General features: G+C 43.1%; 109 protein-coding genes, 3 pseudogenes and 1 riboswitch (2 of these 113 only partly in view). Of the genes and pseudogenes, 76 read left to right on the top strand and 36 right to left on the bottom strand.

All coding sequences use genetic code 11. From position 1 onward, the window contains the following. The 4 genes from ACH33_RS10320 to ACH33_RS10305 form a co-directional block, all read left to right on the top strand. On the top strand, nucleotides 1-230 hold the 3' portion of the coding sequence (locus tag ACH33_RS10320; protein WP_057898947.1) for a hypothetical protein. 175 nt of this gene lie to the left of the window's left edge; 230 of the gene's 405 nt are visible here — the last part of the coding sequence; its start codon lies off the left edge, out of view; the stop codon is at nucleotides 228-230. A 64-nt stretch (nucleotides 231-294) separates the two neighbouring features. Then, nucleotides 295-519 (top strand): hypothetical protein, encoded by a 225-nt coding sequence (locus ACH33_RS10315; protein ID WP_057898946.1) that lies wholly within the window; start codon nucleotides 295-297, stop codon nucleotides 517-519. A 247-nt stretch (nucleotides 520-766) separates the two neighbouring features. After that, nucleotides 767-1,036 (top strand): hypothetical protein, encoded by a 270-nt coding sequence (locus ACH33_RS10310; protein ID WP_057898945.1) that lies wholly within the window; start codon nucleotides 767-769, stop codon nucleotides 1,034-1,036. Nucleotides 1,037-1,267: 231 nt separating this feature from the next. Continuing rightward, on the top strand, nucleotides 1,268-1,456 hold the full coding sequence (locus ACH33_RS10305; protein WP_057898944.1) for a hypothetical protein: 189 nt from the start codon (nucleotides 1,268-1,270) through the stop codon (nucleotides 1,454-1,456). Here ACH33_RS10305 and ACH33_RS10300 read toward each other — a convergent pair. Together ACH33_RS10300 and ACH33_RS10295 are read right to left on the bottom strand one after the other, a co-directional pair. Then, nucleotides 1,438-2,046, bottom strand: coding sequence for a hypothetical protein (locus tag ACH33_RS10300; RefSeq protein WP_236781857.1), 609 nt, complete (start codon nucleotides 2,044-2,046; stop codon nucleotides 1,438-1,440). The two genes, ACH33_RS10305 and ACH33_RS10300, sit on opposite strands and share 19 nt — an antisense overlap. 314 nt (nucleotides 2,047-2,360) lie before the next feature. Continuing rightward, nucleotides 2,361-2,615, bottom strand: a complete 255-nt coding sequence (locus ACH33_RS10295; protein ID WP_057898943.1) for a hypothetical protein — start codon at nucleotides 2,613-2,615, stop codon at nucleotides 2,361-2,363. Nucleotides 2,616-3,154: 539 nt separating this feature from the next. Here ACH33_RS10295 and ACH33_RS20105 point away from each other — a divergent pair. Both ACH33_RS20105 and ACH33_RS10280 read left to right on the top strand, forming a co-directional pair. Beyond that, nucleotides 3,155-3,663: pseudogene (locus tag ACH33_RS20105) on the top strand (hypothetical protein). Nucleotides 3,664-3,686: 23 nt separating this feature from the next. Next, a complete protein-coding gene (locus tag ACH33_RS10280) occupies nucleotides 3,687-3,929 on the top strand; it encodes a tryptophan--tRNA ligase (RefSeq protein ID WP_139184892.1) in 243 nt (80 codons plus the stop codon). 81 nt (nucleotides 3,930-4,010) lie between these two features. On the opposite strand, the gene ACH33_RS10275 is transcribed toward ACH33_RS10280, so the two are convergent. Both ACH33_RS10275 and ACH33_RS10270 read right to left on the bottom strand, forming a co-directional pair. Next, nucleotides 4,011-4,457, bottom strand: coding sequence for an aminoacyl-tRNA deacylase (locus ACH33_RS10275; protein ID WP_057898939.1), 447 nt, complete (start codon nucleotides 4,455-4,457; stop codon nucleotides 4,011-4,013). 140 nt (nucleotides 4,458-4,597) lie between these two features. Beyond that, nucleotides 4,598-4,924: a hypothetical protein gene (locus ACH33_RS10270; RefSeq protein ID WP_057898938.1), complete on the bottom strand. Its 327-nt coding sequence runs from the start codon at nucleotides 4,922-4,924 to the stop codon at nucleotides 4,598-4,600. A 222-nt stretch (nucleotides 4,925-5,146) separates the two neighbouring features. Here ACH33_RS10270 and ACH33_RS10265 point away from each other — a divergent pair, with 222 nt between their 5' ends. Together ACH33_RS10265 and ACH33_RS10260 are read left to right on the top strand one after the other, a co-directional pair. Beyond that, nucleotides 5,147-6,478: a B12-binding domain-containing radical SAM protein gene (locus ACH33_RS10265; RefSeq protein ID WP_057898937.1), complete on the top strand. Its 1,332-nt coding sequence runs from the start codon at nucleotides 5,147-5,149 to the stop codon at nucleotides 6,476-6,478. 47 nt (nucleotides 6,479-6,525) lie between these two features. Beyond that, entirely contained in the window at nucleotides 6,526-7,200 is a 675-nt protein-coding gene (locus tag ACH33_RS10260) for a M42 family metallopeptidase (protein WP_057898936.1), read from the top strand. Between the two features lie 382 nt (nucleotides 7,201-7,582). Here ACH33_RS10260 and ACH33_RS10255 read toward each other — a convergent pair whose 3' ends face one another. Beyond that, the gene (locus tag ACH33_RS10255; RefSeq protein WP_236781856.1) at nucleotides 7,583-8,350 is read right to left on the bottom strand and encodes a DUF4931 domain-containing protein; all 768 of its coding nucleotides are present in this window, start codon (nucleotides 8,348-8,350) and stop codon (nucleotides 7,583-7,585) included. 181 nt (nucleotides 8,351-8,531) lie between these two features. On the opposite strand from ACH33_RS10255, the gene ACH33_RS10250 reads away from it, so the two are divergent. Both ACH33_RS10250 and ACH33_RS10245 read left to right on the top strand, forming a co-directional pair. Then, a complete protein-coding gene (locus ACH33_RS10250; RefSeq protein WP_057898934.1) occupies nucleotides 8,532-9,638 on the top strand; it encodes a DUF3900 domain-containing protein in 1,107 nt (368 codons plus the stop codon). A gap of 422 nt (nucleotides 9,639-10,060) precedes the next feature. Continuing rightward, nucleotides 10,061-10,372, top strand: coding sequence for a hypothetical protein (locus ACH33_RS10245; RefSeq protein ID WP_057898933.1), 312 nt, complete (start codon nucleotides 10,061-10,063; stop codon nucleotides 10,370-10,372). 90 nt (nucleotides 10,373-10,462) lie between these two features. Here the strand turns inward: ACH33_RS10245 and ACH33_RS10240 are convergent, their stop codons facing one another. Continuing rightward, nucleotides 10,463-10,642: a hypothetical protein gene (locus ACH33_RS10240; RefSeq protein ID WP_057898932.1), complete on the bottom strand. Its 180-nt coding sequence runs from the start codon at nucleotides 10,640-10,642 to the stop codon at nucleotides 10,463-10,465. Nucleotides 10,643-10,827: 185 nt separating this feature from the next. Here ACH33_RS10240 and ACH33_RS10235 point away from each other — a divergent pair, with 185 nt between their 5' ends. The 8 genes from ACH33_RS10235 (at nucleotide 10,828) to ACH33_RS10205 (ending at nucleotide 16,063) form a co-directional block, all read left to right on the top strand. Further along, nucleotides 10,828-11,466, top strand: coding sequence for a hypothetical protein (locus ACH33_RS10235; protein WP_057898931.1), 639 nt, complete (start codon nucleotides 10,828-10,830; stop codon nucleotides 11,464-11,466). Between the two features lie 153 nt (nucleotides 11,467-11,619). Further along, nucleotides 11,620-12,780: an IS701 family transposase gene (locus ACH33_RS18735; RefSeq protein ID WP_082705998.1), complete on the top strand. Its 1,161-nt coding sequence runs from the start codon at nucleotides 11,620-11,622 to the stop codon at nucleotides 12,778-12,780. Nucleotides 12,781-13,203: 423 nt separating this feature from the next. Beyond that, on the top strand, nucleotides 13,204-13,842 hold the full coding sequence (locus ACH33_RS10225) for a hypothetical protein (RefSeq protein WP_057898930.1): 639 nt from the start codon (nucleotides 13,204-13,206) through the stop codon (nucleotides 13,840-13,842). Nucleotides 13,843-13,854: 12 nt separating this feature from the next. Beyond that, nucleotides 13,855-14,043: a hypothetical protein gene (locus tag ACH33_RS10220; RefSeq protein WP_057898929.1), complete on the top strand. Its 189-nt coding sequence runs from the start codon at nucleotides 13,855-13,857 to the stop codon at nucleotides 14,041-14,043. Nucleotides 14,044-14,333: 290 nt separating this feature from the next. Beyond that, a complete protein-coding gene (locus ACH33_RS20100; protein ID WP_236781855.1) occupies nucleotides 14,334-14,516 on the top strand; it encodes a transposase in 183 nt (60 codons plus the stop codon). Between the two features lie 241 nt (nucleotides 14,517-14,757). Further along, nucleotides 14,758-14,940, top strand: coding sequence for a hypothetical protein (locus ACH33_RS18730; protein ID WP_082705997.1), 183 nt, complete (start codon nucleotides 14,758-14,760; stop codon nucleotides 14,938-14,940). Nucleotides 14,941-14,974: 34 nt separating this feature from the next. After that, nucleotides 14,975-15,298: an integrase core domain-containing protein gene (locus tag ACH33_RS18725; RefSeq protein WP_162265024.1), complete on the top strand. Its 324-nt coding sequence runs from the start codon at nucleotides 14,975-14,977 to the stop codon at nucleotides 15,296-15,298. A gap of 108 nt (nucleotides 15,299-15,406) precedes the next feature. Further along, the gene (locus ACH33_RS10205) at nucleotides 15,407-16,063 is read left to right on the top strand and encodes a transposase (protein ID WP_057898928.1); all 657 of its coding nucleotides are present in this window, start codon (nucleotides 15,407-15,409) and stop codon (nucleotides 16,061-16,063) included. Nucleotides 16,064-16,280: 217 nt separating this feature from the next. Here ACH33_RS10205 and ACH33_RS10200 read toward each other — a convergent pair whose 3' ends face one another. Beyond that, nucleotides 16,281-16,703, bottom strand: coding sequence for a MarR family winged helix-turn-helix transcriptional regulator (locus ACH33_RS10200; RefSeq protein WP_057898926.1), 423 nt, complete (start codon nucleotides 16,701-16,703; stop codon nucleotides 16,281-16,283). A 285-nt stretch (nucleotides 16,704-16,988) separates the two neighbouring features. Between ACH33_RS10200 and ACH33_RS19290 the strand changes: the two genes are divergently transcribed. Continuing rightward, nucleotides 16,989-17,144: a hypothetical protein gene (locus ACH33_RS19290; RefSeq protein ID WP_156424046.1), complete on the top strand. Its 156-nt coding sequence runs from the start codon at nucleotides 16,989-16,991 to the stop codon at nucleotides 17,142-17,144. Nucleotides 17,145-17,253: 109 nt separating this feature from the next. Here the strand turns inward: ACH33_RS19290 and ACH33_RS10195 are convergent, their stop codons facing one another. Continuing rightward, nucleotides 17,254-17,460 carry a YrzA family protein gene (locus ACH33_RS10195; RefSeq protein WP_057898925.1) on the bottom strand — a complete coding sequence of 69 codons (207 nt, stop codon included), beginning with the start codon at nucleotides 17,458-17,460 and terminating at the stop codon, nucleotides 17,254-17,256. 231 nt (nucleotides 17,461-17,691) lie between these two features. Here ACH33_RS10195 and ACH33_RS10190 point away from each other — a divergent pair, with 231 nt between their 5' ends. Genes ACH33_RS10190 through ACH33_RS10175 form a run of 4 tightly spaced genes read left to right on the top strand, consistent with a single transcriptional unit; the run spans nucleotide 17,692 to nucleotide 25,137 of the window. Further along, complete coding sequence (locus ACH33_RS10190) at nucleotides 17,692-18,858, top strand: exonuclease SbcCD subunit D (protein WP_057898924.1); 1,167 nt, start codon at nucleotides 17,692-17,694, stop codon at nucleotides 18,856-18,858. Then, entirely contained in the window at nucleotides 18,855-21,950 is a 3,096-nt protein-coding gene (locus tag ACH33_RS10185) for an AAA family ATPase (RefSeq protein ID WP_057898923.1), read from the top strand. Before ACH33_RS10190 ends, ACH33_RS10185 begins: the two co-directional genes overlap by 4 nt. Nucleotides 21,951-21,962: 12 nt before the next feature. Beyond that, nucleotides 21,963-23,918 carry an McrB family protein gene (locus ACH33_RS10180; RefSeq protein WP_057898922.1) on the top strand — a complete coding sequence of 652 codons (1,956 nt, stop codon included), beginning with the start codon at nucleotides 21,963-21,965 and terminating at the stop codon, nucleotides 23,916-23,918. Then, complete coding sequence (locus ACH33_RS10175) at nucleotides 23,905-25,137, top strand: McrC family protein (protein ID WP_057898921.1); 1,233 nt, start codon at nucleotides 23,905-23,907, stop codon at nucleotides 25,135-25,137. Before ACH33_RS10180 ends, ACH33_RS10175 begins: the two co-directional genes overlap by 14 nt. A gap of 329 nt (nucleotides 25,138-25,466) precedes the next feature. Here the strand turns inward: ACH33_RS10175 and ACH33_RS10170 are convergent, their stop codons facing one another. Then, nucleotides 25,467-26,639 (bottom strand): MFS transporter, encoded by a 1,173-nt coding sequence (locus tag ACH33_RS10170; RefSeq protein WP_057898920.1) that lies wholly within the window; start codon nucleotides 26,637-26,639, stop codon nucleotides 25,467-25,469. A 360-nt stretch (nucleotides 26,640-26,999) separates the two neighbouring features. Between ACH33_RS10170 and ACH33_RS10165 the strand changes: the two genes are divergently transcribed. The 4 genes from ACH33_RS10165 to copZ all read left to right on the top strand — a co-directional run bounded on the left by ACH33_RS10165 (nucleotide 27,000) and on the right by copZ (nucleotide 31,341). Beyond that, entirely contained in the window at nucleotides 27,000-28,124 is a 1,125-nt protein-coding gene (locus ACH33_RS10165; RefSeq protein WP_057898919.1) for a CapA family protein, read from the top strand. 226 nt (nucleotides 28,125-28,350) lie between these two features. Then, nucleotides 28,351-30,762, top strand: coding sequence for a heavy metal translocating P-type ATPase (locus tag ACH33_RS10160; RefSeq protein ID WP_057898918.1), 2,412 nt, complete (start codon nucleotides 28,351-28,353; stop codon nucleotides 30,760-30,762). Between the two features lie 25 nt (nucleotides 30,763-30,787). Continuing rightward, entirely contained in the window at nucleotides 30,788-31,108 is a 321-nt protein-coding gene (locus ACH33_RS10155) for a metal-sensitive transcriptional regulator (RefSeq protein WP_091260247.1), read from the top strand. Between the two features lie 32 nt (nucleotides 31,109-31,140). After that, nucleotides 31,141-31,341 (top strand): copper chaperone CopZ, encoded by a 201-nt coding sequence (gene copZ / locus ACH33_RS10150; protein WP_057898916.1) that lies wholly within the window; start codon nucleotides 31,141-31,143, stop codon nucleotides 31,339-31,341. A gap of 138 nt (nucleotides 31,342-31,479) precedes the next feature. On the opposite strand, the gene ACH33_RS10145 is transcribed toward copZ, so the two are convergent. Beyond that, complete coding sequence (locus ACH33_RS10145; protein WP_057898915.1) at nucleotides 31,480-32,259, bottom strand: arginase family protein; 780 nt, start codon at nucleotides 32,257-32,259, stop codon at nucleotides 31,480-31,482. Nucleotides 32,260-32,582: 323 nt separating this feature from the next. Here ACH33_RS10145 and ACH33_RS10140 point away from each other — a divergent pair, with 323 nt between their 5' ends. The 8 genes from ACH33_RS10140 to ACH33_RS18720 all read left to right on the top strand — a co-directional run bounded on the left by ACH33_RS10140 (nucleotide 32,583) and on the right by ACH33_RS18720 (nucleotide 40,878). After that, complete coding sequence (locus ACH33_RS10140) at nucleotides 32,583-34,634, top strand: hydantoinase/oxoprolinase family protein (RefSeq protein ID WP_236781854.1); 2,052 nt, start codon at nucleotides 32,583-32,585, stop codon at nucleotides 34,632-34,634. Continuing rightward, nucleotides 34,634-36,601 (top strand): hydantoinase B/oxoprolinase family protein, encoded by a 1,968-nt coding sequence (locus ACH33_RS10135; protein WP_057898914.1) that lies wholly within the window; start codon nucleotides 34,634-34,636, stop codon nucleotides 36,599-36,601. The genes ACH33_RS10140 and ACH33_RS10135 overlap by 1 nt, the downstream gene beginning before the upstream one ends. 268 nt (nucleotides 36,602-36,869) lie before the next feature. Then, entirely contained in the window at nucleotides 36,870-37,250 is a 381-nt protein-coding gene (locus ACH33_RS10130) for a hypothetical protein (protein ID WP_057898913.1), read from the top strand. A 7-nt stretch (nucleotides 37,251-37,257) separates the two neighbouring features. Beyond that, nucleotides 37,258-37,647 carry an N-acetylmuramoyl-L-alanine amidase family protein gene (locus ACH33_RS10125; RefSeq protein WP_082705994.1) on the top strand — a complete coding sequence of 130 codons (390 nt, stop codon included), beginning with the start codon at nucleotides 37,258-37,260 and terminating at the stop codon, nucleotides 37,645-37,647. Nucleotides 37,648-37,949: 302 nt separating this feature from the next. Next, nucleotides 37,950-38,645 carry a FadR/GntR family transcriptional regulator gene (locus tag ACH33_RS10120; protein WP_057898911.1) on the top strand — a complete coding sequence of 232 codons (696 nt, stop codon included), beginning with the start codon at nucleotides 37,950-37,952 and terminating at the stop codon, nucleotides 38,643-38,645. Continuing rightward, on the top strand, nucleotides 38,642-39,889 hold the full coding sequence (locus ACH33_RS10115; RefSeq protein ID WP_057898910.1) for a CynX/NimT family MFS transporter: 1,248 nt from the start codon (nucleotides 38,642-38,644) through the stop codon (nucleotides 39,887-39,889). The genes ACH33_RS10120 and ACH33_RS10115 overlap by 4 nt, the downstream gene beginning before the upstream one ends. Before the next feature lie 71 nt (nucleotides 39,890-39,960). Further along, entirely contained in the window at nucleotides 39,961-40,332 is a 372-nt protein-coding gene (locus tag ACH33_RS10110; RefSeq protein WP_057898909.1) for a VOC family protein, read from the top strand. Between the two features lie 66 nt (nucleotides 40,333-40,398). Then, entirely contained in the window at nucleotides 40,399-40,878 is a 480-nt protein-coding gene (locus ACH33_RS18720) for a GNAT family N-acetyltransferase (RefSeq protein WP_082705993.1), read from the top strand. Here ACH33_RS18720 and ACH33_RS20565 read toward each other — a convergent pair. Beyond that, complete coding sequence (locus tag ACH33_RS20565; protein WP_057898908.1) at nucleotides 40,762-41,253, bottom strand: LysR family transcriptional regulator; 492 nt, start codon at nucleotides 41,251-41,253, stop codon at nucleotides 40,762-40,764. The genes ACH33_RS18720 and ACH33_RS20565 overlap by 117 nt on opposite strands. Nucleotides 41,254-41,434: 181 nt before the next feature. Between ACH33_RS20565 and ACH33_RS10100 the strand changes: the two genes are divergently transcribed. Then, nucleotides 41,435-42,346, top strand: a complete 912-nt coding sequence (locus ACH33_RS10100; protein WP_057898907.1) for a DMT family transporter — start codon at nucleotides 41,435-41,437, stop codon at nucleotides 42,344-42,346. Between the two features lie 355 nt (nucleotides 42,347-42,701). Beyond that, nucleotides 42,702-44,300 carry a BCCT family transporter gene (locus ACH33_RS10095; protein WP_057898906.1) on the top strand — a complete coding sequence of 533 codons (1,599 nt, stop codon included), beginning with the start codon at nucleotides 42,702-42,704 and terminating at the stop codon, nucleotides 44,298-44,300. A gap of 112 nt (nucleotides 44,301-44,412) precedes the next feature. Here ACH33_RS10095 and ACH33_RS10090 read toward each other — a convergent pair whose 3' ends face one another. Both ACH33_RS10090 and ACH33_RS10085 read right to left on the bottom strand, forming a co-directional pair. After that, nucleotides 44,413-45,090: a queuosine precursor transporter gene (locus ACH33_RS10090; protein ID WP_057898905.1), complete on the bottom strand. Its 678-nt coding sequence runs from the start codon at nucleotides 45,088-45,090 to the stop codon at nucleotides 44,413-44,415. A 594-nt stretch (nucleotides 45,091-45,684) separates the two neighbouring features. Further along, nucleotides 45,685-46,851, bottom strand: a complete 1,167-nt coding sequence (locus tag ACH33_RS10085; protein WP_057898904.1) for a bis-aminopropyl spermidine synthase family protein — start codon at nucleotides 46,849-46,851, stop codon at nucleotides 45,685-45,687. Nucleotides 46,852-47,552: 701 nt separating this feature from the next. On the opposite strand from ACH33_RS10085, the gene ACH33_RS19280 reads away from it, so the two are divergent. Then, nucleotides 47,553-47,696 carry a hypothetical protein gene (locus tag ACH33_RS19280; protein ID WP_156424044.1) on the top strand — a complete coding sequence of 48 codons (144 nt, stop codon included), beginning with the start codon at nucleotides 47,553-47,555 and terminating at the stop codon, nucleotides 47,694-47,696. Between the two features lie 43 nt (nucleotides 47,697-47,739). On the opposite strand, the gene ACH33_RS10080 is transcribed toward ACH33_RS19280, so the two are convergent. Both ACH33_RS10080 and ACH33_RS20560 read right to left on the bottom strand, forming a co-directional pair. Continuing rightward, on the bottom strand, nucleotides 47,740-48,405 hold the full coding sequence (locus tag ACH33_RS10080; protein WP_162265023.1) for a site-specific integrase: 666 nt from the start codon (nucleotides 48,403-48,405) through the stop codon (nucleotides 47,740-47,742). Between the two features lie 23 nt (nucleotides 48,406-48,428). After that, complete coding sequence (locus ACH33_RS20560) at nucleotides 48,429-48,572, bottom strand: tyrosine-type recombinase/integrase (protein WP_409359886.1); 144 nt, start codon at nucleotides 48,570-48,572, stop codon at nucleotides 48,429-48,431. 168 nt (nucleotides 48,573-48,740) lie between these two features. Between ACH33_RS20560 and ACH33_RS19275 the strand changes: the two genes are divergently transcribed. From ACH33_RS19275 to ACH33_RS10050, 7 genes are all read left to right on the top strand, one after another. Beyond that, the gene (locus ACH33_RS19275) at nucleotides 48,741-48,893 is read left to right on the top strand and encodes a hypothetical protein (protein ID WP_156424042.1); all 153 of its coding nucleotides are present in this window, start codon (nucleotides 48,741-48,743) and stop codon (nucleotides 48,891-48,893) included. Nucleotides 48,894-49,014: 121 nt separating this feature from the next. Then, nucleotides 49,015-49,794, top strand: coding sequence for a hypothetical protein (locus tag ACH33_RS10075; RefSeq protein WP_057898902.1), 780 nt, complete (start codon nucleotides 49,015-49,017; stop codon nucleotides 49,792-49,794). Nucleotides 49,795-49,848: 54 nt separating this feature from the next. Beyond that, nucleotides 49,849-50,880, top strand: a complete 1,032-nt coding sequence (locus tag ACH33_RS10070; protein WP_139184927.1) for a hypothetical protein — start codon at nucleotides 49,849-49,851, stop codon at nucleotides 50,878-50,880. A 264-nt stretch (nucleotides 50,881-51,144) separates the two neighbouring features. Next, nucleotides 51,145-51,432: a transposase gene (locus tag ACH33_RS10065; RefSeq protein ID WP_057898900.1), complete on the top strand. Its 288-nt coding sequence runs from the start codon at nucleotides 51,145-51,147 to the stop codon at nucleotides 51,430-51,432. A gap of 53 nt (nucleotides 51,433-51,485) precedes the next feature. After that, nucleotides 51,486-51,788, top strand: a complete 303-nt coding sequence (locus ACH33_RS10060; RefSeq protein ID WP_057898899.1) for an IS3 family transposase — start codon at nucleotides 51,486-51,488, stop codon at nucleotides 51,786-51,788. A 711-nt stretch (nucleotides 51,789-52,499) separates the two neighbouring features. Next, complete coding sequence (locus ACH33_RS10055; RefSeq protein WP_057898898.1) at nucleotides 52,500-53,429, top strand: PD-(D/E)XK nuclease family protein; 930 nt, start codon at nucleotides 52,500-52,502, stop codon at nucleotides 53,427-53,429. A gap of 117 nt (nucleotides 53,430-53,546) precedes the next feature. Further along, the gene (locus tag ACH33_RS10050; protein WP_057898897.1) at nucleotides 53,547-54,308 is read left to right on the top strand and encodes an NRDE family protein; all 762 of its coding nucleotides are present in this window, start codon (nucleotides 53,547-53,549) and stop codon (nucleotides 54,306-54,308) included. A gap of 254 nt (nucleotides 54,309-54,562) precedes the next feature. Here ACH33_RS10050 and ACH33_RS10045 read toward each other — a convergent pair whose 3' ends face one another. Then, nucleotides 54,563-55,354 (bottom strand): MBL fold metallo-hydrolase, encoded by a 792-nt coding sequence (locus ACH33_RS10045; protein ID WP_057898896.1) that lies wholly within the window; start codon nucleotides 55,352-55,354, stop codon nucleotides 54,563-54,565. 556 nt (nucleotides 55,355-55,910) lie between these two features. Here ACH33_RS10045 and ACH33_RS10040 point away from each other — a divergent pair. Further along, nucleotides 55,911-56,132 carry a hypothetical protein gene (locus tag ACH33_RS10040; protein ID WP_057898895.1) on the top strand — a complete coding sequence of 74 codons (222 nt, stop codon included), beginning with the start codon at nucleotides 55,911-55,913 and terminating at the stop codon, nucleotides 56,130-56,132. 113 nt (nucleotides 56,133-56,245) lie between these two features. After that, on the top strand, nucleotides 56,246-56,866 hold the full coding sequence (locus ACH33_RS10035) for a class I SAM-dependent methyltransferase (RefSeq protein ID WP_057898894.1): 621 nt from the start codon (nucleotides 56,246-56,248) through the stop codon (nucleotides 56,864-56,866). A gap of 108 nt (nucleotides 56,867-56,974) precedes the next feature. On the opposite strand, the gene ACH33_RS10030 is transcribed toward ACH33_RS10035, so the two are convergent. From ACH33_RS10030 to ACH33_RS10015, 4 genes are all read right to left on the bottom strand, one after another. Then, nucleotides 56,975-57,601: a LysE family translocator gene (locus ACH33_RS10030; RefSeq protein WP_057898893.1), complete on the bottom strand. Its 627-nt coding sequence runs from the start codon at nucleotides 57,599-57,601 to the stop codon at nucleotides 56,975-56,977. Between the two features lie 134 nt (nucleotides 57,602-57,735). After that, entirely contained in the window at nucleotides 57,736-58,098 is a 363-nt protein-coding gene (crcB, locus tag ACH33_RS10025) for a fluoride efflux transporter CrcB (protein WP_236781853.1), read from the bottom strand. Continuing rightward, complete coding sequence (gene crcB, locus ACH33_RS10020; RefSeq protein WP_236781852.1) at nucleotides 58,095-58,502, bottom strand: fluoride efflux transporter CrcB; 408 nt, start codon at nucleotides 58,500-58,502, stop codon at nucleotides 58,095-58,097. Before crcB (ACH33_RS10020) ends, crcB (ACH33_RS10025) begins: the two co-directional genes overlap by 4 nt. A 130-nt stretch (nucleotides 58,503-58,632) precedes the next feature. Further along, on the bottom strand, nucleotides 58,633-58,998 hold the full coding sequence (locus ACH33_RS10015) for a DUF1516 family protein (protein WP_057898891.1): 366 nt from the start codon (nucleotides 58,996-58,998) through the stop codon (nucleotides 58,633-58,635). Between the two features lie 456 nt (nucleotides 58,999-59,454). Here ACH33_RS10015 and ACH33_RS10010 point away from each other — a divergent pair, with 456 nt between their 5' ends. Further along, the gene (locus ACH33_RS10010) at nucleotides 59,455-60,546 is read left to right on the top strand and encodes an NAD(P)H-dependent flavin oxidoreductase (protein WP_057898890.1); all 1,092 of its coding nucleotides are present in this window, start codon (nucleotides 59,455-59,457) and stop codon (nucleotides 60,544-60,546) included. A 58-nt stretch (nucleotides 60,547-60,604) separates the two neighbouring features. Here the strand turns inward: ACH33_RS10010 and ACH33_RS10005 are convergent, their stop codons facing one another. The 4 genes from ACH33_RS10005 to kynU all read right to left on the bottom strand — a co-directional run bounded on the left by ACH33_RS10005 (nucleotide 60,605) and on the right by kynU (nucleotide 64,772). Beyond that, the gene (locus ACH33_RS10005) at nucleotides 60,605-61,951 is read right to left on the bottom strand and encodes a sodium-dependent transporter (protein WP_057898889.1); all 1,347 of its coding nucleotides are present in this window, start codon (nucleotides 61,949-61,951) and stop codon (nucleotides 60,605-60,607) included. 71 nt (nucleotides 61,952-62,022) lie between these two features. Beyond that, nucleotides 62,023-62,865, bottom strand: a complete 843-nt coding sequence (kynA, locus tag ACH33_RS10000) for a tryptophan 2,3-dioxygenase (RefSeq protein ID WP_057898888.1) — start codon at nucleotides 62,863-62,865, stop codon at nucleotides 62,023-62,025. Next, nucleotides 62,866-63,498, bottom strand: a complete 633-nt coding sequence (gene kynB / locus ACH33_RS09995) for an arylformamidase (RefSeq protein ID WP_057898887.1) — start codon at nucleotides 63,496-63,498, stop codon at nucleotides 62,866-62,868. 2 nt (nucleotides 63,499-63,500) lie between these two features. Next, nucleotides 63,501-64,772 (bottom strand): kynureninase, encoded by a 1,272-nt coding sequence (gene kynU, locus ACH33_RS09990; protein WP_057898886.1) that lies wholly within the window; start codon nucleotides 64,770-64,772, stop codon nucleotides 63,501-63,503. Between the two features lie 149 nt (nucleotides 64,773-64,921). Here kynU and ACH33_RS09985 point away from each other — a divergent pair, with 149 nt between their 5' ends. The 3 genes from ACH33_RS09985 to ACH33_RS09975 all read left to right on the top strand — a co-directional run bounded on the left by ACH33_RS09985 (nucleotide 64,922) and on the right by ACH33_RS09975 (nucleotide 67,793). After that, the gene (locus ACH33_RS09985) at nucleotides 64,922-65,536 is read left to right on the top strand and encodes a TetR/AcrR family transcriptional regulator (RefSeq protein WP_057898885.1); all 615 of its coding nucleotides are present in this window, start codon (nucleotides 64,922-64,924) and stop codon (nucleotides 65,534-65,536) included. Between the two features lie 151 nt (nucleotides 65,537-65,687). After that, nucleotides 65,688-67,049 carry a D-serine ammonia-lyase gene (locus ACH33_RS09980; protein WP_236781851.1) on the top strand — a complete coding sequence of 454 codons (1,362 nt, stop codon included), beginning with the start codon at nucleotides 65,688-65,690 and terminating at the stop codon, nucleotides 67,047-67,049. Nucleotides 67,050-67,106: 57 nt separating this feature from the next. Next, the gene (locus ACH33_RS09975) at nucleotides 67,107-67,793 is read left to right on the top strand and encodes a DsbA family protein (protein ID WP_057898884.1); all 687 of its coding nucleotides are present in this window, start codon (nucleotides 67,107-67,109) and stop codon (nucleotides 67,791-67,793) included. A 227-nt stretch (nucleotides 67,794-68,020) separates the two neighbouring features. On the opposite strand, the gene ACH33_RS09970 is transcribed toward ACH33_RS09975, so the two are convergent. Then, the gene (locus ACH33_RS09970) at nucleotides 68,021-68,317 is read right to left on the bottom strand and encodes a ferredoxin family protein (protein ID WP_057898883.1); all 297 of its coding nucleotides are present in this window, start codon (nucleotides 68,315-68,317) and stop codon (nucleotides 68,021-68,023) included. Further along, nucleotides 68,317-69,624, bottom strand: coding sequence for an FAD-dependent oxidoreductase (locus ACH33_RS09965; protein WP_057898882.1), 1,308 nt, complete (start codon nucleotides 69,622-69,624; stop codon nucleotides 68,317-68,319). The genes ACH33_RS09970 and ACH33_RS09965 overlap by 1 nt, the downstream gene beginning before the upstream one ends. Nucleotides 69,625-69,782: 158 nt before the next feature. Between ACH33_RS09965 and ACH33_RS09960 the strand changes: the two genes are divergently transcribed. From ACH33_RS09960 to ACH33_RS09905, 12 genes and pseudogenes are all read left to right on the top strand, one after another. Further along, a complete protein-coding gene (locus ACH33_RS09960; RefSeq protein ID WP_057898881.1) occupies nucleotides 69,783-70,538 on the top strand; it encodes an SDR family NAD(P)-dependent oxidoreductase in 756 nt (251 codons plus the stop codon). Between the two features lie 217 nt (nucleotides 70,539-70,755). Next, nucleotides 70,756-71,010 (top strand): hypothetical protein, encoded by a 255-nt coding sequence (locus ACH33_RS09955; RefSeq protein ID WP_156424041.1) that lies wholly within the window; start codon nucleotides 70,756-70,758, stop codon nucleotides 71,008-71,010. Nucleotides 71,011-71,185: 175 nt separating this feature from the next. Beyond that, nucleotides 71,186-71,431: pseudogene (locus tag ACH33_RS09950) on the top strand (arsenate reductase); the annotation flags it as partial. A gap of 88 nt (nucleotides 71,432-71,519) precedes the next feature. Continuing rightward, the gene (locus ACH33_RS09945) at nucleotides 71,520-72,239 is read left to right on the top strand and encodes a GntR family transcriptional regulator (protein WP_057898879.1); all 720 of its coding nucleotides are present in this window, start codon (nucleotides 71,520-71,522) and stop codon (nucleotides 72,237-72,239) included. Between the two features lie 102 nt (nucleotides 72,240-72,341). Continuing rightward, complete coding sequence (locus ACH33_RS09940) at nucleotides 72,342-73,202, top strand: DMT family transporter (RefSeq protein ID WP_057898878.1); 861 nt, start codon at nucleotides 72,342-72,344, stop codon at nucleotides 73,200-73,202. Nucleotides 73,203-73,429: 227 nt separating this feature from the next. Continuing rightward, nucleotides 73,430-75,193 carry a sulfoacetaldehyde acetyltransferase gene (gene xsc, locus ACH33_RS09935; RefSeq protein ID WP_057898877.1) on the top strand — a complete coding sequence of 588 codons (1,764 nt, stop codon included), beginning with the start codon at nucleotides 73,430-73,432 and terminating at the stop codon, nucleotides 75,191-75,193. Between the two features lie 139 nt (nucleotides 75,194-75,332). Then, a complete protein-coding gene (gene pduL, locus ACH33_RS09930; RefSeq protein ID WP_408863344.1) occupies nucleotides 75,333-75,956 on the top strand; it encodes a phosphate propanoyltransferase in 624 nt (207 codons plus the stop codon). Between the two features lie 30 nt (nucleotides 75,957-75,986). Beyond that, nucleotides 75,987-77,120, top strand: a complete 1,134-nt coding sequence (gene ald / locus ACH33_RS09925) for an alanine dehydrogenase (RefSeq protein ID WP_057898876.1) — start codon at nucleotides 75,987-75,989, stop codon at nucleotides 77,118-77,120. A gap of 40 nt (nucleotides 77,121-77,160) precedes the next feature. Next, nucleotides 77,161-78,519, top strand: coding sequence for an aminotransferase (locus ACH33_RS09920; RefSeq protein ID WP_057898875.1), 1,359 nt, complete (start codon nucleotides 77,161-77,163; stop codon nucleotides 78,517-78,519). A gap of 454 nt (nucleotides 78,520-78,973) precedes the next feature. Next, nucleotides 78,974-80,410 carry an amino acid permease gene (locus ACH33_RS09915; protein WP_057900326.1) on the top strand — a complete coding sequence of 479 codons (1,437 nt, stop codon included), beginning with the start codon at nucleotides 78,974-78,976 and terminating at the stop codon, nucleotides 80,408-80,410. A 346-nt stretch (nucleotides 80,411-80,756) separates the two neighbouring features. After that, nucleotides 80,757-81,659 (top strand): class I SAM-dependent methyltransferase, encoded by a 903-nt coding sequence (locus ACH33_RS09910; protein WP_057898874.1) that lies wholly within the window; start codon nucleotides 80,757-80,759, stop codon nucleotides 81,657-81,659. Between the two features lie 376 nt (nucleotides 81,660-82,035). Continuing rightward, nucleotides 82,036-84,168 carry a DNA topoisomerase III gene (locus ACH33_RS09905; protein WP_057898873.1) on the top strand — a complete coding sequence of 711 codons (2,133 nt, stop codon included), beginning with the start codon at nucleotides 82,036-82,038 and terminating at the stop codon, nucleotides 84,166-84,168. A 100-nt stretch (nucleotides 84,169-84,268) separates the two neighbouring features. Here the strand turns inward: ACH33_RS09905 and ACH33_RS09900 are convergent, their stop codons facing one another. After that, complete coding sequence (locus ACH33_RS09900; RefSeq protein WP_057898872.1) at nucleotides 84,269-84,781, bottom strand: acyl-CoA thioesterase; 513 nt, start codon at nucleotides 84,779-84,781, stop codon at nucleotides 84,269-84,271. A 399-nt stretch (nucleotides 84,782-85,180) separates the two neighbouring features. On the opposite strand from ACH33_RS09900, the gene pdxS reads away from it, so the two are divergent. Beyond that, entirely contained in the window at nucleotides 85,181-86,065 is an 885-nt protein-coding gene (pdxS, locus tag ACH33_RS09895) for a pyridoxal 5'-phosphate synthase lyase subunit PdxS (RefSeq protein WP_057898871.1), read from the top strand. A 3-nt stretch (nucleotides 86,066-86,068) separates the two neighbouring features. Beyond that, nucleotides 86,069-86,665 carry a pyridoxal 5'-phosphate synthase glutaminase subunit PdxT gene (gene pdxT, locus ACH33_RS09890; RefSeq protein ID WP_057898870.1) on the top strand — a complete coding sequence of 199 codons (597 nt, stop codon included), beginning with the start codon at nucleotides 86,069-86,071 and terminating at the stop codon, nucleotides 86,663-86,665. A gap of 58 nt (nucleotides 86,666-86,723) precedes the next feature. On the opposite strand, the gene pdxR is transcribed toward pdxT, so the two are convergent. After that, nucleotides 86,724-88,211: a MocR-like pyridoxine biosynthesis transcription factor PdxR gene (gene pdxR, locus ACH33_RS09885; protein ID WP_057898869.1), complete on the bottom strand. Its 1,488-nt coding sequence runs from the start codon at nucleotides 88,209-88,211 to the stop codon at nucleotides 86,724-86,726. 405 nt (nucleotides 88,212-88,616) lie between these two features. After that, nucleotides 88,617-88,700: riboswitch (cyclic di-GMP riboswitch) on the top strand. Between the two features lie 175 nt (nucleotides 88,701-88,875). Between pdxR and ACH33_RS09880 the strand changes: the two genes are divergently transcribed. From ACH33_RS09880 to ACH33_RS09865, 4 genes are all read left to right on the top strand, one after another. After that, a complete protein-coding gene (locus tag ACH33_RS09880; RefSeq protein WP_057900325.1) occupies nucleotides 88,876-90,531 on the top strand; it encodes a pyridoxal phosphate-dependent decarboxylase family protein in 1,656 nt (551 codons plus the stop codon). Next, entirely contained in the window at nucleotides 90,524-92,212 is a 1,689-nt protein-coding gene (locus ACH33_RS09875) for a methyl-accepting chemotaxis protein (protein ID WP_057898868.1), read from the top strand. Before ACH33_RS09880 ends, ACH33_RS09875 begins: the two co-directional genes overlap by 8 nt. 354 nt (nucleotides 92,213-92,566) lie before the next feature. Continuing rightward, nucleotides 92,567-93,961 carry an MATE family efflux transporter gene (locus ACH33_RS09870; protein WP_057898867.1) on the top strand — a complete coding sequence of 465 codons (1,395 nt, stop codon included), beginning with the start codon at nucleotides 92,567-92,569 and terminating at the stop codon, nucleotides 93,959-93,961. A 179-nt stretch (nucleotides 93,962-94,140) separates the two neighbouring features. Next, nucleotides 94,141-94,359, top strand: coding sequence for a hypothetical protein (locus tag ACH33_RS09865; RefSeq protein ID WP_057898866.1), 219 nt, complete (start codon nucleotides 94,141-94,143; stop codon nucleotides 94,357-94,359). Between the two features lie 311 nt (nucleotides 94,360-94,670). Here ACH33_RS09865 and ACH33_RS09860 read toward each other — a convergent pair whose 3' ends face one another. Further along, entirely contained in the window at nucleotides 94,671-95,429 is a 759-nt protein-coding gene (locus tag ACH33_RS09860; protein WP_062731153.1) for an SDR family NAD(P)-dependent oxidoreductase, read from the bottom strand. A gap of 458 nt (nucleotides 95,430-95,887) precedes the next feature. Here ACH33_RS09860 and ACH33_RS09855 point away from each other — a divergent pair, with 458 nt between their 5' ends. After that, nucleotides 95,888-97,348, top strand: coding sequence for a nicotinate phosphoribosyltransferase (locus ACH33_RS09855; protein ID WP_062731152.1), 1,461 nt, complete (start codon nucleotides 95,888-95,890; stop codon nucleotides 97,346-97,348). Between the two features lie 290 nt (nucleotides 97,349-97,638). Here the strand turns inward: ACH33_RS09855 and ACH33_RS09850 are convergent, their stop codons facing one another. Next, complete coding sequence (locus ACH33_RS09850) at nucleotides 97,639-98,256, bottom strand: RraA family protein (protein ID WP_057898865.1); 618 nt, start codon at nucleotides 98,254-98,256, stop codon at nucleotides 97,639-97,641. 587 nt (nucleotides 98,257-98,843) lie between these two features. Between ACH33_RS09850 and addB the strand changes: the two genes are divergently transcribed. Beyond that, the gene (gene addB, locus ACH33_RS09845) at nucleotides 98,844-102,386 is read left to right on the top strand and encodes a helicase-exonuclease AddAB subunit AddB (RefSeq protein WP_057898864.1); all 3,543 of its coding nucleotides are present in this window, start codon (nucleotides 98,844-98,846) and stop codon (nucleotides 102,384-102,386) included. Beyond that, on the top strand, nucleotides 102,383-106,210 hold the full coding sequence (addA, locus tag ACH33_RS09840) for a helicase-exonuclease AddAB subunit AddA (protein WP_057898863.1): 3,828 nt from the start codon (nucleotides 102,383-102,385) through the stop codon (nucleotides 106,208-106,210). Before addB ends, addA begins: the two co-directional genes overlap by 4 nt. 219 nt (nucleotides 106,211-106,429) lie before the next feature. Here addA and ACH33_RS09835 read toward each other — a convergent pair whose 3' ends face one another. Further along, on the bottom strand, nucleotides 106,430-107,014 hold the full coding sequence (locus tag ACH33_RS09835; protein ID WP_057898862.1) for a 3D domain-containing protein: 585 nt from the start codon (nucleotides 107,012-107,014) through the stop codon (nucleotides 106,430-106,432). A gap of 169 nt (nucleotides 107,015-107,183) precedes the next feature. Between ACH33_RS09835 and ACH33_RS19270 the strand changes: the two genes are divergently transcribed. Continuing rightward, nucleotides 107,184-107,357 (top strand): hypothetical protein, encoded by a 174-nt coding sequence (locus ACH33_RS19270; RefSeq protein ID WP_156424040.1) that lies wholly within the window; start codon nucleotides 107,184-107,186, stop codon nucleotides 107,355-107,357. Between the two features lie 30 nt (nucleotides 107,358-107,387). Continuing rightward, nucleotides 107,388-107,636, top strand: a complete 249-nt coding sequence (locus ACH33_RS09830) for a hypothetical protein (RefSeq protein WP_057898861.1) — start codon at nucleotides 107,388-107,390, stop codon at nucleotides 107,634-107,636. A 184-nt stretch (nucleotides 107,637-107,820) separates the two neighbouring features. Here ACH33_RS09830 and ACH33_RS09825 read toward each other — a convergent pair. From ACH33_RS09825 to ACH33_RS09810, 4 genes and pseudogenes are all read right to left on the bottom strand, one after another. After that, nucleotides 107,821-109,371: pseudogene (locus tag ACH33_RS09825) on the bottom strand (alkaline phosphatase D family protein); the annotation flags it as partial. A gap of 246 nt (nucleotides 109,372-109,617) precedes the next feature. Then, nucleotides 109,618-110,157 (bottom strand): DUF309 domain-containing protein, encoded by a 540-nt coding sequence (locus ACH33_RS09820; protein ID WP_057898859.1) that lies wholly within the window; start codon nucleotides 110,155-110,157, stop codon nucleotides 109,618-109,620. Between the two features lie 128 nt (nucleotides 110,158-110,285). Further along, nucleotides 110,286-111,110 (bottom strand): TatD family hydrolase, encoded by an 825-nt coding sequence (locus tag ACH33_RS09815; protein ID WP_236781849.1) that lies wholly within the window; start codon nucleotides 111,108-111,110, stop codon nucleotides 110,286-110,288. Further along, nucleotides 111,076-111,480 (bottom strand): DUF2203 domain-containing protein, encoded by a 405-nt coding sequence (locus tag ACH33_RS09810; protein WP_057898858.1) that lies wholly within the window; start codon nucleotides 111,478-111,480, stop codon nucleotides 111,076-111,078. Before ACH33_RS09810 ends, ACH33_RS09815 begins: the two co-directional genes overlap by 35 nt. Nucleotides 111,481-111,685: 205 nt before the next feature. On the opposite strand from ACH33_RS09810, the gene ACH33_RS09805 reads away from it, so the two are divergent. After that, entirely contained in the window at nucleotides 111,686-112,369 is a 684-nt protein-coding gene (locus tag ACH33_RS09805) for an SGNH/GDSL hydrolase family protein (RefSeq protein ID WP_057898857.1), read from the top strand. A 195-nt stretch (nucleotides 112,370-112,564) separates the two neighbouring features. Beyond that, the gene (locus ACH33_RS09800; protein ID WP_057898856.1) at nucleotides 112,565-114,295 is read left to right on the top strand and encodes a YcdB/YcdC domain-containing protein; all 1,731 of its coding nucleotides are present in this window, start codon (nucleotides 112,565-112,567) and stop codon (nucleotides 114,293-114,295) included. A 181-nt stretch (nucleotides 114,296-114,476) separates the two neighbouring features. Here the strand turns inward: ACH33_RS09800 and ACH33_RS20455 are convergent, their stop codons facing one another. Next, nucleotides 114,477-115,343 carry the 3' portion of a M28 family peptidase gene (locus tag ACH33_RS20455; RefSeq protein ID WP_156424039.1) on the bottom strand. It continues 507 nt past the right edge of the window, so the window shows 867 of its 1,374 coding nt (coding positions 508-1,374); the start codon falls outside the window, past its right edge; its stop codon occupies nucleotides 114,477-114,479.

Here is a 115,343-nt window from a genome sequence, read left to right as displayed (position 1 = left end):
ACAAATCGCCTGACATTGATTCTGTCTATGATGTAAGCTACACGCTTGCGGGGGTACCGCGGGAAATCAAGGGCAGCGAAGATAATATGAACAATAAAAGTGCCATCACCCGCCGCATCGTATGCCAAGGATGCAAGCTTGCAGGCGAAAGGGATACATTTACGCTAACCGTGGAGTGGAGCCCGAACCGCAAAGAAATGTTTACGCTCAAATTCATACGCAAAGAATAGGCCCTTCCTTCCCGTATATTTAATAGCTATTAGGGAAAAATACGGGACAAGGAGGGGCTCTTTTATGATTGAAGTCAAATTGCAACCTGCTTGTTCGCATATTATGTATTTTGGCGCTGTAAAAGGTGGGCGCTTCTCGTTTTCCCTTCAGGATGACGCGCTTATTGGCCGTCTTTCTTCCTCTGAATTCGCGGCATTTTTGAAAGATAACAATCTGGTGACATATCATGATGCGCTAAAAAGTTACGAAAGCGGAGAAATCGTTGGCCGCTTTGAAACTTTGACGTAGCGTTCCCTCCTGTACTTTACCTGAGCCCTTCTAAGGGTTCTTTTTTGTTTATATGTACTTTGGAACGTTTATACAGTGTAAAAAGATATGGAATTCGAAGAGAAAAATAAGATATTATGGACTTATGAATTACCTAAGATTTTCAATTAGGTATAAAGAATCATACAGGTAGAGAGTGAGGGAACGTACGTTGACATCGAGTTACGTTGATTATTTTACGGACCGGCGGGGAAGGATAACAGCCTGCATGGTAAATACATACGTTAACGATGAAAAATATCATGCGATAAAAATCGAGTTGGGCAAAGAGTATGTAGTGCAACCGCTTAACGCGTTAAAAAAGAAGCATCGGGGCCGGCACTGTATTGTCATCGGGTTTATACAGGATGAAACCGGAATGCCTGTAGACGCCAGGGTCAAATTTTTGGATACGAATCGCACGGGACGAGTCAGTATCCGCGATCTGCGAGAAGCCCGCTTGGTTAACGTGAACGCAGAGTCAGGATTTCACGAATGATTGCTTTTATATTTCCGGTACCTCTTTTTCAATCATTTCTTTGCTTTGGGTGATGTTTTGAAGCCGTAGATTAACGACGGCTTCTTTTGCATGAATGACGTCCTATGTATTATGTGAGTGGTTTTTTTTGAAATTAGGCAGGAAGGTTTCTTTTGTTATCGAAATTATTAAATAATTCATGATAGAAGCAAAAAGCATTCCAAAGCGATAAAAAGCGCAGGGGGAGACGTCATGCATTCGGATGGATGGGATTTATATTTGTTTCACGAAGGCAGCTTATTTCGCGGTTACCGGGTGTTTGGTGCGCATCTGTGCTGCGAACAAAACAAGGCAGGTGTGCGATTTGCCGTATGGGCACCGCGCGCAAAGCAGGTCAGCGTCGTGGGCGATTTTATGGCTGGTCAGGTGCGCGGCACATGATGCAAAAAGTCAGCGGGTCGGAAGGTGTATGGTCGCTCGATGAATACCGCTGCTTGAATTTTCTTTTCTAATTCTTGTAGAGTTAACTGATTGAATTCCGAATATCCTGATTGTTCTAGGGAAATTACTTTTCCTTCATGGACGGGATATACTCCCTGCCAGCCTCCAATGATCGTGTATAAATGAGTTCCTGCAACGGATGTAAGAAAACATACGTATTCTCCTTCTGCCATCGGACCTGGATAAACTTTATTTAGAGGATGCGAGGGATCAGGGAGCGGTTCAATCCCGGTCGATAAGACACGAATCGAGCGCGGGCCAGTTCCTTTCAAAAATTTTTTTACATGAAAACTCTGCACAAAATTGACCAATTCACCACCTTCAACCCGTTTTCCTGTTGGCTGCTTCTGGTTCGCGGCATCGAACTTTCCGAAGGCGATGATGGTTGAACTATTTATCAACTCTTTTACGTTTGTTGTAGGTTGACTGTTGATAATAAATTTTGGAATCATATTATATTGGGCCGTTGCGGGTAGATCACATCCCAAAAGCAAAAAGATACAAACAAAATGCTTACATAATTGTTTCATTGACTCTCACCTTAGCATAATATTTGAAAGAACGTTTCACAGATGTTGCTTATTCACTTCATATGATAAATAGTTGGATGAGTAACAGCCGTAATACATCTATATTTTGAGAACGTTCCTTATGTTTTATGTGAGAGCTTTGCGAAAGCTAAATGTTAATTTTTAACATTGGATGATTTTAACCGAATTCGGGGATTTTGTTATTGATGGGTTTACTATCATTCATGTTATCGGACGTTGATTAGCTTCATCCTTTTTTAAACATAGATGAATAGAAGAGGGTGCCCGTTATTTCGGAGCCCCCTCTTTTGATATTATTTGTCTTCCTCTTCGTCTGCCTCATCTTCAGATTCTTCCAATTCCAACTCCACTTTATCTCCATCTTCGAATTCGACGTCTACTTCTGCTACTTCAGTCCAATCAACTTCAGCAAACATACTTTTAATCGTGTCTTCTGACGATTCCTCTAGGTCGTATTTTTTTTCTTTACCGTTCTTGAATTTCACTTGAATTTCTTCAACTTTCTTTTCTCCGTTTAACAATTTTTTAATGTTTTCGGCAAATTGCATGGAGATTCAATCCTTTCTTTATGGTATAAAAAGTTTTCCCTCTATAATACTATGCAATGATCTAGTGTTGTATTATATGCACGAACATCAGAAAGTTGCTTTTATATATAGAGCCTGCTTATCGAACAGGAAGACCGAGAATCCCACGCAAAGTACTGCTTACATGCTTCTTGCTTCAATCCTACTTTAGTGTTGTTTTCTTACGGAAGTGTACTTCTTGAACGCTCTCATTCTTACTGGGGTTTTACTGTTGGGCTTTCAGAGGTACCACCCGCGAAAAGGCGGGCAAAGTTGGATTTTTATATTAGTTTCGCAACAACATCAATATTTGTATAAAATGTTAAAATTATATATTTATTGTTTAAAATTCCAGATAAATTACCTACTATTTAGTTAACTTGCGGATGGATACTAGGGAGGTGGATAAAAGTAAACTCTATTATTTAGCTACGGTAAACTAATAGTTAAAAAGTGCGGTTTGTTTGCTTGATCAGCAAAACTAGATGCATAGCTTATAAAACTTTAGAGGAGAGAACGATATGGGACATGTCATTACAGGAATACGTGCAACAGGAATACCGCACCTAGGAAACTATGTAGGGTCTATAAAACCAATCATTGATTTGCAAAATGAACATACGTTTTTTCAGGTTGTGGAGGATTTACACGCAGTTTCACATGTGAAAAAAGCTGATATTTTAGAACAAAATATCCTGACTATTACTGCCTGCTACCTGGCCTGTGGCATTAATGTAGAGAAATCTATAATCTGGAGACATCACAGGCGAAAGAGCTAACCCGTATCATGTCTGTTTTGTCTGCATGTACATCTCCCGAAGAAGTGGATGAATTAATGGATAGACAGAACAACCAGGGCATGGATTTTCTGAGCTACATGTATCCTTTGCTGATGGCTTCTGATACGCTCATGGTTAATGAAGATTATGTATTCGTTGAAGTGGACCACAAAAACGGCCTGGCGTTTATTAAAAATTTGGCTGAGCGATTTAATAATATGTATGGAAACATTTTACGTGTTCCTTGTTAAGCTTATTGTCGACTTTTAGCTCGATGGAAGAATATGATTCAATTAGTGCAAGCCTTAAAAACAATGAGATTGATTGTGACGGTGTTCGCGAAATGCTGTTTTTGTCAATAAATAAAGAGTTAAATCCAATACGGAAAAAGTTTGCAGAGATTATTAAACATCCCGATTATATTCAAAATGTTTTAGATAACGGATTAAAAAAGATGAGAGAACACAGTGAAAGTCACATTGAAAAGATGTTAAAGGCTGCAGGAGTTTACTACTAGTCGCATCTTATAACTTTAGGAGAAAGTTTGACCCCAACGAACGAGAAAATCCTTGTTTGAAGGGGTCTATTTGTTCTACTTCTATTCGATTAATCCTATAATTTTATTTACCTTGTTTAGATGAAGAGGGTTGATTTTCAATGTATAATTCGGGTGACCAGAACCCCCATAAATGAATGGATAACTTTGTAGACGGTAATCAACTAAATAAGGAAGATCCATTCCTACCAACGGTATGGTGCCGATTTCATACCCGGTAACGCTTTTAATTTCATCCGATTTGGCTAAACGGACTTGAGTGTATCCTAGAACATCACTAATTCGATTTAGGTCTAGTTTTGGACTGTTTCCCGAAGAAATAACAGCAATGTACTCGTCCTCTGCTTTTAAAACAAGAGTAGAGGCGGCCTGCCCTTTGTTAATTTTTAAGATTTCGATGCCGTCTTTTAGCGATAATATGGGCGATTTATGATAGATAAACTCGAAGTCAACTCCTTTATCGGATAATGCTTGTTTAACCTTTTCCATAGAATTTCCTCCTTGATAACACCGGTAATTTTCTTATATGCAAGTTCACGGCGCTTAACAGTATCAGTTCAAGATGTGGTCGCAGCTTTTGTTCTGAAGCATACAAAAAAACATTTTTCTCCCTTGTACTAATTTCTGTGTTATATACTTGGTAAACATCTTTTGCTTGCAGAAAACAGAAGATAGAAGCGAAATCCGAGTGAAATAAGCTCAAAAATGGTCGCTTCTTGATCCTCTGTATAAAAAATAATAGATTTTTGAACCCCTGTATGACTGATTTCCCTTTGTTTGAATAAAGTAGCAGCTTGGACAGAAAATAAATACAGTTCATGGGTATTTTCGGATGGAATTTCATTTACAATGTTGATCTTGCTGTCTATCTCAATTGCAGTAAGGAACTTACATGTTTTATCAAGTGCTCTATGAAGTATATCCTCCTCACTTTTTAGACAGCAAACATTTAACATATTTTTTCACCTGCCGTTCTTCTTTTTTATAGAAATACAGAAAAACTTACGGTTGTATAATAATGTAATTTCAATCCTTTTTATACCAAAATTAAGAAAAAAATTATTGAACATTTAATTCAAAAAATATTCAATTTATTTTACGAAAAACTAGTAATTATACGAGTTTTATAAAAAATGGAATTGTATATAAATGGTTTATTCGGTGGAAGGAGAATTAAAATGGCCCAATTTCTTTTTTTGTTACCGCCCAATCCTAGAGTATACTCAGAAAAATCAACAGAGGTTATAGAAAACTCGTCTCCCCCTTTAGGAATTTCTTATTTAGCGAGTTTACTCGAGCAAAAGGAATGTGAAGTACGTATCATAGATATGAATCTAACAGGAATGAATGTAGAAGATATCGTTCCTATTATAGAAAAGGAACAACCACAAGTCGTGGGCATTTCAACAGGCACGCCAACATTTCCAAATGGTGTAAGAATCGCTGATTTAATAAAGGCAGTACATCCACAAACATATATCGTTTTTGGTGGAATCCATGCAACTTCCTTGCCGAACGAAGCCCTGATAAACCCATCAATTGATATTGTATGTCGCGGTGAAGGTGAGCTTGTTATTGCTGATTTATACGAAGCGTTAATTCTATCGAAAAAACCACTTGCTGAAGTTCCAGGTATCTCTTTTAAAATTGATGACCAAGTGATTCACAATCCGCCGCGTGAATATATTACTAATTTGGATGAAATACCATTCCCAGCAAGGCATCTCCTTTCACTGAGTAAGTATTCCCAACGAGGGGCGATGGTTACTAGTAGAGGATGCCCTGCAAGATGTATTTTCTGTTCTTGTGGTGCATTTGCCGGAAGAACCATTCGAACGCGTAGCCCTGAGAACGTAATAGCCGAAATAAGGGTAATGCATGAAACATATGGTATTACTCAATTTCAATTTCATGATGACACCTTTACCATGTTTCCCGATCGTGCCATTGAAGTATGCAAATTATTAATAAAAGAAAATAAAGGATGGGAGTTTGGTTGCCAGTCTCGTGTAACGCAAATTACACAGGAGCTTGCAGACATTTTATACGCAGCAGGTTGTAGAGCTATACAGTTTGGAGTTGAATCTGGAAATCCTTACGTGCTTCGCTCTATACGGAAAGGAATTACGTTAGAAAAAGTAGAGGAAGCTGTAAAGGCGGTACGAAAGGCTGGGATTCCACATATTACTTGTGGATTTATGGTAGCCCATCCTGAAGATACGAAAGAAACAATAAAAGATACTGTAAATTTTGCTAAAAAATTAATTGGATTAGGAGCTACAAGCTGCCCAATGAGTATTTTTACACCATATCCTGGTACGGACATATTCAATAATCCGGAGAAATATGGAATAAAAATACTAAGTAGGGACTGGGAAAAGTACACTTTTTCGCGCGCACACATTGAGACAAAAAATCTGACTCAACGGGAAATACATGAACTATATGTTGAGGGGCTAATTCAAATTCTTGAGGCGCAAGGAAATAAACCTTTTCAGAAGACTTCTTAACCAAATCGAGAGGATAACTTAAGCAAATATTGGTGGGAGGGGTCGGCATGGATGAACGGTTACAAATGTATAAGGAGTTAACAGAGTTACCAGGTGCACCGGGTCATGAGAAAACTATACGCAAAGCAATGGAAAGATATATCCGGGATTATGCTGATGAGTTAAGTACAGACAATCTGGGAGGCTTGATTGCCCGAATAGGGAACAGAGGGCCTAAAATCATGGTAGCTGCCCATCTTGATGAAGTGGCTTTTATAATCACATCAATCACACAAGAAGGCTTTCTTAAGTTTCTTCCTCTTGGTGGGTGGTGGAATCAGGTTATGCTGGCACAGAGAGTAACAATTCATACGAAAAAAGAGGTAATAGATGGGGTTATTGGCTCGATTCCACCTCATGTTCTATCAAATGAAGAGCGTAGAAAACCCGTTGAATTAAAGGATATGTTTATTGATATTGGAGCAACCAGCAGGGAAGAGGTAATAGAATTTGGTGTTTCTCCTGGTGATATCGTGATTCCGGTTTGTCCGTTTACGGTAATGAAAAATCCCAAAGTAATGATGGCTAAAGCCTGGGATAATAGGGTCGGTATCGCTATCATTATTGAGTTGTTTAAACGTTTAAGACAAGTAGACATTCCGAATCGTGTATTTGGAGTTGGTACCATACAGGAAGAATTAGGGATGCGTGGCGCTAAGACTGCAGCATATACCATTTTCTGAAAACAGGGGAGGTTATTTTTATTTTTTGTCTAAGGGTGTTGCAAAACGCATAATTTCTGAATAATGGGTAATAAAAAAACCACCTGTTTGGAAAAAATGGTGAGTATCCAACCATGAACCAAAAAGGTGGATACTCCCATGCTGCCCCAATTTACAATTTAATCAATTTCATAATTACCCATTAAAAACTGCGTTTTTACAGGGATTATCGAGTTTTTAACACATGTTTGTAAGTAAAACTTGGGGAGGTGCTACTTTTTTAAGCTCCTGAAACCCTTGGGGCTCTAAGGCTCCAAGTTATGAAATTGATTTAATTATGAAAAATAATCGCTTGATTTTCTAAGCATATTTGGACGGATAGCAATATGCTTTTGGGCGTGGTTTATTTGACTGCACCGGAAAAATAAAGCGACTGGACGCGTTGCACCGTATCGTCCAAATTGTTGGGAATCTGCAGGATGGAATACCCCATCAAGTACGGTGAACCCGGTGCGCGCAGCACAATTTTGGCAATAATGTGACCCTGGTATTCATAGAAGAAAATGTTGTAGCTTTTGTATCTTTTATTCATATGATTTAGCAGAAAATGCACGGCAATCTGCACGTAATCCCCCATCTTATAAAGCGATTTCAGGTCGCTTAACACAACGTTAAATTCGGTGAAGCCACCTCGCGGACGGGTCGATAGATTGAATTCGACGCCGGGAGAACGGTCGATGACGATCCCTTGAAAATGTTCAGGCAGAAGGTGTGCGCGGTAATCGACGTCATAAAGCCCGACAATTTGCATATGTGCGTGATAAATCGAACCACCAGAGTGTATGCCGTGATTTTTGAAGAAAATAACAGAGCGGTATTTTCCGCTCTTTTCTATTGCGAGCCAGTTGTGTATCGCAAAATCAAACAGCGAATGCAGATGTTCTTTTCCGTATGTCGACAAATCACCTTCGCACGTCTCTGTTTCTATCAGTACCATCTGGTAGGCGCGCTCAAGCGTCTGAAACTTGTTTTCAATCAATAAAAAGGGGGCTTGCTGGCTAATAATCACTCCTTCTTTAAAAATGGTCTCCCGATCGCAAAACGGGCAGTTTGTTTCCCGGTTCAGAAGAGTTGAAGGTTTTTCCCGTGCGATGTTCGTTTGAAATTTCAAATATGTATGCATAGCCTACCTTCTTTCACCCGTAGAATGTTATATGTGTATTAAAATCATACTTAATTTTTGATAATCTGAAAACGTCTGTACGTGCCATAGGCGGTTTTCACGTTTCATTTAGTGAAAAAACAGGCTACAATAAAAATCTGTGGACATCATCAAAAACGGGGAGAAAGACATGGATTTTACCGTACAGTACCTTTCTTTTTTTGTTGTGCGCGGCGCAGATGAAAACGAAACAGCCGCCGGATACAAACATTATCAAACGCTGGATGAGGCAGGTTACCTGAGCAGCGCGCTTAAAGATTTTCTTGATGGAGAGTTTGCGCGTATTGTAAAGCGCAAAGTGGATCGCAACCCAAAAAATGAACAGGCGCCCACGAAAATCGGCCGTTTTATTGTAGAATCGGGCTACGAACTGGAAAGCAACCCGAATTATAATCTGTTTGCCCGCTTGCAGGAAGCGACCACCAAGGAAGATTTCCGGTGTCAGAGCGAAGAGCTTGCGCGGGCATATGCGAACACGAGCGCGGTTCGCGGGGGAGCATTAATCGTAGCGCGCGCCAAGCTGGACAAGTATTTTGACAAGGCGTTCATATTTATCATGAAATGCGACTTTGAGCCGAAAATCGCTACCATCACCGATGAGAGCAGCCTAATTAGTCAGGTGGAAATGGCGATTAGCGCGAAAAATATGAAGTTAATCCAATATCCGCATATGCCGGAAGAAGGCATGGTGGAGGAGTGGGAGCTGAAAATTCACCAGGCGTCGCATGCCCGTTATTTCGAAGACTTTCTCAAATTTGTTCAGTATGAAAAATCGTTACCGGAAATTATGAACACGCAAGTCATGGGGCTTGTGCAGCAGTATATTGAAATGACGTACGAAGCGGAAAGCGAAGAGCGGCGGCAGGAAGAAGAAGCGATAGAATTGTGGGCCGCAAGTGAGAAGCGCGAGTTGCAGAAGAAATGGTCGAGCGAACAAGTCATTGAAGCGGCGGCCGCGTTGGTGGAGCAGAGGCCGGATTTGGAAATGAAGCTGAAGCTCGACCATATTGCCATTAAAGCGTTACTTGCTGATTTCGGCGAAAATATTCACATTGCAAGACTCGGCGAGCGGTATGTTGTATTAATTGAAGGAAATACGTTTCAGTTTGAAAAAGGAGTGTCTCCGGTTGAATTGCTGCGCCCGGATGAACTGGAAGATGTACTCGCGCGTATCAGGCAAAAACAAACGCGGGGCATGGAGGATGCAATAGCGGAGGACGACAAACCGCCGTTTTAACATGACTAAATCTTTTGCGATGGCTTGTTGGATTCCTGTTGGATGATTCGATGTAAATCGTATTTTTATAGACCTGTATTTTTAAAAGAAATCATAGTGGAGCGAGCAGGCAGTCAGAATAGCCTGCTTGCTTTTTACGCATTCGACTGTGCAAAAATCAACAAAATAATCATAAATGCCAAAAGAATGCTGGCTAAAATATATACGAGGCGTCGCACAAATTGCTTTTCATCCATACTTTATTCCTCCGTTTATCAGATCCTTTTCCAAAAATTATAGCACGTACCATTCTTTCATAAAAGAAAAGAGAAAGTACAAACCCAAATTTATTTTCCTATTCTATTGTGTTGTAACAAAAACATGTCTTTTGCTTACGATGGTAGTAGGGAAAACCGAAATGGTCATACAAGGGGATGGGAGGTATGGAGCACTTTAGCGTAGGCGAATGGGTCAGATTCCCATACAATGATAAAGGGAGAATACTGCTTCTTACCGGTTATGTGAAAGAAATGAACAAGGTGCAAATGATGATGACGGTATTTGTTCCGACAGTTAAAGACGGATTTTCCACGGCGGCGCGCAGCGGCCATTTTCGTGTACCGCTCGATGTGGCGGAAAAAATAAAGGATTTACAATTAGAACGAGAGGACTACGACACGTTGCTTGATATGGCGCTTGATAGCAGAGATGAGCAGTGGTTTGAAGAGCTGGTATGCAGGCGGAATAAAATGTAGCGAGGAGACTCGCTGCATTTTTCTTGCCGGAAAAGAAGGATGGATTTTGTGGTTGCTATAAAGGTTATGTCAGGATAGGGAAACAACGGGCTAGAACAAGCGCTCCAATTGCCCGGCGTAGCGTTGGAGTTGTGAGTAGTCGATCATGCCTTGCTCGTAAAAACGGCATAGTTCCGCGAATTCTTCGCTTTTGATCATTTTATAAAAGGATAGCCTTGGAATGTCGCCGCGTAAGCGGTTACGAAATTCTTTTTGCGTCGGAGCCCCCACGGAAGATTCACCTCGGTTAACAGATTGTTTTTTTAGTTTCGGTTTTTTAGCGTGAAAATAAACATAGCAGGCATAAAACAACCGAATCTATAATTTTATGAATAATTTGGAATATGTTAATTGATATTTTCCTAATTTTACTATATTATGAATATATTATAACAATCTCGTAAGGAGGAAGCAGTATGAAAAAGATGTTTAGGATTTTGTCATCTATCGTACTGGCAACGACTTTATTAGCACCTGCTGTATTTGCAGAAAAGGCTCCAACGCTTTCTTCAGAGAAAATTAGTACAGAAGAAGCCAAAGTAACAACACTAGAAGATTTAGATCGGAAGTTTAATTTGGAAAGTGTTGATGTTTTGCCTAAAGGAGTCATCCCTTTGAAATTTAATTCTGTGACAGAGGCAGACCAATATTTGTCATCAAAATATCTTAATGTAAGTCAAACAGCAGATAATGACAATTTCTCTCAAATGAGTGAAAGCAATGCAGGTAATACAACAGGGGAAATTCTTAGCACGCAAACAATAACAAAAACTAAATCTACTAAATTACAAGGTAGAATAAATCTAGATGTAACAGCAGTATATATACTAAAAAATGGATACATTTACAGTCTAGAAAAAGTAACGTCAGATATATCGGGAGAGACAACAAATTTTTCATGGAAACAAACTAGCTATACAGAAAAGAGACTTGACGCGAATAGAACAATTGCATTGACTGTGTATGGGGAACTCACAGAATATATGTACGTTAACGGACAAATAAGAAAAATTGTAACATCAAAAAATGTTTATGTGGAATTTCATGGTGCTTAATATTACAATAATCAGCCTGAGCAATGGGGCTGATTGTTATAATTACAAAACAATAAAAGCATAAATTATTAACTGTATTTGCCCAAAATGGATAACATAAATTTACAATAGTAAACAAAAAGAGACATCAACATTCATCCTGTGTAAAAATAGATGTACCACCAAACATTTTTACGCAGAGGAGAATGCTGTATATCTCATACGTATAGCGTAGCACATCAACAGGAAATCAACAATATTTTGCGCAAGTGGAATTTCCCGCTCTGTTTTTCAAAAGCAGTCATGAACCATATGGTTCATTTTATAGATGGTGTCATGACCCATGGCTTCTCTGGTACCCTTACCGATATTCACCGAGAAAGCTGCCATTCACGAAATCGGCGTACACTCAGTCATTTCTTATCACACGGAAAATGGGATGAAAACTACCTCATGCGCATCATCCAGGAAAAAACCTGGAAAACGATTCGACAAGAAGCCAAACGCACAGAAGAACTGATATTCATTATCATAGACGATACCGTTTGTGAGAAAACAAAGCCTTCGTCACAGGCGATGTTATCCATACAGGGAACGGGTTTTCATTATTCCCATACAAAAGGAAAGCAGGTATGGGGGCATGAGATGGTTCAACAAGTACTGCGTTGTGGTGATTGCGTGATTCCCTATGATTTCAAACGATATGAATCCGAGAAGCAAAGTAAAATTCAACTGGCCTGTGAGCTTGTAGCGAATTTACCACGTTGTTCACAAAAGAAATATCTTCTTATTGATACATGGTATCCTGCCAAAAGTGTACTTGAAACAGCCGCACAATCTGGATGTCATGTAATCAGCGGCTTAAAAACCAATCGCATTTTTTATCCGCAAGGGATTCGTCAATTATTGAAAGAATTTGCGAACCATATTAGAAAAAGTGATACCGACCTTGTGACCGTCGGTCACACTTCCTATCGTGTTTATCGTTATGAAGGAAAACTAAACATGGTTGAAAATGCTGTAGTGTTTTTATGTTGGGATGCCGCTGAGTCGCTCACCTTGAAAAACATGCGAGCTTTTCTAAGTACAGATATTTCGTTATCTAGTGAACAAATTCTATCCTACTATAGCAAGCGATGGGTAATTGAAACATACTTTCGAACGATAAAGGGTAATTTTTCGTTTGACTGTTATCAAGTACGAAGTACAAAAGCAATTCATCGTTTCTGGACACTGCTATCTTTGTACCGCTGCTTTTTGCATCCTTACAGGACACGCTACACTTCTAGATGGATTACAGCGATGGCGGGTAAAAAAAAGCCAAAGCTGGATTGAATTTGTCTATCAAGCAGCAAGAGCAGGAGAGTCGCTGGATTTTATTCCAAAACAGCTGCAAGCTGCATAGGGAATCCTTCGTTTCTTTGTAGATGGTAAATTTTGTTTCTAATTTTGGCAAGTCTAGTAATAATCTATTATTCTTATATTTCCTCCCTCTACTTCTATTTTTCACCTTTCAAAGCCTCAACATTTCAAACCTTAGTTCCTTAGCGTACAGGGTTCCGGGGTTTTTGTGTCCGTTGATCCTCTTAGCGTACAATTTTCTTTTTTTGGTCCGGTGACCCTTAATAATCTTTATAAAATACCATAATTTACTATAAATATGACAAAAATGTTAATTATATTCCATTTAAATGTAAATTAGTAATTATTTGTTATAATTAAGAGGTGTTAAACAATATACATAAAGGAGAGAGCGAAATGAAAAAACCTGTATCTTTATTGCTAGCTGCAACTTTAATGGCCGGTGCCGGAGTTTCGAGCTTTTCCGCTGTAGCAAGTGCTGCACCTACTACTCAAGATATTCAGATTCAACAAAATGAAAAATTAGACATTAGAAAATTTGATCAGTTTATCACTGTTGAAAACGATCGTTTTATTATCGCTGATGAAGCTGCCTTAGAAAAAGTGGCCACTAATGAAGAAGTAGTTTTAGTTAAGACTGCACTTGACCAAGCTAACGGAATTTTAGATGAATCTCCAGGTGCTGTTCTTGATGGAGAAAAAACTTTCACGGTACCTGCCAAGCAAGAAATAACACAAAATAAGACTGGAGAATTCGCTAGTTTAGCTGCTTCTGGAGAAGGAATACGGGACATTAAGTTTCATTGGTGGGGCGTTGAAATTTATTTAACAAAAACGGACGTAAATGCTATTGTTAAAGGAGGAATCTCAGGAGGTACAACATATCTGGGAGCTATATTTGGTGGCTTAAGTGGAGCAGTCGCAGGTGCTGTAGCAGGTGCTGTCCTTAGTGAATATGCAGGGGCCGTAATCGTTCCTCTCAAAATCACTTATACGTACTTATCTCCTATGCTGCCAAGTGTTTCCCCACAGTAAAGGAGGGAGTCTGTGAGTAACAGCGCGAAAAAGGCACTCATTTCAGCCGTTATCGTCGCTATCTTAGTTGGCTTGTTTAGCATAACTATTTCCGAGCAAACAGTAAGATTAGTCGTTACTATTCCTGCTGTGGTAATTGCGGTTCTGCTAGTTTATTTCTTTATGCGGGATAAAACAGGTGGAAAAAACAATAAATACTAAAAACAAAAGAGGCCGCCCCATATAGGGCGGCTCGATTTTTGGAGTCTACTGTTATAATAAAATAAACAACGATAGGTTTTTTGCTATGATTTAACTAATAAAATATGAACGGAATTTGACACTCCACATGGCTAAAGCCAGGGGATTCTTAAGTGATTAGCGTTCGCAGTCCATTTCTGTTTTGAACAATCCTTAAGATTACGGTGTGCCATCTCTTTAGCCCCCTAGAGAAGTTGGACACTAAGAGTGTGTTTTGATTACACTTATAGTGACAGAGGGGGAAGACATCCATGACAAGAAGAAAGTATTCCATTGATTTTAAAAAACAAGTGGTGAAAGAAGCGAAAGAGACCGGTAATTTAGCAGCCGTTGCTCGCCGGTATAATTATCTGCTAACATGGTGGGGCACTGGAAGCGAGAGCTGGAAAGCGGAAAACATGGAGACATCGACTTCTCTACGGTTCCTGTCCTAGATGCCGAAGAAGTTGTGAAAGAAAATGAGCAGCTCAAACGCCTACTTGGCGAACAGGCATTGGAACTTGCGATTTTACGTGATTTGATAAAAAAGAAAAACCCTCACTTGCTGAAAAACTTGAAGTAGCGGAACGCTATATTCAGCAGGGCTATCCGAAACGGCTAGTCTTGCGTTTTGCCCGAATTCCACGCTCCACGTATTACTACCATCGAAAACGAAAAGGGCAGGATGTGGAACCAGTGAAAAGTGAAGGACGAGTCATACCGGGCTATTCCCTAAAGCAGGACGGCACAAAAGTGTCCGATGAACAGATCAAAGAATGGTTGATGGAAGACATGGAAGGCGAAGCCTATGCCTATGGGTACCGTAAACTGACCATCTTTTTACGTCGGATCTGCGTATCATATCAGCTTGTCTTGTGAAGCAAAGGATGCGAGTCGTACTGTACAGCAGGCATTGTTTAAACGGCAGTTATTTGGAACAGAAGCACGTCCCGTCTTTCGTTCCGATAATGGCCCACAGTTTACGTCTCATCACTTTAGCCAAGCGTGTGAAACATTCGGTATTGTGCATGAGCGTATCCCGCCGCGAACACCGAATATGAATGCGCACATCGAAGCCTTTCATCGCATTCTGGAAGATGAATGTCTGGCACGTTATGAATTCATGTCCTACGCAGAGGCTTATCAGGTTGTAGCAGAATTTATCCGCTTTTATAACGAAAGGAGAATCCATTCTAGCATTTGCGATTTAGCGCCACAAGAGTTTTATGTGCTCTAAACAGAACGTAAGTTCGTGATAAAAGAAGTCCGAGTATAAACGAGTAATTGTTTGAAAAAAGACGAATAAGGTTGTCTGTGTCCAAATGGTGGGGGTTAATCCGATTGCGTGATTCCCTATGATTTCAAACGATATGAATCCGAGAAGCAAAGTAAAATTCAACTGGCCTGTGAGCTTGTAGCGAATTTACCACGTTGTTCACAAAAGAAATATCTTCTTATTGATACATGGTATCCTGCCAAAAGTGTACTTGAAACAGCCGCACAATCTGGATGTCATGTAATCAGCGGCTTAAAAACCAATCGCATTTTTTATCCGCAAGGGATTCGTCAATCATTGAAAGAATTTGCGAACCATATTAGAAAAAGTGATACCGACCTTGTGACCGTCGGTCACACTTCCTATCGTGTTTATCGTTATGAAGGAAAACTAAACATGGTTGAAAATGCTGTAGTGTTTTTATGTTGGGATGCCGCTGAGTCGCTCACCTTGAAAAACATGCGAGCTTTTCTAAGTACAGATATTTCGTTATCTAGTGAACAAATTCTATCCTACTATAGCAAGCGATGGGTAATTGAAACATACTTTCGAACGATAAAGGGTAATTTTTCGTTTGACTGTTATCAAGTACGAAGTACAAAAGCAATTCATCGTTTCTGGACACTGCTATCTTTGTACCGCTGCTTTTTGCATCCTTACAGGACACGCTACACTTCTAGATGGATTACAGCGATGGCGGGTAAAAAAAAGCCAAAGCTGGATTGAATTTGTCTATCAAGCAGCAAGAGCAGGAGAGTCGCTGGATTTTATTCCAAAACAGCTGCAAGCTGCATAGGGAATTCTTCGTTTCTTTGTAGATGGTAAATTTTGTTTCTAATTTTTATAAAACTATACAAATCATCTACCATAGTATACCCAACAATTGCTTTACTCCTTTTCCTTTTTAGCTCTTTTATTTTTTCAAACTTTCTCCTCATACGCCTCATCTGATGTTAGCCAGCATTTTGCTATAGATGCGGATTAAGTCCTCGATATCTTGGGCAGATAAGCACTCATAAAACTTCTTCATCAATTCTTTGCGTATTAATTGAGCTTTTTGTAGTGTTTCCCTTCCTTTCTCCGTAATTTCAAGCAGGACAATTCTTCGATCTTTTTCCGACCGTTTACGTTCCACATATCCTCCGGCAATCAAACGATCGGACAGCCCGGTAACGGAAGGAAGCGTAATATTTAATTCGTTAGCCAAATCCGAGACCCGTTTAGGTCCCTGCGTTTCCAGGATTTCCAGCAGTAACGCCTGGGAACCTGTGAGACCGGATTCTGTGTTTTTGTGCAAATTGCTGTTGATTTTCCGGGATAGCACGCGGAAAATTTCTTCTAATTCCTCCAACAAGCGAGTATGCATATTGGTTTCTTCCTGCATCGTTTTTCAGCCCTTTTCCTCGGTTAATTAATGAGCTTTCGAATTATTAGTATAACTAACAATTCGATATTATATTGATTTTTTATTTATTCGTCAACCGGTTGGGATATATTCTGACTTTTTTGAGATGGCTGATTTTATGTGGATTTGACACATAATGTTCATTGAATATTTAACGAAATGTTAAGAAATTAAAACATCACATTAAGAACTTCGTATTACAATGAAACTTGAAGAAGAAAGTACCTTGTGAGGAGGATATAAATTATGAAAGATTGCGTAATCTGCGGCAAAGAAACGGAAGACATATGCATTTGCCAAGTTTGCATGGACGTTCAAGAGTTCGGTTATCCGTCGTTCCCGGCGTACGCGTTGGTTGAAAAAGAGGAAACAGAAGAAAAGGTATTGGAATTGGTCGGCTAATATACATTGTTGATGTTTTATTATTTGCTATTTTTACACACAATAAATCAGGATGTCTCTTTTTTATGAATGGAAAAACGGAGTGCCTTGTGTTGCACTCCGTTTGCGCTTATTTCGCTTTGAAATGAACGACAGCGCTGTAAAGCGGACGCCCGGTTTCCGGATGGAAGGCGACGTGGTGGGTAACCGAATGTACTTCCAGCAGCAGCGCCTTGTTGTTTTCGATTTGCTCGTCGATTTTTCTCTCCAATGTCTTAAGGTCGTTTGCCTCGAAGAATTCGATCTTGTCATGAATGCGTTCCAATTTGAATTCCATTGCGTTTATCTCCTTATCTTTAGTTTTTCCTTTACTCTATCATTCTTATTATAGAAGGAAGGGAAGCGACCGGAAAGTGGGGGGGATTGTGTGGAAGATATGCCTGTCTTGCTGCGGAAAATTTTGATAGAATGGAAAAAAGAAGGCGAAAAACAGTGGAGAAAGACAGGCGTGTAGCCTGCCTTTTGCTTTTATTTTTATAATTGGGAGAGAAAAGGACGGGAAGATAGCATGAAGTTTTTTCATACGGCCGACTGGCACTTGGGGAAAATTATCCAGTCAGTACATATGACAGAAGATCAAGAATACATTTTACGTCAATTTGTGGCAGCGGCATGCGAAGAAAAACCGGATGCTATTATTATTGCCGGCGATGTATACGATCGGGCGGTGCCGCCTACTGAAGCGGTTGATTTGTTGAACAGCGTATTCAACGAACTTGTCATAGAGTTAAACATCCCGGTACTGGCGATCGCAGGGAATCACGACAGTCCGGACAGGCTGGAATTCGGCAGTCGTATTATGAAAGACAACGGCCTCTATATCGCCGGGCGGTTTCGCGCTGTGTTCGAGCCGGTCGTGCTTTGCGATGAATATGGGCCGGTGCATTTTTACCTTGTGCCATATGCCGAGCCGGGACGGGTTCGCCATGCGCTCGGGGATGAAACGATTCGTACCCATGATGATGCGATGCGAGCGGTTACGGCGCGAATTGTCGAAAATATGGATTCAAAAGCGCGGCATGTATTCGTCGGTCACGCGTTTGTCACCCCTACAGGTGAAAAAGAAGAAGGTGTAGAAAACGCGAGCGACGCGGAACGTCCGCTTTCCATCGGCGGAGCTGAGTATGTTCACGCCCGTCATTTTGCGCCGTTCCATTATACTGCGCTCGGCCATCTGCATCAGGCGCACCACGTCGGAAGCGAGGTCATCCGCTATGCCGGCTCGCCGCTGAAGTATTCTATTTCCGAAGAGCTCCACAGGAAAGGGTTCTATATTGTTGAATTGGACGGGCAGGGGAAGGTACGTGTCGAAAAGCGCCCGCTTGTGCCCCGGCGTGATATGCGCACGGTTAGCACAACCATTGAGGAACTGGAAACACACGAACGAAGCGACGATTATGTGTTCGTAAAGCTGTTGGATGAAAATCCGGTGCTTTCCGCCATGGAACGCGTGCGCACCGTATATCCAAATGCAATGCATGTATCGCAAAATTTGATGGCGCGGCAGGCGACCGAGCTTGTCGCTGAGCGGATCGAGCAGCCGGAAAAAGATGATATTGCCTTATTCCGCGCGTTTTATAAAGAAATTCGCGGTATGGAACTAACGGAAGAGAAAGAGCGTATTTTCCGCGAAGTGCTTGAAGAAGTGTTCGCGAAAGAAGGGGAGAAAGTATGAGGCCGATTAAAGTGACGATGACAGCGTTCGGACCGTATAAACACAAAGAGACAATTGATTTTACGGAATTGGGCGAACATCGTCTGTTTGTCATTTCAGGAAACACCGGCGCAGGCAAAACAACCATTTTTGATGCCATCTGTTTCGCGCTGTACGGCGAAGCGAGCGGTGAAGAGCGCAATGATGCCAAGTTTTTGCGCAGCCATTTTGCCGCTGATGACGTACATACGTCGGTGGAACTAATTTTTGAGTTGCGCGGACGGACGTACCGCGTGTTCCGCCAGCTTGGTCATGTAAAAGCTGGAAACAAAACAGCGACTGGAGCGCAGATTGAACTGTACGAGGTGACAGGCGATGGGGAAGTGCCGTGTGTGGATCGGTTTACCGTGAACGACGTAAACCAAAAAATTGAGAGTTTGCTTGGTTTGACCAAGCATCAGTTCAGCCAGATCGTAATGCTTCCACAGGGCGAGTTCCGCAAGTTGCTTACATCCGAAACGGAGAACAAGGAAGAAATTTTGCGCCGGATTTTTAAAACCGAGCCGTACCAAGCGGTAGAAGACGCGTTGAACCGCCGGCGGAAAGAAGCGGATCGGCGCGTGGTGGAAGCGTGGAAAGAGCAGGAGAAATTCATTAGCCAGATTTCGGCTTTTTTGCCGGAGCGCGAGGGTGCGTTGTTATTTGTGGCGCTTGAACAGGAGACGCGCAACATCCACCAGATTATGACGGGACTTGCCGAAGAGTATGCGTACCATGATACGCAGGCAATGATACATAAAGCAAGGCTGGCGCAGGTGGAGGAAGCTTACAGGACAAAAAATGAAACCTATCACCGGGCGCGGAACATAAACGAGAGGTTCGCTGAACTAGACAGGAAGCGTGCGGCCGCGGAGGAGTTGGAGAATAAGACGGAAGTGATGGAGCGCATGGAAGCACGGCTCCTTTGCGCCGAGCGGGCAGGCAGAATTGAAGCGCATGAAGAGCACTGGATGTCGGCACAGCGGGAAGAAGCGGAGAAGGAGCGGGAATTGGCGCGAGCGCGAGAAGCCGAAGCGTGGGCGAAAGAGCGCCTCGCGCAGGTAAAGCGGACGTATGAGCAGGAGGAAGCGCGTGAGCCGGAACGTCAGACCGTAGCGCGTGAAGTGGAGCGTATGCGGGAAATGCTGTCGGTGGTGGAAGCGCTCAGCCAAAAAGAGGGCAAGTTGCGGGAGCGAAAGCAAAAGCTTGTACAGCTTGAAGAATCGTTAGTAGAGGCCGTGCGTCGGCAGGAAGCTGCCAAGGAGCAAAAGGCTGCGCTTCTTGCGGAAATAAAGGAACTGGAAGGAAAAGTGGTAGCGCTCGCCCGGAAACGAGAGCGTCTAGCGGAGATGCGGTTACAGTTTCGCGCTGTGGATAAATACATGGAATGCGAACGTTCTTTGTCTGCGTTAAAACGGGAAGTAGAAGCGAAGCGGGCGGCGTGCACAGCGGCCGGACAGGAATACGAGGCGCTGGAGCGGCGCTGGATTGAAGGGCAGGCGAGCCTGCTTGCCCTGCACCTGCGCGACGGGGAGCCATGCCCGGTCTGTGGCAGCGCGGAACATCCGAAAAAAGCCGGAAGCTACGGTCACATCCCGACGAAAGAGCAACTACAGGAGGCCAAGAAAGCGCGTGATGAAACAGAGAAAGCACTTCGTGCGGCTGAGGCCAGGCTTAATGCTGGGCAAGAGTCATTGAAGGGATACGCGGAAGAGATGGCTTCCTATGGCTTTGATCCTTACGAGGTACGCGACGTGCATGCGGGCCTTGTTCGTGAAGGGCAGAAGCTGCGGGCAGAAGTAGAGACGTTGGAACGGGACGAAATGAAGCTGGCTGAACGGAGGCAAGAATACGAGCGGCTCGAAGCACAATGGGAGCGGCAGGCCGAACAGAATAGCAGGCTGGAGCGTGAGTTGCAGGAGATGCGAATCGCCTATGAAAGAGAGCGCGCCGCATATGAGACCCAGCTTGTATCGGTGCCGGAACCGCTTCGCTCGCTTGATATTTTGCGTAAGCACTATCAGGAAGCGGTACAGCGTAAGGAAGAAGCAGAGGTGAAATGGAAGCGTACGCAGGAGCAGTATCGCCATGCATCCGAACAGGCGCTTAAGGCAAGTAGCAACGTGCAGCACGCGCAAAAGTTGCTTGCGGAAGCGGCCGCGCGGAACACGCAGGCGGAACAGCGGTTTGCGGAAGCGCGCTTCGAAGCCGGGTTTATGACGGTCGAAGCGTATCGGGAAGCGAAGTTGCCCGCGCCGGAACGCGAGCGGATGAAGAAGGAGTTGGAACGCTTTGCCGCAGAGAAGACCGCGGTCATGGCGCAGCTTAAAGAGCTGGAGCGGGAGCTTGCCGGTAAAGAGCGGTTCGATACGCAGGCGCTTTTGCGCGAATTGGAATGCCTTAAAGCGGAATGCAACGAAGCGCGCGACGCGCACCGCGCCGCGTTAAACTGCCGCGATAAAGCGCATGAACTCGCCGAACATATCGCTAAAGCGAATGAACGGGTAAAGGCAGTGGAAGAAGAGCGAGCGTGCATCGCTGATCTGTATGATGTGGTGCGCGGAGAGAATCGGTACAAAATTTCATTTGAGCGGTATTTGCAGATTGAGTTTTTGGAAAAAATTATTCAGATGGCGAACGAGCGGCTGTATAATCTTTCGAACGGGCAGTTCCAGTTGCGGCGCAGCGATCGGCTTGAAAAACGGGGACGCCAGAGCGGGCTCGGACTGGATGTATACGACGGATATACCGGGTATACGCGCGATGTCAAGACATTGTCCGGCGGCGAAAAATTTAACGCTTCCCTTTGCCTTGCGCTTGGGATGGCTGACGTTATTCAGGCGTACCAGGGAGGGATTTCGATTGAAACGATGTTCATTGACGAAGGATTTGGCTCACTTGACGATGAATCCCTGCATAAAGCGATTGATACGCTAATTGAATTGCAGAGTTCCGGCCGTATGATCGGGGTCATTTCGCATGTGCAGGAACTGAAAAGCGCGATACCGGCCACGCTTGAGGTGCAGAAGACGAAAGAAGGGTACAGCCGGACAAAATTCGTGCTAAGAGAATAGGAGGAAGCAGCAATGCCTCATCGACTGGCGGAATGGATACAGGCGTACCTGGCGGATACGGAAAGCAGGAAGCAGGCGGATGAAATGGAAGAAAAACGTGCGGCGTTCCGCGCTCATTTCACGGAGCTTGAGCGGCTGCGCCAAGGTGAGATCACGCTGGAACAGTTTAAAAAAACGCTGGACCATAAAACGAAGATCAAGCACGTTATCGGCGGAAAAAAAGTGAATATCTGGGGATTCAGTGGTTTTTCCGGGCAAATGTTTTTCAACCAACTGTACAATCAAGCCGTGTCCGCTGGTATGGTGGACGAGCTCACCGCTGCTTTTCTTGCTGCAACGGAAATTCCCGCGTTAGGGACGGGTGGATATAGGTGGACCACAGAAAAGCTGGAGGCATTCGCAGACGCGGTGTTTCGGACGCAAAAGGCGGCGACGGAAAAAGGATATCCGTCCCAAAAATGTGCGTCCGTCAAGTTTTCCACGTTTTTTCTGAGTTTTTTTTGGAATTTGCAGGACCCGGGAAGATACCCTATCTATTACCGCGCGGACCGCGACGCGCTGGCATATTTCGCTTATGATACGGATGGACAGGAGCGCCCGTTTGACAGTGGAAGTTACATGCGGTTTGTCCGGATTTTGTTTGAACTGCGTGAAGAAATCGGGCGAATAAGCGGCGAGACATGGAGTTTGCCCGAGTTGCAACACTTTTTGTTTTATGTTACGCGGCGCGCGGGTGAGATAGAGAGCTCGCCGCCCGGAAAAGGAAGCTTGCAGGCGGATCGGTTTGCCCAGCGGCTTACGCGCTTGCTCAGGGAGTATGGTTTTCTTGTTTCAAATGCGGAAGAGGTTGAGGCTGTGCAATTGGAACTTGGCGAAGAGTACCGGGACAAAGTAATCTGGCGGTTTGCGGGCAGCGAAGGGAATGCAACGTTCGCTTATGTTTTTGTATGGGATGTGCCCGGAGAGTACATTTGCGCGATTCATGAAGAAAACGAAGAAGGCTTTTTGCGGAAGAGGTATACGATTGAAACGGAAGATGAAAACACGTTTTTAAAAGAATTTGAGACATACCTTGCCCGCAAAGGAGACGAGACACGATTCTATACGCTGGACGACATGGCGGACGATACGTATCTTCCGCGCGCGACGCTGGAAGAATGGCTTAGTTTGCTGCACGAGAAGAAACAACTGATTTTGTACGGTCCGCCCGGCACGGGCAAAACATACGCCGCCCAGCGTCTGGCAAAAGTAATCGCTCAGAACGAACGCCGGGTTTGTCTTATCCAATTTCACCCTTCCTACACGTACGAAGAGTTTATCGAAGGATTGCGGCCGGAAGTGGTCGAAGGGGAAAACGGGGTTACGCACATGAATGTTGTAGTCAGGCCCGGCGTATTTCTTGAGCTGTGCAATGAAGCGCTAAAGCAAGAGAATAGAGAATGCGCGTATGTTATGATTATTGACGAGATTAACAGGGCCAACACGGCCAAGGTGTTCGGGGAATTGCTGTACGCGCTTGAGTATCGAAACTTTCCGGTGCCTTTGCCGTATTCCAAAAGCAAAATGGTGGTACCGGATAATGTGTATATCATCGGTACGATGAATACGGCCGATCGCTCGCTATCGCAGCTTGATTTTGCCCTTCGGCGCCGCTTCCCGTTCGCGCGCTTTTCCCCATATGAAACAGAGCAGGCGCTAGAGCGTTATCTGAAGCGACATTATCCGGATTTAGCGTGGCTTGCAGAAGCGGTGCACGAAGCGAACCGGCGAATCGGGAATTTTGATTTTTGGCTTGGTCATGGCTATTTTATGAACCGCGGTTTGTCCGCGGAAAAAATACGGCGCATTTGGAAGTATGAAATTATTCCGTATCTGGAAGAATATTTCATCTGCGAGCCGGAGCGGGTGCATGAATTTGAGCTAGAAGCGCTGCTTGCTGAGAGGAAGGAACGATATGAGGGAATATAAACGGCAATATATTTTGCGTGAACACGAAACGTTGGAGGGCGTGGAGCTGGCCTCGGCAAGCGCTGAAATGTTGCGGCGAGAATTTTCGTACGCGCTGACGCTTCGTCCGTCCGTGCGAGGGGGGTGGGAGCTCAAGGCTGGCTCTCATATCGGGCGCATTGAACTTAAGGATGCCTCCATACGTATTCAGCCTAAGCTGCCAGCGGATATCGTATGGGAATGGCTGGCCCGGGCGTACGACATTCGTTCGCTTCGCTTTTATCAAGATAGGAGCGGATTTACGGAAAAGCCAGGCGACTTGGAGTGGCTTGTGAAGTTGTTTATTGCTGAATGCAGGGATATCGTCCGACGCGGCCTGTGCAGAGGATATGTGTCGCGGACGGAGAAATTGGGGGGTGTCCGCGGTCAGCTCGCTGTACCGGAGACGTTGCGCTTGTGGAGTAAGCAGGAGTATCGGTTCGGTTGTACGTATGACGAACATACGGAACGAGTGCCCGAGAATGGTGCGATTTACGCCGCGCTGTACGATATGGAAAGAAGGAGCTACCATGATGCGAGCATCAGGCGGGAGATTAAGGAACTTATGCGCTTGTTCGTTGCGGGACGGGAATCAGAAGAGCAAAGGGGACGTCCGCGGTCAGCGCGGGAGCGGCTCGTCGAAGTGGAACGCATTCCGATAACACGGCTTAACCGGCATTACGCGGATGCGCTGAGCCTATTGCGCCTGTACTGGCGGGCGGCGGGGCTCTCGATGCATGCAGGGCATGTGTATTGCGAAAGTTTCGTGCTAGATATGAACGAATTATTTGAACGCTATATCGCTCGGCTGTTATCCGAGGAGTTGCGGCCGCACGGGATTAAGGTGTGCATACAGACACGGCACTGGCTGGGGGAAGGCGGGCGCCTTGTGGTGATTCCTGACATTCTTTTGCAAGACACGATCGGACGGGAAATTGTGCTTGATACGAAATATACAGAGCGTGCTAGGGGATATGCGGAGCATCCGCATGTGTACCAAATGCTAGCATATATGACGGCACGCAGGGCCGATACCGGAATTTTGCTGTATGCTTCGGGACCGGAGTGCGTTGATCGTATTCGGAATACGGGACAGACGATTTATCGCTGGAGTCTGGGTCTTGATGTTCCTCTTGCGGTGAGCGAACATGAACAGCATACAAAACGAATCATCGCACGAATCCTCCGCCTGTTTTACTAGAAACTTTTGAAGTTTACCCCTATACACCTCTATATAAACCGTTCTACATCCAGCGGATGCGAACGGGACAGTGGTCGCGTACCGGAATTCTTTTCGTCAAGGGTTGCCGATACGTCTCGCTCGATCCGCTTTCTCATGATTTCTCTCGGACGTTTGGCGGGACGAAAGGCACGGGCAACGAACCCCGCGATTCTGGCGTCGCAAGCCTTAATGTATACACCGAATTTCTGCGCTTATATAAAATAGTACAAAAATACTGCGTACTAAATAATTTAAAAAAAATCCCTCTTCCACAAAAGCAAAGAAGGATTTTGTATGACATATACACATTAGATAGTTACTGTACTTTTTTGTTCCCTTTTTATATAAATCCAATACAAAATAAATGCGACAGCTGATATGAGCATTCCTGAGATGTATGGAAGTCCCATTTGTGTGGAATAAAGCGCACCTCCGATCGGTGGGCCGGCGATGCGACCGAGTGAATCGAACGAAGATAATAGTCCGGTAGCGCTGCCTTGGCCACCTTTTGCTTTTTTGGTTACAAGCGCTGAAACGCTCGGACGGATGACACCATTTCCGATGCCGAAAATCGTCACGAAAATAGCGGCGGTAACAAAGCTGTTCGTAAGCAAGATGAGACCAAATCCGATAATGGAAATAACAAGACCTGCCTGGATAACAGCACCTTCCCCGAATTTTTTTGTCAATCGGCCGACGAGACCGCCCTGTACGATGGCTCCGGCCACCCCCATAATCATAAAAATATAGCCCAGTTGCGTCGTATCAACACCAGCACGCGCCGCTGCAAAATAGGCGAATGTCGCCTCCAGACCTGCGAGCGAGAAAGAAACGAACAGTTGCAACACGTACAAAACGGCAACTGGCCCGTTAAACGCTTTCCAGCGGGATTCTTTTGTGTCTGTATTTTGCATCGTTCGTTTTTCAGCCGGTAGTGACTCGCTTAGGAAGAACAAGACGAAGAAGAATGTAATTGCTGAGACCATCCCCGCGATAAAGAATGGCATGTTTAAGCTGGTTTTTGAGAAAACCCCGCCGATAGCCGGGCCGAAGATAAAGCCGAGGCCAACCGCTGCGCCGATAATTCCCATGCCTTTCCCGCGGTTTTCTGGCGTGGTAATGTCGGCGACATAGGCCATCGTTGTTGGCATGTTGGCGGACGATAGGAGTCCCCCGAGAATCCGGGCCGCGAATAACATCCATAGCTTGGTGGAGATAGCAAACAAAAAGAAGGAAATAGACAAGCCGGCGATGCCAATAAGCATTACTGGTTTGCGCCCGATTTTGTCGGAAATTCGTCCCCATATCGGCGCGAACAGAAATTGCATCAAGGAGTACACAGCCATCAGCCAACCGAGCTGTTCCGGCGTTGCGCCTACCCGCTCGGCGAAAAATGGCAGCACAGGAATAATAATGCCGAACCCTACCATAACAAGAAACATTACGACGAACAAAAGCGGCAACGCTTTTTTATTTTCCATATTTCACACCCCATCAGAAGCCCATTGCCCTATTATAAAGCGCTGGTTGGTTATCTATATTGTTTACCAGAAAGCAAAAGTGATTCGATGAATGTAAAAAGGTCATTTATTTTTGACTAATCTGACTGTGATTATACGACTTTGAAGAGGATATAGTCAAGTGTGACTATACCGCTTAAAACAATCAACTCATACGGAAAGCCTGTTTATTTTGTCGAAAAATCACGAAAAGAAATGGTTGTACTGGTGTCCGAACTCCCATACTCTTGTATAAAGCATGAAGGTATAAAAATGAGGTTCTATATGTGAATATAAAATAAATAAGAACAGATGGGATGACTATGCAAGTGGGGGAGACGAGTGAAGAAGCTGCAACGAACGTCGCTATTCATCATATTATCGATTACGTTTTTTACGACTTTGCTGTACGCTGTGTCCGCTATCGTAATGAAGATTAGCAAGGTAAAAGAAACGACCAAAATAGCAATAAAACCGGCTGATTTGCGCAAGCCGGAAGAGAGAAGGGAATCTGGAGCGGAACGTTGGACACCAACTGAAATAATTACGGTAAGCGCCGCCGGTGATGTCACAATTGGACGTGACGAAGCCTACCCGTATCCGTTTAGCTTCGAGCATGAAGTGATGAAGAATGGCAAGGCTTTTTTTGGAAAGCACATTCGGGCTATTTTTAATAGAGACGATTTGACGATTGTCAACCTAGAGACGACGCTGACGACAGCGACCGCCAAAGCGACGAAGACATTTCGTTTTAGGGGAAAACCGGAATATGTGCAAATTTTGACGCTGTCAGGCATTGATGCCGTAAATCTTGCAAATAATCATACGTATGATTATTTGCGGGAGGGATATGAGGATACGATAAAGAATCTGCAAAAATATCATATTGGCTATTTTGGCTATGACAACAAATATATGAAGACGATAAAAGGAATCAAAATTGGACTGCTCGGGTATGAAGGATGGGAGAACAGCGAAAAATTACAGCGGACGATTGCCCGTGATATTGCCGAGCTACGTGGTCGCGGCACACAAATTGTGATCGTAAGCTTTCACTGGGGGGTGGAGCGCAGTTATTATCCGAATCGGACACAAAAAGCGCTCGGCAGATACGCTGTGGAGCGGGGCGCTGATCTTGTCCTTGGCCATCACCCGCACGTAATGCAAGGAATTGAGGAATACAAAGGAAAGTTTATCGTTTACAGCCTTGGCAATTTTATGTTTGGGGGCAATAAAAATCCTAAAGATAAAGATACGTTTATTTTTCAGCAGACGTTTTATGTTAAAAACGGCTCGTTGACAGGAGAACAGGAGATCAGGATCATTCCTTGTTCCATTTCTTCGGTAAAGGAAAGAAATAACTATCAGCCTCTGCCGTTAAAAGGAGTAGAAGCGGAGCGCGTACGGGCAAGGCTAAAAGCGTACAGCCGCAACCTCGGTGAACTGGACTGGAGCACGATTAAATAGCCAAAAATAAGCGATGCGAAAGCGTCAAGGGCCTGTCCTTGGCGCTTTTCGTCTTTACACATAAGCAGTGAAATGCCCGTGAGTTTTTCTTATCATGATAAACAAACAGAAAAATGTTGTATACAGTACCGGGGTATGATATATTGAAAAGTGAAGGAAATAGATACATTAAATTAGAGTTTTTTTATTATACTATACATAGGTATAGTGTAAGGAGGGGCGCTAAATGTCGGCGAGCAAACAGACAGCGATTCAAATAAAAGGCATGACGTGTGCGGCTTGTGCCAACCGCATTGAAAAAGGGCTTAAGCGAATGGAAGGAGTGGAGGAAGCGAATGTTAACTTTGCGGTGGAGAAGGCCGTGGTTACGTACGACCCGGAAAAAGTGACGCTCTCCCAGCTGGAAGAAAGGATTGAAAAGTTAGGATACGCTACGGTAAAAGAGCAGATCGATTTCCAAATTGCAGGCATGACGTGCGCGGCCTGCGCGAATCGGATTGAGAAAGGGCTTAGCAAAATGCCTGGCGTAACGGAAGCGACCGTCAACTTTGCGCTGGAAACTGCCCACCTAGAGTATCTGCCTGCTGAGGTTTCTATTGAAGATATGGTGTGCAAGGTGGAGAAGCTCGGTTACAAAGCGGTGCCGAAACAAGAAGATGGGCAGGAAGAGAATCACCGCCGGCAGGAAATCAATCGGCAAAAGCGGAAGTTTATTATTTCAGCGATTTTATCTTTTCCTTTATTATGGTCGATGGCCGGACATTTTTCGTTTACTTCTTTTATCTGGATGCCGGAATGGTTGATGAATCCCTGGGTACAGTTCGCTTTAGCCACTCCGATCCAGTTTATTATCGGAGCCCAATTTTATATCGGCGCGTATAAAGCATTGCGCAATAAAAGTGCAAACATGGATGTGTTAGTCGCACTTGGCACGTCTGCTGCTTACTTTTACAGTTTATATTTAACGATTCTATCCATTGGTCAAGCGCATCATGCCCCAGAGATGTATTATGAGACCAGCGCGATACTGATTACATTAATTTTGCTTGGAAAACTATTTGAAGCTTTGGCAAAAGGGCGGACGTCCAAGGCCATTGAAACATTGATGGGCCTTAGGGCGAAGCAAGCGCTTGTCATTCGAAACGGACAGGAAATGCTCGTTCCGGTGGAAGAAGTGATTGTCGGTGATATGATTGTGATAAAACCCGGCGAAAAAATTCCTGTTGACGGCGAAATTATCGAGGGCCGTTCGTCTATTGATGAATCGATGCTGACGGGAGAAAGCGTGCCGGTAGAAAAACAGGTGGGCGCAAACGTATTTGGCGCGACGGTAAACAAAAATGGCGTGCTGAAAATAAGAGCCACTAAAGTCGGCAGAGAGACAGCGCTTGCGCAAATTATTAAAGTGGTGGAAGAAGCGCAGGGCTCGAAAGCACCGATTCAGCGCATTGCGGACCGTATCTCAGGAATTTTTGTCCCGATTGTCGTTGGCATCGCTGTGCTCGTTTTCCTTATCTGGTATTTCTGGCTTGTTCCTGGAGACTTTGCGAACGCGTTGGAAAAGCTGATTGCTGTGCTCGTAATCGCGTGCCCATGCGCCCTTGGCCTGGCTACCCCGACTTCGATTATGGCCGGTTCGGGAAGAGCGGCTGAGCTCGGCATTTTGTTTAAAGGGGGCGAATATCTGGAAATTGCGCACCGAGTAGACACCGTCGTGTTTGATAAAACGGGAACTGTAACAAAGGGCAAGCCGGAACTGACAGACGTGGTGGCGGAAAGTATAGAAGAAGCGGAGTTTCTGCGTCTTGTTGGTGGAACAGAGAAAAACTCGGAACACCCGCTCGCGGAAGCGATGGTCGTTGGTATAGAGGAAAAAGGAATCGCCCTGCCTTCAGCGGAGCAGTTCGAAGCTATCCCGGGCTATGGAGTGCGGGCTGTAGTGGAAGGCAAAGAGGTTCTCATTGGCACACGCAAGTTAATGGAAACATACGGAGTGGATGTAAAGCGGGTGTACGGGAGAATGGATGTCTTAGAAGATGAAGGAAAGACCGCCATGCTTGTCGCTGTCGACCGAAAATACGCAGGATTGGTAGCGGTCGCGGATACGGTGAAGGAAACGTCACGCGAAGCCGTGGCGCGACTTAAACGAATGAATATTGACGTTATGATGATAACGGGAGACAATGAACGAACAGCACAGGCGATCGCGCGGGAAGTAGGAATTAAACAGGTTCGCGCCGAAGTGTTGCCGGAAGATAAAGCAGAGGAAGTAAGGAATTTGCAGGCCCAAGGTAAAAAAGTCGCTATGGTAGGAGATGGGATTAACGATGCGCCTGCGCTGGCGGTAGCTGATGTCGGTATTGCCATGGGGACCGGAACGGACGTAGCGATGGAGGCCGGGGATATTACTTTGATGCGCGGCGATTTAAACAGTATTGCTGATGCGTTTGTGATGAGTCGGAAAACAATGACCAATATTAAACAAAACCTGTTTTGGGCGCTTGCTTACAATTCGCTCGGCATTCCGATCGCTGCCGCAGGATTTCTTGCTCCGTGGGTGGCTGGCGCTGCTATGGCCTTGAGTTCAGTATCGGTCGTTCTTAATGCTCTACGCCTGCAAAAGGCGAAAGTAGAATAAGGGGGTGACAAAGACGATGGAGCCGATGATCCACGAAAATGGACAGGAGGTGTGCAATCACGGGAGCGAACGCACGAGCCATCATTCAGAGAAGTTGAAAAATAATTTAATTACCCGGCTGAATCGGATTGAAGGACAAATCCGTGGAATTAAGGGAATGGTCGAAAAAGATGTGTACTGTGACGACATTCTGAATCAAATCGCTGCCGTTCAGTCTGCGCTAAACGCGGTTGGCCGCCTCCTTCTGGAAGGACATATGAGAAGCTGCGTGATCGAGCGAATCCAGGAAGGGGATCATGAAGTGATTGATGAATTGTTAAAGACAATGAACAAATTAATGAAATAATGCACTTTTACTGATATGGAGGGAATAACAAGATGCAAACTGTAACGATAAAAGTAGAAGGAATGTCTTGCGGGCATTGTGTAAAAGCAGTGGAAGGAGCGCTTGAAGAAATCGGTGCCAAAGGCAAAGTCAATCTGAATGAGAAGACAGTGCAGGTGGAATATGATGAACATAAATTGACATTAGAAGCTATTAAGGAAGCGATTGAAGACCAGGGTTACGATGTTTTATAAACGAAAAGATTGCTAATTGTAAATTAAGAAGAGAGGCTGTCTCAAAAGGTCGTTAAAAAACGTCATGAGGCAGCTTTTCTTTTTTATGCCAAAAAGGGGGGCCAAAAAGTAGCTTTTTGGCCCCCCTTTTCTTAAGTATTAACTATAAATTGTTTGCAGGATTTCCAGATTCACTTTCTCGTTTTTGCGAATGCTCATTTGTTTATCTTGATGAAATACGTCGAGAGGCGAGACAGGAAGCTCTCCGCAGATGTCTACCCCATAAATTTTGGCAGAACAATGGATAAGCGCTTTCACTATCGCTTGCAGTTGAGCAAGTGTCATAACGCCCTGATCCCAGTTTGTCTCGACTTCTTCAGGAGAAAGAACATCTTTATCAATGCTGATATAGACTGTATCCGTATGGATGCTTGAAAGAATGGAAGAAATAAACGTATTTATGTTTGTTTCACTGAGTTGTTGGCTCGTAAAAACTGTGATGTAAGAAGAGAAATGCGGATCGATTTGCGCCGCCAAATCGGATCGGGTGCCGATGAGTATAACGTGGCGCAATAGAGGTAAATTAAGCAAAGCATCGACAACCCAAGAACCGCATGAAAGAAAGTGCTGTGGCACATTTGTCATCATGTCCGTATGGTTGTCAAGAAGAATGAGGGTAAAAGGACGATCGACTTCCTGAAGAAGCGTGCGTGAGACATAATGGTAATTGCCGTTACCGACAAAAGTGATGCCACCTGGATGTCGTCTCTGATGCAGCCGTTCAGCAATCAAACGAAAGGAATCCTGCTCACAGTATCCGTTTGTATGTTCAATATCTTCACATTCGATCCACGTATGAGGCAGAGCAAGCAGGTTCGTTTGAGGAATGTAAACGTGATCGAAATTGCAGATGGTAAGGTCATCATATAGCAATCCCATCGCGATCTCTCCTCTGTTTTACAGCAGACGCGGAATCGAGCAAAGCAATACCGTGATGCTGCATTTTTTTCTATACTATTAATATAGTAGTAACGTCTATATAAAACAATATATATTCCAGTATATTGTGAACCTCTCCCACTTCCTGGCGTGTGAGACACCTTTCATAAGTGGAAATTCACTTTCATTTTTGAAAGAATCTTTTCTTGTATTTATTCTGTTTTTACTTATACGTCTATATTTTTTAATTTTTAAAATTGGCATAATAATTGCTAAATTTAAATGGGCGAAAGCAAGTGCATTTTAGCTAGAGGAGGAAACGTATGATGGGAAAATATCATGTAGCCGTCGATGTTGGTGGAACCTTTACTGACGTATTTGTTTTTGATGAGGAAAAGGGGGAAATTGCTGTTACGAAAGTATCTTCTACACCTGACAATCCAGCTCGAGGCATTTTAGAAGGGATTAAAAATTCAGCGGTTCCGATATCTGAAATTTCATTATTTTCTCACGGTACGACCGTTGGAACCAATGCTTTGATCACAAGACGCCTGCCAAAAACAGCTTTTATTGCAAGCAGAGGATTTCGTGATGTACCGGAAATTCGTCGTGGAACTAAGCTAGAATTATGGGACGCCTATGAAGATGTAGCACCTCCGTACATACGGCGTCGTGACCGGTTTGAGGTTACAGAGCGCACAGACTATAGCGGAAATATTATTACTCCGCTTGATGAACAGGAAGCGCGCGAACTGGCCCGTATCCTGAAAAGGCGCGGGGTAGAATCCATTGCGATTGGTTTCATGAATGCATATGTGAATGGAACAAATGAAAAAAGAATGAAAGAAATCCTTCAGGAAGAAATGCCGGGAGTCTATATTTGTACATCGAGTGAAACGCTTCCGGAAATTTTCGAGCATGAACGAATGAGCACCACAATTGTAAACGCTGTGCTGGGGCCGATTGTAAGTAATTATATTCAGGAACTGTCAGATTCTTTGCGTAAAGATGGATATAAAGGAGATGTACTTGTACTTCATTCCGGTGGTGGCGTGATGACGTCCGAAACGGTTCCGAGGTATGCCGCTCGTCTCGCCAGCTCAGGAATTGCGGCCGGTGCGATTGCAAGCGCTCACATCGCTAAATTATGCGGATTTCAAAACGCGATTGGATTGGACATGGGAGGGACAAGTACGGATATTTCCCTCATGTATAACGGTGAGTTACGCGTTACAAATGATTGGTATATCGAATATGGTTATCCGATCGGGTTCCCGAGCATTGAAATTCTCACCATTGGTGCCGGTGGTGGTAGCCTAGCCTGGATTGACGATGGGGGTTCACTTCGTAACGGTCCGCAGAGTGCAGGAGCGACACCCGGCCCAGCTTGCTATCAACGCGGGGGAACAGAACCAACGAACAGCGATGCCAATGTGCTATTAGGTCGCCTTGGAACGGAACTTCTGGATGGGAAGATGACGCTTGACAAAGAAAAAGCACGCGAAGCGATTCGAAAAATCGCTGAACCATTCGGCTATACGGAAGCAGAAGCAGCGAACGCCATCATCAAAGTAGCAAACGCTAACATGTGCGATGCGCTACGTCTCATTTCCGTTCGCCGTGGATATGATCCGCGTGATTTTGCGCTTGTTGTGTTTGGTGGTGCAGGTGCACTTCATGGCGCACATCTAGCGAAAGAATTAGAGATTCCAACCGTAATTGTACCACCGCATCCGGGAATTACGTCTGCTATGGGATGTTTGCTTGTTGATGTAAGACATGACATTTCCAAAACGTATTTAATGAACATACAGGATGTCTCATTGACTGAATTAGAACAAACATATGTAAATATGGAACAGGAAGCGGCTAAACTTCTGGAAGAAGAGGGGGTACCGCAAGAAAATACTCAACTTATTCGTTATATTGACATGCGGTATACCGGACAATGGCGTTCATTATCTATTCCAGTTTCCCGTCCGATTCACTCACTTAAGGAAGCATTGGAGCGGTTCCACAGGGAACATGAGCGTGAATTCGCATTCTCAAATCCGGAACAAGGGGTTGAAATTTACGGCCTACGCGTAGCGGCCACCGGAATTGTACCGAAGCCGGATTTACCAATGGAGCAGCCGAAAGGCAATATGAATGATGCGATTCGGGGCAAGCGAGATGTTTATTTTGAAGAAAGCGGGGGCTTTGTAGAAGCAACCATTTATAATCGTTCGCTGCTCCCTGTAGGTTCTACATTCCAAGGGCCAGCAATTGTCGAGCAGATGGATTCGACAGTTGTTATTCCGCCAGGATTTACGGCTGAAGTCGATCCGTATAAGAATTTACTGTTAACGTACAAAAAAGATATGGAGGCGAAATAATGAGTCAAACACAATCTGCCATCACACGTCTAGATCCGGTAACGTTTGAGGTGTTAAAAAATGCGTTTGTAAATTTGGTTGACCAGATGTCTGAGCAAATTCTGCGGACATGCTATTCTTTCGTGATTTATAGCCGTGATTTTAGTTCGGCTATTTGTGATGCTGAAGGGAACACCATTATGCAAGGAACGCAGGATATTTCCGTTCATGTAGGAACACTCCATTTAACAGCCAAAGCAGTACTTGAAGATTTCGGAGACGATATTCATCCTGGGGACGTATTTTTGATTAATGATCCGTATCGAGGTGGGACACATTTTTGTGATGTTCGCGTAGTTCGACCGGTATTCTATGATGGAAAACTTATTTCTTTTATGCAATCGAACGGGCACTGGGCTGATGTTGGTGGTAACGTTCCGGGCTCCTTCAATGTTCGTTCCAAAGATCATTATGGGGAAGGGATGCGAATTCCACCGGTACGGATTTGGAGCAAAGGTCAGTATTTGCAGGATGTGGCCAATCTTCTGGTGGCCAATATGCGTGTTCCGGAAGAGCGCCTTGGCGATTTGCGTGCGCAGGCGGAAGCAACCAAAGTCGGGGAGATGCAACTTGTTCGTTTAATCGAAAAGTATGGTCTTGATACGGTTCTCATTGCTTTTGAAGAAGTGCAAAACTATGTGGAACGTCTCGGACGAGCACGTATTTCCGAACTGCCGAACGGCACATGGGAAACAACAGACTATATTGACATGGATCCGGAAGTTGGTGATCAATTAATCCCAATTCATGTGCGTATGACGATTAAAGATGATGAAATTGATTATGATTTGACCGGTTCACATCCCTACATCAGCTGCTTTTTGAATGCTGGGTTCGGCGCTTCTTTTTCCGCGGTCATTTCCGGAACAAAAACATTTTTCCCGGATATTCCGCTTAATTCTGGTTTTTATCGCTTCATTCATGTGAATTTGCCCGAAGATTCTGTTGTAAATGCACCGTGGCCTGTAGCTGTAACCGGTTTTTGCTCCGGTGCATACGAAAAAATCATGAACGCTATTTTTGAATTGTGGTCTGGTATTATGCCGGAACGAGCGCTTGCCTGCTCGTTTAACCTGGAATATTTGTTAATCGGTGGTTGGGATCGACGCGCCGGATATGACAATTACTTTATGTGGTATGACTGGATGGCCGGTGGACACGGTGGTCGTTCATATAAAGATGGAGCGAATGCGATGTCTCCGGTATTTGGTGTCGGATTAAGCATTCAGCCATGCGAAGGACAGGAGAGGTTGTCCCCTGTTATTACAACGCATCATGAAATTGTAACAGACTCTGCTGGTCCGGGGAAATTTCGCGGTGGCTGTGGTGTGCGTAAAGGTGGAATATTGACATCATGTGAAAATACGGTTATGTCGTACTGCTGCGATCGTTCGCGCTCTGTTACATGGGGGATTCAAGGGGGACTTCCGTCCTTGCCGCATGGAGTAAGGTTAAATCCAGGTAGCGATAACGAACGTTTTTTGGGGACGGTATTTTCGAGTGTGGCGCTTAAACCGGGGGATTCATTCGATCGTCCTTCCGCAGGTGGTGGCGGATTGGGTGACCCGCTTGAACGTGATCCGAAGCTTGTATTGGAAGATGTGATCGATCAGTATGTATCCATAGAGCGTGCGCGTAAAGATTACGGAGTTATTATCAAAGAGATTGACCGCGAGATTGACCTGTTTGAAATTGATGAGGAGGCAACGAAAAACGAGCGTGCGTACATTCGAGCCAAACGCAGACAGTGGTTGCAGGAAGATATCGCTTCCGTAGAGGAAAAATTTAAAAGAGGAGAAATCGATGAACTGGATGTAATCCGTCGCTATGGTGTGATTATGGATTACACAACCGGGCATGTTCTGCCAAATTCGACAGCACAATATCGCGATATGTTATATAAACGCACGCTGGCCCATTGGGAGTAGCGGTAAGATTTTCGTTTGTTTTCACGACATTACAGCCGATGCACAAAAGCAGGTGTCTTTCATAGATGCCTGCTTACTTTATTAATAAGAGTTCATGAAAATGGGACTTTTTTCATGAGGGAAAGTTGTTCATTCTTTGATAAAGAAATTGTACAATAATATAATCAATTTCCTATATTACGTATTAAAGATATATTTAGGAATTTTTGTGGAAGTATAGCAGATTGGTCGTTTTGTGAATTGCAGAACGGGAAAGAGAGGATAAATTATGAAACAAGCGTTTTATAGGATTAGCCTGCTTCTTTTTCTCTTGATGGGGATGTTGTCGGCGGTGGTTCAAGCTGCACCCGCTCCTTCCATTCAGCTCTGGATGAATGGAGAAAGAATGAAGCCGAAGATTCCTCCACAAATTCAAGTGAATGGACAAGCTGTGACAGAGCTATTTGGACAAAACGGCAGTTGGGATAAAGGGAAAACAACATATTCCATAAGTTCTAAAGCAGTCAACGAAGTCGATGAAAAACCGAAAGTAGTTATTGAAAAAGTGAAAATTACAGGGCTTGTGCAAAAGGAAGAAATGATAGAGATAGAAGCGAATGGAGAGGTACAAGCCAAGCATTTCACGATGAACAATCCGTTCCGTATTTGATGTAGTAATGACACGAGAAGGCGACACGTTCCCTGAATTGCCTGAACGAGTAAAGATAGCGAATGGGGAAAAGGCGGACTTGTTTATCTCCGTCCATATTAACTCGGCCACTTCGTCGTCGGCTAAAGGAACAGAAACATACTATTACACTGCAAAAAGCAAAACGTATGCAAATACCGTTCATAAATATCTTATACAGGCAACAGGGTTTTCGGATCGAAAAGTCAAAAAAGCGAGATTTCAGGTCATCAGAGATACGAAAATGCCCGCTGTTTTAGTAGAAATTGGATTTATTACGAATCCTTCAGAAGCGAAGCAAATGGCTGATGAAGAATTCCAGAAACGGGTTGCAGATGCGCTGTATAAAGGCATTCGTGAATTTGTTGACCAGAATTAAGGAATACGAAAACGAGCTTTGTTTTTTGTCTTCCTTAGCGTATATTTTTGTTATGGTACAGAAATAATGACTTTCTTAAAAGATGAGCAAGAAGTAAAGGTCATTGACTATGGGCATAAAGATAGATGAATTTTTACATAGACATTAGAGGCAAGAGGCAATATTTTTCTGCCTCTTTTTTATTATGTAGCGTTTTAAGAGGCTCCCCTTCCTTGTCCATTGAAATCAAAAATGATTTACATTCTCACTGCATTATGATATGTTTCTATTAAACCAATCATCCGATGTTTGGAGGTGTGTGAATGAAATTACAAAAAACAAACCGCATGACGCTGGTCGAACAAGTGGCCGCACAAATTGAAGCCATCATTGAATCAGGGCAATGGCCGATCGGAACCCGGATACCAGCCGAACCAGAACTGGTTAGGGAATTGGGGGTTAGTCGAAATACGTTGAGGGAGGCGATTCGAGCCCTCGTTCATGCCGGACTTTTACGAACCAAGCAGGGAGATGGCACGTATGTATGCTCAACCAGTGTTCTTGGTGCGGCGCTGCAACGGCGTATTCAACAATCCAATATATTGGAAACGCTGGAGGTACGTGATGGGTTGGAGCAGCAGTCAGCACGGTTGGCTGCCCTGCGACGTACGGACGAAGATGTGGAAAAGCTGCGCGCCTGCCTTGCCGCTTGTGATTCCGCTGCGGAAGCGAATGATATGGATGCTTATGTCGAGTTCGATATCCAATTGCACCAGGCAGTTGCAGAAGCTACACACAATAGTGTTCTGATCGATTTATACGAATATATGACAGAAGCTGTCAAACGATCCATTCGTGAATTAGTCGAAGTTGCTTGTTGTGATTCTCATCAAAAAGTGCATCATGAACTCATTGAAGCGATTATTCAACAAGATGAAAGGCAAGCTGTTGAGGCTGTCCGTACCTATATTGAACAGTTTAAAGAAAAACTTCAACAACATCTGGAGGATGAGAAATGAGTTCACACCATCAGGCGATTGAGAAGCACTTTCAAGAAAGTGATGAGCCCTCACGCTCGTCTGCCGGTATCTTGCTGCTTATACTTGGAATAATCTTCATTGGAATGAATCTTCGAGCACCGCTCACATCAGTAGGTCCTTTAGTAGGTATGATTCGTGATGATTTAGGAATATCCAACACTTTAGCCGGTATGTTAACCACTTTACCTTTGCTCGCGTTTGCTTTCGTATCTCCTTTTGCGCCTAAGCTGGCCCGGCGATTCGGAATCAATGCGGTGGTACTCGCCTCTTTACCTATATTAACACTGGGTATCATTTTACGTTCCGTATCCGGGATCGGTACATTATTTTTAGGTACAGCCCTGCTTGGGTTTGCTATTTCGATTTGTAATGTTTTGTTGCCGAGTTTAATCAAACAAGAATTTCCGCTCAGAATTGGATTTATGACGGGTATCTACTCGGTAGCCATGAATTTGTGTGGAGCGATTGCTTCAGGAATCAGCATCCCTCTTGCTACCGATTTTGGACTAGGATGGAAGGTGGTTTTGGGCTGCTGGGCTATTCCCGCTTTTCTTTCACTTCTTGTTTGGTTGCCGCAAGCCCGTAATCGACATAAACAGATGATAGCTGTTAAATCAGATAGGAAAAATGAGCCGGTGAACGTATGGCGTTCGAGACTCGCTTGGAAAGTGACAATATTTATGGGGCTACAATCTTTGATGTTTTATATTATTGTTGCTTGGATGCCTGAAATCCTTATCGAACGAGGATTAAGTGCTAGCTCCAGTGGTTGGATGCTTTTCTTACTGCAATTTGCCTTGCTTCCGTTCACTTTTATCATTCCTGTTATTGCAGGACGTATGTCCAATCAGCGATTATTAGTCATTATTACGTTTCTTTTGTTTGTTGTTGGATACTTAGGTCTCTTGTTCGGAGGGAACCTACTTATTCCGGTATGGGCTATTTTGATTGGCATTGGGGGAGGATGTGCTTTTAGTTTAAGTATGATGTTCTTTAGCCTTCGTACCCAAAATGTTCACCAGGCAGCAGAATTGTCCGGAATGGCTCAGTCCGTAGGATATCTTTTGGCCGCAATAGGGCCAACTCTTTTTGGATTGCTGCATGATATGACACACAGTTGGACGCTTCCACTGTTCATACTGGTTGTGGCTTCGGCTTTACTTTTGATAGTTGGTCTTGGCGCAGGAAGCAACCAATACGTGACTTCAAAGGAAAAGAACTAGAACATACAAAACTTTACCCATTATTTTGTTAAAATTAATCGTACAAAATCATGTAGCTGGAGGAATAAACCTTGAAAGTATTAAAAACGTTCACTCGTATTTATGTTAGCGACTTAGATACTGTATTACCTTTTTGTGAAGAGCTTTATGGTGTAAAAACAGAATTAAGATTTACATATCCTGAAATGAATTTGGAACTTGCATCAGTCGGTGATCTTTTGTTTATAGCTGGATCACCGGAGGCATTAAAACCATTTGAAGGCACGAAAGCTACATTTGTAGTAGACTCATTAGATGAATTTCTAACTCACCTTAATAAAATAGGGGTAAAGGTTATTAGAGAACCAAAACAAGTCCCTACAGGGAAAAATATGACTGTACAACATCCCGATGGAACGATTATTGAATATGTTGAACATACCCAAGCTTACATTGAGAGTTGACACACATTCATTATACCTTCTTATGTTCGTCAAGTAATAGAATGATTCAGTTTAAGGAGGGTTTTTATGAAAATCAGAAATGTACATGAATCAGATTATTCTTACATAATTACTCGTATAAACCAGTGGTGGGGGGGAAGACAAATGTCGGACATGCTCCCAAGATTGTTCTTCTCTCATTTTCAGGAAACATCTTTTGTTATTGAAGATCATGATCGAATTATCGCTTTTGTTATTGGATTTATATCTCAAACACACCCAAAAGAAGCATATATCCATTTTGTCGGAGTCCATCCCGATGGGCGCAAGAAAGGTTATGCTAAAAAACTATATCATCACTTTTTTGAGACGGTAAAACAGAGGGGTTGCAGTATTGTCAAGTGTGTTACTTCTCCGGTCAATAAAGCGTCTATTGCTTATCATACAAAGTTAGGTTTTGACATTCTTGAAAGTGATATAAAGATTGAGGGGATTTCTGTTCATAAAGATTATGATGGACCTGATCAAGATCGCGTCGTGTTTCAAAAAATCCTTTCTACCACATAGCCCATTTTTTGTTTTAAGGGTACTTGAAATTTTTAGCTGGATAGCGATGCATAGAGGAGGCAATCTATAAATTAATAGGACTTCAGGTGCTGTAATTTTCAATTGACCTTTTATCTCTCCGTGCTCCCCCGTTGCTTCTTTTACATTCCTAAAAACATTAAGTATTTGAATCGCATGTGGCAGCAATTTTTCACCAGCTTCAGTTAAAAAAATCCTTTTTCCGATCCTATCAAAAATGGGAGTTCCCAGTTCTTCTTCTATTGCTTTTATATGAAATGTTACAGTCGACTGGGAATAGTTAAGAAGTTCAGCCGCTTTAGTGAAACTCCCTGTTTGAATAACAGCTTTAAATGTATTTAGATGCCTAATTTCCATGAAGTCCAGCTCCTCCTACTTAAAAACTCGATAGATATATTTTAAAACACTAATTTCACTAGCTTAAGGAAAAAACATAAAATAATAATTGGAAAAATCGATATAAGAATTTTATCTTTCAACTTCATTTTTTCATGATTGTAAAAATCATATTATTTATATATGAAAAGAGGATATAATAATGGGCAGACAGTACAAAATCTTAGTGAATTCAAAAATTAAGAAGTCTATGCAGACAGGTATTTTGTTGAAAAGGAGTATTATTCCTTGGTTATTTGTTCTGATGTGGAGCAGTGGGGGGATTTTTGTAAAAATTGGTTTACACTATGCCGATCCATTTATTTTTCTGTTTTTTCGATTATTATTTTCCTCTCTTCTTTTTTGGGGAATGTTGCTCATATTTAGACCTTCATTACCAACAAATTCAAAAGAATGGATGGATGTCATTTTCACAGGATTATGTATGCAAGCTGGTTATCAAACCTTTTATTTTTTAGCTTTAGATTACAATATTTCTCCTGGGCTGCTGGCCATTATACTTGGAGCACAACCTATTCTTACAACATTTCTTTCAAGAGAAAAAAGTGGAAAAAATCAATGGATAGGGCTCATTATTGGAATCATCGGTCTTACTTTAGTCGTGCTCAATAGTACAAAAATAGCGAACATTTCAAAAATAGGCATGATGAGTTCATTGATTTCACTCCTTTGTATTATAGGAGGAACCATCTTACAAAAGTCTATACAGGTTAATCAAATATCAAATATGACGATTCAGTATACATCCGGAACTATTTTTTTATCCATCTTATTATATTGTTTTGAACAAAAAGTAAGTTGGTCTCCTATGTTTTTACTCTCCCTCTGTTGGATGGTATTCGTTGTTTCAGTAGGAGCAACCTTATTGCTCTATCATATGATACGACAGGGCAATCTTACAAATGTAACAAGTTTATTTTATTGTGTACCACCTGTGACAGCTATATTCGATTTCTTTGTGTTCAAAAATAGTTTAGCAATGCTGAGTATAATCGGTATGGGTTTGATTGTCTTAGGAATTTTTCTTGTTAACAGACAAGGCAAGCTGGTATGATTCACAAAAACATGCATCTGAATCCTCTTTATTACAAGGAAAGCTTTGAATTGAGTGTAGAGACAAATGGAGCCCCCTCATCAATATGAAAGCCATATGGGTAGCGAAAGTGTATGTCCGTTTATAAGCGATGGTGAAGCATGTGTCAATAACTTCTACAGGTGTAACCAGAAAAACTCGCAGGCTCGCTTCGCCGTAATATCCTGACGCTCCTTGTGGAGTATCACTTCTTCATTGTTTGGCATATGGTATATAAATACAGTTTCAGTTATAGAAAAAGTGGGAAAAGGATAATAGGGGGAGTATACCCCTTTTACTCTACCGAATGGTCATTTGAAAATGTAAGGAGGAGCAGATGCAAGCAAAAAAAATGGACTGGATTACGTTTACCATCACTTTTGTAGTACTGATCGCCGTTTGCATTCCACTGGGGCTATACCCTGAGAAAGGCGGTGAAATGTTAACGGCGGCCAGTAAGTTTTTTACTAACACCTTCGGGATTTCGTATCTTTGGCTTGGAATCGGTGTATTTTTCTTTCTTTTGTGGGTCGCTTACGGACGATATGGAACGATTAAATTGGGTGAGCCCGGAGAACGTCCGGCTTTTTCTACTTTTAGCTGGGCTTCTATGTTATTTTGCGCGGGGATCGGTGCCAGTATTTTGTATTGGGGAACGATTGAATGGGCGTATTATTATGAAAGTCCGCCATTCGGTCTGCAACCCGGTTCTACGGAAGCGATTGAATGGGCCGCCACATACGGCATTTTCCACTGGGGACCGACAGCATGGGCGATTTATTGCCTGCCTGCTGTACCGATTGCATATTTATACCATGTTCGTAAGAAGCCCGTATTGAAAATCAGCGAAGCGTGTCGGCCATTCATCGGCAAGGCGGCAGATGGTATTCTCGGCAAAATGATCGATATTTTATTTATGTTTGGATTGCTGGGAGCTGCCGGAACGACGCTCGGTCTGGGTACGCCGATGATTTCAGCCGGCATTAGCAAAATGACGGGAATTCCGGAATCATTCGGTTTAAACATTGGAGTATTATTGATTGTGACGATTATTTTTTCTTTTAGCGCGTATTCCGGATTACAAAAAGGGATTAAATGGCTGAGCGATATGAACATGGTACTGACTTTTTTGCTGTTGACCTTTATTCTTGTCGTCGGTCCGACCCTTTTTATTTTAAAAATGGGAACGAACAGCGTAGGCTTATTACTGGACAACATTTTGCGAATGAGTTTATGGACGGATCCAATTACAAAATCAGGGTTCCCGGAAAGATGGACGATGTTTTACTGGTCATGGTGGCTTGTATATTCGCCGTTTGTAGGATTATTTATTGCTCGTATCTCGCGCGGTCGTACCATTCGCCAGATGATTATCGGCACTCTTGTATGGGGAACGATAGGCTGTACTGTATATTTTATTATCCTTGGAAATTATGCAATATATTTGCAGTTAAATGATATCCTTCCTGTATTGAGTATTTTGCAAGAAAGCGGTGCGCCGACGGCGATTATTAGCGTGATGAATACGCTACCTTTCAATAAGATAATGGTACCATTATTTTGTATACTGGCTATTATTTTCTTGGCGACTACGTTTGATTCTTCCGCTTATGTGCTTGCAGCAGTAACCCAAAAGCGCGTCGATAATGACCCGTTGCGTTGGAATCGAATGTTCTGGGCATTCGCGCTTTCGCTTCTTCCGATGGTTCTTATGTTTATTGGCGGGTTAGAAACGCTTCAGACAGCAAGTATTTTAACTGCATTGCCGCTTGTTTTTATAACCTTGCTGTTGATTCTTTCATTCGTCAAAGCTGTACAACAAGATGAAAAAAAGAAAGTAGTAGCGGAAAGAAAAATGTTCTGGGAAGCGGAGAATACGCGCATTCAAGCTAAAAAGCGACATAGTGAGGCGGGGATGGAAAAAAAAGCAAGATAAAATATACCGGTAGGTCATTTCTACGAAGTCATGCGCTTTTTGCATGGCTCTTTCTTTATGGGGTACGTTTGGAGCTACGGTATATACGGCGGCTGGAATATCCCAGCCGTCGTTACGTTTCCACTTTGAAGCTTCGTGCCGCATACAGCGCAGGCGTCGAGAGAACAGAAATGACGAATTTAATTAAGTATGTGGTAATGAAAATATCCATCCATACACCAAAAGAGTGAATACCGGCAAATGCGATCGTACAGAAGACGAGCGAGTCAATCAATTGGCTGATTACCGTACTTCCGTTATTGCGGAGCCAGAGCTGATTGGGCTTCGGAAATTTCTTTTTTAGGAAAGTGTAAATTTTTACATCCAGGAATTGGCTGATGAAATAAGCCGCCAGGCTTCCTAAGGCCAAACGTGGCATAATACCGAATAGTTTTTCCATCGGCTCTTGGGCGAAGTCGCTCGCATGCGGCTGAAATTTTAGCACCATTTGCATGATAATCGTTGTCATAATAAGAGTAAAGAATCCAAACCAAACGGCCTTCTTCGCGTCCTTTTCCCCATACTTTTCGTTCAACAGGTCGCTGGTAAGATAAATTGTTCCATACATCGTATTGCCTAATGTCATGACAAAACCAAACAATTCGATCGTTTTGACTACCTGGATATTGGCCAGTACGGTCGCTACGCCAACCCAAGCGTATAGCCCGACTTTGCCGAATAGACGGTAACAGACAAGAAACAATAAGAAATTGACCAGGACAAATACTAAGCCGAAATAAAAATTATACATTGTAAAATGCCTCCTAGTTTTGATAACGCGGGATTTTGCGAACCGCGGCTTCGGTATATCCGAAGCATGATTCATTTTACTTGTTGAACGAAGAAATCACAACAAAAAATTACAAGCCCAGCATTGGGGCTAGGCCTGTAATTTTTGGCTTAAAAATTATTATTCTACAAGGTGGGGGAAGTCCTTTTTTGTTACTTAACACCGCCAATAAATACGACGATTTTTATCTATTGCTTTTTTTAAGGAAACTTTTCTTTCTTCAATGGTTTCGTATTTATGTCGTGTAATTTTAGACACTAAACTAAACAGTAAGTATAGGATATATAGGCCTTCATCAAATAAGAAATGATTACGCTTTTTTCCGTACCAACGAGACTGCTCAAGTGCAAGTTTGTTCTTTATATATTAGTACTTGGAGGATATTCTATAAGACGAAAGAGTATTCTCTCATATTATACTTCCAATAGCGCCCGATATCCCAAAGCGGAATAAGGGCGCTGTTCGTTATACAAAGTAATATACGCAAAAAAAAGTTACTCCGGAGAGTGACGCACAATCATTGAGTCGATTCACTTGAAACAAACCGACAATTAGCTATACGATTTTTTTAGCGATCAAAATAAAGGTATCATTTCCGCAATCTGGACACCTTTGATTTTTCAATTCCTCAATCGTGGGGAAGTCTCCCTGAATGCCAACAAGTATCGATCCATTGCATTGCTTACACTGGTAGGTGCGTATCGTCCGCTTGACCTCACCTGTATAGAGCACATCTTCGAAAGAGCCGGTAATATCGGGAGATGTCAACTCCGTTGTCTTAAGAACGATCATCTGTCCCCGATTTCCAATCATCTGCGCTCCTTCATACTCATTAAAATGCGAAATCATTTCTTTAAGTGATAAACCCATACGTACAAACTCACGCTGTAATGCTAACATAAAATCAGGCGATTTATGGGCAAACGACAAAAAGATTGGCAATCCTTTTTCTTTCTTCAAGGCGCTTATTCCGCGGGAAACGAATAATGTCATCCCCTGCAGCGTATAAGGCGGGTCCGTAAAAAAGCAGTCGTACTGTCCGTGTAACTGCTCCGAAAGAGGTTGCCGTAAATTTGCATAGTGACAGGTAACCGCTATTCCTTTCCGATCCGCTATGTCGCGAATATACCGCAAGAATCGCTTATCGATATCTACGACTGTAATCGCCGCTTTTTGATTCTTTATGTTCGGGAACAATCGTTTGAGAAGAAAGCCAAGCGACACACTGACCAGGTCGTCATCACCAACACACAAAACTTGCTTTCCGATCAACGCATGCTCCCTCAGGCAAAGAATCGCCCGACGTAGACTTGTTTCAGGTGTACATTTTGACTGGTCAATTTGTACATTAACTTGTGGTCGTAATTGAAATAATTCTGTGAGTAACGATAAAATATCTGCAAGCTCGGTCTTCCAATCTGTCTCATTGACCATAAGCTTTTGATATAAGGCTTTGTCTAATCCACCATATCCCAACTCATTTTCGATATACGCAACTCCTTCATGGGTACAATGCACACCACGGTCCTGCGTTAGAGCACCTGCCTGCATGAGTTCCTTCTTGATCGCGGTAGCAACCGGAACAGGCAGAAGCGTTTTTCGCGCCAGCTCTTTTGTGGAAATGCCGGGCCGTATATAACATTCCACTAAAAGTTGCTCGATTACCCGGGAGCCCTCTTGAAGACGTACATTTGCATTTGCTTGTTCTATATAATTTTTCATGGAATCACTCTCTTATCATCGATATTTTTAACGTGCTATATTCGTTCTGGAAAAGCACGCACGTCATCCAAACGGTTATTTCACTTTTACCCCAAATAAAAAGGACAGAAAATGAACATATAGCCCATCTTCTGTCCCTCTTAGGGAATTGACTGCTAAACGACTTTCGCCAGAATGGAATAGGCGTTAAAAAGTTCCTATTCCTGACATACGCGTAAAAAAATAAAACCGTGCATAAGAGCACGGCTGTTTGCAGTCAATGAAATATCATGGATGGCCGTCGTGTTCTTAACCAATATAGGTTCATCCACTTGTATCCATGACAAATAAACCACTCCAAAAGTGGATGTTTGCCAAAGCAACAGAATGAACCATATAAAATTAATTAGTTAAGAACAAATACCGACATCAAGACAACTCCTATTTTTAAAGTTATGTTCAATTGTAATTTAAAAATATTAGAAAATCAAGAGGAAAGACATATCCTGTTACTAATAAGATTTTTGACTACATATTATCAGCTTGTAGACAAAGTCTAACTTTCAGACAGGTCTGCCAGCTTTTTTTGTCGAATGAAATAAGTAAACTTTCTTTGAGGGGGAGAAAACGACATGTTTTCGAAACATTCGTCTGAAGGACGCCATCAAATAACTTCAATTTCTGTACTGGAAACCGCATAAAATCTAGGGAGGAGGGTTTCTATGTCCTATCATACAAGACCATATCCCGAATGGTCGTGGTCGCTTGCACGCGATCAGATGTTTCACGCGTGCAAGCGGCAATACTATTATCATTATTACGGCTCTCATGGAGGCTGGTTGATGAGAACGAAGCCGAGAACTTAGTGATATCAACCTTTCTAACCATTTTAAATTTTATGGTATTAGTTTAATTTTCGGAAGTGGTAGCATTTTTGGTAGCATATCTATCCAATACTTGACCGAAATTGTCTGCTGCTTCCGCCTGCATACTCGGTAGCACATGAGAATATGTGTCAAGGGTAAGTTGTGTGCGACTGTGTCCAAGTCGTTCTGCTACGATTTTCGGATGTACTCCTTGTTTCAGCATGATGGTCGCATGCGTATGACGCAAATCATGAAAACGAATTTTCGGTACTTTTGCCACTTCGATCAGGTTGCGAAAACGCCTAGTAATGTTGTTCGGTTTTAGTGTTGTACAAATACTTGTCATTACGAGAGTATCATCGGGTTGTTTACCTTCTATGGCTTTTTGAAGGTCAGGGACGATGGAAGAAGGAAAGACAACAGTTCTGGAACTTCCTGATGTTTTGGTTCCTTCTTTAAATCCTTTTCCATTGTTCAACATGATTCGGTTAATGCTAATTGTTCTGCGTTGTATATCTACATCACGCACACGCAAACCAAGTATTTCGCCCTGACGCATTCCGGTATAGATAGCGAGCAAAAATACAATATAGTATCTACTTTGTTTTGCTACGGCAAGGAAACGGATTGTTTCTTCCTCACTCCAAACATTGAATTGCTTCGCTTTTTGTTTAGGTTTTTCTACGGTATGAGCAGGATTCGTAGCCAAAAGTTGTTGTTTAACAGCAGAGGTCAATGAACTGGCGCATACGCTGTGTACAAATCGTACTGTTCCTTTCCTTCTGCAAGCCCTTTTTTTCTCATTGTTTGAATCAAATCCTGGATGTGTTGCGGTGTGATCCCATTCAACTTTAAATGACCTAGATAAGGAAGAATATGCTTTTGACCATGTTGTTTTTATATACATGACAATTATAAAATTCACTGATTATACCATATTTAAGAAATTCGCTACATTTTCATGGACGAAAGAAGCAAACTATGCGAAAAGTGAAATATTCGGGTGGGATTTTATAGATATAGCAGTAATAGGAGGTAATACACATGGAATATAAACACGAATGGACAGAAGAGGAAATGAAGGCGTGGCATTACTGGGAAATGGAATGGCTGAAGAAAGATTTACTTAAAATGACATTGTCTGACCTGCCATCTTTGAGCGTAAGCGAAAATGGGCAAAGGTTCAGTGAACCTTAACAAGAATGATTTTATTAAACAAACTATTGATTTTTTTCCTAAATTTGTTATATTAAAAATGTGTTAATTAACATTTTTTTCTATGTATGGGAAAACAAGAAAAAAAGAAAGGAGATTAATAATGAAAAAAGCATTGTTTATATGTGCATTAGCATCTTTGGTGATTCCTACTGTTGTATCAGCCACTTCAACCAATTCAACATCTTTAGCCGATCCTACTATTATTGAAAGCAAATCTCATTCATCTGAAACTATTCCAGCTAGTATGGAGCCGGGTGTTGTAATAGAATATGATGAGAACAATAAAATGCATATTGTTCACAAACCAAATTTGGAAGATTTTTATGTTGAAGTCGAAGACTTAGAGCAAGTGAAGAGTAATACAGCAAAAAACAACAACACTTTAAAATTAGAAGACAATGCTATTGTCCCTAATTTTGAGAATGAAAAATTATTTTTACCTAAACCTCAACCGGGAATGAGAGTAGCATATGATGGTCAAGGGCTTCCTGCTTTTATTAAAGTAAATGGGGAAGTTTATTATGGAGATAATAATAAACAAATGTCGGCTCCAGTAATACGTAATCAATATGTGTATGGAAACATTACTTGGTATGACGACGCAATTGGACAAGAGAAACATAAATTGGGGCCAAAAGATTGTGCAACAAAAAAAGGATATGATGAGCCAGACGTTGGAACACCAATCATAGTAACAAAAACGGATGATGGGAAAACTGATACTTTAACAAAATGGGATGTAGGAACACTACCTAATGCAATTCTTGACATCAGATTAGAGGAAATGAGAGATTATTTTAACGTACCAGCAGGATATAAAACAAAAAATGGTAAGAAAATATCATATGGTAGTTTTCAAGGTAAATACATCCATAAGTAATGTTTTTTATAAATGAGGGAAAGAAATCTTTCCCTCATTCTAAATTTCTTGGAAGTGAGTGATTTCGTAATGAATAAACGATATATTATTCTTTTATCTATTGCTTTTCTTGTAGTTTTAATCCTATATGGAGGATATACATTATTTAAAAGAAACACATCCTTTATTGTATTTACATTTACCGATCTAAATCAGGTAACATATTATTATAAGTATGATTTAAAAAATCAACAAACCGAACAACTTTTGGAAAGTAATATAACTACGGCACCAAGAGCTGTTTTACATAAACAAAAAAATGAGATGTATTTTCCTTATCGTTCTTCGGATGGGAGTGTTCAATTATTCAAAAAAGATTTAAATCAAAGAAATAGTGAAAAAACTCAACTAACAAATTCATTGTATGCTATTAACAATTTTTTATTAGCAGACTCAAAAATTTTTATGAATGTTGTTAATGGAAATCATCGTAACTTACAATTAGCAACTTATGATATTGAGAAGAAAAGGCTCAATGTTTGGGATTCTAATGACACGGATAAAAATATAAGAGATTTTGATTACAGTAAAACGACTAATAAAGTATATGCAGTAGTTTATTCAAACAAAGAATTATATGATAAAATATTACAAGCTAGGTCTACAAATCCATATGTTTTAAGCCCCCCAACGTATACTATTGTTGAATATGATAGTAATGGTAATAAATTAAGGGATATTTGTAAGATAAATAAAGGCATTGACAGAATATCTGTATCTAATCAAGGTGATACTTTATTAATTTCAGCTACCGAACAGGAGGTTGTTGGAAAGTCAGCTATTTATAAAATTGATATTGATAAAGGCTCACTAACCCCAGTTTTGGTTGAAGATAAAAACCATATGTTTCTCACTGAACCGCGTTTTTCTCCTGATAAAGAAGGGTTTTATTTTTTGGCATCTCCTAGTAATAAAACATTAAAGGATAAAGAGGGAGTGGAGGGAAGAAACAGAATGCTTTATTATTTTAATTTCAATAGTAAAAAAATAACAAAAGTTTGGGGTAAAGAAAACGGTACAATAAATCATTTTATGATTCAATACTAAAAACCTTTTAAATAAAAATCGTTAAAATTGCATACACTCATTTAAAAACATGGGTTGTTAAGGGGTTTATAATTATTTTATAATATTTTTGATATTCAAGATGTAATTTATGATGGAGAGTTGGTGAACTACTACTAACTCTTTCTTTTTTATTTTAGGAGTAACTTTAAATCAGTTTTATAGCGCCCCAATCTAAAATGCGATGATGAGATGTGTAGAGGTCTCCCTTCTGATACAATTATAGTTAACAGGAGGGAACGGAACATGAAACGTCGCAAATGGTCAGCAGAGGAGAAAATGAATATTGTGATGGAGGGGCTAAAGTGGGAACAATCCATCGCCGAGATTTGCCGACAACATAACATTAGCCAGACTCTGTATTACCGTTGGAAAGATGAGTTCATCCAAGGAGGAATGGCTGCCCTTTCGGGTAAACAACGTAAGACAGCAAAAGAAGACGCTGCCGTTCAAGCAAAGTTGGACGAGTATGAGCAACTTATTGGCAAGTTGACTGTAAAACTTTCAAAGCTAAAAAAAACGTTCGACATCTGAGTGAAGAGCACTGGGCATTTATCTTTGAGGTAGTGGAAGATTCCCACCTGTCGGTGGAAAAAGTATGCCGTCTTCTTGGTGTGCACAAAAGTACGTTTTACCGTCAAAAAGCAAAGGCAACTTTCGTGCGACCGAAACAGGCAGTGATTCAAGAGAAAGTGCGTGTTCTTTGTCAACAGCATCCTACCTACGGATATCGTAGAATTTGGGCTTTACTAAAGCGCCAGGGAATCGAAGTCAATCAGAAAACCGTTTACTCTGTGATGAAAGCCGAAGGCTTAACACAAAAGCAAAAGCGATATGAAGCCAAGCGCACATATCAGCCTGTCGATTTTCAAATCAACTCCTCCAATTAAGTTTGGCATATTGACATGACGAAGATTTGGACAAGTGAGGGATGGAAGTCTCTTGTCAGCATCATCGATGCCTATGACCGTCGTATTGTAGCCTGGAGTCTCGACCGGCACTTATATTACCTTGTATAACGAACAGCGCCCTCATTCCGCTTTGGGATATTGGGTGCCATTGGAAGTATATATGGGAGAATACTCTACAAAAGCTGCTTGATTTTCGTCGCTTTTTGAGGGTAGCATTACAATTCGTAATGAAGACGGTACAAGTACACCTTATGCGACTATTCAAAGCCAAACAGGTAATAGTTGTACAGTACAAGCAGGTAGTACAGTCGGAAAATATGTACTTCTAAAAGCGACATTTGTAGATGACTTGAATGTATATACTGAAAAACGGATACTGATTAAGTCGATATTTTAAAATTTAACCTGCTCGGAGTTAAGTTCTGAGCAGGTTTTATTGTTGCACTATTTTTAGTTAGTGCAGAATTTTGTTATTATTAAACATACCAAGTAATGGTTGCATCTGTGATTAAAAATGATGATTAACCGCCCGTATTTTTTGGTAGCATTTCATCAAAACAAAAATACTTATTCTTGAATTATGCTGTATTTCACTTACTTTTTAGAAGTATACTTTCGTTAGCTTGATAAAAATAAAAACAAACAACTTCTGTACTGGAAACTGCATAAAATCTAGGGAGGAGGGTTTCTATGTCCTATCATACAAGACCATATCCCGAATGGTCGTGGTCGCTTGCACGCGATCAGATGTTTCACGCGTGCAAGCGGCAATACTATTATCATTATTACGGCTCTCATGGAGGCTGGTTATTAACAGCTACACCTGAAGCACAGACAGCCTATCGTTTGAAACAAATGAAAAATTTATACATTGTGCTTGGAGACGCTATACATACAGTTGCACAGAAACTATTGGAGCTGCGTGAGATGGGAAAACCTTACCCAAAGCAAGAACAGGTTATTTCATATATACGTAATCTATTAAACGCGGCTTATCGTGATTCAAAACAGAAAGACCGATGGTGGGGATACCCCAAGCAATATACGATGCTTCATGAAATGTATTACGAAGGGGGGCTTTCGCCCGAACGCATCGAGGTGATCGCCAACCGAATCACCACATGTGTGTCCAATTTGTTAGCAAGCACAAGCTGGCGTGAGATTCGCGATAACCCGGATGTTACACTACTGGAAGTGGAAACGCTTAAAGATTTTATTTTTCATGATGAAAAAATTTATGTAAAACTCGACGTATTATACCGACGCGGTGACGGAACATGGGTGATTACCGATTGGAAAACAGGCAGGATAGCGGAAAAAAATGAGGAACAATTACGATTATACGCGCTGTACATTCATGAATACTACAGTGTACCGCTTACACACATTGAAGTACGAACCGAATATTTATTAGATGGCATATGCACCCGTACCCATCCTGATGTGGAAGATATCGAAAGAATCGTGCATAAAATCCGAGCCAGTTTGAACAGTATGAAAAGCTACCTGGCAGACTCATACTACAACCGGCCTCTTCCGCTTGAACAGTTTGCCGGAGCAGGGCATCCTTCCGTCTGTAAATCTTGCAATTTCCGCCAGATTTGTTCAGAAAAACAATAGAATTTTTCTTGAATGTATCGAGCGTATCCTATCTATGATTTACGACTAAAGGGGAGGATTCGTAAGAGATTCTTCTTTCTTCCCAAAGCACAAATAAAGAAAGGAGATAAACGCGTTATGTGCGTAATCTTGTTTGCTTACTGTGTTCATCCGCAATTTCCGCTTATTATTGCCGCTAATCGCGACGAATTTTACAACCGACCGACCGCGCCTGCCGCCTTTTGGGACGATGCACCCGATGTGCTGGGCGGACGCGACTTGGAGAAGGGAGGAACATGGATGGGCGTGACCCGTACCGGACGCTTTGCTGCCATTACAAATTATCGCGATCCAAAGCATATGCGCCCTGATGCCAAATCGCGCGGACATCTCGTGAGCGGTTACTTAACCGGAACGGATACGCCTATTGTCTATCTCGAAAAAGTAAAGCAAGAGTGCGGGTTATATAACGGGTTTAACCTGTTGGTGGGGGATACCGAATCGCTTTATTACTATACACCGCTACATAACGAAATTAAAGAAGTAAAGCCAGGCATCCACGGATTAAGTAACCATATTTTGGATACGCCTTGGCCTAAGGTGAAAAAAGGAACGCAGCGCCTGTGGCAAGCAATAAAAGAGGATAAAATAGAAGATGATGTATTGTTTTCTATTCTCGCGGACATGGAACAGGCAAAAGATAGTGAATTGCCAGATACAGGCGTAGGTATTGAATGGGAGAGGATTCTTTCGCCACTTTTCATCAGCAGTAAAAAATATGGTACAAGGTCTTCCACAATTCTTATGATAGATAACCATAAAAATATTATGTTTACTGAAAGGTTTCTATTGTCCGATTTGAGAAATTGGAAAGTATCTACTTTTCGTTTTCACATTTAATGCTCCTTTGGAAGTAGGCCCACACATTCACAGGCTCTATGGTGCCCCGTGGCGGTTTGCGCCGCGGGAGCAAAACCACGCTTAAAAAGCCGCCTGTATTGGCCAAACTGGACAGTAAACCGACCTAATTCGGTGGAAATATTTCACGAATAGGGGGGAGAGGTAGCATCCGTCGATTTTGGAGTCATTTGCTCAACAAATGGAAAAGAGCCGCGCAAAGCGGCTCGATGGTGTTTCTAGTATCCTGCGCCAGTTCAAGGTTCAATTGTTTGAGAAGAATGACGTATTTGAAGCAAGCCATTGTCAACAACCAAGATAACCTGACCACTTTGTTGAAGTTCTGTTATATAAGATCGAACTACAGCGCTAGTTAGTGTATGTTGAATTACATTATTAGCTATATTAAACTGGCTCATCACTTGTTGCACCAGGAAATCAAGGCTCGTAGAGTGTTCCGCTATTTGTTCAAGAATAAAATCTTTCGTCTTTTCAATCATCTTTAGATGTTCCTCAATAAGTTCTGACAGAGAGAGGCGTTCTCCTCCATGATAAAGAACATAACTATTAACATTAAGCCTCTCTAGCTTTTCAAGAGAATCCTTAGTTTTAGCAATATCCGTGTAAAAAAGAATCCCATGTTTTTCTAAAGTCTCTTCTCCGAAAATCGCATCCCCTACATATAAAACCTGGTCCGGTGATATTATCCCAATCATACCTTGTGTATGACCGGGTAAGGTTACAACTGTAAATGACTGGCCACCAATATCTAGCGTATGATCTTCGTATTTCAGCACATTAGTCACTTTTGACGGCTTGGCTTCTAGAAATTTGTTGCGCAACTCCTGAAAAGGAAGTGCACCTAAGCAAAAACACAGAGGTTCTAAAAAAGGATCTTCAATGAAATGTGTTTCAAATCGAGTCGCATATATTTGTATGTCAGGATATTTTTTTTGAAAAAAGTGATTTCCACCACAATGATCAGCATGGCTGTGTGTGTTTATGATTGCAGTAGGCTGATAGTCATTTTCCAGTATAATTTTGTCCAATTTTTTAGCTAGATCCTTATCAATTCCACTTGCTCCTTTTGTACGATTTATTAAAAATTATTTCAAAATTGTTAAATTAAGGGGTAAAAATATTCTTTTTGTTGAATTTTATATAGCAATCTACAAAAAAGGAAAGTGCCTAAAAAGATGACTGAATTCACGGAAATGGAAACTTCTGAAATAGAAGAAATGTTGGAACAAGCTGTTAATAAATATGGAATGGAAGGATTACCTCACATCCTTAACACTCAAACTTATTTCCATTCTAACCTACTGAAACGATATTAAACATTTACTTCTTTCATCCACTCCGTTAAATGAAGTAAGACAATCGGCTATATAAACCATTGCTAACTTATAACAAGCGCTCGCATCCATTGGTTCAACCCAAATATTTCTATGATTTGATAAGACAAAAACTAAAAAATGCACATTCAGTTATATAACAGTATTTATTTTTCTTTTTTATCATAGTACAATATATGTTAGAATATTGCATAAATTTTTTATCTTCTTATTGAAAAGCAAGAAAAGTGAGGAAGTAGGAGTGGATAGTATGGAGACGTCAACGCGCAAAGATTTTCATTGCCTGATGCGTGAAGAGGCAAGAAGGCTTTTGGCGCACATTAAAAACGAGACAGATTACAACCGGAGATATCAACTGTGTGGCTTGTTACTGGAAATCTACGAAGAACTTGATATCGAGGTCAGAGACAATGCATCATTCTGGGGGGATATTCGGCTCAATTATCATCATTTTGTCAACCATTATTCATAACTTAACTAGAGCTCCCTTCTGCCTGTTAGGCAGGGGAGATTTTTTTGTCCATCCGGGAGAAATTATGTACAATAAAATGACGAGAAAAAATCTACACAAAGCGGTGATTGAAATTGCTAGAGTTAACCGGAGAACGTGTCATTCCACATCTGATGAAACCTACGAACGGATTGTTGCTCGAACACTTGGCCCGCTACTACTTCGCCATTCCTTACGCAAAAGGAAGGGTGCTCGACATTGCCTGCGGCGCCGGCTATGGCTCGCATATGATCGCTAAGAACGGAAAACACGGGAAACAAATTGTGAAAGAAGTGGTGGGCGTCGATGTCGATAAGACAACCATCCGGTATGCACAAAAAACATATGGTCACCCGCACGTTACGTTTCGCCGGGAAGACGCAACCGATCCGAACCTGCCGAAAAAACTGGGGCAGTTTGATACCATTCTCAGCTTTGAAACACTGGAGCACCTTGAGGATGAAGCACAATTTATGAAAAACCTATATATGATGTTAAAACCGGGTGGCACTTTGGTTCTTTCCACGCCGTTTGGTAAGGGAAGGGGAAAGCCGTGTGGCGTGCCGTTTCACGTACATCAGCTAACAGAACAGGAATTTTGCGAGCTTTTCTCTGGATATTCGCAAGTGGAAATTTACTATCAGCGTGGCGTCACATTTGAGCGCGAGAAAAGAGATGCTACGTATCCGTTAGGTATCGCGGTTTGCGAAAAATAAGCTGAACGATATACATTCGTTTCACCAAAGTATCTAATTTGAAAAAAATGGAGCGCATAAGAAACCGCCCCCAGAAAGTGGTAGATAAGGTCTTTCGGGGGCGGTTGCTTATTTTTCCGATAGCGCAAGCTGGATGCCAATAAGAGAAAATATGATTGCTTTTGCGAGATTTACATACTTGCTTATTGTCGCATTGTGCAAAATCTTTTGGCCCACGCTTCCGGAAAGTAGCGCGACGACGCTGAAAATAATAATGGCCTGAATCATGAACACAAAGCCAAGCACAATCATCTGTAGCGCGTTATTTCCGGCACCGGGTGTCACGAACTGGGGAAGAAAAGCCAAAAAGAAAAGCGATACCTTTGGATTTAACACATTCATCAAAATTCCGCGGCGATACAATGCGCCGAGCTTATATTCTGTAATCGCTTCAACAGGCAAAAGCGGCGCATCTTTTTCTTTAAACGCCTGCCATGCAAGATACAGCAGATAGCACGCCCCTGCGTATTTCAGCGCCTGAAACGCGACTGTAGATTGGTATAGAATAGCGGAAATTCCAAATGCCGCAGCTAGGGTATGAACAGTTACACCTGAGCACAGGCCAAGAGCCGTGGCAATTCCCGCTTTTTTGCCTTGCGAGACGCTTTGCGTAATCACAAATAAAATATCAGGTCCCGGCGCCAGTGTCAGCATGGCTGATACCGCGGCGAAATACAATACGTGTGAGATCTCCATATTTTTTCTCCTCTCTAATGTGAACTATCCGCCATTAATCACTTTTTTACGATATTTCATGACCAAGACAAGATGATAATACAACGCGAACACTGAATGATGATTATTGTCTAAGAGAATGAATGTATCCCTGTTTATGCCGACGAATGACTTATCTGAAAACCGATCGCAGCCGCGATAATACCTATGATGATACTGCTCCCTATATACCAAACCATTTCCTTATGTTTTTTCAGCTTTTTAAGCTGAAAAATCTCATACTGAAATGTCGAAAAGGTTGTAAATGAACCGAGGAATCCTGTGCCAAACATTACGCTCATCTGCCAGTCAACATCCGCCCCATACAGAAAACCCAATAAAAAAGAACCAACAATATTTACCGTTAACGTACCATACGGGAACGAAGAATCTGTCCATTTATTTACAATATTAACCACTATAAAACGGCTAATGGCACCGATAAATCCTCCAACCGCAACCCATACCACATCCATCATTTTTTCCCGCTCTCCTGTGAAAATTGCTTTTTTTCGTAACTGCCTAGCTTGACGCCCAGATAAGAGCAAAAATACCCACCGATCAGGCTAGCTGTAGTATACAAAATCGCGAATATGTAATGTGAATGATGTATGAATTCCAGCGTTTCATAGCTGAAAGTAGAAAATGTAGTAAACGAGCCCACAAAACCTGTTCCAAACGATAACCGAAAATAAGGATGCACCGTAAAGCGAGCAGTAGTTAAAGTATAGAAAAATGCCAGAATAAAGCAGCCGAACAGGTTAATAAGAAAGGTAGAGAAAGGGAATAACATTCCTGCTCCGACCCATATTCCTAATAAATACCGACAAACAGCACCTGCAATACCTCCCAAGCCCACAAGCAGATAAAGCATATGATTCATCCCTTCATCATAATTTTCCTAAACAAAATCGTTCCAGCTTTTTTGTTTGGTTATTCATGACAGACAGGGCATATTCGATCTGAAAAAGCCAGTTTTGCAAAACTGGCTTTAACTGGTTTTGGCTTTAATGTTAAAAAGAGATCACTTTAAACGCGAGTAAAAGCACCAATACCAAAAGAAGAATGAATAACCCCCAGTATGGACCTGTTTGTATTCCCTTACTAGCTCTAATAAGTATTAATTCTATCACACCAATCATGCAGATGGCTACAATTCCTTTTACTACATAGGCCAAAGGGAAGTGAAGGGTAACAAGCATTGCAATCCCCGTGACAATCATAATAGCGGAAACCAATCGCAATAAGACACGGGTAACCTTTTGGAGCTTCGTTTTTTCTTTTTTGATGAATACAAAACTGATTACGGAGAAAAGCAAAATCCAAAACCATGAATGGGCATGGGTTTGATATAGCATATGAAATACATTTGGTGACACCGTCGTTTTCCTCCTGGCTTTTTTTGTCCAGCTTAAGTATAGCAATATTTACACTATTAGTATATGAAGTAACTGTGTAGATTCATTGACAAACTTGTGGCTACTTTCAAAGTTACAACGATAAATGCTGCTTGGCTATGCGCAAAGATTCCTGAAGCGCCGGCGTGACCAATACATCACGACGCCGGATGAAAACCGTTGGCACTTTTCTGTATTGTGCCGGGATCTCGTGAAGGAACAATGAAGAATACGTTCATCCTGTAACTATTGTTCAAGTTTTGAACGTCAGATATAATCATTTTATTAAATGATATTTGTAATTTACAATAAAAGCAAGACACAGGCAAGAATAGAAACTCACTGACACACTCATTTGGCTTTTCATGCAAGCGAGATTAGAAAAGTGGCTTTTGGATTGTGCTTTACCACATACCATTTTAGAAGGGTGTGATACATATGTGGCCAAATACAAAGGTATCCAAAATGTTAAAGATTGACTATCCGATTATTCAAGCACCTATGGCAGGAGGGGTCACTACACCGGAGTTGGTTGCAGCTGTTTCCAATGCTGGTGGTCTGGGGACGCTGGGAGCTGGGTATATGTCTCCGGAACAGATAAGGGCCACTATCCGTGAGATAAGAAAAATGACCGAACGTCCATTTGCGGTCAACTTATTTAGCCCGGAACCAATAGATGAGTCGCCTGAGAAAATCATACAGATGAACAAATATCTGAAACATTACCGAGAACAATTAGGGATACATTCTGTTCCGGACATGAGAAAATATACAGAATCATTCGATGAGCAGATCGGTGTAATCCTTGACGAAAAAGTTCCCATTTTCAGCTTTACATTTGGCATCCCATCATCAAATATCATTCATCAATTAAAAAATAAAGGGACCATGATCATTGGAACTGCAACAACGGTTCGTGAAGCAATTCTTCTTCAGGAAAACAATGTTGATATAATCGTGGCTCAAGGAAGTGAAGCGGGAGGACACCGCGGCACGTTTGCCAGCCCATTTCAAAACGCGCTTATCGGGAGCATGGCTTTAGTGCCGCAAATTGTCGATCATGTTCACATCCCGGTTATTGCCGCCGGGGGAATTATGGATGCCCGCGGTGTTGTAGCAAGCCTTGCTTTAGGCGCTTCCGGCGTACAAATGGGAACAGCCTTTCTCACGTGTCCGGAAAGCGGAGCGCATGAAAAATATAAAGAAGCCTTGCTTAACAGTACGGAGGAAAGTACGGTAATTACCCGCTCTTTGACAGGAAAGCCGGCCCGCGGAATAAAAAATGCATTCATTGCAGAAATGGAGAAATTTCAAGGTGATGTTCCTGATTATCCGATCCAGCATGTATTAACTCGTGAAATTCGGCAATCAGCCGCTAAGCAAAACCGTCCGGAATGGATGTCCATGTGGGCAGGGCAAGCCTCGCGTTTATCCACGACCTGGCCTGCTAGTGAACTGGTAGAGCAAACGGTTGCCGATGTGTCTCGCATCATTCAACAATTGGGCAATTCATCGATTCAGAATGCGTGATCGTTATAATATGAAAAAACGAAGGGTGATGAATCCCCTTCGTTTTTTGCGTTCCAGTCTATGAATTCGTTACTAAATTAATAAAAACAATCACGATCCCAATCGGCACTAACCATTTCATGAGCCATCTCCACGTTGTATAAAGGGAAGGAGAGAAATTTCCAGTAAGTAGAAACTCTTGCTTAACTAAAGTTTCATCCATTTTGTGGATGATAAACAAAGCAATGAGTAAATTACCAATCGGCAGTAAAAGGTTGCTTACTAAATAGTCCGTCGCGTCGAAAACGGTTTTACCAAAAATCTGAAAATCAGCAAGAGAACTGAATGAAAGGGCAGCAGGAATTCCAGCAATAAAGACAATAAGTCCGGATACCCAGGAGACCGCTTGACGAGAACGGTTTCCATTTGCCGTAAAGGCAGAAACGATAATTTCAAGTAAACTGAATGAGCTTGTTAATGTAGCGAATAAAAACAGCAATAAAAACATGCTAAAAAACAGTTCACCAAACGGCATTTTTGAAAAAACGGTTGGGAGTACGATGAATAATAATCCAGGGCCCTCTGCTGGCTCAAGACCAAAGGAGAACACAGCTGGAAAAATCGCCAGACCGGCGAGCACTGATACAAAAATGTTCATAATGACAACCCAACCTGCTGAAGATGGAATGCTTACATCTTTACTTAAATAAGAACTATATGTGACCATACAGGAAAACCCAACAGCTAAAGCAAAAAAGGATTGGCCCAGTGCGTATAAAATAGCTTCACTCGTAATATTCTCAAAGCTTGGTGTTAAGAAAAAGCGCACACCTTCCATTGCTCTTTCTAATGTAAGAGAACGGACAACGAGAACGATGAAAAAGATAAATAATAGCGGCATTAAGTATTTATTCGCTCTTTCAATACCATTTTGAATACCGAAAGATACGACAATGACATTGATGAGTAAAAAGAGAGCAAGTCCGAGGAAAGTGGTCATATGGTTTGAAATGATCGCTTCAAATAACTCTGAATAACTTGCACCATCTTTAATAATCATTCCCGGTATAGATAAGCCTGTATAAATAAGAACCCATCCTCCGACAACACTATAAAAGGATAATAGTAAAAAGCAACCGATAACTCCTAGCCGGCCAACCCATATCCAAAGCGTGTCCGGAGCTAATTTTTTATAAGCACTGATCGCTTCTTTTTCAGCACCGCGGCCAATAATAAATTCAGAGATTAACATCGGAAGTCCTATTAAAATCGTAAAAGCAATGAAAATAAGAAGAAAAGCACCGCCGCCACTCATGCCAGTGACGTACGGAAATTTCCAAATTGCACCTAATCCAATCGCTGCTCCAGCTGACGACAGGACAAACCCGATTCTTGAAGACCATTGTTCTTTTTTTCTCCCATCCATTTCCCCTAAACCCCTTTGCGATTTTCTGTGAAACAACTTTAATCCACTAATACGCCTAATACGCCGCTATATCATAGTTTTGTACGGATGTTCCACAATTCCGGGAAGAAGCAATGATCAAGCACCTTTTTTAAATAGGTAACACCAGATGAACCACCCGTACCCATTTTGTGTCCGATAATCCGTTCGACCGTTTTCATATGGCGAAAGCGCCATTGCTGAATCCAGTCTTCGATATCAATGAGTTTTTCAGCTAGCTGGTATAAATCCCAATATTTATCAACCTCTTGATAAACAGCAAGCCAAGCAGCTTCAACGGTTGGATCCCCTTTATATGGTTTGGAGTAGTCACGTTCTAAGAGGTCTGAGTTGATATCAAATCCAGCTTTCGCCAGTTGTTTAATCGCAACATCATAAATGCTTGGTGCCTCATACGCTTGTTTCAATTCTTTTAATAGCTCAGGAGCTTTTTCATAAATTTTTAAGACATGGTCGGATTTATAGCCTAGGGCGAATTCAATCATTCGATATTGATATGATTGAAAGCCTGATGCCTGCCCTAGCTTATCGCGGAACTCCATATATTCGGAAGGTGTGAGCGTTGACAAGACATCCCAAGCATAAATAATTTGCGATTGTATTTTGGAAACACGTGCAAGCATTTTAAAAGCAGGAGCAAGGTTATCTTGTTCAATTTGTCGGATACTTGCCCGAAGCTCGTGCAGGATAAGCTTCATCCATAATTCACTTACCTGGTGAATGATGATAAATAACATTTCATCGTGATGATCAGATAAACAGATTTGACTCGATAAAATTTGATCAAGTTTTAAATATTCGCCATACGTCATACGGTTTTTAAAATCCGTATGAATACCACGTTCTTTTTCCATTTCTGAAAGATGTTTGCTCATTTACATTCCCTCCGTATTTACTCGTCTAACGACTGCTCGAACCGGGCTTCCATCTGCGCCCTTTATTGGAAGCGGAAGAGCGATCAGTTCATAATCACCTGGTTCAATATGATGAAGAACGATATTTTCTAATATCATAATTCCATGTTTATAAAGTGCTTGATGTGCGGACATTTCTTTACTATCAAGCGGATCAACAGATGGCACGTCAACGCCAATAAGCTTCACTCCATACTCATGTAAATAAGGAGCAAGATCAGGTGAAATAGACGGGATTTCAGTCGGAAATTGATCAGGTTGCTTTTGGCGTGACGTTCGTAATAAAAGTCTCTCGACACCATGTAAGTCAACGTTCTTTAGTTCGCTCGGCCCGATTTTTTCTACTCCTGTTACATCAACCATCCGTGCTTTACCAATGAAAATATTGATATTTAGCTCAAGTATTTTTTCGCCATGATTATCAAAATGAAACGGAGCATCGACATGTGTCCCAGTATGAAGACTCGTGGTTATTTTGCCGATATTCACAGAGCCAGTTTCTTCTTTTGAAAAAGCTATTTCATAGGAAAAGGGCGTATCTCCTGGCCAGTGAGCCATGTGATTATGAAGCGGTTGAGAAATATCGATCCACATTGCTATGCCACCACTTCTCGATTGTTTTCATATTTTTTGTAGCGTTCATTTTCCATAATATCTTTTAAGATTTGAACCGATTGCCAAACTTCTTCAAATGTATTGTAAAGGGCAACGGGAGCCAAACGAATACCGTTTGGAGCACGGAAATCAGGAATGACCTTCGCATCTTTTAGCGCTCTACAAATTCTTGCTGCTTCCTTATGTTCTAAAAAGATATGCCCGCCTCGTTTATTGTCTTCAAGCGGATTACCAAGCGAAAAGCCATAATCGTTGAGCTCTTGTTTTATTAAATCAATCATGAATTGTGTTAACTGCAAAGATTTTTTTCGGATGTTTTCAATCCCTGCTTCATGAAATATTTCCAGAGAGCCGATCAAGGGAGCAGTGCTTAAAACATGGGGAGTGCCAATCTGATAGGCTCCGGCATCTTCAGCAGGTGTTAACGTATGCTCCATATCAAATTGCTTTTCTTTTTTCGAGCTGAACCAGCCAGCAAGGCCAGGTCTTTTTCCGAAGTGCTTTTGATTTACGTAAAGGGCTGCAACACTTCCTGGGCCGCCATTTATATGTTTATAATTGCACCAGAAAGCAAAATCGACACCCCAGTCGTCTAACGCATGGGGAATAGCGCCAATCGAATGACATAAATCGAACCCGATGAGAATGTTTCGTTTATGGGCTTCTTCTGTTAAACGTTTCATATCCAAAATTTGTCCGCTTCTGTATAAAATACTGGGTAAAACAATTAAAGCAACTTCATCGGTCATCTTTTCAATAATGTCATCTTCGTGAAGTGTAAGACCATCACGACTTTTCACACGAATTAAGTGTTCAGAAGGATCGTAACCTTTTAGTTTCAATTGACTTTTTAATGCATAAATATCTGAAGGGAAATTTAATTCATCGGCTAAAATTTTTGTCTTTTTTCCTTTTGGTTCATAAAAAGATGAGACTAATTGATGTAAGTTTACGGTCGTGGAACCACTTACAATTACTTCATTCGCTTTGGCACCTACTAATGGAGCCATCTTTTTGCCTAAAGTTTCCGACAAATAAAACCAGGGATATTCCCCATTTGTCCAACCGTCAATCCCGTATGTTTTCCAAGAATCTAGGATGGAGAGAAGGGACTTTTCGGCACGCTTTGACAAGAGTCCAAGAGAATTGCCATCCAGATAAATAATTCCATCTTGCACATAAAATTCATCTCGAAATTTTGCGAGTTGATCATTTTGATCCAATTGTTGGGCGTTTTCACGTGTTAAGCTCATAGGAATCACTCCAAATATATAATTTTGCCTCATTTCTTAATAATTAAAATATAAGTTTTCATTGATACTATGTCAATGATATAATGTCAGTAATATAGAAAAAGCGGCTAACAGTTTAGCAGAGAACAGATTGAGAGGGTTGAGAAAAGGTGAAACATGAGATTGCGAAGCTAACAACGAGACAAAAACAAGCACTAGAGACTAGACAGAGATTGTTAGAGGCTAGTTTAACGGTTTTCCTGGAAAATGGATTTCAAAAAGCAACCATCTCGCAAATTATTAAAAAAGCAAAAACAGGTTACGGTACAGCATACGTGTACTTTCAAAATAAAGACGAGATATTTATGGAATTAATGGAACATGTGATGGAGAAATTTTATGAAGTAGCGAAATGTCCATTTGAACCGAAGACAAAGAAAGAAGCTTATGACATGATTCAACATCAAGTTCGACTTTTTTTAAACCTTGCTGTTCAAGAACGGAAAATCATGAAAGTTGTAAAGGAAGCCATTGGAGTATCACCGATTATAGAAAAAAAGTGGCAAGAAATTCGCGAACGCTTTATTAAACGGATTACCGAAGATATTCAATATTCTCAACAAAATAAGTTAGCGAAAACAGATTTGAATTCAAACCTTGTGGCAAGAGCTTGGTTTTATGCGAATGAAATGTTTATGTGGGAGCTTGTTAATCAAGAAGAATCATCAATAGATGAGATTGCCCTTCACCTGACGACGATGTACACGAGTGGATTGTATGTATAGTTAAACGTTTGGCTCTTTTGAAACAAAAGCTGTTCCATCTCAATCATTGACTAAAAAGAAATTTAGTGAACACGGCACTTACTAAAAACAAATTTCGGCTTAGAATGATAATGGTATAATTATTAGAGACAAAATAAAGGTAGGATGAACAATGAAAAAATTAGTAATGGGAAAGCCAATCGAACAATGGAAATGTGAAATAAATCTTTTAAATAAGTTAGTTTCTTTATATGAGGTGTTTTGGAAAAATCCAAACCATACTTCAGTTGAAGAGGCGATGTCAGGCTGCTTTTTGACGATAGAGGATGTAAAAGAAGCAGAGGCTCGGCTTCATCGTTTTCGTTCTTATATTCAGCATGTTTTTCCTGAAACACGTGGGCAAAACGGAATGATTGAGTCTCCACTTGTTGAAATTTCGAGAATGAAACAGGCTGTTGAACAATTTTATGGTCTTGATATTCCAGGTCGATTTTTTTTGAAACTTGATAGTCATCTTCCGATTTCCGGTTCAATCAAGGCGCGTGGTGGCATTTATGAAGTGTTAAAGCATGCAGAAGAACTTGCGGTAAAACATCGTCTATTATCCTTAGAAGACGATTATTCAAAGTTAGATAGTGAATCATTCCGAAAGTTTTTCTCACAATTTTCCATTGCAGTAGGTTCAACAGGAAACCTCGGTTTAAGCATCGGAATTATAAGTGCAAAATTAGGTTTTCAAGTGACGGTTCATATGTCACAAGATGCCAAACAATGGAAAAAGGATTTGCTGCGAAAACATGGGGTGACAGTCGTTGAGTATCAAGAGGATTACTCAAAAGCGGTAGAAGAAGGAAGAAAACAAGCGTTACAAGACCCGACATGCTACTTCATTGACGATGAAAACTCTCGACATCTGTTTTTAGGCTATGCGGTAGCGGCTTTAAGACTACAAAAACAATTAGAAAATATGAATATTAAAATTGATGAAGATCATCCGTTATTTGTTTACCTTCCTTGTGGAGTCGGTGGAGGACCAGGTGGAGTTGCATTCGGCTTAAAAATGATCTATGAAGACAATGTTCATTGCTTTTTTGCAGAACCAACTCATTCTCCGTGTATGCTGCTCGGTTTAGTGACAGGCCTTCATGATCAGGTGTCTGTTCAAGACTTTGGAATTGATAATAAAACGATTGCTGACGGTTTGGCTGTAGGAAGACCTTCTCGATTTGTTGGGAAATTAATGGAGCCACTTTTAAGCGGAAGCTATACAGTTTCCGACGAACAATTGTACAGGTTATTAAGTATGATGATCGATGAAGAAAATATTCATTTAGAACCATCTGCATTGGCCGGTGTTTATGGGCCTGTTTCGCTCATAAGAAAAGGGCAAGATTATATTCACCAACAGAAGCTTAAAGATAAAATAAAAAATGCAACACATATTATGTGGGCAACCGGAGGTAGCATGGTTCCGAGAGATATAATAAGGCAAGATTATAAAAAAGGAAAAGAGTTATTAATAAACTGGCAGTAAAACGAATGGCTTTCCTTAAAAAATCGTTCAGGGAAGCTCAGACTAGGCGGGGATATAATGGCAAAGAAAAAACAGAACGATAGGAAAACTCTAGTCATAGCTACGATTATCTTTTTAATTATAGGACTGAGTATTTTTTTAATTTTCTACACTCTTTCCAAACCGGAAGAAAAAACGAAGGTTTATCACTTTTCGTATGAGAATCAGCCCTACATAGGAAAAGAAGATGCTCCGGTACAAATTGTTGAATTTGCTGACTTCAAATGTCCTGTTTGTGCAAAATGGGAGGACGTTTATTTCCCTTTGCTAAAAAAGGAATTTATTGATACAGGAAAAGTTAAGTTTGTGTTTATGAACTTTCCGATTCTTGGTGCTGACTCTTATACAGCTGCTGCGGCGGGAGAAGCGATTTATCATCAAAATGAACAAGCCTTCTGGACATTCTATTCTGCCATTTATAAAAAACAAGGGGAGGAAAACGAGGAATGGGCAACACCAGAATTTTTGGTTGAGCTAGCCAAAAGAAACGTACCTGGAGTCGATTATGAAAAGTTGAAACATGATCTTGAACATAAAACATATTTATCTGAAATCGAGCAGGATGCCAAACAAGGGGAGGCAGCATCTGTTCCTGGCACACCTACGTTTTTTATTAACGGGAAGAAAATAGATTCCATTCATTATGAGGATATGAAAGCTGCTATCGAGCAAGAATTGAAGGCTGTTGACACTCCACGCGGCTGAAGTCGTGAGATTCCCGGGTCGTTTGGAAGGGATACCGAGCAACGCCACCTTTCTGTAAACTAAAGCAGCTACCCTTGGCTAGAACGAGGGGAGCTGCTTTACTCATGAATGTTCTGTTTTTCATCGTGAAAATACGACATATCTTTTTCATGCCCTTCACCACTCTAAGCTAATTTCACCATTATACCTTATTTTATCATTTATAAATGGCTTTTTTATGGAAATGTTTACGTGTGTTGAAACATTACGCCAGTCCCTCCTGGTGGATACTCCCAGTTAATATTATGATAAGGGCACCCCATAATGGAAGCACCGCATTCAATGCAGCGTTCTTGATCAATCTCAATTCGATTGTCTTGCCACCGGTATACTTGTGTCGGGCAAAAATACGTGCAGGGTTTATCGATGCATTTTTTTAGACAGATTTTCGGATCGATGATTCCAATAAACGTTTGGTCAGCAGGAATGCGCTGCACCAGTTCCATCGGCGCCATATCGGTGCGTGTAATCCCCCTATTTTGCATTACAGTACCTCCCAATTTCGAAGCGCCTGCCAGACGTCCTTTACTGATTTCAAGGGAAGTTGCATTTGCTTCAATTCTTGTTGAATTCTTTTCATTTTATCCTGCTCAGCACTCATATCGACACGAAAATATGCTGAGCCAAACTCGTTCATCGCCCGGCTGATTAAATAATCGCTGTCCTGATACTTCTTTACATACTTATCATAATTTTTCTTAGCGCGAATATCATTCATAAAAAAGCTCTCGTTAATTTTCCATCCGTATCCAGCTAAAATCTTCTGACTAAAATCGCCTTTGGCATGTGCCTGTAAGGCGATTTCCGCCGCCATCTTGCCTGATAACATAGCTAAATCCGTCCCGCGCCTGCCGCTGACCATTGTCGCAGCATCACCTGCGACGAGCAAATGATGATCATAAAGCTGCGGAATCATTTTAAAGCCGCCTTTTGGAATCATGTGTGCCGCATACTCAATCGGCTCCGCACCACGCAGCAGGCGGCTAATCATCGGATGGCGCTTCGTGCGTTCCAAAAGTTCATAAGGGCTCATCCTTTTCTGCGCTAGCTGATTTAAAAAGCCACCGACGATAAGTCCTAGTGTTTCTTTGCCTAACCAGATGCCAGCCTTCCCAATGATGCCTGCAGTCGGGTATCCGACAAATCCATATACTGCTCCTTCATCACCATCAAGATGAAATCTCTCTTCCATAATATCACGAGGCAGACGGAATACCTGCTTTATATATAGCTTCACTGTCTCGGCAGGAATATCGGAGCGCAGGCCGGCCTGTTTTGTCAAGAATGCGTTAATTCCTTCTGCCAAGATGACAATATCAGCATAATATTTTTGTCCATTATCCAGCTCAACACCTTGGACTCTTCCCTTACTAAATCGGTGTTCCGAGTATAACAATCGAGTAACCAGTGAATGAGTTTGCAATACTGCCCCTTCACTTACCGCTTTCTGTGCCAACCAACTGTCAAACTTACCACGGTGAACGACCAGTTTGTTATAAGGTGGCTTTCCGTAGGTTTGGTTTGTAAATCCGATTTGAAACGCAGAATTGTCATCAAGAAAATATAAATATTCTGTTGTGACAGCACGTTCCCATGGCGCTTCTTCCCAAAACTCTGGGAAAATTTCAGCGGTCGGCACGGCATAAATCGTACCGCCGAACATATTCTTACTGCCCGGATACGTTCCCCTCTCCAGCAGTAATACTTTCAAACCACCACGCGCCATTATATAAGCAGCAACCGATCCGGATGGCCCGGCTCCCACCACAATCGCGTCATACGTGTCCTGCATACATCTCATCCTTTCAAAAAGCGTCTTTTTTTACTGTTTGTTTTTCTGAAAGGTTTTATACTGCTAAATCGATCATCCTTTCGATGTTTTGAGTGATAAAGGTTGGCTAATCACATAAAGGTCAAGCATTGAAACAACTCGATAGAGGAGGAGAATCCGTGAACACGTTTGATTTGACGGGCCGGGTGGCCATCGTGACAGGAGGCAGCAAAGGTTTGGGAGCGGGGATGGCTTTAGCGCTCGCTCAGCATGGAGCAAATGTGGTGGTTGTAAGCCGCAAAGCAGAGGAAGGAGAATTGGTGGCTGAGAAGATTCGCGGAATGGGCCGCAAGTCCCTTGCTTTAGCGGTTGATGTCCAAGACATTGCCGGTTTGCATCGGATGGCAGAAATGGTGAAAAAAGAATTTGGCCGGATCGATATCCTGATCAATAACGCGGGAATCGGGCTCACAAAATTTGCCCTTGAAGTGACAGAAGAGGCTTGGGACAAGGTCGTCGATACCAATCTAAAAGGGGTCTTTTTCTGCTCCCAGGCCGTTGCAAAGGTGATGAAACAGCAGAATGGAGGAAAAATTATCAATATGGCTTCCGTTGCCGGGGCAGCAGGAGCAATTGCCATTGCTCCGTACTGCGCGAGCAAGGCTGGAGTGATTAATTTAACGCGAGCGCTGGCTAAAGAATGGGCTCGCTATAACATCCAGGTCAATGCCATCGGACCGGGATATATTGAAACGGATATGAATAGAGAAGAGCTGGCTAATCCGTCTTTTTATAACAAGATCCTTTCCTCAGTAACAATCAAGCGCTTGGGGGAAGTGAACGATTTGTCAGGTGTGGTTGTGCTGCTGGCCTCTGATGCTTCTAACTATATTACAGGGCAGACAATCTATATTGATGGAGGCAGTTTGATTTAGTTAAGGTATCCAATCTATTTTTTGGGGCGATTAATGTAGGGAAAGACAAAGTAAAGACCATCCTTTCATTTTTAGATTCGCACTAAATAAGGATGGTCATTTTTTTGCCTTTTTATATCATGTTCTTAACTTGATGGAGGATGTTGCAAAACGTATAATCTCTGAATAATGAATAATAAAAAAACCACCTGAAAAGATAGAAAAAAAGATGGTAAACTTGTACAAAGAAGAATATAGCTATAATGATATGAAAAGAGATTTGCAAATTGGACGAGAATTCGAGTTTATTTATAATGGAGTAACCTATTACCTAAGTAGAACTAAACAGGGTTGGATTCTCGTAAGTTCTGATGGCCTGGAAACAGAAAGTGCAACATATAACGAATTACTAGAAAACATTTTTGACAATAAAAACATAAAAGATTTGTGGGATAAAATTGAAATTGTTCAAGTTTTTTTAAAGGTCCTATAACAAAGCCATCTGTATTATAATCGCAGATGGCTTTTCATCTGTCGTCGGTTCCCTCATCAATGGAATAAAGATTGACGACATCTTTAAAGCCTTTCCAGGGAATTTGTTCAGGGGTTACCTACTTGTTCACTATTGTCCAGAACAACGGAACCATCGACTTGCTCCCTCGCCTTAGACCTCCGACATTATTGCTCCAGAATTATTAAATAAAGCTGATTATGTGATAACTCTCTGCGGCGATGCAAATGATAAATGTCCGGTGACTCCTCCTCATGTGAAGCGTGAACACTGGGGATTTGACGAACCAGCCAAAGCTACCGGGACAGAGGAAGAGAAGTGGGACGTGTTCCAACGTGTACGCGATGAAATTGAAGATAGAATGAAGCGTTTTTGTTTTATAACAGAGACAAATGAAAATTGATTGTTTTACTTATCATTTGTATAATGGAGTTATAAATTGGTACCTATGTCATGATGAGTTGAAATTTTTTGAATATGGAGGGATGTTTATGGAGCTAGATGCTAAAAATCCGATACCATTGCATGTTCAGTTAAAAAATATATTAGAAAATCAGATATTGCAGGGACAGTATACGGAAAAAATCCCAAGTGAAAGGGAACTAATGGAAATGTACTCTGTTAGTAGAAGTACGGTTAGGGAAGCAGTTTCCGCTTTAGTTCGCGAAGGAATTTTAGAAAAAAAACATGGCAAAGGAACGTTTGTATCGCTTAAGCCTGTACAAGAATGGTTGCGGATAACTAGTTTTACTGAAACGATTAAAAAGATGGACATTAAGCTGTTAGATAGCGGAATTGTTTCTACGCCTGAGAATATCGAAAACGTGAGTGGTTTCCATGATGAATCTTATTATATTAAACGTTTGAGATTAAAAGATAATGTCCCTATTGCAATTGAGAATCATTACTATCCTATGGAAATTGGTGAGAAATTAGCGCAATACGATTTAAATAAAACCATTTTATACGATGTGTTGGAAGGGGAACTAGGCATTCATTTCTGGGAGGCAGAACAAATTATTACATGTGGTTATTTGCCCAAGGAAGAGGCAAAACATTTAGGTGTTACAGAATCTACTTGTTTGTTGATTACCGAGCGCATGATTACAGATCCAGATGGCAACCTTGTAGAGTATTATAAAGGATTCTTTCGTGCTGATATGTATTCCTTTGTAATGAAGATGTCACGAAAACCGAACCTGCTAGTTTGAGTTTATATGTCCACTTTGTTCGGTATAACTCATTTTTATTTCCCGAATAGGTGGGCTTTTTTGTTATACTAGAAAGTCATTTGTATGAAGGGGGCGTTTGTTATGTCGTATATAGCTGTCATGCTTCTCTTAGTTTCAGCGTTTCTTCATGCTACATGGAATTTTTTATCTAAGCGCGCAGAAGGAGGAATCGCATTTGTATGGCTTTTTACTGCTATTGGGACTGTTATTTATACACCAATTGTATGTATCTTTCTTTTTTTAAAACCGTATACGGGAGAAAATACGAGTTTTGTGTATGTATTAGGTAGTATTTTTCTTCATCTTTTGTATTTTGTCATTTTGCAAAAAGGATATACAAAAAGTGACTTTTCTTTGGTTTATCCTGTTGCACGTGGACTTGGTCCAATGCTTGTAACCATCATGGCTATTTTATTATTTAACGAACAACCTTCTATGCTTGCATTTATTGGTACCGGAATAATTGTAGGCAGCGTCTTTTTTTTGACGGGAGGTTTTACAATATTCAAGGACACCAAGGCTTTATCAGCGATTCATTATGGATTATTTTTAGGTATGATTATTGCTGCATATACATTGTGGGATAAGTATGTGGTAAGCTATCTTTTAATCCCTCCTTTATTATTGGATTACTTAACCACACTGGGACGTTTTATAGTGCTGACTCCCGTTGCCTTGCAGTCCTGGGCAGGTATATGTTATGAATGGAAAACACACCGGAGGGAAGCTATTGGGGTAGGGATTCTCAATTCATTAGCCTACATATTGGTTCTTAGTGCTATGGTTTTAGCCCCTATTAGTTATGTAGCTCCTATCCGGGAGCTTAGCATTTTAATCGGAACGATATTTGGCATTTATTTTCTACGGGAAGGATATGGGTGGAAACGTATTATAGCGGCAAGCACGATTGTAATAGGAGTAACATTTGTTGTGATTGGATAGATAAAGGAAAGTACAATATAAAAAGTCTGATATTTTAAAATAGATCTATATTTTTAAAAATTTAAAATAATGTATTGACTTAACTTTTAACAGGGGATACAATAACGATAACAACTGGTACTGACATCATGATGTATAAATACTAGTACGGATGTCATGATGTTAGCTCCAGTACATATGACAAAAAATAAATAGTCATTCTATCAATTCAGAGGAGGAATGAAATCATGGAAAAGGTAAAATCAAAAATCAAAACAGGAACAAAAGTAAAAATGACACCAAGCGAGGCAATCGTAGAAACCTTGGTAGCTGAGGGAGTTACCCATATTAACGGAATTTTAGGCTCCGCTTTCATGGATATGTTAGATTTACTTCCTACGGCAGGTATTCGTTTTATCGGGGTTCGACATGAACAAAGCGCAGCTCACATGGCAGATGCATATACCCGTATTAGCGGGGTAGCTGGGGTTGTCATTGGACAAAATGGTCCTGGAATTACCAATATGGTAACTTCGGTAGCAGCTGCTTATCAAGCTCATACTCCTATGGTTGTTATTTCTCCTTCTGCAGGAACTCCCACTATTGGGTGGGACGGTTTCCAAGAATGTGATCAGGTCTCTGTTTTTAAAGCGATTACAAAAGAGACAGTACGTGTTACACATCCAAGTCGGGTCGCTGATTGTTTACGAACAGCATTCCGTATTGCGTATGCTGAACGGGGGCCCGTCTTATTCGATATCCCTCGTGACTATTTCTATGGTGAACTGGAAGACCAAATTCTTGAGCCTCATCAATATCGTGTCGATGCTCGTGGATGCGGAGCACCGGAATCGCTGGAAAGAGCAGTCCAATTGTTAATAGAAGCGAAAAATCCCGTTATCATTTCTGGTCGGGGTACGGTTGACTCCGATGGGATTGATGCGGTGAAAGCCATTGCCGAATACTTAACAGCACCGGTAGCGGTTTCATATATGCATAACGATGCATTCCCGGCTAATCATCCTTTAGCTGTTGGACCAATCGGATATATGGGTTCCAAAGCAGCGATGAGGACTTTGGCGAAAGCGGATGTTGTGCTGGCGATTGGCACACGTCTATCCGTATTCGGAACGCTGCCTTGTTATGACATTGATTATTTCCCGAAGACAGCAAAAATCATTCAAATAGATATTAATCCACGGAATATCGCGCGTACACATCCGATTGAAGTGGGAATTATCGGGGATGCACGGGCGGCTAGTGAAGAAATTATGAAACGCTTAAGAGAAATTGCGCCAAACCGAAAAGAAGATCGCGATCGCTTGTTAGAAGTTGCAAATGAAAAACAGGCATGGGAACAAGAGTTAATTGATCTGGCTATGGTAGAAGGAAATCCGATTAATCCTCGCAGAGCTCTATTAGAACTTACAAAAGTGTTACCTGAAAACGCAATTGTGACAACAGATATTGGAAACGTTTCTTCTACAGCCAATGCGTATCTCAAATTTAATGAGGGTCGGAAACATATTGCAGCTCTTACATTTGGCAATACAGGCTTTGCGTATCCGGCAGCTTTGGGGGCTAAAATTGCTAGACCGGATTGCCCGGTTGTTGCGATTGTCGGCGATGGAGCATGGGGTATGAGCTTACATGAAGTAAGCACAGCAGTAGAGGAGAAGATACCGGTTGTGGCCTGCGTCTTTAATAACGGAGCATGGTGCGCGGAAAAGAAAAATCAGGTTGACTTTTATAACAGTCGCTTTGTTGGAGCTGATATTGATAACCCTGATTTTGCTGAAGTGGCACGTGCTATGGGTGCTGTCGGTATTCGAGTTGAGAAAGCCGATGAGTTAGGGGCCGTAATTCAAGAAGCGATTGAATCGAATAAGCCTACGGTTATTGATATTCAAGTAGATGGCACGCAATTAGCTCCTCCATTTAGAAAAGATGCGTTAAGAATGCCAGTTCGCTTGTTAGAAAAATACGCACACTTAGATTATAGAAACTGGTAATGTTACGTTGTTCTCTAGCAAATGGCTCATCATCATACATCGACATTCGTTCATGGAGTGAGGGGAAATGTCGAAGCTTCAAAGTAAATTTATATATAAGTGTAAGGAAATGGGAAAGGGATGGGGTATGATGAGGAAAATAATAGAACAAAGTAACAAAAACCTTACAGAATCTTTAGCATATCAATTGGAGCTAAATACGATTCCTGTAGGTATATCAGCCAGACATGTTCACCTTTCCCTTGATCATATCGATATTTTGTTTGGAAAAGGATATCAACTAAGGATTCATAAAGAATTGTCCCAGCCTGGTCAGTTTGCGGCAAAGGAAAGCGTAATGATTGCTGGACCTAAAGGCACTATAGATAAGGTAAGAATACTGGGCCCCGCTCGCTGCACTACACAAGTGGAAGTATCCCTAACCGATGCCCATCGTTTGGGGATCTCCCCCCCAATTAGGGATTCAGGTGATCTTGCCGGAAGTAGTCCAATTACGATCATTGGCCCCAAAGGCTCGATCTATTTAAAAGAAGGGGCAATTATTGCAAGCAGACATATTCATATGTCTGAAGAAGATGCCCGGCAGTTTCAAGTTCATGATAGGGAAAAGGTGCACGTCGTATCGCAAACGAAGAGAGGGGTTATCTTTAGCGATGTGAAAATTAGAGTAAGTGCTGATTATCGTCTGGAATTTCATATTGACACAGATGAGGCGAATGCTGCTGGGCTTACCAATCAAGATCGGGTTTGGATTTTAAAATGAAGTGTACTTTTCATAGAAGGAGGATAAAGGATGATCATAGGTGTTCCAAAGGAAATTAAAAACAACGAAAACCGTGTAGGGATGACTCCTGCTTCTGTAAGCGCATACAGAGATAATGGTCATGAAGTATGGGTAGAGACTGGAGCGGGATTAGGCAGTGGGTTTACGGATGATGATTATGTGGCTGCAGGAGCAAAAATAGTTCATACACCTAAAGAAGCTTGGTCAGCTGAAATGGTTGTTAAAGTAAAAGAACCTCTTCCTGAGGAATATCGATTTTTTCGTAAAGGTTTGATTTTATATACGTATTTACATTTAGCTGCGGAACCTGAATTAACGCAGGCTCTTATAGATAATGAAGTTATTGCGATTGCTTATGAAACGATTCAGCTGGATAATGGAACTCTTCCACTGCTGACTCCGATGAGTGAAGTAGCCGGGCGTATGTCTATTCAAATTGGAGCTCAATTCTTGGAAAAATCCAAAGGTGGAAAAGGTGTTTTGCTTGGTGGCGTACCAGGAGTAGCGCCGGCAGAAGTTGTCATTATCGGTGGTGGTGTTGTAGGTACGAATGCGGCAAAGATGGCCATCGGTCTGGGGGCGAATGTTACGCTGTTGGATATTAATCCTGCTCGCCTTCGTCAGCTGGATGATCAATTCCAAGGACGTTTAAAGACATTAATATCAAACAACTATAACATTGCAGAGGCAGTAATGAAAGCGGATTTGCTTGTTGGAGCTGTTCTTATACCGGGCGCGCGTGCGCCACGACTAGTAACTGAAGAAATGGTCAAAACAATGCAACCAGGTTCGGTTATTGTTGATGTAGCCGTTGACCAAGGGGGTTCCATTGAAACAATTGATCGTACCACTACACATAGCAATCCTACGTATGAGAAGCATGGAGTACTTCACTATGCCGTAGCAAATATGCCCGGGGCTGTTGCGCGTACCTCAACAATCGCTTTAACGAATGTAACGACTCCTTATGGGTTACAAATTGCAGGGAAAGGATATAAGCAAGCAGCTTTGGACAACAAGCCTTTAGCGAAAGGATTTAATGTAATTGACGGAAAAATAACGTACAAGGCAGTTGCTGATGCGCACGGGTACGAGTATTATTCGATCGATTCTGTTTTATGTAATACTCCTGTAACTATTTAGTTATTTTGATTCAAATAAAAGATAACGAGGAGGCTGCATTATGCAAACAGAGCTGAAAACAAACAAACTTATTGAGCAAGACAAAGAGCATTTATGGCATGCTATGTCCCGCTATAATGAGAAAGCAAGCCCAATGATTGCAACGAAAGGGGAGGGAGCTTGGTTTACCGATATTAACGGAGACAAATACATGGATGGCGTATCGGGGCTATGGTGCCTAAATCTAGGACACGGCCGCAAAGAAATTGTGGATGCTGCTTATGAACAAATGATGAACTTATCTTATTTTCCGCTAACCCTTAGTCATATTCCAGCTATTCAATTATCAACTAAAATTAGTGAACTTCTTCAAGGCTCTTACACAACCTTTTTTTCAAATAGTGGCTCAGAAGCAAATGAAACTGCATTTAAAATTGCTCGTCAGTATCATACACAAAATGGAAACCAAGGAAAATACAAATTTATATCCAGATATCGCGCTTATCATGGTTCAACTCTCGGTGCGTTGAGTGCAACAGCCCAAGCTAATCGAAGAATGAAATACGATCCTGCCGTTCCAGGATTCATCCATGTTCCACCACCGTACAGCTATCGTTCTTTATTTGGAGAGAACGCGAAAAATTCTGACCTTTTGGCAGCTGACTATATTGAGCAGGTCATTAATTGGGAAGGTGCTGATACGGTAGCCGGTGTTATTCTTGAACCTTTCATCTCTGGCGGTGGTGTCATCATCCCATCCAACGAATACTTAAAACGTGTTGCTGAAATTTGTAAGAAATATGATGTTCTTCTAATAGTAGATGAGGTTGTTTCCGGATTTGGTAGAACAGGTAAAATGTTTGGATTTATGCATTCGGAAGGTGTACAACCGGATATTGTAACAATGGCAAAAGGGCTGACAAGTGGATACCTTCCTTTGGGAGCTACCGCTGTGAGTTCTAAAATTTACGAAAAATTCAAAGAAAATGGCTCGAACAATCATTTGCGCCATATTTCTACGTACGGCGGACATCCCGCATCATGCGCGGTAGCACTTAAAAACATTGAAATTATAGAAAACGAAAACATTGTAGAGCGTGTGTCGCAATTAGGCAAAACCATCTTAGGCGAATTACATGATTTAATCGAGCTAGATAAAGTAGGAGAAGTTCGTGGAGTGGGATTCTTATACGGTATTGAATTGGTGGAAGATAAAGTATCAAAAACTCCGGTTTCAGAAGAATTTATGGGAGCTATTATCGCTGCTTGCAAAAATAAAGGATTAATCATTGGCCGAAATGGTGATACGGTTCCAGGATATAATAATGTACTAATTATTGCCCCACCACTTTCTTCAACAGAAGAAGATTTGCGTTTTGTAGTAGATACGGTAAAGACTGTTTTGTATCAACTGTGCTAAGTAATGATAATTAAAAGAGGACACTGTAAAACATATCATTCATAATTAATGAATAAAACGGAGTAGAAATCCACCTTGTTTGAACAGAATAAAAGATGCTTAAGCAAGGTGGATGCTCTCGTGACAATCTCCATTCCCGTAAAACATGCTTTTTTAGAATTTATGATGTACTTACAGATAGCATGAGGATAAGCAGTGTACAAGCTGCATTCGGAAAAGTTGCTTTTTCACAGGAATCAATTTACGGTCAGACCGTTTCCTCTAACCAACCCTATATAATTTATAATTCAGTTTTCAAGATTTAAGAATATATGGATATGTATCTATAGTATACCAAATTTTTCATTTCTTTTCTACAAAAAAAAGAGTTGATTCTACCATATTCGTAAAAGGGACAGCTGACCTATCAGGATTCAAATTTGTATTTTGATAAAGGAGGATGCTATCTGTGTCAATGGTTGAAAAAGAATCACAAATTCAAGCAACTGAGTCACATGGACTTAACCGCAGCCTATCAAATCGTCAAATTCAAATGCTGGCAATTGGAGGGGTAATTGGGGTAGGTTTATTCTACGGATCTACTACGGCTGTAAAATTGGCTGGTCCAGGGGTATTAATCACTTTCATCCTTTGCGGTGTGCTTGCTGCCATTGTCATGCGAGCACTTGGTGAAATGACCGTAGAAAACCCTGTTGCCGGCTCATTTAGTCATTACGCCGGGGATCTTCTGGGTGTCCGGATGGGGTTCTTGACAGCGGGAATGTGGTGGTTTTATTGGATAGCCACTGTCATGTCTGAACTTGCTGCAATCGGAAGTTTAGTACAATATTGGTTTCCAACTTTTCCGGCGTGGATACCTGGGCTGATTGGGCTTATTCTTTTTACTCTCTCTAATATGCTTGCCGTACGAATTTTCGGTGAAGTAGAATATTGGTTTGCTGTTTTGAAAATTTTCGCCATCGTTGTATTTATGATCTTCGGCGGACTGATCATCCTTACGGGAGTTTTCAATGATGGATACGCTGTTGGCTTAACCAATCTTTGGGTAAATGGTGGTTTCCTTCCGCATGGCTGGCCAGGGGTTTTTGCGACGATTTCGCTGATTGTACAAGTCTATAGTGGAATTGAGACGCTGGGTGTTGAAGCAGGAGAATCCCATGATCCTGCACAGACGATGCGCAAAGCTTTCCGCTCCGTGACGATTCGGATTTCCTTCTTCTATATTGGGTCTATTTTGATTGCGTTGAGCGCATTTTCATGGACTTACATACTTGAGAGCAACGTAAGTCCTTACGTTCTAATGTTTACGAAAATTGGTATTCCAGTAGCTGCAGGGCTTGTCAATTTGATTATCATTTTATCTGCCCTTTCTTCTTGTAATACTGGTGTATATGGCGGTAGCCGAATGCTCTATGGTATGGCATGTAAGGGACTATATTCTCCCAAATTTACTAAGCTGAATCGGAATCAAGTGCCTCATATAGCGGTTTGGATGACGGCAGCAATGATTTCTATAGGAGTTGTCATTACGTATTTGGCACCTGAAAATGTGTATGTTTGGATAACGAGTGCTTCTGCTTTTGCTTCACTATGGACATGGGGTACGATCTTAGTGAGCGAATTGGTTTTCAGACATCGGGCCAACAAAGAAAAGAAAATCCTCCAATTTGGGATGCCTCTATGGCCTGTTTTACCAATTATTGGTCTGCTAATGTTAGTTATAGCCTTTTTGGCGATTGCAACTTCCCCTTTAACGAGAATCTCCGTATTTGGGGGAATCGGTTGGTTAGTCATTCTGTTAGTGTATTATCAGATTAAGGTTAAGCATAGGATTAACGCTAATGATTGGAATGGTATACAGTACAAGAAGGAAGACCTTGATGCTTCTTAGTGAAGACCGATTCGGAACGATTATGGTTCTGCATCATTTTGTTAACGCTTACATTTATAAGATAATTCTTAAACTGGAGAATATGCCTAATCTTCATAAGTAGATTTTAAAGAATAAAACAAGAGGGGTTTTCCTATAAGTAAGCTGGGAAGGCCCCGTTTTTTGCTTGCTTTTAACAATGGGGCCTCTTCTCGGCGATTTCTCGAAATGAAACCTTGACAAAATTTTATTTTTATGATATTATAAAATTTTAATAATTTACATAAGGGGGTGGGTTTGGTATACTTCTTTTTAGATGTTATCTCTCAGTTCTTAAGGAGATAGACTCTAAAAGGAGGATATTTAAATGAAAGAAAACCAAGTCAGTCTTACTGCAATAATGACCGCCTACTTACGTGCCTACCATGCTATGAATGATACCCCAAAAATTTTTGATGACTTTCTAGCCTATCGTTTGATACCAGAGGAAAGACGTGCACTCATTGAACAAGGATTTTCTAGGGTTCTCCAGATTAATGTTCCCGAAAGTAACTCGACATGCTCCGACCAGGCGACAAATCCCTTGCCGTCTTTATTGCAAGCCATGGGGTTACCTAATGTTCTTAGCCGTTCAAGATATACGGAAGATAACCTTGAGCAGGCTATAAAACAAGGGGTGAAGCAGTATGTGATACTCGGGGCTGGGATGGATACCTTTGCTTTTCGTCGTCCAGATCTTCTAAGTAAGGTTCAGGTATTTGAAGTTGACCATCCGGCCACACAAGCCTTCAAACTTAATCGACTGGCTGAATTAGAGTGGGAAATCCCATCAAACCTTCACTTTGTACCTGTAGATTTCACAAAGGAGAGTTTGGCTGATGCACTCAAGGGAACTTCGTATGACGTGCAGACTAAAAGTTTTTTTAGTTGGCTAGGTGTCACAATGTACTTAACTCGAAACGAAGTGTTCGCAACGCTGCGTTCCATTACCGATATTGCCCCCGTGGGCAGTGCGGTTATTTTCGATTACTTTGTACCAGAAGAAGCTACTCCACATATGAAAGAGATGCAGGAGGATTTACGAAAGATAGGCGAGCCGATCAAAACGACCTTTGACCCGTCAACACTGGCTTTTGAACTGAAAAGTTTAGGGCTCCGTCTTCATGAGAACTTAAGCCCATCCGATATCCAAGAACGCTATTTTCAGAGTCGAACGGACGGCTATTATGCAAGTAAACATGTGCACTTGGCGAGGGCAGTAGTAGAGTAAAAAAATATGTTCTCCCAATATTGAGCGTTTTGCAAAATAACAACAAACGTATTCACTCAGCAACAGAGTATTTTTCGTCTGTCTATAAGCTATCTTTTCTGTGAAATGGTACAGAAAGGATAGCTTTTTGTATATGAAAAATTAAATTTTGCAAAAAAGTTGCGTAGAACCTATAATAATCATGGGTTTGTATATTGTACGTTTGCTGTTTTGGCATTTCTTTACAAAATGTGGTGCAGTGGAAAGATAGAAGCTAGATCACCACATGAAGCATCGAGTGTGCTGGAGGATAGATCGCGAGTATGTACAGTCTTCTCTTTTCAGACAGAAGGCTTTTCTTTTTTATGAATATGAAAAAAGACACGGGTGGGAAAATATGAAAACGTTAGTATTAGCTGAAAAACCGAGCGTAGGGAAAGACATCGCCCGCGTGCTTGGTTGCAATCAGAAACATAAAAACTATATGGAAGGCCCAAAATATATCGTTACCTGGGCGCTTGGCCATCTGGTCGAATTGGCAGAGCCAGAGGATTACGACCCGAAGTATAAAACGTGGAAGCTGGAAGATTTGCCGATTTTACCCGAGCGTATGCGGCTTAAGATCATCAGAGAAACCTCGCATCAGTTCCGGGCGATTTCCCAGCTTGCGAAACGAAAAGACATTAAAGACCTTATTATTGCAACGGACGCTGGAAGGGAAGGGGAACTTGTAGCTCGCTGGATTATGGAAATGATCAAGTGGAAGAAACCGTTCAAGCGCCTCTGGATTTCTTCGCAGACAGACAAAGCTATACGCGAAGGATTTGCAAACGCAAAACCAGGTTCGGTATATGATAGTTTGTACGAATCAGCCGTCTGCCGTGCGGAAGCTGACTGGCTTATCGGTCTGAATGTCACACGGGCGCTCACCACAAAATATAACGCTCAATTGGCTGCGGGCCGGGTACAGACGCCAACGCTGGCAATGATCATTCAACGTGAAGAGGAAATCAGAAAGTTCAAGCCGACCGAATATTGGACGCTTACAGTGGACTTTGGTGCATTCTCAGGTATGTGGCGCTCAGGCATGAACCAAAATAGCCGCATTTTTAAAAAAGAGGCGGCACAAGCGATCGATCAAAAAGTCTCTGGACAAACCGGTAAAGTAATACGGGTTAAAACAAGCGAAAAAACAGAGCCGCAACCGCTGGCATATGATTTGACCGAACTGCAACGCGACGCCAACAAACGATACGGCTTTTCTGCCAAACATACAGCGAATGTTTTGCAACGTCTCTATGAACATCACAAGCTGGTCACCTATCCGCGAACGGATTCGCGCTATTTGACAACCGATATGGTACCGACGTTAAAAAGTCGTTTGGAAAGTATTGAAGTAGGGCCGTACGCGCAATTGGTGCGTCCTCTGCTGAAACAAAAATCGCTGCGCATTACCAAACGTATTGTCGATGACAGCAAAGTTACCGATCACCATGCCATTATTCCGACAGAAGAGCCGGTACGCCTAAACGACTTAACGAATGATGAGCGAAAATTGTATGACTTGATTGTACGTCGTTTTATCGCGTTGTTCTATCCACCGCACCGCTATGAAAGCGTGCAGATAACGATTGATGTGACAGGTGAAGAGTTTTATGCCACGGGAAAAACGGTCAAAGACACCGGCTGGAAAGAAGTATACGGAAAAGATTCGTCCTCTTCCAACGAAGACAGAGAAGAGGATGAACCTGCGGAACAAATGCTTCCATCGTTGCATGAAGGGGATAGTGTGACTGTCAAGCACAGCGCGATTCACAGTCACCTTACCAAACCGCCGCTTCGTTACACAGAGTCCGATTTGCTTGCCAGAATGGAGAAAAACAATCTCGGTACTCCAGCGACGCGCGCCGATATTATCGAAAAGTTGCTGAATATAGATACGATTGAGCGTCAAGGAAACCGCCTGCTTCCGACAAAAAAAGGATTGCAGTTGATTGAGCTCGTCGCAAACGAATTGAGATCGCCGGAATTGACAGCCAAATGGGAACGTCAATTGGAAAATATTGCACGCGGCAAAGGGGACGCGAAACATTTTCTCTCTGGAATTCGCCGTCAGGCGGCAGCGCTTGTAAAAGAAATTACCCAAAGCGATGTCGAATACAAGCCGCACAACGTGACCGGTTCTAAATGTCCGGAATGTGGCCAGAACCTGCGGGAAATCAAAGGAAAACGCGGCAAGATGCTGGTGTGCCCGGATCGTGAATGCGGTTACCGCCGCTCCGCGGAAAAACAACTGTCCAACAAACGTTGTCCGCAATGCCACAAAAAAATGGAGATTCGTACCGGAAAGGCAGGAAAATTTTTGCAGTGCAAAGCGTGCAATGTAATAGAGATGCTGGAAGACAAAAAAGGGGCTCAAATGAACAAGCGCCAGGAACGTGCATTGCTTAAGAAGTATAGCAGCAGTGAAGGATTAACGGCTAATCTGGGCGAAATGTTGAAGGCGGCTCTGGAGAGTAGCAAAGAATAATGTTTTTGAATAAGGCAGACTGTTGATGATTCAAGATTCAGGATAAAGCGTATCTAGGTAGTGAAAAACTTGCGGGCATACCCGCAAGTTTTTCATTTTTCTACTCCCAGGGTTTTTTCGTTGTCAAAAACTCGGCGAGCCGCTTGCTTTCTTCACGTCTCATCTTGCGCATCTGCGCGCGCTGCGCCGCGCGTTCATGCAATTTTTTTTCTTCTTCTGTTTCGGGAATCACGCCCGGTACAGGCACTGGCTTTTTGTTCTCGTCCAACGCCACAAACGTCAAAAAAGCAGTAGCGGCAATTTTTCGTTCACCAGTATACAATCCTTCCGAAATCACTTTCACAAACACTTCCATCGAGCTTGTGCCTGTGGAAATAACAAACGATTCCACACATACAGAATCCGTAGGATTAATAGGGTGAAGAAAATCAACGGAATCAGTGGACGCTGTCACGACTGGCATGCGGGCATGACGGGTCGCCGATAGTGCGGCCACATCATCAATATAAGACATTAATTTTCCTCCGAACAGCGTACCATGTTGATTCGTGTCAGGAGGAAGAACGATGCTTGTTTTTACGACTCTTGAATCTTTTACATATTTCTTTTCCATATTGATTGCACACCTTATATAAAAGTTTTATGTATATACAATTTGTCCTGTAATGAGAGGGTCCATCGCTTTAATTTTTACCATAAGCTATGAAAAGAGCTTACGTCAGATGTATATAGATACAAAATATAAGCATAAATGCTTCGACTACATCATTCATTATAATACCGATCTTATTATTTCAAAACAGGTTCATGATAAGTTTATTTTTTACGATTTTTCGGTTAAGTATCAATTTTTTAGGAAAGTGTTATACACTTTGGTTGACTGTTATATACACATGCGCGCTACAATCAATTTGTGAAAAAGAGATATACATAACACTCTATATAGAAAGTTAAGTGTTATATAAAGCATTATGACAATTATAATTTTAAGAAAAAGGCAGGAGGAATTAGTATGGCACAACAAGGAACAGAACGCGTAAAACGCGGAATGGCAGAAATGCAAAAAGGCGGCGTAATTATGGACGTCGTAAATGCTGAACAGGCGCGCATCGCGGAAGCTGCTGGCGCGGTTGCGGTTATGGCGCTTGAACGCGTACCGGCGGATATTCGAGCAGCAGGCGGTGTAGCGCGCATGGCAGATCCGACAATCATAGAAGAAGTTATGAACGCTGTTTCCATTCCGGTGATGGCGAAAGCGCGCATTGGTCACTTCGTGGAAGCAAAGGTGCTAGAAGCGTTGGGCGTAGACTACATCGACGAATCCGAAGTGTTAACTCCGGCAGATGAAGTGTTCCATATTAACAAGCGCGAATTCACCGTTCCATTCGTTTGCGGAGCACGTGATCTCGGGGAAGCGCTACGCCGTATCGGCGAAGGTGCATCCATGATCCGAACAAAAGGTGAGCCTGGCACAGGCAACATCGTGGAAGCGGTTCGTCACCAGCGTATGATGCAGAGCCAAATTCGCAAAGTAGCGAGCATGTCAGAGGATGAACTGATGGCGGAAGCAAAAGCGCTCGGTGCGCCGTATGAACTGTTAAAGCAAGTACATGATACAGGCAAATTACCGGTCGTAAACTTTGCTGCAGGTGGCGTATCCACGCCGGCGGATGCGGCCCTTATGATGCATCTTGGTTCCGATGGAGTATTCGTAGGTTCCGGTATCTTTAAATCCGAAAATCCGGAAAAATTTGCGCGCGCGATCGTCGAGGCGACAACACACTACGAAGATTACGAATTAATCGGCCATCTGTCCAAAGGTTTGGGCAACCCAATGAAAGGGATTGATGTAGCGTCCCTGCTTGAAAACGAGCGGATGGCTGTACGGGGCTGGTAAGCGATGAAGATCGGAGTACTGGCGTTGCAGGGAGCGGTCGCTGAACACATTCGCCTGCTTGAGCAGGCGGGTGCGGAAGCGATCGCCGTCAAAAGAGTAGAACAACTAGCAGAACTGGACGGCTTGGTCATTCCGGGCGGCGAAAGCACAGCCATTGGCAAATTGATGAAAAAGTACGGATTTGACGTAGCGCTTAAAGAATTTTCTGCACAGAAAAAGCCTTTGTTCGGCACATGCGCCGGAATGATTATTCTCGCCGGAGAAATTGAAGGGCAGGACTGGACACACCTTGGACTGATGGATATAAAAGTGGCACGCAACGCGTTCGGACGCCAGCGCGAAAGTTTTGAAACCGATCTTCCGGTGGCAGGTATTGCCGAAGATTTCCGCGCTGTGTTTATCCGTGCTCCGCTTATCCGCGAAGTAGGGGAAGAAGTCGACATCTTGGCGCGATATAAAGACGAAATCGTCGCCGCCCGCCAAGGGCATTTGCTCTGTGCTTCTTTTCATCCCGAACTTACAGATGACAAACGTATGCACGCTTATTTCTTAGAAATGGTCAGGGAGTACCGGACACAGGAAGCGGCCGTTGCCCAATAAATTAAAATTGCTTAAGACGGCAAGCGAAAACGCTGGAAGCGGCGGGCGCTTGCCGTTTTTATACAACAGGCGTTTTTCTGTAAGTGACCGTCGCCTCAATAAACGCCCCAGTCGCCCGGCACAATTCTTTAACGCCCTCTGCAAGCAATGGTTCATTCATAAACGAAAAACTGAGTCTTAGGAAATGGTGTTTCGACTCAATCGGATAGCAGGCCGCTCCGGGGAGAAATGTAAGCTGATAGTTGCTGGCATACATAAGAAAGTCTTCCGTATCCACATGCGGAGGAAGCGAAAGCCATAAATTTACTCCGCCTCTGGGTGTAAGCCAGCTAATCCCTTCCGGCATATGCTTCGCCAGCAATTCAATCATCATATCGCGGCGAAGTTGCAGAGCAATGCGCAATTTTTTAACATGGTTGCGCATCCGTTCCGAATAAAGCAGCGGGAGCACCGCTTTTTGCGTCAATAGCGGGCTGCCAAGATCCATATTGCCTTTAGCTGCGACCAATCTATGAAAAATTGTGCCAGAAGCGACCAGCACGCCAATCCGGCAACCGGGAGCGAGTATTTTACTAAGGCCTTTCAAATAAATCACATGGCCGAGCGGGTCCATGCTTTTTAGCGAAGACGGGGGCTTATTCTCATAATAAATTTCGCTCCACGGATCATCCTCTAGGATGATGCTCTGTGTCTCATAGGCAATGTCAAGCAACTGGCGTCGTCGCTCGATACTCATCACCGTTCCGGTTGGATTATGAAAGGTTGGCATCGTATAAATAAGCTTTGGCTTGTATTTCTCACATAGCGCCGCCAGCATATCTACTCGCATTCCATCCTTATCTACAGGCACGGGAAGAATGGTAGCCCCGCGCCAGCGGAATACATCAATCGCCGCAGGGTAGGTAGGCGCCTCGGTAATGACGATATCCCCTGGGCCGACAAACGTCCGAGCCACGAGATCAATGCCCTGTTGTGTTCCATTCGTAATTAAAATTTCTTCCGGTGTTACTTGAATTTGCTTATCCCGTAAATAAACAGTTAGTTCTTGACGCAGCGGCAAGTCACCCTGAACGTCGCTGTACGTGGAAAGAATTCTCGGCTCCTCAGCAAGAATGCGCTGAATTTCTTTTTCCAAGTACCGGTTTGGCAAAAGCCCAGGGTCAATCGTAGAAGAAAAAAATTCATAGCGGGCCGATACCTGGTGATAGCGTGAAAACTGCGCTCGTGGCAAATAGTCGGGAACCGACAGTTGCCAATCAAACGGCGACTCTTTTTTTGGCAGCTCTTTTTTCGGCGTTGTATCCGCCGCTTTTGTCCGTACAAATGTGCCTTTTCCTTGAATACGTATAATATATCCATCTTCTTCAAGCGCATCATACGCTTGAACGACTGTCATGAAACTTACATGAATCTGTTTAGCCAGCGCACGGACAGAAGGGAGACGTGTGCCTTCTTCCAACAACTCCGACTGGATACGGTCCACAATCGCTTGATAAATTTGCTTGGCCAACGGAACAGGAAGCTGCCGGTTCACTTTTATTTGCATAACGGATAACTCCTTATTAAGTGTTATATAAAGATATACTGTTATATAAGCATAACATAATCATCAGTTTTATAGAAAGTGCTCCTTCGTTCAATATTTATAGCCTTTCCATCGTAATCAAAGCAGCCATTCCCATCCACGGAATGGCTTTATTGTTATGTGAGTAAATAATAAAAGGTTATGAATAAAAAATGTATGGATGTTATCTTTTTTATTTTTTCTGTTCTCCGTTTTGATAAGCCGCGATGAACTTAGGAAATCTCCCGAAATAACTAGTACTTTTATGAGCTTCTCTTCATATTCACAAGATACGGTTTAATATTTTTAATAATACAAAAACAGGAAAGATGGTTGATTTATAAAGTTATATTAGTAAAATAATCCTGGTAGAACCAACCTATTCTAATCTGAAAAAGGCAAATCTATCGAAAGGTAGAGACGTAAAGCCAAGGGTCTAAGGTTGCAAAACTATGACAGCCGGTTGCCAAAATTGTAGCGCACATAAGTGTCGTTCGTAAAAGCATTCTATCATCTTGTCAAAGGTTTACAAATCGGGTGTACTGCATATTGGCACAGGCTATTCCAAAGAATATGGATGGCCTTTTTCTTTTAGTATTAAAAAAATAAGAAAATCAAGCAAAGGGAATGGGGGATAAACATGAAGATGAAAGACATACAAGCTTTGTTTCCAAGCGAAGATGGAAACAAAGAACGTCGGCAGGTGCTACTTCAATTCATGCAAAACATTGTGGAGGGGCTTGATCGCCTGAAAGACCCACAACGCGCAACACTAGGATCGATGCAGGAGAGGACAGGAGAGTTTTACAAGGATATTATAGACTGCGCGCAGGTTCCAGAGCGCGGAATAGCATTGGATAAAGTCGTTGAAGAACTTCTCGGGTTAGCCAAAGGACATCCGTATCATACAAGAAATTTCGTAAGTAATGTATTGCCTATGGCAAGTATTCCAGGTATTCTGGGCTCTTTACTTACTACATTGTTAAATGGCAACAATTTATGGGATGTATACGGACCGGCTGGCGCGGAGGCAGAAGTAAAAGTCATCGCCATGATGTCCAAACTGGCGGGTTATGACGCTACAAAATCATGGGGATACACGACATGGGGCGGGCAAGGAGCCGTATTCTCAGGGCTGCGCCTCGCTATCGCCAAGCAATTCCCGGATGCTAAAGAAAAGGGCGTGCCTGGCAATTTGTACTGCTTTGCTTCAGAAAACGCGCATTATAGCCTTTTTAAATCCATGGAGGCGACCGGCATCGGCAGTAACCATTTGATTACGGTCAAAGCCGATCCGCTAACGCACGCTATGAATACAGATGATTTGCGCGAAAAAATGGAACGTGTTATTCAGCAGGGAGGTATCCCCATATACATCGTCGCCACGACAGGGGCCACGGATTCATTCGGAATTGACGATATAAAAGCGATTAAAGAAACAGCCGATGCAATTACGAATCGATACGGGCTCCATCCGGCGCATATCCACGCCGATTCGGCGCTAGGCGGATTCTATTGCCTGTTTAACGACTACGATTTTGCGCGCAATCCGCTTCAACTCGAACAGCCTTTGTGCGAGAACTTACTGCAAATCCGCGAAAAAATGCAGCATTTACATCTGGCTGACAGTCTCTGCTTCGATTTTCAAAAGCTCGGACAAACGCCGTATCTTACGAGCCTGTTCCTTGTGAAAAACGGAAAAGATATTGGGCTGCTTGATTTGCATGAGTTCGAAACACCATATGTGGGCAACCGGGGCTATGGCAGTTATCACACAAGCTACACGCTGGAATGCTCGCGTATGGCCAGTTCGATCGCGATATACGCGGCACTGTTGGCGTTCGGCGTGGATGGCTACCGCCAAATCCTTGCCAATTATGTGCGGGTGAATATGGCGTTCCGCGACAGGCTATTGGCCCGTTTTTCGAATGTGGCTGTTACAAATGAGAATAATCCTGGACCGATTACGACTTTCCGGTTTTATCCAGAACAGGCGGAGTGGCACAAAGAAAGAGCAGGGAAACTTACAGGCAAGCAGATTAAACAGAACAACGAATGGAACTACCCAATATTTGAAGAATTAGGCAAACACCGTGAGCACGTGTTTTTCGGCGATACAACAAGGCAATGCTTAGTCGATGCATCCGATGTTTCAGAACGTGTACCTGTTTACGCTGCTAAGTTTTTTTCGATTTCTCCTTATACAACGGTAGAAACGTTGGACGAAATTGTTGAATTTTTGGCGAAACGTGTGGCATGCGTAGACACAATGCGAAATGCGAGGGAAAAGACCTATGTTTAAAACAAAAAGCTCCCTCGGTAAAAAAATTACCGCCTATTTTGCAGGTTGCATTCTCGTATTATCTATCATCTTCAGCTTTGTTTCTTATGAGCTTTCCATGTGGATTGTTAATCAATACGTTTTGCCCCAGTTCGAGAACACGCTGCAAACCAATATCCGGGAACTTGAGCGGAATTTGGACAAGACGCTGGCTACTCGTTCGGACGCAGGCTCAGACTCGGCCTATGCTAGCCTGCTGGCTTTCTTAAATGAACAAAAACAGGACATGGGTGCCGAATATGTGTATGTGCTCGGAAAAAAAGATAAAGCCTATATCGTTGCGCTGAGCGGAGCCGCTGAAAAACGAAACGCGGACTACACGTTCACCGCAGGGATGGAAAGAGCGTTTGACAACCCGGGAACCGTGCAGTTTAGCGAGGTATACGAGGACAGCTATGGTGTACATAAATCGGTCTTCACCCGTCTTGCGGGAACGGATATGATCATCGGCATTGATATGAACGCAGAGTTTGTCAAGAAGTTGAATCGCTACATTATTGGTATTAGCATCTTGCTTACACTGGCACTTATCGTTTTCGGTTTTGCCGCTGGCTATTCGATAGCGAGAAAAATCATAAAACCGATACAGCTCCTCGTCCAACATACACAAAAAGTGGCAGCTGGCGATTTGCGCGATGAAATAAAAATTGCAAACAACGATGAACTTGGGCAGCTTGCGACCAGCTTTAACCATATGAGCCAGCAGCTTAAAGATATGATTTCACAATTGTCGGCTACATCAAACCATGTGGTGGATTCATCCGAGACCTTATCCGCCAACGCGCAACTGACAACGGAGATGGCACACCAAATGGTAGCGGCGACTGAAGAAATTGTATCTGGCAACCAAACAGTGTCGCAAGCTGCGGAAGAGAACGCACAAGCTATGGGAGAAATCGCCTCGGGCATCCAGCACATTAGCGAATCAGCTGTTGCTGTTGCCGAACAATCCGTCAAAGCGGCACAGGAAGCGAATGACGGTAACGATCGGATTCAAAAAGCCGTATTGCAAATGGATTCGATTTCCGCTTCACTTTCCCATTCGACGGTACTTGTAAAGCAAACAAACGAGCGCACAAACCAAATTGGCCATGTAGTGGAATTGATTACGAGCATAGCCGATCAAATTAATCTACTCGCGCTTAATGCAGCGATTGAGGCGGCCCGCGCTGGAGAATATGGCCGCGGATTCGCGGTAGTAGCGGACGAAGTGCGCAAGCTTGCCGAACAATCGGCCGCTTCTGCAAGCAAAATTGCAGGCTCATTGCATGCCATTTGCGAAGATTCGATTAAATCAGTGGAAGCGATGAATCAGATGGCGGCGGAAGTACAGGCCGGAACAGAGGTCGTAAATGAAGCTGGTCAAGCGTTTGAAAATATTCTCAGTCTCATCGACGATATTTCACAAAAAATCCAGGCGGTTTCCGCTGTAACACAACAGGTATCCGCAAGTGCTCAGCAAGTATCTGCATCGGCGGAAGAAACGGTACAGATCGCCTCGGAATCCCTTGAGAATACAAGAAAAATAGCAGCTAGCTCCCAGGAGCAGTTAGCGTCAATGGAAGAGAGCGCAAATGCTATCAAAGAACTGCAAGCACGGGCCCATTCATTGCAAAGCAAGCTCGGCAACTTCAAAATTTAGCAGGAGGAAGAAGAAGGTGTCCCAGAGGTGATGGGGCACCCTTTTTTCCTGCTTTAGAAATGATCCCTTGATAAATAGAAAGCCTATTATTCCTATGTAAATATTTCTAAAAAATAAAATAAATAGTATATATAGAAAGTATTGATTAAATGCATTGTAATGGTTATAATGAAATCGCTTGATCTAAAAAGGAATGGGAAAGTACATAAGTAAAAAAGTAAGGAAAGGGCATATTTCGTTTTATGCTCTTTTTTCGTGCGTAAAAGGTTTTGATTTACAGTATTTGTTATTGTGTGATATTGTATCATTGTTTATTTTGCGACATTCCAAAAAATAAACATAGGAGAAAAAAAGATGAGAGAAACATATTCTGTAAGGGAAAAAACGCGGCAGCTTCTGGTGATTCTGCTTCCAATTTTAATTACACAATTATCACTATATGCGATGAATTTTTTTGACACAGTCATGTCTGGCCACGCCAGCCCAAATGATCTGGCGGGCGTTGCAATTGGTTCCAGTATCTGGATGCCGGTCTATACAGGCTTAAGCGGAATTATGCTGGCCATAACACCGATTATCGCTCAATTAGCCGGGGCCAGAAGTACAGAGCGCATGCCGTTCACAGTCATACAGGGGGCTTACTTGGCACTCGCGTTGTCTATTGTTGTTTTCATTGCCGGTTCGTTTACGCTCAGGCCCATCCTTGACATGATGGAACTGGAGCCTACCGTGCGCGATATCGCTTATCATTATCTGATAGCTATTGGCTTTGGCATCGCGCCGCTGTTCATATCTATGGTGTTTCGCTGTTTTATTGATGCCCTTGGCTATACGCGTGTAACGATGCTCATCATGTTAATTTCGCTGCCCATAAACGTGGCGCTCAACTATGTGTTCATTTACGGAAAGTTTGGGTTTCCGCGTCTCGGCGGGGTAGGAGCAGGATATGCATCCGCGATTACGTATTGGTGCATCGCGTTTTTAAGTATATATGTTATTCACCGGATGTCCCCGTTTGCTAGCTACCGTATCTTTCGCTGCTTTTACCGCGTGGCGTTCTCTGCGTGGAAAGAGCAACTCAAGATCGGAATCCCGATTGGCTTTTCGATTTTTTTTGAAACAAGTATTTTTGCGGCCGTTACGCTTTTGATGAGCGAGTTCAGTACGGTGACGATCGCAGCGCATCAAGCGGCCATGAATTTCGCGTCGTGTCTGTACATGGTGCCAATGAGCATTGCGATGGCCCTAACGATCGCGGTTGGGTTCGAAGTAGGGGCACGGCGCTTTAAAGACGCGGTACAGTATAGCTATCTTGGGATAGGTATGGCCGTGACGATGGCGCTTGTTTGCGCTTGTCTGCTGTTTTTCTTTAACGAACAAGTCGCTGGACTGTATACAACCGATGCTGAAGTGCTTGAATTAACCATGCAATTTCTAATATACGCGCTTTTCTTCCAGTTATCTGATGCCGTCGCCGCTCCGATCCAGGGCGTGCTACGTGGATATAAAGATGTTAATATTGTATTCCTCATCGCGTTCGTTTCCTATTGGCTCATCGGCCTTCCAGTCGGCTACATGCTTGCTAATTATACGTCCCTTGGCGCATTTGGCTATTGGATCGGATTGATTACCGGTCTTTTGTTTGGAGCGATTGGTCTTTCGCTGCGTCTTGTTTACACGCAGCGAAAATTTTACCATGTATCAAAAGGAAGCCGAACAGAGCGGTTGGATAAAGATCTAGCCAATTGAAAGGATGGGAGTGTTTGTCTTTTTGTGGGTAATGCGATATAATTTAAATGTTAAGAAAATATATTTTTCAAGCATGGGATTGCATAGAAAAACCTGACTGTTTGCAGCGCATCATTCAGCACCGTATTTTCAATATACTTTGTAGTTAACGAAACACTTGTACGGAAAGGGGTATGGATATGGATAGCATACAAGGCACTTATCAAATCGTTGATGGCAGCGGTAAATTGGCTCTTGGAAACAAGGAAGTCATTTCCCTGGTAGTAGGAAAAGCGATTAAAATTCTTCACCCCGAACACGGATGGCTGCAGGGAATTTATCAGGGCAACGGTGAGGTCGTTCACCCACAAGGAACATATTCGTTGAAAGAAGGCGACATGATTCGTATTTTAAAGTAATTCTGCATAGAAAAGCAGGCGCACAAAGCGCCTGTTTCAGATTGAAGAAAAACTCCCTCTACTCAATGGCAGTAGAGGGAGTTTTTCGTGTATGCATACGAATTTTCCAAAAGCCTGTGAAACAATTGATAGAATAATCAATTTCATAATTACCCATTAAAAACTGCGTTTTTACAGGGATTATCGAGTTTTTAACACATGTTTGTAAGTAAAACTTGGGGAGGTGCTACTTTTTTAAGCTCCTGAAACCCTTGGGGCTCTAAGGCTCCGAGTTATGAAATTGATTCAGAAGAATAAAGGAGAGGACAAATTTAAAAGTTGCTGCGCGACTGCCCACCGTCCACATTCAGCGTTGCGCCGACCACCCAGGACGCTTTCTCAGAAGCGAGAAAGACGGCGACATTTGCAACTTCTTCTACCGTGCCGAAGCGGCCAGCCGGAATCTCGTTTTTTACAAATTGCTTAATTTTCTCCGGGTTTTCCTGAAGACGCTTCTGCCAGTTTCCGGTCGGGTGCAAAATTGAGCCTGGCGCGATGCCATTGACGCGGATGCCGTACGGAATGACTTCGTTTGCCAGCGCTTTCGTAAAGCTAATAAGCGCCGCTTTCGCCGCATTGTACGTCGGTTTGCCGCCCGATTCACGGCCGTAAATCGAACTGATATTAATAATGCTTCCTGCTCCTTTTTCTTTCATCAATGGAATGACTGCCTTGCTTAAATCGACGGCTGGATAGAAGTTAATGTCCATGGCCGCCTGAAATAGTTCGAGATCCGTGTCAAGAACGGTGCCACCGTTGCTTCCGCCTACATTGTTAACCAAGACGTCAACGGTTCCCCAATTGTTTACAACCTGGTTTATGATACTTTTGCGGGCCTCCCTGTCTGTCAAATCAGCAGGAAGCGCGAGAATACCATCCATTTCTGCGGCTGCTTCCTGCAACTCTGTTTCGCCGCGTGCAGCAATCGCCACTTTTGCTTCTTCCTCGTAAAAAGCGCGAGCAATCGCGCGCCCGATTCCTTTGGAACCGCCCGTTATAAGCACCACTTTATCTTTTAGTCCTAGATCCATTGTGTCACACCTTTCCACTTTGCTAGGAAATACATTTTATCATACCATTGGGAAAACCAACATAACCATCAAAACAAACTTATACGTTCGGTCAGTTTATCATAGACAAATTTTGCAGATTGTACCGTTTTCTGAATTTGAAGTGCTCGCGCTTGGCTTGCTAGGGCAAAATACGGCTTATGCTCTCTCGACTTTGAAGTAACAATTTTTGTATAACAAATGAGGGGACACTTCTTTTTTTACATATAATAGAATTGGCAATATCCAAATTACAAATTATTAAGTAACTATAAAAATATTATGTAAAGTAGTGTGAGAACAATGCCAAATGATGATTTTTTGAAAGGATAAACGGGTAATTATATAATTGCAAATGAATAAAGGAAGGAATATATGTATGAAAAATTGTCTTGGTGCGCAAATTTTATAAACTGGGTATCGAAAAGGAGAGAGACAACATGTGTAACATGTATCCAGACGACGGCTTTGCACTGCATACGGATCTATATCAAATCAATATGGCAGAAACGTATTGGGAAGATAACATACATCAGCGGAAAGCAGTGTTTGACCTTTATTTCCGCAAGCTTCCGTTTGGAAATGGATTCGGCGTTTTTGCTGGGCTTGAACGGATTATTGAGTATATTCAATCGTTCCGCTTCACGGACAGCGATCTTCAATATTTAAAGGAAGAGTTGGGATACGCAGACGATTTTCTGGATTATTTAAGAACGATGCGTTTTACCGGTACGATCCGTGCCATGGAGGAAGGGCAAATCGTGTTCGGTAACGAACCAATTCTTACGGTGGAAGCGCCGCTTATCGAAGCGCAGTTGATTGAAACAGCGTTGTTGAATATTGTCAATTACCAGACGCTTGTCGCTACCAAAGCGGCACGTATTAAACATGTAGTAGGAAATGCCACAGTTATGGAGTTTGGTACACGAAGGGCTCATGAGTTTGACGCGGCCATCTGGGGAACGCGCGCCGCCTACATCGGCGGCTTCGACGCTACGAGCAACGTACGGGCGGGAAAACGTTTTGGCATTCCGGTCGCGGGCACGCATGCCCATGCAATGGTACAAGCGTACAAGGACGAGTATACGGCGTTTAAAACGTACGCTCGTCGTCATAAACATTGTGTATTTTTGGTAGATACATATGATACGTTGCGTTCGGGCGTACCGAACGCTATCCGCGTAGCTAAGGAATTAGGCAATAACATTCATTTCGCCGGCATCCGCCTCGATAGCGGAGACCTTGCCTATTTATCCAAAGAGGCGCGGAAAATGCTGGATGAAGCCGGATTTACAGACACAAAGATTATCGCTTCCAATGATTTGGACGAATACACGATTATGAACCTGAAAGCTCAGGGAGCAAAAATTGATATATGGGGGATCGGAACCAAGCTAATTACCGCGTATGACCAGCCGGCGTTGGGTGCCGTTTATAAGCTGGTCGCCATCGAAGACGAGAACGGAAATATGGTGGATACGATTAAAATTTCTGCCAATCCGGAAAAAGTCACTACTCCTGGAACGAAAAGAGTGTACCGGATTATCAATACTATCAACCAGCACGCGGAAGGCGATTACATTGCGCTCGAAGATGAAAGGCCACAGGAAGAGGAAAAACTGAAATTGTTTCATCCGGTTCATACATTCATTAGCAAATTCGTTACAGATTTTGAAGCGCGCGATTTACACAAAGAGATTTTCAAGGATGGAAAGCTTATCTATTCGCCGCCTTCGCTTGACGAAATCAAGGTGTTTGCAAACCAAAATTTGGCTTATTTCTGGGAAGAATATAAACGAACGTTAAATCCGGAAGAATATCCGGTCGACTTAAGTCAGAAGTGCTGGGACAATAAAATGCGTAACATTGAAGAAACGAGAGAACGATTGCAGCGTTTTTAAACTGTTTTATTTATCCAAAGCACAACTGGCAATCAGGACTGACTGTGCCAATCGTTTTTCTGGACATGAAGCGATGGATCGTACAGGTTATTCCCGGAATTGAAGGAATATGAGATTAAAGATCCGAATGTACGTTGGTTGTTTGAACGTATTGATAGGTTAGATATCCCCGAAAGGGCACATGAATGTTCGCTATCCATATAAGCAAAATAAGCAAAAGAAGTATTTCAACACAAACTGGGTGGCGGACGGTTTTACGATGGTTAGCTGGGAGGGTAGCGTTTTTTGATTTATTTAGAGAGTATGTTGTCTAAATATTGTATAACTGACTCTCGACTTTTCAAAACGCTTTCTTCCCTTTCCTGATCTTTTTTCATTTTTTTAACTGCTTTATTTAGCACATCTTGCTCAATTGTCTGTGGGATGACCACTACACCATCTACATCTCCAATAATGATATCATTAGGATGAACTGTTACTCCTCCGCAAGAAATAGGGACATTTGTTTCGCCGATACCAACCTTATTGCTTGCTGCCACTGTTGTTCCTTTACAGAAAACAGGAAAATTCAAGTTTTTGATTCCCATAACATCCCGAATGACCCCATCGACAACGATTCCTTGAATGCCTAGTGTTTGTGCCATTCCTACTACAAAATCACCGGCGATCGCACGGTATGTATCTCCTTTGGCATCAATAACCAAAATGTCCCCGGGTTTTGCTTCTCTAATTGCTTTTAGTACGTAAAAGTTATCTCCGGCTGCTGTTTTTACAGTAAAAGCTCTTCCGACGATTTTATACTCTTCTTTTAAAGGTTTAATGTCTGGATGCAAGTTATTAAGCCCTTGCATTGCATCAGATACACAGGTTGTCGGAGTTTCGCGCAATTTCTCAATTATGTCGTTCATCAATGTTCCTCCTCACAATATAATACTTGTTTTTCTATTTTGAGTTATCTTGTTTATATTGTATTATAACAGATTATATTAGTCAATTTTTGTTATACAACTTTTATATTCGTTTTGTTTTTAGGGAAATCGTAGGATGACTAAAATTCACCATGTTATTTTTTATAATGAGCGTTTTGCATAATTTTCGCTCTTGAAGCCCCAAGGCTCTTTTAGTCACAAAAAAGGAATGCACCCCAACTTGTAGAAGAATATAGCTCCCTTTATAAAAGACTGTTTATCTATCAAGTCTTATTTATATATAATGATAGTACCAAACAAAATGAGGTGCTTGACATGCAAAACATCCTTTAAGTTTGTCGTAGAAGTAATGCAGACGTGCCGGACAAAAAGCCTTCTCGCTCGTAAGAGAAAGGCTTTTTATACTGAGATATAAATGTACAAAGGAAAGCTCATAGATAACTGTATATTCAGTCCAATAAATAACTGAACTCAATGTGATTTATGAGCAGAAAATTGGAAAAGTGCTAGCGGAAATTGATCAAAAAATATGACGTAATATATATAAACAAAGGTGTGAAAACATTATGGCTCTAAGATTCGTACTTGGCCGCGCTGGAAGCGGAAAAAGCGCGTTCTGTCTGGAAGAAATCCGTCGGCGCTTGGAACAGAAACCGATAGGCGAGCCTCTGATTTACCTTGTTCCGCAACAGATGAGTTTTCAGGCGGAATACGAATTGACGGCAAAATCCGGAGTAAAGGGCACGATGCGGGCTCAGGTTTTCAGTTTTCGCCGTCTGGCATGGAAGGTGCTACAGGAAACAGGAGGATTATCCCGAATTCACATCGACAGTATCGGGATTAAAATGGCGTTGCGCCGTATCCTTGACAAACGCGGTAACGAGCTCCGCGTATTCGGACGCGCAGCCAATCGGCTTGGTTTTACCGACCAGTTGGAAGAGATGTATTGTGAGCTTACCCGCAATGGCATGACCGCGGAAGATTTGCTGCACCACAAAGAAGCACTTATCCGGCACAGTGTGGAGGAGCCCGGATTTCTCGCAGACAAGCTGCACGACATGCACATCATTTACGGGGAGCTGGAGCAATATCTGGCGGATCGCTATCTTGATTCTGAGCATTATCTGCCGCTGCTGGCGGAGCGACTGGAACATTCCCGTTACATACAGGGTGCAGAAATCTGGGCAGACGGCTTTGACAGCTTCACCCCTCAGGAGATGGCCGTACTTCGTGCGTTGTTGCTGTATGCGGATCATCTTACCATCACACTTACCCTAGATAAGCCGTATGATGGAGAAACGGAACCGGATGAACTGCATTTATTTTACTCTACTGCTGTTACATATCGGAATTTACTTACATTAGCTAAAAATAGCGCCATTCACGTGGAAGTGCCTGTGCTGCTTCCACAAGCCGGCCTGCTTCCGCGCTTCGCGCACGACCCGGCTCTTACGCACTTGGAAAAATGGTATGATAGAAGACCCGCCGCACCCTATCCGTATGAAACAGATACCATTCGCTTGGTTGCCGCCGCGCACCGGCGCGCTGAAGTGGAAGGAGTCGCCCAGCGCGCGCTTGCGCTTGTGCGCGATCAGGGGTATCGGTGGCGCGATATTGCTGTACTTGTGCGCGATATAAAAGACTATGAACATTTATTTATGACGGTTTTTCAAGATTACCAGATTCCGTTCTTCCTAGACGAAAAGCGCCCAATGATTCATCATCCGCTTACAGAACTGATCCGCTCCGCGCTGGAAGTCATCCGCTATAACTGGCGTTATGAATCGGTTTTCCGTTGTATTAAGACCGAGCTGCTGCTTTCTCCAGTGGAAGGGGAAACAATGGAAGACATGCGTCACAGCGTCGACCGATTGGAAAACTATGTGCTGGCATATGGCATAGAAGGATACCGTTGGACAGACGGCAAACGTTGGATATACCGCGCATATCGCGGGCTTGATGAAAATGCGGTACAAACAGCGGCCGCTATACAGCGTTCGGAAGGGGAAGAAAGAATAGAGGTGAAACTGAATGAGCTGCGTGCCCGCGTTGCAAGGCCGTTGCAAAATCTCGAAGAATCGCTAAAAAAGGCAAAAACGGCACGGAACATGTGCCAGGCACTGTATGAATTTCTCATCAGCCTTAATATCCCGAAGCGCTTGGAAGCATGGAGTGAACAGGCAAAAGACGCAGGGCGACCGGAGCAGGCGCGCGAACATGGTCAGGTATGGCAGGCGCTGATCGCCATGATGGATCAGATCGTTGAGGTAATGGGCGAAGAAAAAATGGAACTCGATACCTTTGCATCCGTCATTGAAGCTGGCATGGAAAGCCTGACATTCGCGCTCGTACCGCCGGCGCTTGATCAAATGCTTGTCGGAAGCCTGGATCGTACGCGTTTTGCCAATGTGCCGTGCGTGTTTATTCTCGGCATTAATGATGGCATCATCCCAGCGCGACCAAGCGAAAACGGTATGCTATCGGAACACGAAAGAGAACTGCTACTTCAAACTGGCATGTCGCTCTCGTCTAGCAGCCGCCGCAAACTGATGGAAGAAGAATTCATGCTATACCGAGCGCTTACTTCGGCTTCGCACAAGCTGTTTCTAAGTTACGCGCTCGCCGACGAAGAAGGGAAAGGATTGCTTCCATCCGGTTTGATAAAACGGATCAAAGATATGTTCCCGAAAGTACGCGAGGAATTCATTACAACGGAGGTGAGCGAAATTGCCGACGAAGCCGCCCAGCTTGCGTTTGTGGCGAACCCGGCGCGCGCGTTGTCATATGTAAGCGCGCAGCTACAGCAATGGCAAAGAGGGTATTACATTGCTCCGCTCTGGTGGGATGCGTATAACTGGCTGCAGCGTGAATATCCGGAACGGCAAAAGCAGGTCACACGCGGACTTTTCTATTATAACCAGGAAGAGCACCTCCAAGAACAAACAAGCCGCCAACTGTATGGCACGAAAATCCGAGCAAGCGTCTCACGTATGGAAAGATTCCAGGCGTGTCCCTTTTCGCATTTTGCTTCGCATGGCCTAAAATTAAGGGAGCGTGAACTGTACCGGCTGGAAGCGCCGGATATCGGCCAGCTATTTCATACTGCGTTGAAAATGGTCGGTGAACACATCAAAGCCCACGGATTGGAATGGGGTTCGCTCGAAGCTGACAGGATGCATAGATTGGCAGCCGAGCAAGTAGAAACGTTAAAACCGTTATTGCAAAAAGAGATTTTGTTAAGTTCAAAACGAAACCATTATTTGACTTACAAATTAAAAAATGTGGTCGGGCGGGCTGCCGTTGTATTAGGTGAACAAGCGCGCCGCAGCAAATTCACCCCCCGCGCGCTCGAGCTTGCATTCGGCCCAGGCGCCGAACTGCCGCCGCTCACTTTTACCCTTCCAAACGGGTGTGTAATGGAGCTTATCGGGCGAATTGACCGGGTGGATGGCGCAGAAAGTTCGCAAGGATTGCTCCTGCGCATCATCGACTACAAATCAAGCGCTACTGACCTAGCGATTGAAGACGTATACTTCGGTCTTTCGCTGCAAATGTTGACATACCTTGATGTGGTAATCTCCCAGGCGGAAGCTCTGTTTGGACAGGCGGCGAAACCGGCCGGAATTTTATATTTTCACATACACAACCCGCTGCTGAATGGATCTGGACCACTGCCGGACGAAAAGTTGAAAAACGAAATACAAAAACGTTTTAAAATGAAAGGGCTTGTGGTGGAAGATGATGAAATTGTACGTTTAATGGACAGTGAGCTGGACGTGAGCGGAAGTTCGGATATCATTCCGGTAGCCATCAAAAAAAACGGAGAATTCGCAAGCCGCTCCAAAGTCATTTCAGTTGAGCGCCTGGATCAACTGCGCCGCTATACGCGTAGCTTGATTAAAGAAATTGGCCAGCGCATCACCGATGGGGATGTGGCGATTGACCCGTACCGCCACAAGGCACGAACCGCCTGCACATATTGTGCTTATAAAGCGGTGTGCCAGTTCGATCCGTTCATTAAGCCTGGTGAATTTCGCGTGCTGCGCGACGAGGACAAGGAAAAAATCTGGCAAGATATCGCTGCAAGAGGAGAGGAGAAATACGAATGACAACCCTGCAAAAACCGGCCGACAGCATATGGACCGATCAGCAATGGGAAGCGATAGCGGCACGCGGCTCGAACGTGCTGGTCGCCGCCGCTGCAGGCTCAGGAAAAACAGCGGTGCTTGTCGAACGCATCATCCGCCGTATTTCCGATGAGCAAGATCCGATCGGCGTCGATAATTTGCTCGTTGTCACATTTACGAACGCTGCCGCTGCGGAAATGCGCCATCGCATCGGGGAAGCATTAGAAAAGGCAGTTGCCCGAAATCCTTCCCCGTATTTGCGGCGCCAGCTTACGCTGTTGAACCGGGCTTCGATTACCACTCTGCACTCTTTTTGCATGGAAGTGCTACAGCGGTATTATTATCTCATCGATATCGATCCTTCTTTCCGCATCGCAGACGATACGGAAGCGAAACTGCTGCGTCAGGAAGCCATTGATCAGCTGTTTGAAGAAGAATACGGGGAAGAAGAAGAAAATTCGCTATTTTTCCGGCTGGTAGATAGCTATACAAGCGACCGCAGTGACATGGAATTACAAGAGCTGGTACAAAACGTATACGAATTTTCTCGCAGTCATCCATGGCCGGAACACTGGCTCGAAGAAATGGCGCGTATGTATAAGATTACCAAATTCGAAGAATTTTGTGCCCTTCCTTGGTTCGATTCTCTACGCCAAAGCGTATGGCTTGAGTTGAACGGAGCCATGGAACTGCTGCGTCAGGCTGCGGATATCGCCAGGATGGATGGCGGGCCTGCGCCATATCTAGGCACCCTCGACCAGGACGCCACCCTAATCGAACGACTTATCCATACGAGCTACGGAACGTGGGAAGAGCTGTACGAAGCGTTTCAAGGAGCTGCTTTTAGCCGCCTTAACAGTTGTCGCGGCGCGGATTACAATAAAACGCTGGTGGAACAGGTGAAACATTTGCGCGACCGCGTAAAAAAAATAGTGGAAGAACTGAAAGATGAATTGTTTGCTGTATCGCCGCGGCTACATTTTGAAAACGTTCAGGAAATGGGGCCACTCATTGATAAGCTTATTGACCTTGTGCGAAAGTTCGGGGAAAGATACAGCGCGTTAAAGCAGGAAAAAGGATTGGTCGACTTTTCTGATTTAGAACACTATTGCTTACAAATCTTGCGCGATGAAACGGCGACGCCGGACAACCTCATTCCCTCAGCGGCCGCGCTGGAGTACCGAGCGCAGTTTGGCGAAGTGCTCGTAGACGAATACCAAGACACCAACGCAGTGCAGGAGATGATCATCAGTCTTGTGACGAAAGACAGCGAAGCGGAAGGCAACCTGTTTATGGTGGGTGATGTGAAGCAAAGCATTTACCGTTTCCGTCTCGCTGAACCGGGGTTGTTTCTTGACAAATATAAACGGTTCATGCCGGACGGACGAGGAGGCGGAAAACGAATTGATCTTGCGATGAACTTCCGAAGTCGTCGTGAGGTCATTGATGGTACAAACTTTGTATTTCAGCAGATCATGAGCGAAACGATCGGGGAAGTGGAATACGATGAAGCCGCCCGGCTCGTATTCGGTGCCAAAGACTATCCGGAAACGGAAGAAACCGATTCCTGCATTGAAGTGATGCTGATCGATCGAAACAAAACGAAAAGTAAAGACGAAGAATCTGTACCCCTTCAAGAAAATATGGAAGAAGGGGGAGAGGCAAACACCGGACAAGCGTCCGATCCGTCCGAACTGGAAACGGCCCAGCTAGAAGCTCGTCTTATCGCGAACAAAATTAAAAAGCTGGTGGGTGCGACTGGCGAAAACCCATACCTTGTATACGATAAAATGAGTAAAACAATGCGTCCGGCACAATACCGTGATATCGTTATTTTGTTGCGTTCGGCAAGCAGCCTGGCATCGGTCATGGCAGAAGAGTTCAAGTGGCAAGGAATTCCCGCTTACGCCGAACTTTCCGGAGGGTACTTCGCCGCTACGGAAATTGAAGTTATGACATCGCTTTTGCATGTCATTGATAACCCGTTTCAAGATATTCCGCTCGCCGCTGTGCTGCGTTCGCCGCTTGTTGGGCTTAATGCGGAAGAATTGGCGCAGATTCGCTTGGCACAAAAAGAGAACAGCTATTACGAAGCATTGCTTGCCTATCTCGAACAGCATGCGGACGATCAGCCGCCGCTCTGGCGGAAACTGAACGAATTTCTAACTCGTCTACAGAATTGGAGAACGGAAGCCCGGCAGGGCGCTTTATCTTCGCTTATCTGGCAAATCTACCGTGAAACCGGCTATTATGACTTCGTCGGCGGTTTGCCGGGTGGCAAGCAGCGTCAGGCAAACCTGCGCGTCCTGTACGATCGGGCTTGCCAGTACGAAGCAACCTCGTTCCGCGGCTTGTTTCGCTTCCTCCGGTTTATTGAGAAAATGCAGGAGCAGGGCGGAGATATGGGAACGGCGCGTGCGCTCGGTGAACAAGAAGATGTGGTGCGTATTATGACGATCCATAAAAGCAAAGGGCTGGAGTTTCCGATCGTATTTGTCGCTGGCTTGTCCAAGCAGCACAATCTCCAAGACTTGCGACGAAATTTTTTATTGCACAAAGAATTGGGATTTGGACCAAAATATGTTGATCCTGTACAACGTATCAGCTTTCCAACGCTCCCGCTTATTTCCATGAAACGGCGCATGCTCCTAGAACTGCTGGCTGAAGAGATGCGGGTGTTGTACGTGGCGCTTACCCGTGCGCGCGAAAAATTGCTCCTTGTCGGCACGGTGGATAATCTGGCCAAAGCGGTGGGAAAATGGGCACAGCACGTGTCGCTGCCTTCATGGATGTTGCCGGATTATGAACTTGTCAAAGGGCGTACATATCTTGATTGGATCGGACCTGCGCTCATACGGCATCGGGATGGTGAATTGCTGTATGCATATATTGACCGGACGGAACGCGCACCAGATTTTATCCGTGAGCATCCTTCACGCTGGAAAATCAAGTGTTATCAGGCTTTTGAACTAATAGAAGTGTCGGGCGAAGAAGAACAAATTCAGCAAGAAATAGCGCGCGCGGTCGCTGAAGGACGTCCCGTTCCTGTAAGCAGCCCCTACCGGGAAACGGTGGAACGCCAGCTTTCCTGGAAATACCCGTACCGAAAAGCGACCGAATTATTGTCCAAACTGTCCGTATCAGAACTGAAACGGCGTCGTCAGGCTGCGATGCAGAGGGAAGAGGTAGGCGGACCTGCATATATGTCAGGGCTTTTCCGGAGCGAAACGGCAGAGCGTCCCCAGTTTCTGTCGGAAAAGAAACTGAACGCGGCCGAGAGAGGAACTGCAACGCATACTGTTATGCAGCAACTGCCGCTTGACTGCGCGCTTACAAAGGAAGAAATCGAAGAAGCAATCGCGCGCATGGTTCGGCAAGAACTGTTGACGCCACTGGAAGCGCAAGCGATTGACATCGTGCAAATTGAGCGGTTCTTTCAAAGCGATATCAGCCGGAAAATCCGAGAAAACGGCGGGCGAATTTTCCGCGAAATCCCGTTCAACCTTTCGCTTCCAGCAAGCGAAGTTTATCCGGAATGGAACCGAGGCGAAAACGGAACGGACGAGCAGCTGGATGAAACGGTATTGCTGCAGGGGGTTATCGATTGCCTGGTAGAATATGAAGACGGATGGATATTGCTGGATTACAAGACGGACAATACGGTCGACTTACCGGACGCGTTGCTAAAAGCAAGGTACCGCGATCAGCTTGCTAGCTATGCCCGAGCCGTAGAAGAAATTACGGGTCGCCCAGTGAAAGAGAAGGTACTATATTTCTTTGATGGTTCCCGCATTTTTTATTTATAGGATTTTGACAAAAAACAAACCTCTTTAATTTTTAACAAAATGCTAACAATTTAACCAATCATTCATCATTGATTTAAAAAATTTTTTCTGTACCATTAATACTATCCTACGTTAGGATAGTATTTTTGCTGAATATGTTGTCACTATCATTTGGGTTCGGACATGTCTGAACCCACTTTTTTATTTTTGGCGAAATGGCATGAAAAGGTATGATTGCATTTACCGTCGCTTTCGTTTGCCGTCACCCCATTTTACAATATATACGTCCAGATGGCGGCGTCCGAATTTTCGAACCTGGTTCATGTTTGACATAAATACGTCAATTTTGTTTCCATGAATGGCGCCACCGCGATCATGAACGGTGCGGTACCCGATTCCTTCGATGTAAATGACCGTTCCAAAAGGGATATGCCGCCCGGCGGCCACCGTAACTCCCGCTTTCGTTCGGTGGCCGCTGGCCGTAATCCCGTAATCTGGATGACGCGATGTTTTTCCTGTTTCTCTTAGGCCATTCGTGTATGCCGAGATATTCCCACGAAACTTCTGTAAGTAATGAGCTGGGCGTTTTTTATCCGCCGCTATAACCTGCTCGTCCCGATTTTCATCGGGAAGCGTCGCTGCCAGTACAGGACGCACCTTTTCCCGCTCCCAAACCTGAAGTAAGAGAGAAGAGGTGTATGTAAGAGTTTCTGTGATGGTCCCATCACCTTTTTGCACCATCGTATCGCCACCCTTAGCGGGATATAACCACATAATGAGCACCAACCCTAATAAGAAACATCCCATTTGCCTAACTTTGTTCATTCCTTCTCCTTTCATTCCTTAAAAAATAAATTTGCTAGAATCGAACGATTCTTTTCATTCATATGGCATGGTTTCTTCTAGTAGAACTTTTTTCTACATTCAGGGAAAAAGTGAATAAAAACCTTGCGTTTTCATAACATAGAAAAAAGAAAAGAAAGGCGTGAAAAAAATGATGGGACGGCAGGATGTCGAAAAGCTAATTGCTGATATTCAGCAAGAACAAATCCAGGCCGCGCTTAACGCCAGTAACCTGCCTGAAAGTGAGGAAGTGTATAAAGAAATTGGCCGAGCGAAAGGCTTGGCGTATGTGCTCGGCCTTTTAAAGGAAAAATTGCGCGATTAATTAATATGCACAAATGAAAGGAGAAGGATGATGAATACACCTTATTTATGCCCTAGATGTAAAACAAACCGAACTCGATTCGCTATTATGGATCAGATTCCGCGCTATGTAAAAATGAATCCGCAGAGCGGAGAAGTGGTGCAGGAATATGCTGCGAATGAGCTTGATCCGTTTCATATGCCTTATCAGGGCAGCACGCGCCGGATTCAATGCGGCGCCTGCGGCTTGATTGAAGATGAACAAACTTTTATCGCGATGGCGCACAATTATCGAAAATAGCAAGGGAAGAAAAAAGGTTGTTGGACATGCATGTTCAACAACCTTTTTTCTTCCCTTTTTTCTTCCTGTGGCTTTGGTTACGCCTGCCAGCAGGAACTATCATAATGAAAAACGAAAAATTGCCGATCGGCTAAACAAGCGTAAGCGAGTGCGTTGTCGCGACCGGTTGTTCTCCGACAAGTATGAGGCCCGGTTTTCCGCTCTCTGTTACAAAAGACGCACGCGTAACGACAGGAGCGCCTTTGCGGCTTACGTACGGAAGCACACGGTAGTCCGTCTGCCATTTTTCCGGCGTTACCGTACAGCACACATAGCCACGATGATTATTAAAAAACTTAATATGCGGATTTTCCTGCAAAATGCGCTCCGTATCGGCGCGCACATCCGAACCGTCGCCACCTGACGTGATCGAAGTGCCTACGATTTCTACACCAAGCGTTGCGGAATTCGAGTCATTAAAATCTTTTTTAATCTCCGCAGCCCAGTTCGCGTGTACATCGCCGGTAAGAACAACAAAATTCCTTCCGGCATGCTCCGCCATAAAATTCACCAAACGATCGCGGTTCGCCGGATATCCGTCCCAAGCATCCATGCTGAGCTTTTGGCCGGGGCCTTCGGTGTAATCACGCTGACAGAAAAACACTTGCTGTGCTAGCACGTTCCAACGTGCTCCTGAGCGGGTAAGGCCATCCAACAACCATTTTTCTTGTTTCGTCCCGAGCAATGTGCGTTGCGGATTCAGCGATTCCGGGCTTGGCGGCTTAGAGCCATCTCCATTGGCCTGATCATCCCGGTATTGGCGCGTATCAAGCACATGAAACTCCGCCAAATTTCCGTATGCGAAACGACGATATAACTGCATAACGACTCCTTGCGGCAAGGAGGAACGACGCAGTGGCATGTGTTCGTAATATGCTTGGTATGCGGCTATCCTTCTTTTCATAAACGCTTCCGGAGATTGTCCTTTTTCTGGAATAGGCCCGGCATAATTATTTTCCACTTCATGGTCATCCCAGGTTACAATCCATGGAAAAGCAGCGTGCGCTTCGCGCAGATCCGCATCCGTTTTATATTGTGCGTATCGGTTGCGGTAATCTTCCAGCGTCATAATTTCGTTTCCTTGGTGGGTGCGGACGTTGCCGCCGTCTGCCACATATTCATTGGCTCCGTATTCGTAGATGTAGTCTCCGAGATGGAACACAACATCTAAATCTTCTTCGGCCATCCGGCGGTAAGCAGTGAAATACCCGTGCTCGTATTGCTGACAAGAAGCAAACGCGAACGTCAGCCGGGCGAGAGGTGCTTCCACCGCAGGCAATGTTTTCGTACGGCCGGTCGGACTGATTTCCGCTCCTGCTTTAAATCGGTAATAATACCATGTGTCCGGGCGCAGTCCATTTACCTCAACATGGACGGAATGGGCCAGTTCCGCACGGGCGAATTCCGTTCCGCGCTGTACAACATGACGGAATCCTTCATCCAATGCCACTTCCCACTGTACGGGCACATTATGAAACGGCATGCCGCCGCCGTTAAGTGGATCTGGAGCTAGCCTTGTCCACAGCACCGCTCCGTCAGGCGACGGATCGCCAGAGGCAACGCCTAGCTTAAATGGATATGATTTGAATTTCGGGGACGCGTCCACCGGAATTCCTTTCAAAGAGCCAAGTAAGGTCAGCCCAAGCGTTAGGCCAGCGATTTTTCCTGTAGCACGCAAGAATTCGCGCCGTCCCATCTTCTGCACGTTCAGTTCATTCGATTTACATAATTCTTGCAACCATTTGTTTTTGTCCACTGAATGGTTCCCCTTTCCTTGATGGATATGTGGTTTGAAATTCTCTATGCATTATAAAAATAGAAATGTTAAGGAAAGGTAATAGATTAGTATATAATATGTAAAAATTTAAAATTTTAGTAAGTTATTCTTAGTTGCCTTGTTTTGGAATCCATCTTTTTTCATAAATCGAAGAAACATTGTTTTCTATGGGCATGTATCGGAAGACGATGTGGATCTATTTCGGCGGCGCTTAAGTTCCGCTTCTCGCGCTTTAATGACTTCGCTTCTGTTGCGCAGCGTATGTTTATGCAGCAAAAATTCGTTCTGTAAATCGCTTGTGGACAGCCAGCGTACATTTCGCTTGCTGCATCGGATTTCGCATGCCCGAAGTAATTTATCAGGACGGATCGGCAAGTTCATATCCGTATAAGGTTTACGTTCATGAATTTCTTGTTTTCTGACTATTAAACGATCGATTAATTCCTGACCGAAAAAACCATACTGATCCAATTCGGCTGCATCAAGCCGCTTCAGTGCGCCTGCGATCATTTTTTCCGCGCCGGCAAAATTACCACGCCGATGATGGTATAATCCGACCGCGATCTGAATTAAGCCGACCCACATCTCGTTCCGTTCTTCTTTCGGCAAACTCTTCCAATATTCTTCTAGTACCTCATGGCACTCGAAATAATCGCGATCCGCATGGAAATATACAAGATAATCAATTAAAGCTTCGGGATACATGTATAGAACCTCGCTTTACCTCAATATCATTTCCTTTTTTTAGTATAGCAAACTGCTCTTGTTTTTTCTTTTTACGTGCTTCGCTCCAGATATACTCAAAGAAAAAAGCCCTTATTTTGAGGGCTTTGCTACATATAAGAACAAGCTTCTGGAATCCCGTATAATTTCTGCGTCGCACGAGTGCTGGACGCGGCGACCTCCGCGAAAGCGAGGCCACGCAATGCTGCGACTGTAGCGATACTGTCTCGCAAAAACAACGGGGTAGTTCTTTTTCCCGTAAACGGCCCACTATGTGGCCAGGGACCGTCTGTTTCCAAAAGCAGGCCGGAGAGAGGAACGCGAAGCGCTAGACGCTGATCTCGCTTCCGGTAGCAAACTTCCGGGGTAAGCGAAATATAATATCCGCATCGGATGATGCGATCGATCACATCGTCTGGCGCCTTGAGCCAGTGAAAATGCGCTTTGCATACACCTTGCGCAAGGATGATCTCTAACGCGGGTTCCGCCTTGTCGTGGACAGCATGCAGCACGAGCGGCAAATCTGTCTCTGCTGCCAGCGCGGCGAACTGTCCCAATAATTCCCCATATGCTTCTGCCCATGCTCCAGCATGCGGACTGTAATAAGGAAGTCCGACTTCCCCGATGGCACAAAGTTTCTCTTTCTCCTGTTTTATAAGTGAAAAGATCTCCTCAATTTCAGCGGGGTGGGGGAAAGGTTGTTCCGGATGATAGCCGATAGCCGCATATACAAAATCGGGATACCGTTTCTTAAGTTCCAACGTCCGATGTGCGGAAGCAAGGTTCATAGATACAGCTATCACCGCACCGACACGCGCGGCTTGCCATTCCGGGATACACTTGTCTAATTCGGTGTCTGAATACTGATCAAGATGGATATGAGCATCAATCAGCATCGTATCATTCCAATTTTTTTCTCCCAGCGAACCCATCATAAAGACCGTGATAGTGCGTAATTTTTTCTTCGCCTTCCCGCCAGCACAACAGCGCTTCCTCTCCATTTATAATCGTTGGAAAATCAACCAGCCCCGGCTCGATTTCTTTTAATTGGGCCCCCTGATTACGGATATTGTTGACATGCATCTTCGCCTGTATTTCTAAAAATTCCATGCTGCTTTCTAATTTAAAGATATATTCTTCCTGTGTATCAAGTGCGGCCTGTTGGACGTGTCGTTTTTTGTATGTCGTCAGCTCAAGATATTTCTGTCGGAATTCGTTGCGAATCTGCTGTAGCGCCGCGATTTCTTCGCGAATCATTGGTAACAGTTGATTTGCTTCCGCGACAGTAAAATATTTTTTTGACATCGGTTCTCCCTCCTTGCTTGTATTATACTGAAAAAGCATGGCTTATGGACAAGACTTAATTCTTTCATATCTTTATGCTATACAGCTCAACGATTACATGGAAACAAAGTAAAACCTCTCCTAATTAAGGCTTCATAACTTCTTTCCTTTTAGGAAATAATGTACTTGTTCATTATTCCTATGATCGTCAATAAGGGGGAGAATCATGGAAAATCGAGTATATTATGTAGCAATGGGAGACTCTTTAACCGAAGGCGTTGGAGCCTCAAGTATCGAATCCTCTTTTGCAGCAAAATTTTTTAAGGCCATAAGGCAAACACCTTATTGTCAATATGTAAACCTTGGTCGCTCCGGCATGAGCAGTAGCGAACTTTTACAGTATATCGAAAAAACCCCTGTAAGGGAGCAATGGCAAAAGGCTACAAATATTACCATTACTATCGGGGGAATTGATCTTATTGAAACATATAAAAGAAAAGGAAGCATGGCTGATTATTTCACAACCATTTACAAATTAAAGCGGAATGTTAATCAGTTATTGCAACGAATTACTTTTGATAATCCCAATGCTGAAGTTATGATTATGGGATTTTATAATCCTGGACACCCTGATGATGCTTTATATTCTTTTGCCAATATGCTCTTGCAAAAGGTAAACAAAATATACGGGATGCTGGCCAAGCGATATAACTCCCATTTGGTTGAGCCTTTTCATGATTTCTTGAACAAACCACATCTGTTAGCAGATGTGGTACACCCGAACGATCTAGGTTACGAGACCATCACTCATTTATTTTTAGAAAAAAGAAACAAAGGATTGTTTGCTGACTTCAGTGATCCCCCTTCATGGATGAATAAAGCAGTACAAACAAAAATTAGGGCAGACTGATATTATTCCCTTGTGGTTGACAGTGTAAAAAAGCCCTGCAAATGAAAAATCCTCCTAAAAAACAAACAAATATTCGAAGGGATAAATCGGTGCTGAATCAAGATTTTCTTGTTTTTTTTAGAAAATGGTTGCTATTTCAATGATTTCATGTATGATGGAAATAGTTTCTATTTTTATTCAGAAGGGGGATTTGTGATGAAACATTCGCTACCATTGGCTGCCTTGCTGCTGGCCTCTTCGTTCGTTCCTGCCGTTCCGGCTCTTGCCGCCGAGACGGGGAGCGAGATGATCCAGCCTGTGGAAGCGGCTGATGCAAGTGAACTTCTTGCTCCTATTCCACCCGCTGTGCAGAAATCGATGGACAGGTTATTTGCGCTGCAGCCTGAATTGAAAAAACTGCACATTGTTACAAGCGGTACCTCAGAAAGAGACGGCAAATTTTTTGTGCATCTGAGTAATCGTTTGCCAGAAGCGGAAAGGGAGCAGAGGGGAGAATCAAGTGCCTATCTTGAGTTTGATGGCAAGACCGGAGAACTGTTGAGCTTTAATCTGCAATTGTTGGAATGGGCGTCTGAGAAAAATCCGTCGCGCCAGCTGGCGTTTGAGGCGGCGGAGCGGTTCCTTACGCAGTGGTTTGGTGCAGAAAACAGGCAACAATTCGGAGAACCGCGATTGAGCGGTGGAAGCGGTTCTGCTATCCATCACGAGGATGGGACAAAAACGGAGTGGAGTGAGCGCCATGTGGATTTCCCACTTATGCTGAACGGCCTTCCCATTCTCTATGAAGGACCGCAATTGGGCATTGATGCTTTCGGCCATGTTGTAAGCTATACATACAGGCCAGTGGACCTTGACAAAGTTTCTGCACCGAAGCCGGATACTGCTAAGTCTGTAGAAGAGATCAAGCAAAAAATCGCCACCGCTGATAGCTTGGAGCTAAACTATGTAGAAGCACAACCGGAGAAATACAGTAGCCACCCATACTCCGAACAAAAAACGAAACCGGTACTGAAGTATGATTTTCTCGGTTATACGTATCTTCATCCTGAAAACGGAAAACCAATTGATATACTGAGCGGGGAAGAATGGAGAAAAGACAGGGATAGCTCCGTCTCGAAGAAAGAAATCACGCTCAATCCGCAAGGGCAATCGCTCATCGTTCGTTCTGAGGAAGAAGCGAAACAGACGCTGGCAAAACTGTTTGGTGTCGAGCAGTTTATATCCCAGCTGCGGCGGAGCGAGCATTTTATGACTGAAGAGGAAAACAGTCCGTATCAGTCATACAATTTCGAGACAGAAGACCCTCGAATCACCTTGCATGCCATGGTAGAGAAGAAGACGGGACGTGTGCAAAGCGCCAGCTGGTCGATGTACACAGAAAAAGAACAAGAGGCAAATGCGACGATGGCAACGAAAGAACAGGCGCTTGATACGGCGCTTGCCTTTTTGGAGAAGTATGCTGGGCCAACGGCCAAGCACATTCAATGGACAGATTTTATTTGGAAGGAACTGGAACCCCCGGCCTGGGTTGATAAAAGCAAACTTTCGCCAGAGATGATGGCAAGTGGGCCAAACGAATATTGGTTTTCTTTTTATGAATTGCACGAGGGTATTCCCGTACAGGATCGTTCCTACTCCGTAACGGTGGATAAGCGAACAGGCAAAGTGAGCGGATTCTCCTTTGCGGCTCCGCGAGACGAACTGAACTTACCTGACGCACAGAATATCGTAACGAAGGAACAGGCGCTTAAAACTTTCCTGAAGAACAAACCGTTGAAGCTGCAATACATTTGGCCAAGATACATGGATCAGCGTGCGCCTTCCCCCATCCTTATCTATGCGTGGGGCCATTCGGAAGAATATGGGTATGTGGATGCTCTGACAGGCCAATATGTAACTGTGCCGATGGAATGGGATGAAGAATAGGGCCCTCGTTTTTATGCAAAAAGGTGAGGGAGCATGAGCGAGGGCATTTCCTTACTTAAAGGAAGCAAATATTAAGTAAGGCCATAATCGACGATGGAGATACCTGAGCCCCATATTTGACGGGGCTCAGGTTATTTATTTGCTGGAATTGTTTTGCGTTATAAAAACGGAATCTTAACGGTTAGTTTTGTAATTCCACATTTCTTCTTGGATAATCGATCGGCTCAATGACAAGTTCGCCTGGACGGGCAGCCTGATATACGGCAGAGCCGACAATATCCGCGACATTGCCCAGCTTTTCTTTGCTAATCTTGTCAAGCGTATCATTTGGTGTATGGTACCATGGTTCGACTGGAGCGTGAATAAACAGAGCGGCCGGAATGCCAAGCGCATGGAACGATTCGTGGTCACTGCGGCCTTCTTGGCCGTATGGCAACACACCGGAGAGGCGGGAGCTTGCTGCAGCACCTAGGTCGGTCACCCGGTTTTTCTTGCCGTCAATCGTATACATGATTAAGTCACCGGCATCCTTGCTTCCGACCATGTCCAGTTGGAACATGCCGATTGTACGCTTGATTTCATCTTCACTGAGCGAAGCCGCATATTTCTTCGAACCGATTAAGCCGTTTTCCTCCGCGCCGAAGGTGATGAAGCGCAGTTCCGTATCGGTTTTTAGTTTGGACATCACACGTGCGAGCTCAAGGGTGACCGCCACGCCGGAAGCGTCATCGTTCGCGCCCGGAGCTTTTTCCACCGAATCGTGGTGTGAGCCGATAATAATAATGTCATTGGTGTTTTTCTTGTTGGCATCCGGTTTTTTAGTCGCGATGACATTGTGGGAAGTGAGCGTTTTTACTTCAGCGCCCGCCACTTTTACAGTGGCTGTGATCTTTTCGCCCGCTCGCAAATTCGCCGCCAGTGCGTCCCCCTCCTGTTTCGTAATACCGACAGCAGCTACGAATGACGCGTCCGAGCCGCCGAGCGTTCCGTTTAGTTTTCCATCCGTATTGTTGTAGATGATAACCGCTTTGGCCCCTTGCTTGGCCGC

Origin of the sequence: Aneurinibacillus sp. XH2 (genome assembly GCF_001439585.2) — a bacterium.
In the GTDB taxonomy this organism is placed as follows: Bacteria; Bacillota; Bacilli; order Aneurinibacillales; family Aneurinibacillaceae; genus Aneurinibacillus; species Aneurinibacillus thermoaerophilus.
This window is presented reverse-complemented; position numbering and strand designations above follow the sequence as displayed.

What these genes read in the sequence shown, in the direction of transcription:
- ACH33_RS10155 (WP_091260247.1), top strand. Translation starts at nt 30,788, where the DNA reads ATGATCCACGAAAATGGACAGGAGGTGTGCAATCACGGGAGCGAACGC.
- ACH33_RS10055 (WP_057898898.1), top strand. Translation starts at nt 52,500, where the DNA reads ATGTCCTATCATACAAGACCATATCCCGAATGGTCGTGGTCGCTTGCA.
- pdxS (WP_057898871.1), top strand. Translation starts at nt 85,181, where the DNA reads ATGGCACAACAAGGAACAGAACGCGTAAAACGCGGAATGGCAGAAATG.
- ACH33_RS09800 (WP_057898856.1), top strand. Translation starts at nt 112,565, where the DNA reads ATGAAACATTCGCTACCATTGGCTGCCTTGCTGCTGGCCTCTTCGTTC.
- ACH33_RS10200 (WP_057898926.1), bottom strand. Translation starts at nt 16,703, where the DNA reads ATGCATACTCGCTTGTTGGAGGAATTAGAAGAAATTTTCCGCGTGCTA.
- ACH33_RS10115 (WP_057898910.1), top strand. Translation starts at nt 38,642, where the DNA reads ATGAGTTCACACCATCAGGCGATTGAGAAGCACTTTCAAGAAAGTGAT.
- ACH33_RS09805 (WP_057898857.1), top strand. Translation starts at nt 111,686, where the DNA reads ATGGAAAATCGAGTATATTATGTAGCAATGGGAGACTCTTTAACCGAA.
- ACH33_RS10040 (WP_057898895.1), top strand. Translation starts at nt 55,911, where the DNA reads ATGGAGACGTCAACGCGCAAAGATTTTCATTGCCTGATGCGTGAAGAG.
- ACH33_RS10005 (WP_057898889.1), bottom strand. Translation starts at nt 61,951, where the DNA reads ATGGATGGGAGAAAAAAAGAACAATGGTCTTCAAGAATCGGGTTTGTC.
- ACH33_RS10090 (WP_057898905.1), bottom strand. Translation starts at nt 45,090, where the DNA reads ATGTATAATTTTTATTTCGGCTTAGTATTTGTCCTGGTCAATTTCTTA.
- ACH33_RS10195 (WP_057898925.1), bottom strand. Translation starts at nt 17,460, where the DNA reads ATGGAATTCAAATTGGAACGCATTCATGACAAGATCGAATTCTTCGAG.
- ACH33_RS10280 (WP_139184892.1), top strand. Translation starts at nt 3,687, where the DNA reads ATGGAAGAATATGATTCAATTAGTGCAAGCCTTAAAAACAATGAGATT.
- ald (WP_057898876.1), top strand. Translation starts at nt 75,987, where the DNA reads ATGATCATAGGTGTTCCAAAGGAAATTAAAAACAACGAAAACCGTGTA.
- ACH33_RS18735 (WP_082705998.1), top strand. Translation starts at nt 11,620, where the DNA reads ATGTACCACCAAACATTTTTACGCAGAGGAGAATGCTGTATATCTCAT.
- ACH33_RS09975 (WP_057898884.1), top strand. Translation starts at nt 67,107, where the DNA reads ATGGCAAAGAAAAAACAGAACGATAGGAAAACTCTAGTCATAGCTACG.
- ACH33_RS18720 (WP_082705993.1), top strand. Translation starts at nt 40,399, where the DNA reads ATGAAAATCAGAAATGTACATGAATCAGATTATTCTTACATAATTACT.
- kynB (WP_057898887.1), bottom strand. Translation starts at nt 63,498, where the DNA reads ATGTGGATCGATATTTCTCAACCGCTTCATAATCACATGGCTCACTGG.
- ACH33_RS10310 (WP_057898945.1), top strand. Translation starts at nt 767, where the DNA reads ATGGTAAATACATACGTTAACGATGAAAAATATCATGCGATAAAAATC.
- ACH33_RS09945 (WP_057898879.1), top strand. Translation starts at nt 71,520, where the DNA reads ATGGAGCTAGATGCTAAAAATCCGATACCATTGCATGTTCAGTTAAAA.
- ACH33_RS10275 (WP_057898939.1), bottom strand. Translation starts at nt 4,457, where the DNA reads ATGGAAAAGGTTAAACAAGCATTATCCGATAAAGGAGTTGACTTCGAG.
- ACH33_RS10100 (WP_057898907.1), top strand. Translation starts at nt 41,435, where the DNA reads ATGGGCAGACAGTACAAAATCTTAGTGAATTCAAAAATTAAGAAGTCT.
- ACH33_RS19290 (WP_156424046.1), top strand. Translation starts at nt 16,989, where the DNA reads ATGAAAGATTGCGTAATCTGCGGCAAAGAAACGGAAGACATATGCATT.
- ACH33_RS09880 (WP_057900325.1), top strand. Translation starts at nt 88,876, where the DNA reads ATGAAAGACATACAAGCTTTGTTTCCAAGCGAAGATGGAAACAAAGAA.
- addB (WP_057898864.1), top strand. Translation starts at nt 98,844, where the DNA reads ATGGCTCTAAGATTCGTACTTGGCCGCGCTGGAAGCGGAAAAAGCGCG.
- ACH33_RS10250 (WP_057898934.1), top strand. Translation starts at nt 8,532, where the DNA reads ATGGATTTTACCGTACAGTACCTTTCTTTTTTTGTTGTGCGCGGCGCA.
- ACH33_RS10010 (WP_057898890.1), top strand. Translation starts at nt 59,455, where the DNA reads ATGTGGCCAAATACAAAGGTATCCAAAATGTTAAAGATTGACTATCCG.
- ACH33_RS10145 (WP_057898915.1), bottom strand. Translation starts at nt 32,259, where the DNA reads ATGGGATTGCTATATGATGACCTTACCATCTGCAATTTCGATCACGTT.
- ACH33_RS10185 (WP_057898923.1), top strand. Translation starts at nt 18,855, where the DNA reads ATGAGGCCGATTAAAGTGACGATGACAGCGTTCGGACCGTATAAACAC.
- ACH33_RS10160 (WP_057898918.1), top strand. Translation starts at nt 28,351, where the DNA reads ATGTCGGCGAGCAAACAGACAGCGATTCAAATAAAAGGCATGACGTGT.
- pdxT (WP_057898870.1), top strand. Translation starts at nt 86,069, where the DNA reads ATGAAGATCGGAGTACTGGCGTTGCAGGGAGCGGTCGCTGAACACATT.
- kynA (WP_057898888.1), bottom strand. Translation starts at nt 62,865, where the DNA reads ATGAGCAAACATCTTTCAGAAATGGAAAAAGAACGTGGTATTCATACG.
- ACH33_RS10140 (WP_236781854.1), top strand. Translation starts at nt 32,583, where the DNA reads ATGATGGGAAAATATCATGTAGCCGTCGATGTTGGTGGAACCTTTACT.
- ACH33_RS10095 (WP_057898906.1), top strand. Translation starts at nt 42,702, where the DNA reads ATGCAAGCAAAAAAAATGGACTGGATTACGTTTACCATCACTTTTGTA.
- ACH33_RS09980 (WP_236781851.1), top strand. Translation starts at nt 65,688, where the DNA reads ATGAAAAAATTAGTAATGGGAAAGCCAATCGAACAATGGAAATGTGAA.
- ACH33_RS10130 (WP_057898913.1), top strand. Translation starts at nt 36,870, where the DNA reads ATGAAACAAGCGTTTTATAGGATTAGCCTGCTTCTTTTTCTCTTGATG.
- ACH33_RS10190 (WP_057898924.1), top strand. Translation starts at nt 17,692, where the DNA reads ATGAAGTTTTTTCATACGGCCGACTGGCACTTGGGGAAAATTATCCAG.
- kynU (WP_057898886.1), bottom strand. Translation starts at nt 64,772, where the DNA reads ATGAGCTTAACACGTGAAAACGCCCAACAATTGGATCAAAATGATCAA.
- ACH33_RS10235 (WP_057898931.1), top strand. Translation starts at nt 10,828, where the DNA reads ATGAAAAAGATGTTTAGGATTTTGTCATCTATCGTACTGGCAACGACT.
- ACH33_RS10305 (WP_057898944.1), top strand. Translation starts at nt 1,268, where the DNA reads ATGCATTCGGATGGATGGGATTTATATTTGTTTCACGAAGGCAGCTTA.
- ACH33_RS10075 (WP_057898902.1), top strand. Translation starts at nt 49,015, where the DNA reads ATGAAAAAAGCATTGTTTATATGTGCATTAGCATCTTTGGTGATTCCT.
- xsc (WP_057898877.1), top strand. Translation starts at nt 73,430, where the DNA reads ATGGAAAAGGTAAAATCAAAAATCAAAACAGGAACAAAAGTAAAAATG.
- ACH33_RS10315 (WP_057898946.1), top strand. Translation starts at nt 295, where the DNA reads ATGATTGAAGTCAAATTGCAACCTGCTTGTTCGCATATTATGTATTTT.
- ACH33_RS09860 (WP_062731153.1), bottom strand. Translation starts at nt 95,429, where the DNA reads ATGGATCTAGGACTAAAAGATAAAGTGGTGCTTATAACGGGCGGTTCC.
- ACH33_RS09915 (WP_057900326.1), top strand. Translation starts at nt 78,974, where the DNA reads ATGGTTGAAAAAGAATCACAAATTCAAGCAACTGAGTCACATGGACTT.
- ACH33_RS09865 (WP_057898866.1), top strand. Translation starts at nt 94,141, where the DNA reads ATGGATAGCATACAAGGCACTTATCAAATCGTTGATGGCAGCGGTAAA.
- ACH33_RS19270 (WP_156424040.1), top strand. Translation starts at nt 107,184, where the DNA reads ATGATGGGACGGCAGGATGTCGAAAAGCTAATTGCTGATATTCAGCAA.
- ACH33_RS09810 (WP_057898858.1), bottom strand. Translation starts at nt 111,480, where the DNA reads ATGTCAAAAAAATATTTTACTGTCGCGGAAGCAAATCAACTGTTACCA.
- ACH33_RS10180 (WP_057898922.1), top strand. Translation starts at nt 21,963, where the DNA reads ATGCCTCATCGACTGGCGGAATGGATACAGGCGTACCTGGCGGATACG.
- ACH33_RS09910 (WP_057898874.1), top strand. Translation starts at nt 80,757, where the DNA reads ATGAAAGAAAACCAAGTCAGTCTTACTGCAATAATGACCGCCTACTTA.
- ACH33_RS20100 (WP_236781855.1), top strand. Translation starts at nt 14,334, where the DNA reads ATGACAAGAAGAAAGTATTCCATTGATTTTAAAAAACAAGTGGTGAAA.
- ACH33_RS10170 (WP_057898920.1), bottom strand. Translation starts at nt 26,639, where the DNA reads ATGGAAAATAAAAAAGCGTTGCCGCTTTTGTTCGTCGTAATGTTTCTT.
- pdxR (WP_057898869.1), bottom strand. Translation starts at nt 88,211, where the DNA reads ATGCAAATAAAAGTGAACCGGCAGCTTCCTGTTCCGTTGGCCAAGCAA.
- ACH33_RS09900 (WP_057898872.1), bottom strand. Translation starts at nt 84,781, where the DNA reads ATGGAAAAGAAATATGTAAAAGATTCAAGAGTCGTAAAAACAAGCATC.
- ACH33_RS10120 (WP_057898911.1), top strand. Translation starts at nt 37,950, where the DNA reads ATGAAATTACAAAAAACAAACCGCATGACGCTGGTCGAACAAGTGGCC.
- ACH33_RS09920 (WP_057898875.1), top strand. Translation starts at nt 77,161, where the DNA reads ATGCAAACAGAGCTGAAAACAAACAAACTTATTGAGCAAGACAAAGAG.
- ACH33_RS20565 (WP_057898908.1), bottom strand. Translation starts at nt 41,253, where the DNA reads ATGGAAATTAGGCATCTAAATACATTTAAAGCTGTTATTCAAACAGGG.
- ACH33_RS09875 (WP_057898868.1), top strand. Translation starts at nt 90,524, where the DNA reads ATGTTTAAAACAAAAAGCTCCCTCGGTAAAAAAATTACCGCCTATTTT.
- ACH33_RS09820 (WP_057898859.1), bottom strand. Translation starts at nt 110,157, where the DNA reads ATGTATCCCGAAGCTTTAATTGATTATCTTGTATATTTCCATGCGGAT.
- ACH33_RS09970 (WP_057898883.1), bottom strand. Translation starts at nt 68,317, where the DNA reads ATGCAAAATAGGGGGATTACACGCACCGATATGGCGCCGATGGAACTG.
- addA (WP_057898863.1), top strand. Translation starts at nt 102,383, where the DNA reads ATGACAACCCTGCAAAAACCGGCCGACAGCATATGGACCGATCAGCAA.
- ACH33_RS09815 (WP_236781849.1), bottom strand. Translation starts at nt 111,110, where the DNA reads ATGATGGGTTCGCTGGGAGAAAAAAATTGGAATGATACGATGCTGATT.
- ACH33_RS19280 (WP_156424044.1), top strand. Translation starts at nt 47,553, where the DNA reads ATGTCCTATCATACAAGACCATATCCCGAATGGTCGTGGTCGCTTGCA.
- crcB (WP_236781853.1), bottom strand. Translation starts at nt 58,098, where the DNA reads ATGATGGATGTGGTATGGGTTGCGGTTGGAGGATTTATCGGTGCCATT.
- ACH33_RS10065 (WP_057898900.1), top strand. Translation starts at nt 51,145, where the DNA reads ATGAAACGTCGCAAATGGTCAGCAGAGGAGAAAATGAATATTGTGATG.
- ACH33_RS09855 (WP_062731152.1), top strand. Translation starts at nt 95,888, where the DNA reads ATGTGTAACATGTATCCAGACGACGGCTTTGCACTGCATACGGATCTA.
- ACH33_RS10175 (WP_057898921.1), top strand. Translation starts at nt 23,905, where the DNA reads ATGAGGGAATATAAACGGCAATATATTTTGCGTGAACACGAAACGTTG.
- ACH33_RS10030 (WP_057898893.1), bottom strand. Translation starts at nt 57,601, where the DNA reads ATGGAGATCTCACACGTATTGTATTTCGCCGCGGTATCAGCCATGCTG.
- ACH33_RS10300 (WP_236781857.1), bottom strand. Translation starts at nt 2,046, where the DNA reads ATGAAACAATTATGTAAGCATTTTGTTTGTATCTTTTTGCTTTTGGGA.
- ACH33_RS10270 (WP_057898938.1), bottom strand. Translation starts at nt 4,924, where the DNA reads ATGTTAAATGTTTGCTGTCTAAAAAGTGAGGAGGATATACTTCATAGA.
- ACH33_RS19275 (WP_156424042.1), top strand. Translation starts at nt 48,741, where the DNA reads ATGGAATATAAACACGAATGGACAGAAGAGGAAATGAAGGCGTGGCAT.
- ACH33_RS10225 (WP_057898930.1), top strand. Translation starts at nt 13,204, where the DNA reads ATGAAAAAACCTGTATCTTTATTGCTAGCTGCAACTTTAATGGCCGGT.
- copZ (WP_057898916.1), top strand. Translation starts at nt 31,141, where the DNA reads ATGCAAACTGTAACGATAAAAGTAGAAGGAATGTCTTGCGGGCATTGT.
- ACH33_RS09850 (WP_057898865.1), bottom strand. Translation starts at nt 98,256, where the DNA reads ATGAACGACATAATTGAGAAATTGCGCGAAACTCCGACAACCTGTGTA.
- ACH33_RS10050 (WP_057898897.1), top strand. Translation starts at nt 53,547, where the DNA reads ATGTGCGTAATCTTGTTTGCTTACTGTGTTCATCCGCAATTTCCGCTT.
- ACH33_RS10245 (WP_057898933.1), top strand. Translation starts at nt 10,061, where the DNA reads ATGGAGCACTTTAGCGTAGGCGAATGGGTCAGATTCCCATACAATGAT.
- ACH33_RS10260 (WP_057898936.1), top strand. Translation starts at nt 6,526, where the DNA reads ATGGATGAACGGTTACAAATGTATAAGGAGTTAACAGAGTTACCAGGT.
- ACH33_RS09940 (WP_057898878.1), top strand. Translation starts at nt 72,342, where the DNA reads ATGTCGTATATAGCTGTCATGCTTCTCTTAGTTTCAGCGTTTCTTCAT.
- ACH33_RS10125 (WP_082705994.1), top strand. Translation starts at nt 37,258, where the DNA reads ATGACACGAGAAGGCGACACGTTCCCTGAATTGCCTGAACGAGTAAAG.
- ACH33_RS10085 (WP_057898904.1), bottom strand. Translation starts at nt 46,851, where the DNA reads ATGAAAAATTATATAGAACAAGCAAATGCAAATGTACGTCTTCAAGAG.
- ACH33_RS09965 (WP_057898882.1), bottom strand. Translation starts at nt 69,624, where the DNA reads ATGCAGGACACGTATGACGCGATTGTGGTGGGAGCCGGGCCATCCGGA.
- ACH33_RS09870 (WP_057898867.1), top strand. Translation starts at nt 92,567, where the DNA reads ATGAGAGAAACATATTCTGTAAGGGAAAAAACGCGGCAGCTTCTGGTG.
- ACH33_RS10295 (WP_057898943.1), bottom strand. Translation starts at nt 2,615, where the DNA reads ATGCAATTTGCCGAAAACATTAAAAAATTGTTAAACGGAGAAAAGAAA.
- ACH33_RS09830 (WP_057898861.1), top strand. Translation starts at nt 107,388, where the DNA reads ATGAATACACCTTATTTATGCCCTAGATGTAAAACAAACCGAACTCGA.
- crcB (WP_236781852.1), bottom strand. Translation starts at nt 58,502, where the DNA reads ATGAATCATATGCTTTATCTGCTTGTGGGCTTGGGAGGTATTGCAGGT.
- ACH33_RS09905 (WP_057898873.1), top strand. Translation starts at nt 82,036, where the DNA reads ATGAAAACGTTAGTATTAGCTGAAAAACCGAGCGTAGGGAAAGACATC.
- ACH33_RS09835 (WP_057898862.1), bottom strand. Translation starts at nt 107,014, where the DNA reads ATGAACAAAGTTAGGCAAATGGGATGTTTCTTATTAGGGTTGGTGCTC.
- ACH33_RS10265 (WP_057898937.1), top strand. Translation starts at nt 5,147, where the DNA reads ATGGCCCAATTTCTTTTTTTGTTACCGCCCAATCCTAGAGTATACTCA.
- ACH33_RS10135 (WP_057898914.1), top strand. Translation starts at nt 34,634, where the DNA reads ATGAGTCAAACACAATCTGCCATCACACGTCTAGATCCGGTAACGTTT.